The sequence below is a fragment of the Neisseriales bacterium genome, assembly GCA_016699915.1.
Taxonomy (GTDB): domain Bacteria; phylum Pseudomonadota; class Gammaproteobacteria; order Burkholderiales; family Q3-R57-64; genus Q3-R57-64.
Map to the genome: position 1 here is coordinate 692,057 of CP064990.1, position 115,343 is coordinate 807,399.

A 115,343-nucleotide genomic window follows, 5' to 3' on the forward strand; every position below is an offset into this window, starting at 1 on the left:
TCTCAATAAAGATTGCCATGTATCGCTACGCTCATTGGAAATATGCTGTTATTGTTTTTATTTTAGCTTTAGCAACCGTTTATATCCTGCCTAATTTTTTTCGTACCGTACCGGCAATCCAAATTTCCAGTGCACGGCAGTCTGCGCATATTAATGAATCCACCCTAAGAGCTGCCAAAATCACCTTACAAATAGCAGGTATTCCTTATCGCGATTTATTTTTACATCAAAACAGTGTAAAGATACGATTTGCTAATCCTCAGCACCAGCACCAAGCCTACCTAGCTATCCAAAAACAGTTTGGCTCAAGCTACATCATGGCATTAAATCAGCTCGTTAATTCACCTGTATGGATGCATAAAATTGGAGCGCAGCCCCTATTTTTGGGGTTAGATTTACGCGGTGGCGTACACTTTTTACTTCAAGTAGATACAGAGGCGGTCTTAAATAAAACCATGGATCGCTATATGAGCGATCTTCGGCATGCCTTGATCGATCAAAACATCCTACCAAGCAGCATGATGAAACAAAATAAGCGTATCGTGCTGATCTTTGCTAATGCGCTCGCAACGCAAAAAAGTCAGGAAGTTATCCGCCAAGCCACCCCGTTGCAAACTTTCAAACAGTCGAGTAATCAGCTTATTCTCGATTTACCAAAGGGAGAATTGGATCGTATACAGCGTCGCATGATCCAGCAAAATATCCATACGCTGCACAACCGCATTAATGAATTAGGGGTAGCAGAACCCGTTGTACAGCAAGCTGGATTTGATCGCATCATTGTAGAGCTACCTGGTATACAGGACACTGCTAAAGCAAAGGATATTCTGGGTCGTACAGCCATTTTGCAGGTTCGTATGGTAGACGATGATGAAGCAGCAAACCGCGAAGCGATCACTGGCAATGTACCACCTGGCTATGAATTATTAGACGATGGACAACGTAAAATCCTTGTTTCACAGGATGTTGAATTAACGGGTGATAACATCAGTGATGCCCAAGCTGGTTTTGACCAAAATGGTGCGCCTGCTGTGCATATTCGTTTAGATTCACGGGGAGCTGAAATCTTTCGACAAGTCACCGCAGCGAATATTGGTCAGCGTATGGCCATGGTATTAATTGAAAAAAATAAAACAGAAGTGGTCACCGCCCCGGTTATTCGCTCCGAGATCGGTGGAGGACAAGTAGAAATCTCTGGTCATATGAATTCGGCCGAAGCCAATGACATCGCACTACTCTTACGCTCTGGTGCCTTGGCAGCACCGATGAGTATCATTGAAGAGAGTATAGTTGGCCCGAGCTTGGGTCAAGAAAATATTCAAAAAGGGCTTTATGCAACCCTTTGGGGTTTTATTGCCGTCGCCTGCTTCATGGTGCTCTATTACCGTGTATTTGGCTTAATTTCTGCTGGTTCTTTGCTGGTTAATGTCGTGCTATTGCTTGCCATACTATCTGCCTTGCAAGCAACACTAACCTTGCCAGGCATTGCAGCTATCGCACTGACGCTCGGTATGGCTATTGACTCAAACGTATTAATTAATGAGCGCATCAGAGAAGAGTTAAGAAATGGTGCAACCCCACATTTTGCGATGCAAGCTGGTTATCGATTTGCTTGGGCGACCATTTTGGACTCTAACGTAACCTCATTTATTGCAGGCGCTGCTTTGTTTAGTTTAGGTTCTGGTTCAGTGAAAGGTTTTGCAGTCGTACATTGTTTGGGTATTTTAACTTCCATGTTTTCTGCCGTATTCGTATCGCGCGGGTTAGTCCACCTGTGGTACGGCAACCGCAACAGGTTAGCTAGCCTTTCAATTGGTCAAATCTGGCAACCCAAAACACCCGCCTAAGGATAAATCGCTATGGAATTTTTCCGCATCAAACATGACATCCCATTCATGAGTTACGGCAAAATTACTACCGCCATCTCTTTAATCACCTTTTTACTGGCTATTGTGTTTTTATTGTTGCGCGGATTGAACTTGTCAATGGAATTTACAGGAGGTACTGCTTTACAGGTACACTATCCACATGCTGCACCCTTACAAGACATTCGCCATCGTTTGGCAGCATTTGGCACCAATCTTTCTGTGCAACAAATCAATAGCGTACATGAGGTACAGATCAAATTACCTAGCAACACCAAAGCCTCCTCAACACAATCTGTTGAGCATTGTATGGCGCTATTAAAGCAAGGTAATACAGGCGTAACGCTTGCATCTAGTTCAACCATTCAACCACAAGTAGGTTCTGAATTAGCGCTGCAAGGTATTTATGTGATTTTAGCAGTTTGTGTGGGCATCATGCTCTATTTGGCTTTGCGCTTTGAGTGGCGTTTTGCGCTCTCAGCGATCATCGCCAATATGCATGACATTGTCATTATTTTGGGTTGCTTTGCTTATTTTCAGTGGGAATTTTCACTAACGGTATTAGCGGGTGTTTTAGCGGTCTTAGGCTACTCAGTTAATGAATCGGTTGTTGTTTTTGATCGAATCCGTGAAAACTTCAAGCGGCCTAGCATGCGTAAAAGACCAGTCGCTGAAATTATTGACAATGCCATTACAGCAACCATAAGTCGTACTATCATCACGCACGGCTCAACCGAAGCAATGGTGCTGTCCATGCTCATTTTTGGAGGATCTGTTTTGCATGGTTTTGCACTTGCTTTAACAATTGGTATCGTGTTCGGTATTTACTCTTCAGTATTAGTTGCTAGCCCAATTGTCATGGCATTGGGCTTATCTCACCACAACCTCATCAAACCACCAAAAATCAAGCAAGAAGCTGTTGTTTAAGCAATAATACTGTGCCGACATTCTGAAAGCTAGTTTAACCGCCTAATGCTGACATGAACCGCACAATTTTAGTCGGTTCTTCAATAAATTCATGCCGCTCTGGTTTTTGCCAAATGGCGTGATAAATGGCCTCAGTTAGCACTTCATCATCATGGTTTTCTAAAATTGGCTTAAGTGGCAATGCACTATTTTGTCCTAAGCAGGAATAGAGCACACCATCAACTGATAAGCGGACACGATTACAAGACGCGCAAAAATGTTGTGAAATCGGTGTAATAATGCCAATAGTAAATTGACCATCCGAGGTTCTCCAATAACGAGCAGGTCCCCCACCTAATTCTTGCGTCAAAGGCACCAACTGATAACGTGCTTTTAAATGCTCTAAAATAGGTTGGAGGTTAACAAAACCAGCGCTTCTACCTGACTGTCCAACAGGCATTGCTTCAATCAACCGCAGGATAAAACCTTCTTGTATACAAAAATCTGCCATGGATTCAATATCACCATCATTCACGCCAGCGAGTACGACCATATTTAATTTGATCGGAGAAAACCCAACGGTTTTGGCTACCATCAAGCCATCCATTACTTGCTGTAAACTGTCTGAACCCGTAATTTGCTGCATGCAATCACGACGCAATGAATCAATACTGACATTCAGTCGTTTGACGCCAGCCATGTAAAGTGGCTTGGCAAACCTAACCAGTTGTGTCGCATTGGTCGTCAATGATAAATCCGTTAAACCGGGTAATGTGGCAAGTTGCTTGGCTAATTCGGGCAAATTACGTCGCAATAGCGGCTCGCCACCCGTGATGCGGACATGATCAACACCTAGGCGAACAAAAGCGCCCACAACCCTTGCTATTTGATCAAAATTTAACCAACGGCTTGGCTCCTTAAAATCCTTGAAGCGCTTAGGTAAACAATAGGTACAACGCAAATTACACCGATCCATCACCGATAGGCGAAGATAGCGAATTGTTCGATTAAACCGATCTGTTAACATCTTTGAAAGATTTGCTTTGTATTGAAGTTCATGCTGAATCCCTCAACATCAAGAACCAACCTACCTATTCCATGTAGGTGAAACGCTTCTGCTAAAAAACCTGATTCTCGCCTTATACGCGTTATTCGATCTGCTGACAAGAGGGTAAATCGTCTCGGCGTATATAGTTAACAATATGGTAGATAACACCAGAGCTTGACTGACCCGACAAACGCTTGCTTTCTTGCCAGTACGCCACATCAAATACAGGAAAAAAAGTATCGCCTGCCACCTGTAAACCAATCTTCGTCAAACAAAGCTCATGCGCAAAAGGTAAACTGGCTTCATAAATCTTAGCACCGCCAATAACATAAATAATCGACTCATTTTTAAGTAGATTAAAGGCCTCTTCAACACCATGTGCTACCTCTACCCCCTTAGAGCGCCAAGTAACTTGGTGCGTTACCACAACATTTTTGCGATTCGGTAGGGGTTTTTCGCCAATTGATTCATAAGTTCTACGACCCATAACCACCACTTTACCTGTAGTCGCTGCTTTAAAATGCTTTAAATCTTCAGGTATATGCCAAGGAATATGATTATTCAAACCAATGACATTATTATCCGCAATGGCTGCAATTAAGATAATTTTTGTCATACTGCTACCGTTGCTTTAATCGGTGGGTGCGGGTCATAACCTATTAATTCAATATCTTCATAACGAAAAGCAAAAATATCACCGACAGCAGGATTTAAACGAACTTGTGGTAAGGCTTTTGGCGTACGATTTAATTGTTCAGTTGCCTGCATGATATGGTTATCATAAAGATGTGCATCACCCAAGGTATGGATAAAATCACCAAGCGCTAAATGACAGACCTGCGCAACCATCATGGTGAGTAAAGCATAACTTGCAATATTGAACGGAACGCCTAAAAAAATATCTCCTGAGCGCTGGTATAACTGACAGGATAATTGATTGTTCAATACATAAAACTGGAAAAAAGAATGGCAAGGCGGTAGAGCCATCTGATCTACCAGTGCAGGATTCCAAGCGCAAACTAGGTGTCGCCTTGAATAGGGGTCATGTCGAATCGCATCAATCACGTTGGCGATCTGATCAATTGATGTACCATCTGGCTTTGGCCAATGTCGCCATTGATAACCATAAACAGGGCCCAATTCACCTTGCTCATCTGCCCACTCGTCCCAAATACGTACGCCATGTTCACGTAAGTAAGCAATATTAGTCTCACCGCGTAAAAACCATAGCAATTCATGCACAATAGACTTCCAATGACATTTTTTTGTGGTAACGAGTGGAAACCCTTTTTGTAGGTTAAAGCGCATCTGATAGCCAAAAATCGATCTGGTTCCTGTACCTGTCCGATCAGGTTTTTTAACGCCATGCATCAATACATGCTGCATTAAATCAAGATAAACTCGCATCAATGGTTATCCTTTTTTTCACAAAGCCTAAGCGACAGTCATGAATGCCAGGCTTAAGATCAGTATAAAACAGCTTCTCAAGAATTGCATCATCATCCCCTATTCTTTTAAAGAAGCTTGACAAGGTAAGGTTCACTCTCTAGAATTCAAACGAGTTGGTGATTAACAGTTCAAAGCACCCGTAGCTCAGTTGGATAGAGTATCTGGCTACGAACCAGAAGGTCGGGCGTTCGAATCGCTCCGGGTGCGCCACTTGTCCCCATCGTCTAGAGGCCTAGGACATCGCCTTTTCACGGCGGCAACCGGGGTTCGACTCCCCGTGGGGACGCCACTTTTTGTTCTTAAATTGGCCCGCTCCCTTATTTCAGGGGTGACAGTCTCTTGTGCTTGAAAATAAATCATGGCATACTGAACAGTTTTTGGTCTTGATGAAAACGTGCATAACAATATGATGTTGCGTAGTTTTGTAAAATACCTTTCCTCGTCTTCCCTGATCATCTGTGTCATCTTAGGTGGTCTGATCGGGCTTTATATGGGCAAAAGCGCTGAAGTTCTTGCGCCCATTGGCACACTTTTTGTTAATGTTGTCTTTACGCTCGTTGTACCGCTCATTTGCACCAGCGTCATTCGTGCCATCAGTAGCATGGAAAGCACCAGCCGTTTAGGCAAGGTCTTCGGCGTATCCATGCTGGTTTTTTTAGTAACCAGCTTACTATCCAGTTTAATTATGGTCGCTATTGTGTTCGCTATTCCGGCGGCACAAAAAATGGATCTACCCTTTGCGCAAGCAGTCGTTAGTCAATCCAAAAGCTTGGCTGATATTTTAGTGACAATACTCAGTGTTTCGGATTTTGTGAGCTTGCTCAGCCGCACCAATATGCTGGCAATGATTATCATCTCAGGTGGCGTTGGCTTTGCCACGCTTTTGTCAGGCAAATCTGGAGAACCCTTTGCCACATTCATTGAATCAGCCAATACGGTATTAATTCGCTTGAGTCAAATGGTGATGAAAGCCGCTCCCATTGGATTAGGAGCTTATTTTGCAACACTGACTGGTCGCTTTGGGGAAACACTCGTAGCACAGTACTTAACAGCAGCGGGCATCTATTGGATATCAGGTATCGTTTACATCTTGATCATGTTTTCGCTTTACGCATGGATCGCTGGTGGTAACATAGGTTTTAGACGTTTTTGGGGTGCTATTTCACCAACTGCCATTACCGCTATATCAACTTGCTCAAGCGCCGTATCACTTCCAGCTAATTTACAGTCAGCCAAAAAAATAGGTGTACCCAATGATATTGTCAATACTTGCATTCCATTGGGAACCAGTATTCATAAACAAGGTGCGGCACGCTGTGGTGTACTTTTTTCCGCATTTTTATTCGGCGTATTTAACCAAACCATCCATACCCACACCATCTTTTTTGCGCTACTTGCCATAGGTTTACTCGTTAGTGTCATCATGGGAGCTATGCCTAATGGTGGCGCTATTGTCGAAGTGGTTATCATTAGCATCTTGGGTTTTCCGATTGAATCGTTACCTCTACTCATTGTTTTACACTCCATCGTTGATCCCCTATCTACCGTTATCAATGCCTGCGGCAATACGGTCAATAGCATGATAATTGCCCGGATTGTTGATGGCAAAGCATGGCTGTCACGACATCGCCCCTCACCTATTCTCTAAGTAGTACGTCTTGCTCAGCTTAAAGCGTTTTTAATGTCGGTTTTTGCATACGATGTTTTTAAAAGGAATTTATGATGAATGCTGCACTCGTAGCGATTCTCGTCATGTTAACTTTGGCGTTATGTCGCATTCATGTCATTATCAGCTTGCTTTTAGGTTGTATCATCGGTGGCGTCTTAGGTAATTTGTCTATTGAAGCCATCATTAAGGCTTTTAATGGCGGTATATCCAATGGGGCACCGATCGCTTTAGCTTATATCTTGTTGGGCGCTTTTTCGATCGCCATTGACCGCTCGGGATTACCGCAGGCGTTTTCAGATTGGATCACCAAACAAATCACCCTAAACACTGCCAAAACTCACTTAAAGTGGGGTCTTATCAGTTTACTTATTTTGGTCAGCATTGCATCGCAAAACTTAGTACCCGTACACATTGCTTTTATCCCTATTTTGATCCCGCCTTTACTTTATATCATGAGTCAATTAAACATTGATCGGCGTGCTATTGCATGTGTACTATCTTTCGGATTAGTAGCTCCTTACATGTTTTTACCTATTGGTTTTGGTAGTATTTTTTTAAATCAAATCCTCCTCGGTAACATAGCAAAATTTGGCGCATCGGTTGCTGATATTAATATTATGCAAACCATGGCTCTTCCAGCGCTAGGAATGTTTGTTGGTCTAATCATTGCGCTTTTGATTAGTTACCGTAAACCAAGACATTATGCTGTTGAAATTAACCGGGCTTCACTCACCAAAAAGCCGCTGCGTCTAAGGGCATTAGTGATTCCATTAGGCGCTGTAACCGCAGCTTTTATAGTACAAATTTATTCAAATTCGATGATGTTAGGAGCGCTTTTTGGATTTTTGTTATTCATGACAACCGGCACCGTGAAATGGAAAGAATCCGATGCAGTATTTACTGAAGGCGTGCAAATGATGGCCATGATCGGCTTTATCATGATCACCGCTCAAGGTTTTGCTGAAGTCTTACAAGCTACAGGCACAATCAACGACTTAGTCGCTAACGCTGTTCGCCTCTTTGGTGATAATAAAGGCGCTGCTGCTTTGGTGATGTTAGTTACTGGGTTATTGGTCACAACAGGTGTAGGTTCATCGTTTTCTGTGGTACCGATTTTGGCAGTTGTGTATGTACCCATTTGTCTTAAGATGGGCTTTTCTCCAGCAGCAATTGTGGCGTTAGTGGGTACATCTAGTGTATTGGGGGATGCGGGTTCTCCTGTATCGGACTCTGCATTAGGGCCCACGTCTGGGCTGAACGGTGATGGCTTACACGATCACATTAAAGACACCGTCATTCCAACATTTTTACACTTGAACATACCACTACTGATCGCTGGTTGGATTGCGGTGATGGTTTTATAAGTTACGGTCTTCTAGGTTCGGTGAGATGCATTGTTACGATGGATTAGGAAGCAGTTGACGACATTTGGCGTTAGAGTATGTATAACTTTGCTTTACAACTGAAAACGTGGCATGAATACACAAAGCAGCTAAAAGAACGAGTTATTCATTAAAAGGCAGTAAGTTATGACGACAATTATCATATTGTTAATTTTGGAAGCTGTCTGCTTTATAAAAAAATGCTGTTATTTTCAAACAGTCTAGCGCAACATAAAAAGGCAACCAATGTTGGTATGCTACGAAGTTATCTATTTAACTTGAGCAATAAGTTAAAAAATTTTGCGCAAGGTTTGAGTAGTCATAGTCTTTCAGCACACAGCGCTTTGCGCGACGACCCATTTTTTCTTTCTCATCCAAACTCAAGGCTGTGATGGCTAAAATACCTTGAGCAATTGCCTCAATGTTTTCAGCTTCAACCGTAATACCACATTTTATTTCACTGACAAGATCACGCTTCAAAGGCGAAGCATGTAAGATAGGTTTAGCTGCCATCATATAGTCAAATAATTTGTTAGGATTTAAACCAAAGCGATAAATGGGTCGGTTTTTCCAACCCAGATAACAAGCATCCAATTGTTGCAAGACGTCAGGCACTAGTTTTTTGGGTATAGCTGGATAAAAATAAAGATTCGTGAGCGCTAAGTCCTCAGCTAGGCGCATTAAAGCTTTTTTATCAGGACCCTCTCCAACCAACACCACGCCGACCGATGCATCGTTTAATTGTGCGATTGCATGTAAAAGATCATCAAGTGCATTAGCTAAACCATGGCCACCGATATAGCCTAATAAAAAACGATGGCGTTGTCGTAGGGATGTTAGATCAATAGAGGATTGACTGAAGGAACTTCTTTTGTGGGCTAGCCATAAATCTCGTGCAACACCATTAGGAACCACGTGATATTTATGAGCCGCCATACCATGTGCCATCATGTAAGTTTTTGCATCAGGTACCATCGAAATAACTTGGTCAGCATAGCGGTAAGCAAAATATTGCGCAGACTGTAATAGCCAAACAAAAGGATGAAAACGTGACATCCCACCCACCTCGATGAGCGTTAAGGGCCATAAATCATGTACTTCATACACTAGTTTAGCGTGAAATCGTTTTGCAATAATTTTGGCTTGAAAAATATCCAATGGATAGGTACTGGATGCAATAACGATATTGGGTCGCCAGGCTATACTTTGCAAATGGCGCGTAAAACCTCTCAAGCGATATAAAAAAGTAAAAATATTTCGTGCACGCCGTATGCCATTATGCTGGTAAGTGGGCGTTTTACACCAAGTATAACGAATCCCATCAATTAACTGATGCAAAAAACGTCCATTAACAACTGGATTTGTTTGGCGTAAATGGCTATAAGCAGCAGCCACGATCCACACTTTATGACCTGCATGGATCCATTCGCGTGCCAAATAATAAGGACGAAACTCCATACCATGCACCATGGAGCCAGCATAATGATTGATATAGAGGATATTCACGGTTGTCTACGAATCCGCCACAGATCCAGTTAATTGATCATATAAAGCAAAGAGTTTATGGGATTCCATTTCCCAATTATATTGCTTTAACACGGCTTGTCGACCCGCATCACCCATAGCTTTAGCCATTTTAGGGTTATCCAATAATTGACGAATCGCCTGTGCAATGGCTTGCGCATCAGAAGGATCAACCAGTAACCCGCACTGCGCCTGCTCAACAATACTACGCCATAGCGGAAAATCAGACACAATAACTGGTAAACCAACTGCCATATATTCGAACAATTTGATTGGCAACGCCAAAAGATGGTTCGGTGTTGGTAAAAGCGTTACGACGCCCACCTTAACACGCATCAATATATTCATGATACCTTGGCGATTCACTACGCCTAATTCATGCACCCAGCACCAACCCGCTTTCTTCACCAACTGCTCATGAAGCATCGGTTCGCTCCATAGTCCAGCCAATTGCAATGGCACCCTCGCCTGATGAATCGCCTCAATCAGTATGTTGATACCCCGAATAGATGAAATGCTTCCTATATAACAGATTTCGTTTTTTCGCTTTGACCAAGCAACGGGCTTACCCAATTCAGTGAGTAAAGGATAATTGCGAAGTAAAATGGTAGGGTTTTTAATTCGCCTAAAGCGATCCTGAAGATGAAGAGTAGGCACGACTAAAGCATCAAAGCGCTTTGCAGCATAATGTTCTAAGTGGATCCATAAATAGGAGCAAGTTGGGCGTATCCACCGTGGAATCCAATATTTGGTCAATAGCTGGCGTGGCACATCCTCATGGATGTCGTAAATGACTCGGTACCCTAATTTTTTAAGCCACAACGCCATGATGATCAGTTCTGGGTCATGGAAGTGTACTAAACAAGAGCCTAATGAACGAACCGCTTGAAACAAGCGATATATCGTATAAGTCATGCGCATCAAGCGTCCGCCACGAGCAAAACACCCAACATCCACAATCGTGACACCCTGACATTGTCCATTACCTTTTCCATCAGCAACGAACAAAGTCACTGCATAACCTGCTCGTGCTAACGTTACGCATTCTTTAGTAAAGATACGCACATCATTTCTTGGGTGAACAGACGTCACATGCACAACCGTTTTACGTTGCATCGTTTGTTCCTTGAGCTCTCATCAAATCGAACAAAGTTCGTGATAGATAGCTACAAAACGTTGGATAGACTGGCTACGTAAGCCTGAAGCGCGAACGATCTGTCGGTTCATCAAAATTAATCGATCCATTCGTGCACTATTTTTGGTCAGCATGATAGCACGCAAGATACTATTCGATAATCCCATTAGGTCAGTATGCGGATGAACAATACCATTTACACCGTCTCGTATCACTTCTACATTACCCGCAATATTCGATACCACCGGAATACAACCATATGCCATTGCCTCCGACAAACTTAGACTCACCGCATCAGAATTGGGCACGCTCACAAAAATAGCAGCCGATTGATAAAGTTTATTTAACGCTTGTTCGCTAACCATTCCGATAAACTGCACCTGTTTAAGTTGGAGTGCTTGAGCTAAGTTTTTTAGTATAACTGTTTGATGACCCTCCCCAGCGATAAGCAGCAGCCAATCTGGATGTACTGCTTCTACCCGCTGCCAAGCACGTAAAATAGCATCAATACGGTAAAGTGGTTTATGTAAACGATTGGACAAAACATATTGGCGTTTTGAAAAACTCCGATTGGGCATCGAAACACCAAAATTCAGGACAGACAACCTATCTGATTTGAGCAATAACGGGCTGACAATCCTTGCCATTTCATAAGAAGCTACGGTTACATAATCAACATGCTTTAGATATTTTTTTAAGAGTTGGTATTGCCACCACACGGATTTAGCTTGTAAGACATCCGAACCATAGCAAGTTAGTAAGGTCGTAATCTTCATTGCGCTAGTTGCTTGCAACATATGCCAAGCAATGCTGTTGGCTTGATGAATATGTAATACTGTTGGTACAGATTGCTTCAATAAATCCGGCCAGTACTGTAAAAGCCAAGCACGAATGCGTTGTGGCAGATTGTATGCTGAAAAAGTAAATGAAACAGGTAGCTGTGCTTCTAAATTGGCGGGTCGGTAACAAGACGGTATATCACCTCCACCAACGAGCAAAATAGTCTTCACATGAGGGGCAATATATCGTAAATATCGCCAAGTATGAATCGAAACAGAACCCGCCAAAATCAGCCGAATGTTCTTTTTGTGCATCATGACACAAGAAACAGAAAATGACGGTAATATATTATCATGTTGGATAGCTCAGTGTTGCCCGTTTGGCCATACGATATAACCATCCTAAATAGCCGATAAAAAAGATACTTTGTAAGGCCGCAATGAAATATAAAGCAAGCTGTATATCTTGCCATATAAACCAACCGAACATCAGTCCGCCAACATGTAGCAAACAACTAAGAACGGTGAAATAAAAAGTCACCTGCTGTTTACCTAATACCAGTGGCAGCATACCCAGTGAAGTCACTAAAAAGTAACCAACCATATAAGGAGAAAATACAGCAGCCATGGCACCTGCCATTCGCCACACTTCTCCAAACACCCAAACAAATAAAGATTGACCAAAAAATACCAATAGCAAAGCAGGAAACAACGATAAAACACATAAAATACAGAGTAATTTAAGATAAAAATGCGCAAGATTACCCTGTGTATGGTATAGCGCCGTCATTTCTCGATAAGCAATTTGTGCAATAGCTGTGCCAATCAACATAGCGGGCATACGAATAACACGAAGCATTATACCCAATAAGCCAATCATCCATGAACCAGAAAGTATCCCAACCAACATAAAGCATAAAGGATCTTGTAGCCCACCGATGAAAGTCTGAGGCATCGTAATAATAGGAAACTTAACATACGCTTTGGCTTCCGCTTTCATCCCCGCCCAAGTTGATAATTTCCGCCAAGGAAAGCATTGCACCATATCATGCCAGGCATAAGCAATTAATAAAGCCAATTGACCAGTTATATGGCCTATTAATAGCCCTATACCACCCATGCCAAGATAGCCACCCATGATTTGCGTGATCACCATGACGATAGCCCGAATGATAGGTGCTACAACATTAGTATGATCACGCCGCTGGCGATTGTTCCATTGAAAAAAAACCTGTGAAGCCCCTGCTAAGAGTAATGCAAGTGGCAACCATAAAAACCAATCAACCATCGCTGGGTCATGTATCCAGCCCGCTAAGATACTGGCTACTACGCTTATTACCAGCATCAACAATAATCCCATGATGCTGTTAATAACGAGTGCTAAAACCACTAAATTGCTCGCCCTTTTCTCGTTTTCTGGCAACATTAAAGCCAGTTCATAGCGCCCAGTCATCAGCACGAGTAAATTAGAAAGCCAAGTCGTATAGATTGCAAACTGACCAAAGCTTTCGGGATCATAAAGCTTAGTTAAAATGGGTAAAGCAATGAAAATTAATGCTTGCCCAATTAAGGCGCCACTCGACATAGCGCCAACTGCGCGCACAAAATACCAAGAAAGGCTTTCAGAAAACATCGAGAAATTCATCGTTACCGATCAACGCTATGAGTCATCGTATGAATAAACCGCTCCAAAAACTTTATCCATGATATCCCACCGCCTCTTTAAGTACTTGAGCAATATACTGTTGTGTTGCAACATCTAAAAAAGGATGCATGGGCAAACTTAACACGGTGGTCGAGGCTGCTTCGGTATGAATAAAGGCACGAGAGGATTGTTGAGCCATGCATAACGCGGGTTGTTGATGTAACGGTATCGGATAATGTACCGCTGTTGGAATACCCTGTTTGGCTAGTACTGCTTGCACATGTGGACGATTATTGATTTGGATAGTGTACTGCGCATAAGCGCTCAGGCAATCTGGTGCTATCTGAGGTATCTTCACAAAGCCCTTTAGCAGGGCATCATAATTCTTGGCTACTTGTTGACGAGCCATAATTTCAGCTTCGAAAGTAGGGAATTTAGCCAACAAAATAGCAGCTTGTAGTGTATCTAACCGACCATTTAAACCCAAAGTGGTATGGACATAACGCTCGGATTGGCCATGTATACGCATTAAACGCAATTGCTGTGCTAGGGCTGCATCATTGGTAAAACACATCCCCCCATCCCCATAGCAACCCAATGGCTTTGCAGGATAAAAACTCGTACAACTTATCGTCGCTAAACGCCCCGATCGCCTGCCCTTATATTGTCCACCAAAACTTTGTGCCGCATCTTCAATAACTGCCAAACCATGCTCTTGCGCAATCGCATTGATTGCATCAAAATCAGCGCATTGCCCATATAAATTCACCACCATAATCGCTTTTGTGCGTGGCGTAATGGCTGACGCAATGTTTTTTGGATCCATGTTGTAGCTTATCGGATCAATATCAACATAAATAGGCGTAGCGCCTAATAAAGCAATGGTTTCAGCTGTTGATATAAAAGTAAAAGGTGTTGTAATTACTTCGTCGCCTGATCCAATATTCAGTGCCATCAGTGCCATCTGTAAAGCGGTTGTACCGTCTGATACACCAACAGCATACTTGGTTTGAACAAAATCCGCTAAAGTAGCTTCAAGCTCAGCAACTTCTGGACCTAAAATATATTGCCCATGATTTAAAACTTGTTGGATGCGCTCATCAATAACAGCTTTAAGTTGCTGATATTGTGTTGCCAGGTCAGTCAATGCGACGGTCATGATTTGAGCTAAAGAAGATTGCAAATATTCGCATTATAAACTGTTTCGATCCACAACATCGGCATTGCAACACTACGGATGTAACTCATACCTAAGCTGCTTTTTAAACAGCAAGCAAAATAGCTAATAATGCTTCACCATAACGCGCTAACTTTGTTTTGCCAATACCGTATATATGCATTAATCCAGCCAGATTGGTTGGTCTTTTCTCAACTAATTCACGTAAGGTGCGATCTGAAAAAATGACATAAGTAGGCACCTGTTGATTTGCAACGATCCGAGATCGCCAAGCACGTAAAGCTTCCCATAAACGCTCTTGTCGCTCAGAGCGCAACCATATACTCGCTCCTTTCGTCTGATCTTTGCCATCAAAAATTGACAATTTCGCTGTGACGGTTGCTTGACGTTTTAAGACAGAACGACTTTTTTCAAGCAGGTACAATGCTTGGTTCGTGGTAACTTCCACATCCAATAGTTCTTGTGCAATCAACTGCCGAATGAGTGCACGCCAAGTTTTCTCGCTGATAGTCTTACCCATACCATAAGTTGATAATTGGTCATGGCGATGAAAGGCTACAAGTGGCGTACGGTTACCGCGTAATATATCAACAATATGTTGTGCTGAAAAAGATTGTTTGGCACGATAAATGCAGGACATCAACTGCTGCGCAGCAACCGTTGCGTCAACCGTTTTCGGTTGACGCAAACAATTATCGCAGTACCCGCAAGGCTCACTTGCCTCACAAAAATAGCGCAAAATATATTGACGGCGACAACCAGTATATTCGCAAAAAGCTAAAACTGCTTTGAGCCGATTCAACTCAATCTGTTTGATGTGAGCTGTTTGCGACTTAACGATTTGCCCTTTGAGTTGTATAAAATCATTGAGCCCGTAGCATAACCAGCTTGTTGCTGGTAATTCATCGCGACCAGCCCGACCGGATTCTTGATAGAAATTTTCCATGCTCTTTGGCATATCAAGATGTGCTACGAATCGAATATCCGGTTTATCAATCCCTAGACCAAAGGCAACGGTAGCCACCATAATACGATTATCTTGATATAAAAAAGCCCGTTGGTTAAGGGTTCTGACATCTGGATCTAAACCAGCATGATAAGGCAGTGCATCAATACCGTGCTCACAGAGCCATTGCGTAACTTGATCGACTCTTTTTCGTGATAAGCAATACACAATACCTGAAGTACCCATAAAACCGCTACGGATAAAATCTAGTAACTGTCTTTTAGCATGATTTTTTTCAACCACCTGATAAAATAAATTAGGTCGATCAAAACTCGAAACGAATTTTTTAGCAGTAGATAAATCAAGATAATGTACGATATCTTGGCAAGTTTGTTCGTCTGCTGTTGCAGTCAACGCTAAGCGTGGTACATGCGGATAGCGCTTAGCCAGCACGCCCAACTGCTGATATTCGTGTCGAAAATAATATCCCCATTGGCTGACACAATGCGCTTCATCAATCGCAAAAAGCGCAATAGATAGCTGATCAAGCAATTTTAAAAAAGCGGGCATCAGGAGTCGCTCTGGCGCAACATATAACAACGTTAACTGATTTTTACGTATTGCTTGAAAGACAGACTCTATATCAGTCAAAACCATTGAAGAATGCAAGCAAGCTGCCTTAATACCCAACTCCGTTAAAGCGGCAACTTGATTTTGCATTAAAGCAATAAGGGGTGATATCACAATCGTAATACCTGATCTAATCAGTGCTGGCAACTGGTAGCATAGCGATTTACCGCCACCCGTTGACATTAATGCTAAAGCATGTCCTCCCGATAGTACTTGCTCAATAATGGCCGCTTGGTCACCACGGAAGGCTGCATAACCAAAAGTTTCTTGTAAAATGGCTAATGCGCGATCTTTCATCTCATAAGCCGTGTATAGATAGAGTTAAATATAGCTTTACTGACGATGTTTTTTCTGTAGCCTTGCCCTAGGATGCGTTACATCATAAGTTTGACTCAGATGCTGGTAATCAAGGCTTGTATAAATCTGTGTACTGGATAAATTCACATGACCAAGCATTTCTTGAACCGCACGTAAATCCCCCGAAGACTGCAAAAAATGGCTGGCAAAACTATGGCGTAACATATGCGGTGAAACATGCTGTGGTAACCTAGCCAATTTGCTCCAGCGTGCTAGACGATACTGAATTTGGCGTTGACCTAAGCGATCACCAGCTTGATTTGTAAATAAAGCTGTCTCTTGGATTTTAGCGATACGAAGCGGTAGATACTGCTCAAGTGCATGGACTGCTTGGCGACCAATAGGTAAAAGTCGCTCTTTATTCCCTTTTCCCACCACAAGCACCAAACGCTCAACAAGATCAACATGGGTGATATCCAACATCACGACTTCGCTAAGTCGCAGTCCGGAAGAATACATCAACTCAAAGATGGCGCGGTCACGTATAGAGAGTCGATCGGATAGATGCTGTTGATCAAATAAGCGCTGTGTCATGTCCACAGGTAACGCTTTGGGTAAACGCCTGCCACCACGCGGTACACGAATCGTTGCACAACAATTCACGCTGATATAGCCATGGTCAACAAGGCAAGCAAAAAAACCACGCCACGCTGATAACATGCGCCTAAGACTTTTGCTAGACAATGTTTTTCGTAATTGCAGCATGATTTGTTGAATATCCGCTTCTTTCATCAAAAGCGGACTGTTGGCTGAGCTACATTGCTCAAGACATATAATATCGCGCCGATAGGCCAAGCAGGTTTTAGGCTGCCTTACTTTTAGCGCCAAAGATTGGTCAAAGAGTGCCCTAGCCGCCCGCCAAGTCATCATGATAAAAATCCTTGCTTAGCTTGGTACATTGCTTTTAGTCTTGCTTTAAAAATAGCATCCGCAATATTTTGCGTATTGGTATCGCGCTCTTTCACAAAGCACGCCGTATCCACGTTTTGTGCAGCTTGGAGCAAAACCTGCATCAACTGAATGGATTCATGACGACCAGTATCATGGCCAGTATTATGTAAAACGGAAGCGCAAAGCACGCTATGACAAACTTCAAAAAGCGACGTAATATCAGAATTGGCTTGGAAGGCTCGTATGCGCTGAAAAAAACGAAGTATGTCGCTAAGATCTACTGAAGCAATCATTCGTATCAGATCAATCATATCCGCACATCGGATTGCTAGGTGCTGACAGAAATTGGGCACTTTTAGGCGACAAGATATAGCTTGAATTTGCGTACGTAATGTCGCAATAGGTATATCAAAAGTATGCATCACAATTGCGAAGCGTTGCGCTAACGACATGTTACGAGCCGATGCATCATCCAATGCTTTGAGTTGATACGGCATGAAACCTTGTGAAGTCGCTCTATACCACTTTGCTATTTCCGGTAACAAGATAGCTAAAGCGCCACATTGATTAAGCACGCTCAATAATAACAAAGGATATTTTTCCATTAATCCCTTAGCCAGTTCCTGCCAGATACGCTCGGGAACTAACGCTGTCATTTCATCTGAAGCGACTATTTGTTTCATCAAAGATAGCGTGCTGGGATGGACTGTAAAATTCAACCGTGCAGCAAAACGTGCAACACGTAAAACGCGAACAGGATCCTCGACAAAAGCCAAGCTCGTGTGACGCAAGAGCTTATTGGATAAATCCTGTTGCCCACCAAAAGGATCAATAATAACCCCATTTTTGTCTTCTGCCATGGCATTAATCGTTAAATCGCGTCGCGCCAGATCCTCTTTTAGCGTCACATCGGGTTGCACATGGAAAACAAAACCGCCATAACCTGTGGCAACCTTTTTTTCTGTTCTAGCCAAGGCATATTCTTCATGCGTCGTTGGATGCAAAAATACGGGAAAATCTCGCCCGATCGGTTGATAACCTAGCGCTTTCATCGTCTGTTCGCTTGCTCCAACCACCACATAATCTTTATCTTGTATAGGTAAACCGAGCAATTTATCGCGAACCGATCCACCCACGGCATATATTTTCATCACGGCATCGCTTCTGTTCAATCTATTGAACAGCTTAACCTAACATGTTGCATAGATTATTGCAAAATTCCCTGTAAACCAAGATTGCCGTTAATACATACTTATCTGACAAAAAGAGTAAGCCCTTTGGGCTTGGTCTATGCTAAAATAAAACCATATTGAGACTCAATAATGAACTCAATAAACAAGGGGTATAACCCATGTCAGGCCACTCCAAATGGGCAAATATTAAGCATAAAAAAGAACGTGCAGATGCCAAACGTGGTCAAATCTTTACACGCCTGATTCGCGAAATCACTGTTGCTGCCAAAATAGGAGGGTCAGATGTTGACACCAACGCGAGGCTACGTTTAGCAGTTGATAAAGCATATAGCGCCAATATGCCAAAAGATACCATTAAACGCGCAATAGATCGTGGCACTGGAAACTTGGAAGACATTAATTATGTCGCATTACGCTATGAAGGTTATGGTGCAGGAGGCGCTGCCGTGATGGTTGATTGCTTAACAGATAATAAAACGCGTACCGCTGCTAATGTACGACATGTTTTCAGTAAATTTGGTGGTAATATGGGGACCAATGGCTGTGTTGCTTTTCAATTTATAGAGCAGGGTTATTTATTATTTGCTCCACAAACTGACGAGAATGCATTGCTAGAAACTGCGTTAAATGCAGGCGCAAAAGATCTACTCACCCATGAAGACGGCTCATTTGAAGTGCTAATAGAGCCCGATCTTTTCATTAGCGTACGTACGGCACTCGAAAATAACGGACTACAAGCAGCTGACGGAGAAGTCACATTATGCCCACTGAACAAGACCCCTTTAACAGAAATAGAAAGTAGACAAATACAAAAATTAATTGACGCCTTAGAAGAATTGGAAGACGTACAAGAAGTTTATACGACCGCTATGTTAACAAACTAATGCAGTCAAATTGAGGAGTTTTAGTAAGCATGCTCAATCAAGATCAATTAAAAATGGCCGCAGCAAAAGCAGCCATTGAATATGTCCCAGAAGGTATCGTGATTGGCGTCGGAACAGGTAGTACCGTTAATTATTTTATTGAAGCATTGTCTGATATAAAGCATCGCATTAAAGGCGCTGTCTCCAGTTCAGCCGGTACAACGCAAATGTTGATGCAATATGGCATTCCCATTTTTGAGCTCAATGAAGTTGATGAACTACCGCTTTATATTGATGGTACCGATGAAGTCACTCCCCATTTACATCTGATCAAAGGAGGCGGTGCTGCACTGACTAAAGAAAAAATTATAGCCTCGGTTGCCAAACAATTCATTTGTATTGCTGATGAACATAAATTCGTTGATGTATTAGGCAGCTTTCCGTTACCCATTGAAGTATTGCCCATTGCGCGCAGCTATGTGGCAAGGGAATTAATTAAACTGGGCGGGAAACCTGCTTTGCGTATTGGCACGATAACAGAGCATGGCAATCAAATTCTAGATGTTGCTGGATTAACTATTCATGAACCCGTAACATTAGAAAACCAAATAGACCAGATCAATGGTGTACTGACTAATGGTATTTTTGCAAAACGGCGAGCCGATATATTGTTACTTGCAACACAGCATGGCGTTTTGTTCAAAACATGATATCTATAGCGTGGTATAGCACTTGCTGCCCTATAACCACCCTTAATTTTTTTTAAGTTGCCTATAGTTAAGGAAATCGTTATGAAGGAACATATCTCTAAACAGTTTGATGCAGAACTTAACGCTTTACGTACCAGTATCTTACAGATGGGCGGTATTGTTGAACAGCAAATTATTTGGGCACTTGAAGCGTTGCGTATTAAAAGCATAGCTCAGTTGAATCGCGTGATTGCCAAGGACGATCAAGTCAATGAAATGGAAATTGCAATTGATGAAGAATGTCAGCGTATTATCGCACGCCGCCAACCTGCAGCTAGCGATCTTCGTATGCTCATCACGATTAGCAAAATTACTGTTGACCTTGAACGTATTGGCGATGAAGCAACCAAAATTGCTCGCTTAGGTAAACATATTTGTCAAAGTCAGCAATTTAAATCTTCCCATATACGCGAATTACAAAAAATGGGGCAATTATCCCTTGACATGCTAAAACAAGCATTGGATGCTTTTGTTCGGATTGATAGTTCCGTTGTGTACAAACTTTTTGAAGCCGACCAACATCTTGACGAAGACTTTAGCAATACACTGCGTCGCCTAGTGACCTTTATGATTGAGGATGTGCGGGTCATTTCAACAGCAATTGATGTTCTATTTATTGCCAAAGCTATTGAACGAATTGGTGACCATGCAACCAATATCTCAGAATACGTCGTATTTTTAGCGCAAGGCAAAGATATGCGTCATACCGCTCCAAAAAAGAAAAAACAGCCTCTCTAAGCAAGCAAGAGCAATGATAAAATAATCACTTACGATGCATCACGTTTTCTGACCAGCAAAACAGGTACCAATGAATGACGGAGTACGCCTTCTGCAACGCTACCCATAATTAAGTGCATTAATCCCGTTCTGCCATGTGTACCCATGACAATGAGATTTGCACCCCATTGCTTTGCTTCTTCGAGCAACGTTTGGGATAGGTTATCTCCAAAACTCTCTAAAAGCTTCGTATTGGCTGATAAACCTGCTGCTTTCGCTTGACTTAATGCACGACTTAATAAATCCTTGGCGCTATCTTTAGAGGATTGATGTAAGGCAGGCGCATCAACAAACTCCATACCGGGTTGGCCAACTGGCGTCAAATCAACTACTGTCGTAATCAATAATTCGGCATTAAGAAGCTTAGCGAGCGAACAAGCTTCTTCAAAAGCTAAGGCAGAGGCTTGACCATTATCAATGGGCACAAAAATACGCTTGTACATAAAATTGCTCCTTAAATTTTGGCTATCTTCCCAATCATGCTAAATAGCATTGTAAACAAAAATTACTATGCTGTAACAGCAAACCACATAAAAGTTTTTTAGTAGTGCGAAAAATTACTTCTGAAGCAAATAGAACTTAGCATTCTAAAAAACAGCACAATTTTGATTGAATTAGTGGTGTGTGATAAAAATCAGCGATCACCATGCAATTTGTCCAGCCTCACTCAAAAAAATGCAAGAAAACGCGCCTCGGTTAGGCTACAGCAAATTGTTGCTGTTAGGAACTGTTGTAACAACGTTGTTGTACCTAATTGCAGTAAGCATTGCTTGGAATAATGCAGCTTATAAAACTGTTAAACCGAACAACTTATCTATACTCTCAGAATTTGCCGTTGTCCTCATACAACTTAGCGTTTATTGTTTTGCAATGATTTACTAAGTGGTTGTATTTACACGACCGTTATAAGCCTTCAGATGACATTTACTGCGCTAAAAAAATGACTATGTCTTATTTTACGGCTTTTATTCGCTGGGCACTATTTTTCCACAGTTTCTTTTTAGTAAAAAGTTTGCATAAACTACTGCTCAAAAAAAGTATTCCTTGTTTGGTATCAGTTTTTTTATATTTCTTAACAGCAATTTACTTTTATGCGAGGATTAACCCAAAACTTAATTGAATATTTACCCATTCAAGCTAATGATGCTCTTTCAAAACACTTTCAATAAAAAACTGACGCTCCATGAAAACACGTGAGTGAGTGCCACTGTTATACTTCTTATGCTCTTTGCAAAGAAGCTCAGATAATAAGCAGACCAAGCCGCAGTAGCACAGTCATATTTTTTCTACAAAATCACATCATTAATCATAAAGCTGCAATCAACTTTTTTGTGCGATACCCATGCTGTTTTATAGCGCAAAGTAACTGGCATGTTTGTTCTATTATTTTTACTTGTTTTGTGCCCCCTATTCTCCATCTTCATTTTTTTTATCACCCAAAAATCCACCTATTTGAGCATCCCACAAGCTTTTGTAAAGCGCTGCCTTAGCAAGCAACTGACTATGCGTTCCATCTTCAACGATGCTGCCTTGATCAAAAACTAAAATGCGATCCATACGAAGCAGTGTAGATAGGCGATGCGCAATAACAAGAGTGGTTTTATTTTCGATCAACTCCCACAAGCTTTCCTGAATTAAGTTCTCTGTTACTGAGTCAAGCTGACTTGTGGCTTCATCAAGAATAAGAATTGGAGGATTTTTCAAAATTGCTCTAGCAATGGCAATACGCTGGCGCAGTAGCACGCTACTGAATGGGCCACAGAAACCTGCTGCGAGCGCAAGAAGAACATATATAAGGACTGCAAATTTATAACCCTTCAAAAAATGCCATATAAATGGAAAAAGTTTTTTGGGTAATGCTTCATCTTTTTTGAGTATGCTGTTTCTTGGAGCGCAAAACAATTTACGGTAACTACACAACCGTTCAGATAGTTTTTTTTTTTCATAAATTTCACCCACTTAAGCATCCAAGAACGTTTCCATAATACCACCAAGAGTTACCGAGGCACTTTTATTATTTTCATCCAACAACAAATTGGCAGTTGATAAACGCATTTTTTGTTAGCGAAAACCAGATTAAGCTTTGCCCGAGAGATTGATCGGCTCTTAATAGCAGTTCTTTCAAGACTACAAGATCAATGACCAGTTTTTTTTGGGGGGGGGGGGGGGGTATGGAAACCTCATAGCATTCTAAGTGTATGTAAATAATACAACCGCCCCTTATAGGAGCGGTGGTAAAATGGTTACAGTACACTACTTAATTGTAATGCCTGTAAACTGCTCTAAATTAATAGTTGGAGCAATAAACGATCGCTCAAATTTAACAGATTGGTGATAAGGCACCATATTAAGCGTGTGAAATAGTGGACTAAATGGCACTTCTTGCTTAAAGAGTTTTTGGGCTTGTATATATCGTTTCGCACTCTGTTGTGGATCTCTAGTGTGATTTGCTTGTGCTAGCAAATCATCAAAGGGCTTGTAACACCATCTTGCGTGGTTGCCCATGCCTCCTTTTGCGCTCTTACAGCTTAATAAATTAACAAACCAGTTATCTGGATCCCCATCCAAACCATTCCAAGCAGCAAAGACAACATCATGGTCACCCTGATCTACCCGTCGCCAAAATTCACCCGTTTCGTAGCTGACAAATTCAACGGTAACCCCTATCTTTTTCCAATCCGCTTGGATCATTTGAGCAACTAATTTATTTGTGCTCCTGCTTGCTAAATTAACAAAAAATTTAAGATGAAAACCATTCGGATAACCAGCCGCTTTAAGGAGTGCCTTGGCTTTAATAGGGTTATAAGGGGCATTTTTAAGTGAGTGATCATAAGGCCACTGTGCAGGTGGCATCATATTGATCGCAACACTTGCCATGCCTTGGAAGGGCTTGATCAGTTCAATCTTATTCAATGCCATATCCAATGCTTGGCGCACTAATCGCTTGCTCAAGATAGGTTTTTGGGTGTTGTAAGCAACATACCACATATCAACACCCGGTTGTGTATGCAAAACGAGCTGTTTATTCTGCTTAAATGTTTTCATATCACTCAAAGCAAAGCTCATATGACATTCGCCCGCCAAGAGTTTTTTGTTATGCATAGCAGGATCACCATGGATCGCAAAAATTAAATTTTGCAATTTCACCATGCCATCTTGACGATGATCCCAATAAAACCGATTAGCTACATAATGAATTTTTTGATTCTTAACATGGTTTTTCAGAATAAAAGGGCCTGTTCCAATTGGTTTTTGGTTAATTTGTTCAGCTTTGCCTTGATGTAGGAGTTGATTAGCATATTCAGCTGATAAAATCGAAGCAAATTCTTTAGCCAATTTTCCAAGAAAGGCATTGTGGGGCTGATGAAGAATAAACTGCACCGTATGATCATCAATTTTAATAATTTTTTGAATGAGTGTATTCATCCCAGCCGAGACAAAAAGTGGAAACTCAGCAGGATAAGCCACATTGAAAGGATGTCTAGGATTCCTCATTCTTTCAAAGGTAAACACCACATCATCAGCATTAAAATCTCTTGTGGGTTTAAAGTAATCCGTGGTATGGAATGGAACACCACGTCTTAAATGGAAGGTATAGGTTAAACCATCTTGGGAGACTGTCCAACTTTTGGCGAGGCTGGGCTGAAGCGCTACATTGCCTTCGCCAAAACTGACTAATCGATTAAAAAGTGGGCCAGATGGCATGAAACTTTCAAAATCTGCATATTGTGCAATGTCAAAGCCCGCGGTGTCACTAGTCACGCAAACAATCAGCGTTTTTTCCGCACTAGAAAATTTGCGCTGAAGTGGACTGAACCATTTAAAATGGATACCGATCGTTATTAAAGCAATTCCTAGTACAGCAACCGCTATCCCCAGCATTTTTACCTTTTTCATCGCTATACAACCCCCTCTAACGCATAAACTAGTTGATTCAAAATAATCCCAAAATACTCTTTAAAATCGATATAGGTATTTTACAGGATTAAAATAATGAGGAGCGACCCCATACAAAATAATCTCCAGCCCTATTAAGCATGGAACTGGAGATTATTTTTCCAAACTTCGCTACTGGATAGCTAACTGATGTCCTTTTTGCGCTAATTTTTTATGCAACCGTAGCTCTAATACCCCATCAACAAAGCTAGCAGAAGATTGTGTGTCATCAATCTCTTGGCTCAATTCTAAACTACGTGTTACCCTGCCGTAGAAGCACTCGCTATGCAATATTTTTTCTTCTTTTTCGGCTGATTTTTCCTGTTTCTTTTCAGCAGTAATAACCAAATGTTTGCCGTTGATATCAACCTTAATGTCATGTTTTTTAATGCCCGGTAATTCTGCGCGAACAATGTAGCTATCAGTAGCTTCTTTGACATCTAACAAAACAGTTGGTGCAGCAAATTGATTAAACGGATCAGTACCAAATTCAACAGGTCGAATAAAAAAACCTTTGAAAAAATCCTCCAATGGACTATGCATAACTCTCGTCATAACGATCTCCTTACTATACTAGTTTTTAACCATAATAAATCTGACCGCCTAGTAGGTAAAATGAGTATGAATCAGTTTATTTTCAAGATTCAAACGGCTCTTTTTATCTATTTTATACTAGACATAACAAACCACCTGTCCAATAAGAAATGTAGAATGTATCCTGATGATTCAATAGCCAAAATAGCGAAGCAACAATAACCATGAGATAAGCGTAAACTTGAAGCGCAAATAGCTACCTAAAAGTAGCCCCAAGTAATAGCGCAATCAAATGATCTAGTGTAGCGTCTGTAATGGCTGCATCGTAAATACTTATCGAAAAACCTTAGCCGCAGTAGATTCAAGTCAAATTATATTTAATCCAATTTTGCAATTGCCTTTATCGCTGTTAGACGCAATGGCTAACCCAAGTCTTATGCTTACCGTAGCATTAGCGCCGATTAATTGAAAAGATAAGAAATTGACTGTGAAAACGGCTCAAATTGAATATGAAAAATCCGTTATTGTCTATCGCGATGCCATCCATAAGGCGCTGGGCGAAGTCGAAAATATCCTCTTTCAATGCCAACTGGATAAAGAAAAAGCTAAGCAGCTTGCGCAATCATTCAACTTAGCCCTAGAACAAGAGCGCCTAACTCAAGCGCGTTACCTTGCAGGAAGCACCAATAAAGCAGAGTGGCTACGCCAGCAAACAGAAAGATTCCAAAAGGAATTGAAAGTATTCGAACATGCGTATCTACAGCTTACTCATACGATGACATTGTATCAAGCCTTGGGAGGAGGGAACTTGCCATTCGTCAAGTGATTCATCGCAGCCTGGCAAACACATTGTCCCTTAGAGATGGTGCAATGTGTGTGCTTGTGCATCTACCATAAAATAAGCTTATTTGATGGTTGCTTTGCTGCGTAGTGCATCAATTGCTTTTTCTACAGCACGCCTTTGTAAGCTACGTAAAATTTGTGGCTTAGCTTCTTCATAAGAGGGAACACGTGCACTGCTAACATCATCTATTTTGAAAATATGCCAACCACTATCAGATTCAATAGGTTGTTCTACCACTGTTCCTCTATCTAAGGTACCTAAAATACGGAAAAGATGGGGAAACTTAGCTTCTAACAATTTAGAATTCAGTACACCCAAGGAACCCCCATTTTGTTTGGCCCGGCTGTCGATGGATCGTGATTTTGCCAATTCAACAAAATCGGTATTTTTACGCTTTTTAAGCAAGGCGATAATCTCTTTGGCTTCTTTTTCCGTTTTTACAATAATCTGCCGTACATGAAGATCCCGACTTGCGCTTATCTCTTTTTTAAGATTATCATAGGTAGTCTTTATGGCCGACTCACTAATCGGTTTTATTTTTAAAACCTCCTCTACAAACATATCTTGTAATATTTCTGATTGCGCTGCCTTAAGTCGATCTTTAAACATTGGCCGCTTATCAAATTTTTGTCGTAGGCATTCTTGGCGCACAAGTACTTGATCAATCAATAAAAGCCTGACCTGCTCCCGCAACGCTGCTGTATCTTTTTGGCCATTTTTAACTAGACCAGCAACGAGTGTATCCTCCTCTTTTTTATCAATGGATTCGCCATTTACGACAGCAATAGGAAGCGCAATCGTAGTTGTTGACATCAATAATAAACAAGCTGCAAGCAGTACGACCTTGTTAATATAATTCATAAGAAACTCCCCAGCAGTGCTTACTCAGCACTAAGATATTTTAGAAGCTCACCCACACTTAAAATAGCTACAGACAGTTATCATAAACTAAAAACCATACAATCCTCAAACTTGGATACATCAACCCATAAAAATGCGTTATAGCACTTGATCAGCCAACTGCCCCGCTACTTTTTGAGTATAAAATTGCGATATGTTACACTGAAATGAGCTATTGTGTAGCATCTTAAATTGAAGATGGGTGTTCTATGTCGGCAATAAATAGTTTGATGGTAGCTTTATTCGCTTGGGTAAATGCCATTTTTGAATGGTTTACCCCCATCTCCAACATCGCTTGGGAATTCCCAACAAACCTTAATTGGTATGCCAATATTCCCGTATTAGGGCAGCTTTCATTTGCTGTACTACTATTGGTGGGAGTAGGTATTTATCTGACCATTGCAACACGCTTTGTTCAGTTTACCAGTATTCCTAAAATTGTTCGCATGATGCTACGAACCAAACCTTCTAAAATAGGTATCAGTGCTATTGCTTCTTTTCTATTTGGTTTAGCCATGCGTGCTGGTCCTGGAAATATTGTTGGCATCACAGGCGCAATTTCTGTAGGCGGGCCAGGTGCACTTTTTTGGATGTGGGTCGTTGCGTTTTTTGGTATGTCTACCGCTTTTACTGAATCAGTACTTGCTCAATTGTTCAAGGAAAGAAAGCAAGATGAATTTGTGGGTGGTTTGCCTTTTTATGGAAAACGTTTACTCGGTAACAAACGTATCTTTGGATTAATTCTATCCCTAGCATTCATCGTCTATGCCTTGGCTAATGTACCCTTTCAAACGTTTTATGTATTTACAGGAATCGGCACAATCGTTGATACATTAAGCGGATTGCCCACCAACAAACAATCTGTCCTGTACTATGGTATTGCTATAGTACTGATCATTTCTTGTGCTTTTATTATTTTAGGTGGTATCCGACGTGTTACAGCCTATACGGACTATTTAGTACCAATCAAAGCAGCTTTATTTTGTTTGACTTCTCTTGTCATTATCATGGTCAATTTACCGCTATTGCCTTATTTTTTCCAAGAAGTTTTTGTGGGTGCTTTATCGCCACACGCTATCTTTGGTGGTACATTTGGCGTTGCTTTTTCTCAAGGCGTCAAGCGTGGACTGATGTCTAACGAAGCTGGTCAAGGAACTATTACCATGGCTGCTGCTGTTGCTGACAATGACCATCCCTGTGAGCAAGGATTGGTGCAAAGTCTGGGTGTATGTTTTGATACCATGGTCATTTGCACCTTAACTGGATTTATTGTGGTGATGGCGCATGTATGGACGGGAACGATTGATGGACAAGCTTGGGAATCTGTTAAAGCTTCTAAATTCGTCATTTATCTAGCCTCTGTACAATCGCTTGTACCGCATGATTTAGCAACTATTTTCAAAATTATTATGGGCACTTGTTTTACTTTATTCGCCTTTACAACACTATTGGGTATGATTTCTTTCGCTGAAATCTCAGCAAATTTTATTTCCAAAAAACCTGCCTTTATTCTATGTATTCGGGTGCTTGGCTCATTGATATTTGTTCCATTCGGTGCGTTAACCCTTTTATCGGGAAGAGAATTAGGTAACCTATGGGTTATTACCGATTTGACGAATATCTTAATGGTTTACTTGAATATCCCATTATTAATTATTGGCACACCGATCGTCTGTAAAGTACTCAAACACTATCGACAAACAGGTGGTAAATCTTTCCTGTCTCAACAAGAACTAGGAATTTATACCGATTATTGGACAACTAGCCAAACTCAATTTAAAGCGAAAAAACAGTCAAATTAATTTAAGGAGAGGCGACGCTTGTTGCTGCCAGGTAACAAAAGGCAAGCTCGGTTTATTGAATATGGCAACTTATTAATATGAGGATTTGTCATTACGCTAGAAATCCTCACGAACTATACTCGAGATAGGCATGTCATCAATTTAGTAGTATGCTTGTTGGTTGCCAGATAGCTATACATTGACTTTAAATTGGATGAGGAACCGATGAAAAAATATGTTTACATACTTTTTGCAACAAGCTTAATGGCAGTTTTTTGTGCCGGATTTGTCAGTATTGGTGGATGCTCTTCTAAGTCTTCAGAAAGTGCGCCTCAAGAGGCTTCATCTGATTTGCCAGATGAAATGATAGAACCAGATGCTTCGTTGCCTGACCCTGAAGCGAAGCCTGGTTCATAAAAATAGTGTGTAGATTGTACTTGGGCAAACCTTATGTGAGTAATAGGGTTGTGTTTAAAGAACTTAGGATCGGACTATAAGTTTTTGATTTGCTAATAAAGGTGCGTAGGCTTTATAGTACTGTTTAACAGGTTTCTGTACTATGGCAGTAACACAAGTTGTGAGTTTGGAAATTTGCAGTGATTAATCCTTAGGCCATTTCGGTTGTACTGATATCACTGTTCGGGAATGGTGCGGCACGTTTCATGCCAAGTTAGCGTTAAAAAATAATTTTTAAAAAGCTATACGGAAGAAATACCAACATGTGGCAGTTTATTTTACGTCGTTTTTTAATCCTTATACCCACTTTTTTTGGGATTACTTTTTTCACTTTTTCGCTTGTCAGGCTAATCCCTGGTGATGTTGTTGAAGTGATGATGGGAGAAAGAGGCGTTGACCCTGCAATGCATGCAGCTGCAATGCATCGATTAGGCCTTGATAAACCTTTTTTGATGCAATATGTCGATTACATCGGCAAAGTTTTTCAAGGCGATCTAGGTGAATCATTCGTCACACGAATCAGCGTATTAGATGAATTTATGCAGCTTTTTCCAGCAACACTTGAGTTGATGTTTTTATCGGTTCTATTGGTTACTATTATTGGTATAGTTGTTGGAACAGTTGCTGCAGTAAAAAGAGGTACAGCAATTGATTACAGCATCAGCGGGCTGGTATTAATTTTCGCCTCCGTTCCTGTTTTTGTTTGGGCTTTACTATTAATCATTGTGTTTTCTGGATTTTTACACTTACTACCCGTTTCAGGTGCTATGGATGTTATGTTTGATATTCCACACCAAACTGGTTTTTCATTAATTGATGCCTGGCTTGCCGAACGAGCCGAACCCGACCTTTATCAGGGAGCGTTTTGGGATGCTTGTCAACATATTATCTTGCCCGTTGCAACACTAACGCTCTTACTGATTGCGGGTGTTACTAGAATGACAAGAACTTCCATGCTCGAAACTTTGAATGAGCCTTATATCCGTACCGCAAAAGCAAAAGGTTTATCTTCTCGACGCGTTATTTTCGTGCATGCTCTTCGCAATGCACTCATACCAGTTATCACGCTGATTGGCCTTGAAGTAAGCGCTTTACTGGGCGGAGCCATCTTAACAGAAACCATCTTTGCTTGGCCTGGTGTTGGCAAATGGATGATGGATGCCTTATCAAGGAGGGATTATCCTATCATACAAAGTGGTACGCTTATTTTTGCAACTTTAACCATTCTTGTTAATTTTATTGTGGATATTTTGTACGGTATTGCTAATCCACGCATTTCTCGCTAGCAAATATTATGCTTAAAATGAACAGCTGTCTTATTGAAAATAAAGCACCATCAGCCCTAAAAGAATTTTGGCGCATCTTTTCAAGCCATAAAGGTGCTTTAGCAGGCCTAGTGTTTTTAATACTGATTATATTCTGCACACTATTTGCGCCTTATATCGCGCCTTACGACCCGTTAGAACAATTTCGTGACCATATGTTGACTCCACCTGTTTGGATAGCGGGTGGTTCAGCGCAATTTTTACTCGGAACAGATGAAATTGGCAGGGATATGCTATCACGCTTAATTTATGGTGGTCGTTGGGCATTTTTGATGGGTGTTTCTTCGGTTACATTATCACTTCTTCCAAGCATTTTAATTGGCCTATTAGCTGCTTTTTATCCAAAAGTACTGGGCAGTATTATCATGCGGATTACAGATATCTTGATGGCACTTCCGACCTTTTTGTACGCCCTAGTCATTATGGCTATTCTTGGGCCCGGTATTTTTAACGCAATTATCGCTATTACCATAGGATCCATACCAGGCTATGTACGCCTTATCCGTGGTATGGCAATTGGGGAAATTAATAGAGAATATGTACTGGCTGCTCGTATTGCCGGTGCCAATATATGGCGCCTAATGTTTTTAACGGTTTTCCCTAACTGTTCTGCGCCTATTTTGATAACAGCGATGTCAGGCATTGCGGGTGCTGCTTTAACAGGCGCAGCACTGAGTTTCGTGGGATTAGGCATTTCTCCTCCAACCCCAGATTGGGGAGCCATGCTATCAAGCTCAAGAGATTATATTGAAAGTGCGTGGTGGTTGGTAGCATTACCGAGTCTTGTTATCACCCTATTGATTTTATCAATCAATCTTATAGCAGACGGACTACGTGATGCATTAGATCCTAAGCTTCAACATAACCATTAGATAAACCATTCAAAAAGCCATGGGTACACTTTTAACCATTCGCAATCTTTCTGTGACCTTTGGCAATTTTCGTGCTGTGGATGGTATCAATTTAACTGTTGAGCCAGGGGAAGTTATTGGAATTGTTGGTGAATCTGGTTCCGGCAAATCTGTCACGATGATGGCCTTAATGGGATTAATTCAAGAACCAGGTAAAGTTAGCAGTGACAAAATAATATTTGATGGCCAAGATTTAAAAAAGCACTCTTCTGCTAATAAACGGCAGATCATAGGTAAAGATATAGCGATGATCTTTCAAGATCCTATCTCAGCACTTAACCCTTGCTTTACAGTTGGCTTCCAAATTATGGAAGTATTAAGCACACACCTTAATTTACGAGGTTCAGCTCTTAAAAAGCAAACATTATTACTGATGGAACAAGTCGAAATTCCAGACGCAAAATCGCGATTGAATGCCTATCCACATCAACTCTCGGGGGGAATGTGTCAGCGCATTGCTATTGCCATGGCAATAGCCTGTCAACCTAAACTACTGATTGCTGATGAACCAACTACAGCACTTGATGTAACCATACAATCACAGATCATTGATTTATTGGCATCCTTGCAGAAAATACATGGCATGGCACTGATCATGATTACGCATGATTTAGCACTTATTGCACAAATCGCTCATCACATCGAAATGATTTATGCAGGACAAATCGTTGAACAAGGAAGCCTACCGCATCTATTTGAATCTCCAGCACATCCCTACACTGCCGCATTGTTATCTTCATTGCCAGAACACAGTCAAGGCAGGAAACGCTTAGCAACTTTACCAGGCACCGTACCTTCCTACTATGACCGCCCAAAAGGCTGTTTATTTGCGCCACGCTGTCAGTACGCAAAAGACCGTTGTCAGCAGCATGTTCCATTGCTTGAGGATAACCCATTTGGTAAAGTACGCTGCTACTATCCATTGACAGCTAAAATACAAACCCGTAAAAAGGCTAGAAAATGACGTCTGTGTTAACAGTGCGCAAGCTAAGTCGTAGCTATGCAACTTCCAATAATCCTTGGAAAAAAAGCCATCGCTTGCAGGCTCTTGCTGACGTTACTTTTGATCTTGAAAAAGGTAAAACCTTAGCAGTGGTAGGAGAATCAGGTTGTGGTAAAACAACATTAGCTAAACAAATCACCTTCATTGAAGAACCGGATGAAGGCGATATTTTTCTTAATGGCAATCTTGTTCATTACCGCAATAAACACCAAGTTAAAAAAATACGCCATAAAATACAAATGGTATTTCAAAACCCTTATGGTTCACTTAATCCACGCCAAAAAATTTACCAGCAAATTGAAGAGCCTTTGTGCATTAATATGCAGATGAATGCAAAAGAACGTGCAGAGCTTGTTTATTCCATAATGGAAAAGGTGGGATTACGCATTGAACATGGTTTTCGCTACCCTCATATGTTTTCAGGTGGACAGTGTCAGCGCATTGCTATTGCAAGAGCAATGATATTAAAACCTCAAATTCTCATTGCAGACGAGCCAACCAGTGCACTCGATGTATCGATTCAAGCGCAAATCCTTAATTTATTTATGGATTTGCAAGATACTTTAAGCACTGCTTACCTTTTAATTTCTCACAACCTATCAGTTGTGGAGCATATTGCAAATGATGTTATCGTGATGTATTTGGGTCGCATTGTAGAAAAATCTAATAAATCTTTTTTATTTAAACGTCCACTTCACCCTTATACACAGGCATTATTATCCGCAACACCTTTTTTAGACCCTAAAAAACGTCAAATACGGATAAAAGTCTCGGGCGAGTTGCCAAGCTTGCTGAATCCGCCGACAGGTTGCTCGTTTCATGAGCGTTGCTCTCATGCCATAGAACGTTGTATACACGAGGCACCCACACTACGTAACATGCTTCATGATCACTGGGTAGCCTGCCATCGTGCGGAAGAAATCAATATCTAGTTTCGTGTCTGATTTAAATAAGCATATCAAAATCACTGCTGGCAAGACAGAAATTATTGGTATACTTAACTCATTCAGGCTATAAAACCTTCACAAGCAATAATACTTTCCAGTGCTGTTTACAAAAGAGCGTGAATATGGTCGCTGTTTGTCGATTTTTCTTGTTTTTATTACCCTTTTTGGCAACGATTGTGTACGCCAATAAAACGCTTATTTTTTGCTCAGAAGGCTCGCCAAGTGGATTTGATCCGGGTCAATATCATAGCAGTATTGATTATGACGCTTCAGCTGAAACACTCTTTAACCGTCTCATCCAATTCAAACGAGGCTCAACAATACTAAAACCTGCCTTAGCAACACATTGGACAGTCTCCCAAGATGGTTTAACCTATACCTTCCATTTAAGACGTGGTGTTCCATTCCATACCACGGATTACTTTAAACCCACAAGAGATTTTAATGCTGATGATGTGGTGTTTACCTTTGAAAGAATGAGGAATCCTAGACATGTCTTTCGATTGATGTATCCGACGGAGTTTCCCTTATTCAGTGATATAGGGCTTGATAAAAATATCATTGGCGTGTTTAAGGTAGATCCTCATACCGTTCGATTTGTATTGCGTAGGCCTGATGCTGTTTTTGTTCATAATTTGTCCTTATGTTTTGCCTCCATTCACTCCTTTGAATATGCTCAACAACTCTATAAAAAAAGACAAGCCTCCCAAATCAACTTAAAACCCATTGGCACTGGTCCTTTTATACTGAAAAGCTATAAAAGAAATCAACAGATTCGTTATGTCGCGAACAAAAGATATTGGGATAAAAGTCCTGATGGACAAGTCAAATTAGATGCTTTGATCTTTTCGATTACACCCGAAAGTAAGATTCGAGCACAGAAAATAAAAAGTGGGGAGTGTCATGTAACCGTTAACCCCAAACCGGAAGAACTGCTTACTTTAAAACAACATCCCGATATTAATCTGATGTCACAGACAGGTTTTAATATCAGTTACCTTGCTTACAACACACAAAAAAAACCCCTTAACCAACGTCTTGTTCGTCAAGCATTGGATATGGCGATTGACAAAGGCGCCATTTTAAAGGCAATTTATAAAGATCAGGCAATACAAATAGCCAACCCCATGCCACCTAAACAGTGGGGATATAACGCTATGGTTTCGAATACACCTTACAATCCTAGACTAGCCAAGCAACTACTTGATAAGGCTGGCTATTCACATGGCTTTAGTATTAAGCTTTTTGCGATGTCTACACAACGCCCTTATAACCCAAACGGCCGCTTAATGGCAGAGATGATTCAAGCTGATTGGCAAAAAATCGGCGTTAAAACTATTATTGCGACCCCTGAATGGGGACGGTATACCCAACTTGCCAAATCGGGTGAACATGATGCGATGCTGTACGGTTGGATGGGTAATGCGGATCCAGACACTTGGCTAGGTACTTTTTTAACCTGTTCAGCAGTCAAAGGAAGTAACTACACAAAGTGGTGTCATCAATCATTTGATACGCTCATCATCAAAGCAAAAACAACCCACAACTTGCCGGAGCGTATCAAGCTTTATCAAGCAGCACAACGTATCGTCCATGCGCAAGTACCCATGACACTTCTAGCAAGTACTATTGTGCATCAACCTGTCCGAAAAGAAGTAGTCAATTTTAAGATCGGATTATTTGGAACCAATGCGTTTTATGGCGTTGGGTTACAATAGCCAACACGCTACTTTACGCATGCTAAATCAATAAAACTACGTTACTAATCAGGCAAACAAAAAGGTTGTTGCATGCGCTCAATCGTCCTTTGCTGACCGATTAATGCTAATACCGAATCAATGGATGGCGTCTGACAGGTACCGCAAACCTGTAAACGTAGTGGCATACCTAGCTGCCCCATTTTAATACCCTCTTGCGCACAAAAATCCAATAACGCTTGATGTAGCGATTGCTGTGTCCAGTCTGCTAAATGCTCTAGTACTTTTGAAAAACGATCAAGCAACGACAAGGCTGCTGGCGTTAAATAGGTTGCTATCTCCTGTCGGGTCGGCATAGCACGCTGATAAAAATAGCAGCAATGATTAACCAAAGCGTTAATAGTTTGTACACGAGGCTTAAGCAGTGCTATCACCGCCTTAAGATCAGGCGACTTAGCTGGTAAAGTCTTCTGCCAACGAGACAACACATAGTTCTCAAGAACCGCATCATTTGCCACTTTAATATGCTGTGCATTAAGCCATAACAGTTTGTCGTGATCAAAACGAGAGGGTGCAGACTGCACATGAGTCAAGTCAAACCATTGGCAAAATTGCTTCATCGTAAAAAATTCATCGTCACCATGACTCCAACCCAAACGTGCCAAATAATTTAATAATGCTTCTGGTAAAAAACCTTGAGTATCGTAATCAAGAATATTCACCGAATCTCTGCGTTTAGACATTTTTTGGCCAAATACGTTAAATATCATGGGCAAATGGGCATAAAATGGTTGCGATGCATTAAGTGCTTTGAGAATATTGATTTGGCGTGGTGTATTATTAACATGATCATCGCCACGAATCACATGGCTAATACCCATATCCCAATCATCCACCACCACGCAAAAGTTATAGGTAGGCATGCCATCAGGACGCGCAAGGATCAGGTCATCCAATTCACTGTTTTGAATTTCAATACGCCCTTTAATAAAATCCTGCCAAACAACTGAACCAATTTTAGGGTTTTTAAAACGCACCACTGGTTGTATTTGTGGGTTAACTTTAACCAACTTGCCTGGTTCTGGGCGACAATGCCCATCATAACAAGGTTTTTGCCCCCTTATTTCTTGCTCAGTACGTATAGCCTCTAAACGCACTTTGTCGCAATAACAATAGTAAGCATGGCCTGAATGAAGTAACGCTTTTAGAACTTCTTGATAGCGATTAAGGTGCTGGCTTTGATAAAATGGTCCTTCGTCATAATCTAATCCAAGATATGCTAATCCATGAAGAATTGCCTGAACAGAAGCTTCTGTGGAGCGCACCTGGTCAGTGTCTTCAACGCGCAAAATAAACTGACCGCCATGATGGCGTGCAAATGCCCAAGAAAATAGCGCAGTTCGTACCGAACCAATATGCAAAAAACCAGTTGGGCTAGGCGCAAAACGCGTACGAACTATCATACTATCTCTTTTTCAAAATAAGAATTGTAACCCAGTTAACGTAGCAAAACATGAAACAAATACTTCTGCTATAGAGCAATAGATTTGGTAATTTCAGTTCCGTCTAGCGCGCCAAAGCCTGACAAAACAACAGCAACTTGGCGCTGGTGACTCATCTTAAAATATGCCCATTGAACGTGAGAACTCACTAGGCTTCATATAGGGCACTATGACATGCTCTTTACCAAACCAAAATAGAGGGTACACACAACACAAGGTGATACAATGTTACTTCTTACAATCTATTGCGTTTAGTTAAATCTATCAAGATGAATACAACACAACTGAAGAAAATGGGGTGGAAGACGGGGCTCGAACCCGCGACAACAGGAATCACAATCCTGGACTCTACCAACTGAGCTACTTCCACCACTAAACTGGCGCGCCCGACAGGAATCGAACCTGTGACACCCGGCTTAGAAGGCCGGTACTCTATCCAGCTGAGCTACGGGCGCCAATCTACTAGGATAGTACTGATAAAAATTGGTCGGGATGGTGGGATTTGAACTCACGACCCTCTGCTCCCAAAGCAGATGCGCTAACCAGGCTGCGCTACATCCCGCTTGTCTAGAATCTTGAAACTATAGGGATTAATATCAAAAGTGTCAAGCGTAACCATGAGCCGGAAGCTTTTTGATAAGGAACATAAATAGTATGCGAAGTCAAGCAGCATGAAATATGGTAAAAAAACATAATGACTGCTCAAATATTAGATGGTAAATCGGTTGCTAAAATATGTAGTAACCGTACGAAAATAGTGGTCGACACGCTTCGCTCAAAAGGGTTTCGTGCGCCAAAATTAGCCGTCATATTAGTTGGTCATGATCCAGCTAGCAGCCTATATGTACGCAATAAGCGCATTGCCTGTGAAGCAGTTGGGATTACTTCCGTTATCCACCAATTACCTTACGATACGGATCAGCGCCTGCTCACGCAACATATCCATCAATTAAATAATGAAGAGGATGTAGATGGCATCTTGATTCAATTGCCTTTACCGCCACATATCTTGACTCAAGCTATCATTGAAGAAATCGCTTTCCAGAAAGATGTTGATGGATTACATCCTTACAATATGGGACGATTTGACGCTGGTTTACCTTTACTTCGTCCCTGTACACCACAAGGCATCGTGTACATGATGAACCATTACGGTTTATTGATCAAAGGCAAAAAATCTGTAGTGGTCGGTCGATCGCGTATCGTCGGTCGCCCAATGGCGCTTGAATTACTCGCTTGCCAATCGACTGTCGTTATCTGTCATAGCCATACTCAGCATTTACCGGAAGAAATTGCCGATGCTGACCTTGTTGTAGCTTGCTTAGGAAAACCACGCTACATTTCAGGAGAATGGATTAAGAAAGGCGCAATTGTCATTGATGTTGGTATCCATCGTTTACCCGATCACACGATTTGTGGTGATGTAGATTGGTCAACCGCAAAGCAACGCGCATCATGGATTACACCAGTCCCTGGTGGTGTTGGTCCGATGACTATTGCAATGCTGCTTGTTAATACCGTTATGGCCATGCAAAAACGACTACATATTACCGAGCCACCTACCTTGTAATCATCTTTACTAAGATATGAGATCCATCATGAATGCAACCCATCCCGCTCCTATTATTGAGTCCTTATTAGATACCGACTTATATAAATTCACCATGCTGCAAGTTATCTTGCACCAATTTCCTCAAGCACACGGCGAATATGCGTTTCAATGTCGCAATGCGCCACTTTACCCATTATCTGAACTTTATGATGCTTTAGATGCACAGTTGGATGCATTGTGCCAATTACGGTTTAACCAAGAAGAACTCAATTTCTTGCGTACGTTACGCTTCATTAAACCCGATTTTGTCGATTACTTAGAGCTTTTCCATCTACAGCGTCGATTTGTACAGCTAACAATCGAACCACCATACAATTTAGTCATCCGTATTAAAGGTCCGCTGGTACAGTCCATGTTTTTTGAAATTTTTATTCTCTCTATAGTCAACGAATTATATTACCAGCGCTTTGATGATTCATCCGTGCGACAAGAAGGTCAAAAACGGCTGGAGAAAAAAATTAATAAGATGCGCCAAATTGCTCCGCTATCCAGACAAAATAAGTTCAATCCTTTTTTGGTTTTTGATTTTGGGACACGTCGTCGATTTAGCCGTACTTGGCATCGACATGTTGTTACAACACTTCACCAAGCTCTACCAGAAATATTCCGAGGCACAAGCGATGTATATTTAGCATGGAAGCTAGGCATTACGCCAATTGGCACGATGGCACATGAATTCATGCAAGCCTTCCAAGCATTGGATGACGTGCGTCTGCGCAACTTTCAAAAAGCCGCTCTGGAAACTTGGGTTCAAGAATACCGAGGCGACTTGGGTATTGCCTTGAGTGACGTAGTAGGGGTCGATGCTTTTTTACGCGATTTTGATCTTTACTTTGCAAAACTATTTGATGGATTACGTCATGACAGCGGGGATCCCATAAAGTGGGGAGAAAAAATCGTCCAGCACTATCAATCGCTTCGTATTGATCCGACAACGAAAATGCTCACCTTTAGCGATGGATTAGACATTGATAAAGCCATTATGCTTTACCAGCATTTTGGCAAAAAAATCCGTACGAGCTTTGGTATTGGTACCAACCTGACCAATGATATGGGCATTGAGCCACTACAGATCGTGTTAAAATTAGTGCGCTGTAATGGTCAGTCTGTAGCAAAATTGACCGACAGTCCAGGCAAAACAATGTGCGATGATGATACGTTTGTCGCCTATTTAAGACAAACTTTTGACATTCCAACACCCATTTTTGATAGCAAGAAAAAGCAATGTTGTTGATTAAGGTTATGTTTGTAGTCATCATGTAGCATGGTTGGTATTTTGTGCTGCAGCTAATGAATAAAATGATATGGTAGAAAGATGATGATAAAATCTAAAACGATCACCTTATTACTTGCATGGCTATTATTGGCTAATCCCGTATTAGCCGATGTCTGCCAATCTGTGGCTGTTGCTATTACCGACGGCGACACTATCAAGGCATATTGCCAAGGCAAAAAAGTCTCTATTCGGCTTGCAGCGATTGATGCCCCGGAAAAGAAACAAGCGTATGGTAAAGCAGCTAAAGATTATTTAGCTGCTTTAGTGCAAGATAAACCATTGACAATTGATATTGTTGACGAAGATCATTACGGTCGTCTAGTTGGTAATATCTTCATTGATAAAGTCTATATCAATCTACAAATGGTGCAATCGGGTTATGCTTGGGTATACACCGATTACCAAGATGCCGTTGCTAAAGGATGGCTCGAAAACCTATTATCAGCGCAAATCGACGCTAAAAAGCATAAAAGAAGGCTTTGGCAAGATGAAAAACCAAAAGCGCCTTGGCATTATAGGAAGCATGCTAAAAAACCGGGGCGTCTTGGTACGCTATGGAATAAATTGATGAAGCTATTCAATTAAGACAAATAGATCCTACCATGTCTTACAAAACATCAAAGCAATGGGTAGTTCTAAGTATAGGCTTTGCCTAAATTATGCTATTAGCGTTTAGAGAACTGTTTAGCGCGGCGTGCTTTGTGTAGTCCCACTTTTTTACGTTCGACTTCTCGACCGTCACGTGTGACAAAACCCGCTTTGGAAAGCACGGGTTTAAGTTCTGGAGCGCAATCAATCAATGCACGGGTAACACCATGCCGTATAGCACCAGCCTGCCCCATTTCACCGCTACCTTGTACAGATACTTTAATGTCAAAAGTATGTAGTTGATCTGTTAGTACGAGCGGTTGGTGAATAATCATCCGCCCCGTCTCTCTTGAGAAATAAGCCTCAATCGGCTGCCCATTCACGACAATGTTTCCTGTACCTTTTTGCAGAAAAACTCTTGCCACCGCACTTTTACGACGACCTGTACCGTAATAATACTTACCATTCATATTCAAGTACCCTGTTTTCAAATATCTAACACACGAGGCTCTTGCGCACAATGCGGGTGCTCACTCCCTGCATAAACTTTGAGTTTTTTTAGCATTGCATAGCCCAAAGGACCCTTGGGTAACATGCCTTTGACTGCTTTCACTAGCACTCTTTCTGGAAACTTTTCTTGCATTTGCAAAAAGGTACTCTCATGAATCCCGCCTGGATAACCTGAGTGGCTGTAATATTTCTTATCTGATACCTTGTTACCCGTGACCTGAAGTTTACTGGCATTAATAACCACAATAAAATCACCCATATCAACATGGGGAGTATATTCTGGCTTATGCTTGCCACGTAAGCGTAGCGCAATAGCTGACGCAACTCGACCCAATATGCGATTTTCTGCGTTGACAAGTAGCCACTCGCGTTTAACGTCTTGCGGTTTTGCTGAAAAAGTCTTCATCAATCACTGTAACCTACTTAATAGACCCGAGGTGTGGAGTGTATTGCAACAACCCTTGCTTTGTCAAATAGTGCCGTGCTTTAATAGCCCTAAACTCTTCTTACTGTGGCAATATCTGGAATCTGCAACAATAGATTGATTGTATGCGGCAGATCCTGTACATGATGTACTTCCACCGTAAAAATAAATTTTTTACGAGCATTTTTGGCCACCGTGTTCAAAGCAACCACATTAAGTTTAGCGAGCGCGAAGGCATGGGAAATATCCTGTAGCAATCCTGTTCGATCTATAGCTACAATTTCAATATTGATCAAAAACATACTATGTGCTGAACGATCTGACCACGTTGCTTTCAGTAGGCGGTCTTTATTTTGTAAGGCAAGTCGCCCACCCAGCACACAGTCTTGCCGATGTATCGAAATACCTCGTTGCTTGGTAACCCATCCTACAATGGTATCAGGTGGCGCAGGTCGACAACACTTAGCTAATACAGTACTTAAATTCTCAACACCTTCTATCAAAATACCATGCCCTTTTGAATGTTGCTGACTAATTTTGGCTGGGACAAGCTGCGTTTTTGTATCAGCTACCGTGGGTAGCTGATCTGATAGGTGCTGCACAATAGTTTGTATTGAAAAATTATCTTGTCCTAATGCAAGATGAAGGTTGTCAAGTTTGGCAAAACCTAATTTTTCAGCAAGTAATTGCTGATTAATCGTAGCGCTACCCTGTCTTGACAGACATTTATCTAACAGTTGCTTCCCACGTAAACGTTCATTTTCCATATTTTGTTCGCGAATATATTGACGGATCTTAGCAATTGCCTTGTTGCTTTTCACCCATCCTGCATGCAACCAATTAACCGATGGTTTGCCCGTTTTTTTGGTTAAGATTTCAACACACTGTCCATTTTTTAGTGCTGTAGAAAGCGGGGCGATATGCCCATCAATTTTTGCACCTCGGCAACAATGACCAACATCCGTATGGAGAGCATAGGCAAAATCAATAGGTGTTGAGCCATTTGGTAACGCAATCACATGGCCAGCTGGAGTCATCACATAAACTACATCATGAAATAGCTTTGTTTGAAAATCTGAAGTCGTATGACTGGCTGCTTGACCAAATAATTCCTCCTGCCAGCCTAATAATTGGCGCAACCAAGCAATCTTTTTGTCATAAGCAATTTCTCTTGTGCCGCCTTCCTTATACCGCCAATGCGACGCCACACCTAACTCAGCATAAGTATGCATGGCAAAAGTGCGGATTTGCACTTCAACAGATTTATTATCCGGACCTATCACTGCTGTGTGTAAACTCTGGTAACCATTCGGCTTAGGATGCGTAATGTAGTCATTAAATTCACTAGCAATAGGCTGCCATAGATCCTGCACAAGACCAAGCGCCGTATAACAATCTTCGATCGTATGAACAAGCAAGCGCACAGCAAATAGATCATATAAATTGGCAAAATCCAGTTGTTTTTGGTGCATTTTCCGCCAAATTGAAAAAACATGTTTTGGTCGCCCTGTGATATCCGAAGCTATACCAGCTGAAGCGAGATGCTGAGTTAGCTGTTGCGCTATTTTGTTGATATACTGCTGCCTCTCTTTCAGATGGGCGTGAAGCAAATCAACAATATCCTGATACGCCTCGGGTTCCAGATAGCGAAAACTATAGTCCTCCAAAAACCATTTGACCTGCCAAATACCAAGTCGATTGGCTAGTGGCGAAAAAATCCATTGCGTCTCTTGTGCAATACGATATTGCAGTACTGGCGACTGACAATACTGTAAAGCGTACATCGTTTGTGTACGCCAAGCCAATTTAATCAATACCACACGGATATCATTCGCCATCGCCAACAGCATTTTGCGAAATACTTCGGCTTGATTGGTTGCCAAACGCCTTGTTTTAGGTAAGTCATTAGGCATAAAAGTCATCAATTTTTGTAATTGATGAACATCATTGACTAAAATAGCGCAAGCCTCACCAAAATGCGTAGTAATCCATGGCCGCCAATCGGCTTTGAACAAGGGCATTTTAAAGAGTAAAGCTGCAATAATGGCCTCATTGAATAAATGCAATTCAGCTACTAAAGCAGCTGTGGCAACTGCATGCTGAAAAATGGGTAAACCCATATCAGGTAAAACCGCATCGCCATAACAAGTTTGCGCCACTTGAAAAGCATGCGTTAATCGACATTTTTCTTCAGCGTTTTGCTGTGCACATAAAGAACGTAACCATGCCAACGGATCGCGGGCTTGATCGAGAATCTCAGTCACATTGTAAGTAGGATGAATCATGGCATATCCGTTACCGTTGGATGACACACTTCCACCATCACATCTATTTTTTTAACTAACCATTAAGCCTTTTATAGGCGAATATGAAGATTGTTTTAGCTTGGCGGCATGGGATATAATAAACTGGTTTACGGTATGGATAATTAATTCTGCGCACAATCTATGCAGCCCGCTATTTCGTTTTGCCATGTTCATAAATCTTTTGGTGCACTCAAGGCAGTTGATGATATTCACTTTGACATCATGCCTGGGGAATTTTTTGCGCTACTTGGGCCTAATGGCGCCGGTAAAACAACGCTCATCTCAATTTTAGCAGGACTTGTTCGCCAAGACATAGGGCAAACATCGATTTTGGGCTATGACACGCTTTTACAATCAACTCAAGCCAAGCGACATATTGGGGTTGTACCACAAGAATTAACTTTTGATCCATTTTTTACGATTAAAGAAGCGCTTTATTTTCAGTCAGGTTACTTTGGGTTGAACCATAATCAGTCTTGGATTGATGAAGTCATCACAAGGCTTGCACTGACCGACAAAGTAGATGTACGTATCCGTAAGTTATCGGGCGGATTCAAAAAGCGATTGATGATTGCGCAGGCATTGGTACACCGCCCAAACGTCATTGTGCTTGATGAACCAACAGCAGGTGTTGATATTGAGCTACGGCAAAGTTTATGGGTATTTATTCGAGAACTCAATCAAATGGGGCACACCATTTTATTAACAACACACTACTTGGAAGAAGCAGAAGCATTGTGTAATCGTGTAGCTATATTGAAGCAAGGTAAATTGATCCTACTAGAAAACAAAGAAAAGCTTCTTCAACGCACCAAAGAACGCATTGTAACGATGCGCTTATCTCGTGCTTTGCCTACAACATTTCCAGCAAAATGGATTTATGAAGAACAAACTGACAATTATGTATTCCATTTAGATACACTCAATACACTAGCGGATATTATGGTTGCTATTCGGCAATCTGATATCGCTATCAGAGAAATTCATATTGCTGACATGAAACTAGAAGACGCATTCGTTACCATCATGCATCAGGATGATAAAAAGTGATTGGTTTTATTACCTTATTACACAAAGAGATCCTCCGGTTTTGGAAAGTCATGTTCCAAACCTTGTTTGCGCCGATTTTAAGTGCGCTCCTATTTCAACTCGTGTTTTTTCACACATTATCTGATCGCGTCGTATCAGGATTTAATATTCCCTATGGCACTTTTTTAATACCCGGCCTTGCAATGATGTCGGCTATACAAAACGCTTATGCTAATTCTGCCTCGAGCCTCATTCAGGCTAGACTAAACGGCAGTATTGTATTCATACTACTTGCTCCTTTTTCAGCGTTGGAATTCTTTCTAGCTTACTTATTGTCATCAGCTATACGAGGTATTTTAGTCGGGTTAGGCGTCATTGCAGCCATCTCTTGGTTTGGTCTTTCTTGGCCATCCCATCCAATATTCGCACTATCCTTTTGTTTGTTAGGCTGTATTTTGCTCGGCGCACTGGGTATTTTGACGGGTATTCTTTCTAAGTCTTTTGACCAGTTATCAGCCTTTCAAAATTTTTTCATCATGCCACTTACCTTTTTATCAGGTACATTTTACTCCCTACAGAGCTTGCCAACTTTTTGGCAGATGATTACCTACGCTAATCCGCTTTTTTATACGATTGATGGATTTCGTTATGGTTTTTTCGGATATGCTGATGTATCTCCTTGGATATCTCTTGGCGTTGTATCACTTAGTACAATTTTATCTTGTTTCATTTGTCTTTACGTTATTCACAAAGGTTACCGTTTGAAATCCTAAATCACACCCTGTGGTTATCACATTTTTAAAATAAACTGCTTGGTTTTCTTGGTCTAAAGTATATCGATATGGAAAAACTGCACATACAAGCCAATGGCCCTTTACGGGGCGAAATCAAAGTATCAGGCGCTAAAAATGCCGCTTTACCTATTTTTTGTGCAAGTTTGCTAACCAAGGAACCAGTGCAATTAGCCAACATGCCACACCTTAAGGACATTATCACCTTGCGGCATTTATTAGAAAATATGGGCGCTCAAGTTGATGTATCACAAGACACGATATCAGTTGCCAACCATGCTATCCATCTCTATGTAGCACCCTATGAACTCGTAAAAACTATGCGTGCGGCTATTTTAGTACTCGGCCCTTTATTAGCCCGTTTTGGCGAAGCATCTATCAGCCTACCTGGTGGATGCGCAATCGGCAGTCGACCTGTTGATCAGCATATCAAGGGTTTAACTGCTATGGGAGCCAATATTACCGTTGAACATGGTTACATTCGTGCTACCACATCAGGATTAAAAGGTACACGCATTTTGATGGATATGGTCACTGTCACTGGCACAGAAAACCTCTTGATGGCCGCTACCCTCGCAGAGGGAGAAACCATTTTAGAAAATGCTGCCCTAGAACCAGAAATAACAGATTTAGCGCTCTTTCTAAATAGTATGGGTGCCTGTATCTCAGGTATTGGCACTCCTACCTTGGTTATTCAGGGTGTCAAAAAACTACATGGTACAAGTTATCGCATCATGCCTGACCGTATTGAAGCAGGAACTTTCCTCGTTGCAGCAGCTATCACTCAAGGTAATATCACGTTAAAAAATATCAATCCACTTCACCTAGAGTCTGTGCTAGCAAGCTTGCGCCAAGCAGGTTCCCATATCACCATTCAAGACGATACGATTCAACTTGTGATGAGAGATCGACCAAAACCTGTCAATATCTGCACAGCGCCCTATCCTGCTTTTCCAACCGATATGCAGGCGCAATTTATGGCATTAAATACTATTTCTGCAGGTGAGGCAGTAGTCACTGAAACAATTTTTGAAAACCGTTTCATGCATGTTTCCGAGCTAAATCGAATGGGTGCCGAAATCACCATCGCTGGGAATCATGCAAAAATAAAGGGTGTTGATACCTTGTCCGGAGCACATGTGATGGCAACCGATCTGCGTGCATCCGCTAGCCTTGTTATCGCTGGACTGGTTGCATCAGGCGAAACGATCATAGATCGTATCTATCATCTAGACCGTGGCTATGACAATATAGAACGAAAACTCAATCAAGTTGGCGCTCATATCGTTCGCATACACTGATATGAAATCCACGACATGCTGGATGTCTTATATTCAACTGATGCGGTTGAATAAGCCAGTTGGTATTTTTTTGTTGCTGTGGCCAACCTACTGGGCGTTGTGGCTTGGTGGCAATGGACGTCCAGCTTGGCTTCAAATCATCATTTTTACATTAGGTGTCATCCTGATGCGCTCAGTTGGCTGTGTCTTAAACGATATCGCTGACCGCAACTTTGACAGCAGGATTCAGCGCACAAAGATGCGCCCTTTGGCAACAGGTCAAATACCACTCAAAGCCGCTTGGGTAGTTGCTATCATTTTGTTATTTGGCGCTGCTAATTTACTCTGGTTTCTCAATAAGTTGACACAACAATTAGCTTTGCTAGCCGTGCTATTAGCAGCGACTTATCCTTATACCAAATGTTTTTTAAGATGGCCACAAATCTATTTAGGCATGACTTTTTCAGTCAATATTCTCATGGCCTTTTGTGCAATATGCGATGCTATTCCTGCGACTGGTTGGATTTTATTTATTGCCAACTTTTGCTGGATCGTCGCTTATGATACACAATATGCCATGATGGATTATCAAGATGATCTCAAAGTTTTTCTTCACAGCACCGCTATTGCTTGGAAAAGCTTTAGCTTACCTGCCATTTGTGCCTTACAAGGGATATTTATCTTATTAATGAGTATATTAGGTTATCAATATCGCTTGAGCTTACCCTATTGGAGCGCTTTATTAGGCGCTTCGTTGTTATTCGGTTATCAATATTATTTGATCCAGTACCGTCAAGCACCATTTCTTGCGTTTTTAAATAACCAATCAATCGGTCTATGTATCTTCGCTGGCATATGGTTACATTTCTTTTGAGTGTCATGATAATTGTCTCAAACCGCTCAAATTAGCTAAGGGCTTTAATGACTAAATTGCTTAATACTCTCACTAATAGCGCAGCAATACACGCTTATGCTAAGCAACGCTTGTTGGAGGTTAACCAGCTTTCACCAAACGCACTTGATAAAACCCTTCAACAGATTACCAAGCGCGGTATTGATTTTGCAGACTTATATTTTCAGTACACACATTTTGAAAGCTGGGTATTGGAAGATGGAGCAGTCAAGCAAGGCAGCTTCCACATTGATCAAGGTGTAGGAGTACGAGCCGTATCGGAAGATAAATCGGCACTAGCTTACTCAAGTCAAATCACCCAAAATGCATTGGCGATGGCATCCCAATCGGTTCAAGCCATTCGTACGCAAACCACAACAGCATCGTATCCTATCACCCAAACGCCATGCCTCACGCCCTGTTATGATCAGCTTGATCCGATTGCCAGTTTAGATGCTGCATCAAAAATAGCGATCTTGGAAGAAGTCAACCGGGTTGCGCGCCAACAAGACAAGCGTATCACGCAGGTTATAGCACAATTAGCAGCAAAATATGAAATCATTTATCTTGCTCGGCATGATGGCTGCCATGTCGCAGATATTCGACCACTTGTACGCTTATCCGTTCATGTCATTGCTGAACAGCACCAACGCCGGGAAGAAGGCACTTCGGGTGGAGGCGGCAGAACTACTTTAGCCTATTTTGACCAAGCAACTATCAGTCGTTATAGCAAACTTGCCGTCGAACGAGCCTTACTAAATCTTGAAGCACGTTCTGCCCCAGCAGGTCAAATGACAGTTGTCCTCGGATCAGGTTGGCCGGGTATTTTGTTGCATGAAGCTATCGGTCATGGTCTAGAGGGCGATTTTCACCGCAAGAGAACTTCTGCTTTTACAAATCGTATGATGCAAAAAGTCGCTTCAAATACAATCAGTGTTGTCGATAATGGCACACTACCAAATCAACGTGGTTCATTAACCATAGACGACGAAGGATGCGCTGCACAGCATACAATACTCATTGAAAACGGCATACTCAAAGGAATAATGCAGGATATGACCAACGCTAAACTCATGAAACAAGCCCCAACCGGTAATGGTCGACGTGAATCTTATGCCGCTTTACCGATGCCGAGAATGACTAATACCTATATGCTTAACGGAAAATATCCTCCAGAAGAAATTATCAAATCGGTCCATGAAGGACTCTATGCTGCTAATTTCGGTGGTGGACAAGTTGATATTACCAGTGGACGTTTTGTGTTTTCAGCGTCTGAAGCTTGGCGTATTGAAAATGGGCGTCTCAGTTACCCTGTAAAAGGAGCTACTTTAATTGGTAATGGTCCTGAGATACTGCAGCATGTTTCCATGGTCGGGAATGATTTAGCTTTAGATGACGGTATGGGAACTTGTGGAAAAAATGGACAAAATGTACCCGTTGGTGTTGGGCAACCCACCTTGCGTATTGATCAAGGATTAACTGTAGGTGGGATAGCAGTATAAATCGACTTCTTAGACCAAGACGAGCTAAAAAAACTCACTCACATAAATCTTCATACGAGTCTCAATATAAAAAGTGAACCGTTGGTTAATACATAGGAAGATTCACAACAGTTTGGAAAAACTCATGATGTACTAATATTTTTTTTATTTTCAATAATGTTGACTAAATATTATGAACAATATAAGACACTTCTGTTGTAAGATTTTCGTTAATAGACTGCTTTCTTGTTTAGCTTATTTGCGAAACTAATATGAAAAAATCTTTTGTTGTGTCTCTTTTTGTTCTAATAATCTCAGCGTTTTCTGTAAACCAAGTTTTGGCTGGTGCTGCTAAGCCCCCCAAAGGCACCTCATGCGGATGTGGTTGTGGTTGTACTAATAAGTAACCGACAACATGCTTAGATCAATATACCGTCGTTTCTTTACTGGGCTAGGTGGCAAGTTTTTGGCTCTCGTGCTGATTTTTCTGATAATCAGTATTGTGAAAGTCAATAGTGCTAATAGTTTTGCTGCGGAAACGAAAAAATTCAACAAAAATTGTAATTTTTCGAGCAGTGCAACACCACCCACTAAGTCAGCGACTGACGAAGGTTGTTCTTGCTTGTGTATACAGCAGTATATGTATTCCATAAGGAAGAAGCAGGTCTTTAAAGAAGACGATAGAGTTGTTGCAACCTTTAAATTTCAGCGAGATGCTTCTGGTAACTGTCACTGTGATTTTAATCAGGAAGAAAAGCGCTGAGTCAAACCACAAAAACAACCCGTACTAAAAATGCGGGTTGTTTTTTTGTAGCTGTTGGTATCTAGTAAGCTATCTGATTGGTTTCTGTATACAAGACTCGCTGCGAAGCATGAGAAAACAAAATAGCTCTCTTTATTCGAATAATACAGACCTACTGGCAGCAAGAAGCGATGTAGAAATCGCGAAAATGGAAACGCTCACAAATCTTGATCTTTGACTGACTATTTTTATGAAGAAACTATAGGAAAGACAACAGTGTCTTTGGGATAGACCTTTCTTAAATTCCGATGGAAGTGAGCGCATTAAAAATAGCATATTAAAAATACTAAAATAGTATTTTTATGGATACTAGTATTTTATATCTTATAACTATCTGATTTTTAAATATTTTTTGGTCTCTGGCAACAGAGTGGGTATTATATGTTGTTGGCGTTATTTTTTTAAACACCGAATTTATATCCTGGTTATATAAGTGCGGAATCCATAATATTAAGTTTTTGATGGCTGGCCAAAAAAAATAATTACCGAAGTTGCCGAAACTAATGATTTTCAAGTTGATATATTGACGGAAATCGATCGGAGAAACAAACAATTTCAAAAATATTAAAGAAGCACGTGAAGCTGGATTGGATTTGCCTTATATTGTCATTGTCATGGAGAAACTAGCTAATCTGAGATTATGCAAACCAAATCAGCTGAGGTCAATATTGTCAGAATTGCATAAATAGGCAGAAGTGTTGGTGTTCATCTTGTTTTATCTACGCAATAACCTGATACTAAAATTTTAGTGGCTTATTGCGAAGCAATGCTGCTAGGATAGCCCTATCTGTGCAAAAAAATCAGATTCTAGAATTATTATAGATGAAGTCGAGGACAGAAAAATTGCTTGGCGCTTGGAATATGTTGGTAAAGCCATAGGCGAGCACAACAGCAATCAGATTACATGGCGTGTTCGTAACAAAATTAGACGTTACACTACGTAATGAAGCAATAATGAACAATGTTGAAAGTTATACATCAATACTTTAGTAACCAATAATCAAGTGCTTTTTGTTTTTCTAGTAATCGCTGGAACTACCTTTAGCGAACCCAAAGGACAGTTCATACTCAATTTGGGCTAATAATTGGCTCCCTGACCTGGGCTCGAACCAGGGACCTGCGGATTAACAGTCCGTCGCTCTACCAACTGAGCTATCAGGGAATAAACATCAAACTGGTTCGGAATTGTAGCATAAAATTGCTATTTCTTAAGTACGCTCCAACTTAAGTATTTTTGGGTATTGGAAAATGCAACAGTTATGACAACCATTCAAACTGAGAATCAACCCATTCAAGCTCCCCCATCAACCCTTAATAAATTACACAAATTGGGGCTTCATACCTACTTCGATTTAGTCTTACATCGCCCCTTGCGTTACGAAAATGAAACCAGCATCTGTCCAATAAAAGACGCACCATTAAGTTACCCTGTTCTGATTGAGGGGATTGTCGAAAAAAGTGATGTGATGTTTCGACCACGTCGCCAATTAGTCATGCGACTTCGCGATGAGACAAGCGCGCTGACTTTACGCTTTATGCATTTTTATCCAACACAAGTACTTAAAGTAGGTCAACGTATTCGAGCCTTTGGAGAAATCAGATATAGTTTTTTAGGTAAAGAGATGGTGCATCCCAAACTGCGTGCCGTAAAACCCTTATCAACCACCCTCACGCCGATTTATCCGGTCGTCAAAGGTTTAACACAATTATCAATCCAACGCCTGATACGACAAGCTTTAGATACGTTATCTTTCACCGATACATTGCCAGAAGCTATTCGTATTCCTCTAAAACTCATGAGGCTGGACGAAGCGATACGCATGTTGCACGCCCCTACCAAAATCTCGCTTTTTGACACGCAACCAGCCTTGCAAAGACTCAAATTTGATGAATTGCTAGCGCAACAACTCTTTACGGCTCAAGCAAAACAAAAACGGCAAAACCAACAAACCTACGCAATTCATGGCAACGGTAAATTACGTGCTGCTTTATATGCAAAACTACCTTTTCAATTAACGGCCTCCCAAAAGCAGGTTTTACAAACCATCGAAAAAGATCTTGGTGCGACACAACCCATGCATCGCCTCTTACAAGGTGACGTGGGATGTGGCAAAACGATTGTTGCTGCACAAAGCGCTTTAATTGCAATCGAGGCAGGGTTTCAAGTAGCTATGATGGTGCCTACCGAAATTCTTGCCGAGCAACATGCTTTTCAATTTCAAGAATGGCTCCACCCGTTGGGATTAACCACTGTTTGTTTAACGGGTCGCCTAAAAAAGGCTCAAAAAGTAGCAGTCATAGCTCAAATTGAGACGGGTCAAGCTGATTTTGTGATCGGTACTCATACCCTTTTTCAGGATAAATTGGCCTTTCACCGCTTAGGCTTGATCATCATTGATGAACAGCATCGCTTTGGCGTTATGCAGCGTTTAGCGTTAAAAAATAAAGGCACACATGTACACCAACTCATGATGTCCGCTACTCCGATCCCCCGTACTTTAGCCATGAGTTACTTCACGGACATGGATATTTCATCTATTACAGAATTACCCCCCAATCGCATGCCAATTCGCACACAACTCATTGATACCACACGTCGCCACCAAGTCATTGAATTTATCCGAGGCGCTTGTCAAAAAAACGAACAAATCTACTGGGTATGTCCTTTGATTGAAGAATCCGAAGCTTTGGCTTTAAAAACCGCTGCTGCAATTTACCATGAACTTACTTCATCGCTTGCGCCTATTCGTGTCGGGCTACTGCATGGCAAAATGCTAGCTACTCAAAAAAAGACGGTCATGGAGGATTTTGTGCAAGGCCACCTTCAAGTACTCGTCGCCACCACTATCATTGAAGTGGGCATTGATGTTGCCAACGCAAGTTTGATGGTCATTGATCACGCCGAACGTTTGGGGCTAGCACAACTACATCAACTACGCGGCAGAATTGGGCGTGGAACACGTCCTAGTCGCTGCTTGTTGCTCTTTCAAAAGCCCTTAACCAAAACAGCCAAAGCACGATTAGAAGCAATCTATAAAGAACAAGATGGCTTTAAGATTGCTGAAGAAGACCTTAAAATTCGTGGGCATGGCGAATTATTGGGTGAGCGGCAAAGCGGTCTTCCTTTATTTCGCTTCGCAAATATTATGAAAGACAAAATTTTACTTGCCGAAGCTCACCGCGAGGCTCAGACTTTGTTATCTAAATGGCCAGTGCTTGCCAAGACCCACCTAAAAAGATGGATAGAAGGCACCATTGACTTTTTGGAGGTTTAAATCTGGCGGATTTAAAAACGCCGTTGAATACCTGTTTGATGAATAATTTTAGCTGAAATTTCCTCAATAGAGCGGTGTGTTGTGCTGATAAAAGGCAGATCATGCTTGCGAAACATACTCTCAGCACGACCCACTTCAAAATGGCAATTATCCAAACTGGCGTAGTGCGAATTGGAACGTCGTTCGTTACGAATATGATGAAGTCGGTTCGGATCAATCGTCAAACCAAATAGTTTACGCAAATGAGGCATCAGCGAATGAGGAAGCGCTGCGCTTTGTAAATCTTCCGGTGTCAGCGGGTAATTGGCCGCATTAATTCCGTATTGCAAGGCTAAATATAGACAGGTTGGCGTTTTACCGGAACGCGAAACGCCAACCAAAATCACATCGGCTTCATCTAAATCTTTTAAGGTAATACCGTCATCATGATTAAGCGAAAAATTAATTGCCTGAATGCGATGATCATAAACTGATTCATCAGCTACGCTATGCGTAAGACCAACATGAAGCGTTGCGTTCTGCCTTAATTCTTCCTCAATGCGACCAATAAATGATTCAAAAAAATCAATGCACAGCGCATAATCAACCTTAAATAAGAGCCGCACACTTTTATCGACAATACTAGAAAATACCAATGGGCGAAATTGATCAGCAAGGCTACATGCATAAATTTTTGCTATCACTTCGGATGCTTTTTCTTTGGAATCAACGAAGGGAATCGTTTCGCGCTGAAACTCAAAGGTATTGAATTGCGTTAGTAACATATTCCCCAACGATTCGGCAGTAATACATGTTCTATCTGACACAAAAAATACTGAGCGCCGATAAGTCATTGATCCTCCTTACCATCCATTGAATAATCAAGCACTGATTATAAAGTGGAATGATATTTGTTCGCATAATTTATAGGATTCGTCTAGAATAATAGCAATCAACGCCCAATCATTTTAATCGCATATGAAAGTATCATTATGGCAGATTTCATCCTCTGGCTAAGTCAATTACGCGCCACCGATACACAAAAGGTAGGTGGAAAAAATTCTTCGCTGGGTGAAATGATTAGCCAGCTTGCTAAGCGTGGTGTAAAGGTACCGGATGGCTTTGCAACAACTGCCCAAGCTTTTGAAGCATTTTTAGCACAAAATCATTTGGATCAACGCATCCAAGAAGTCTTATCTAACTTGGATGTTGATGATATTGCAGCACTGAATGCGAAAGGCAAAACTATTAGACAATGGATACTTGACACCCCCTTTCCTGAAGCATTAGAAAATGCGATTGATCAAGCTTGGCAACGCTTAGTAAATGAAACAGATAACGCAAATATCGCTGTGGCTGTACGCTCTTCGGCAACTGCAGAAGATTTACCCGATGCTTCTTTTGCTGGTCAACAAGAAACTTTTTTAAATATTCGTGGCTTAATGAATGTTAAAGAAGCCATCAAACATGTCTTCGCATCGCTTTACAATGATCGAGCAATCGCCTACCGCATTCACCAAGGATTTGAACATAGTCATGTTGCCATCTCGGCAGGCATACAACGCATGGTACGTTCCGATTTAGCAGCATCCGGTGTCATGTTTACGCTAGATACTGAATCCGGGTTTCAGGAAGTGGTCTTTATCACCGCTTCGTATGGATTAGGCGAAACCGTTGTGCAAGGTTCTGTCAATCCGGATGAATTTTATGTGCATAAGCACACACTAGAAAAAGATTGTCCTGCTATCTTGCGTAAAACAATCGGCACAAAACTCACGCAAATGATTTTTTCTAAAACCGCCAGGGTTGGTCACTCTGTTGAAGTGGTAGATGTGCCTGTAGCCGATCAACAACGTTTTTGTATTACCGAAAACGAAATTGAAACCTTGGCACGCTATGCACTCATCATCGAAAAACATTACGGATGCCCCATGGATATCGAATGGGGCAAAGATGGTGAAGATGGGCAAATTTATATTTTGCAAGCACGTCCAGAAACCGTCAAATCACGCCAACAATACACTGATGTCTTACGACGCTATCAACTTAAAAATCACTCACAAGTTCTAGTAGAGGGTCGAGCCATTGGTCAGAAGATTGGCCAAGGCACGGTTCGCGTGCTACGCGATATTAACCAAATGGCCACTTTAAAATCTGGTGATATTTTAGTGACAGGTATGACCGATCCGGATTGGGAACCTATCATGAAGCGTGCTGCAGCAATCATCACAGATCGTGGCGGACGCACTTGTCATGCCGCCATTATTGCGCGCGAATTAGGTATTCCAGCAGTATTGGGTTGTGGCAACGCCACCCAACGACTCAAAGACGGCGAATCGGTTACGGTAAGCTGTGCCGAGGGAGATGTTGGTAAAGTCTATCAAGGACTCTTGGATATTGATGTTGTAGAGGTGACACTTAACCAAATGCCCGCTGTACCCGTTAAATTAACGCTGAACATGGCTAACCCCGAGTTAGCTTTCGAGTTCTGTCAATTGCCTCATGAAGGCGCAGGGCTCGTGCGTATCGAATTTATGATTGCTCGTCAAATCGGTATTCACCCCAATGCTTTACTGGATTTTGAGCAATTGCCATCGGATCTTCAAGCAGCAATTAGCGCACGTATTATTGGCTACGAAAACCCCACAGAATTTTATGTGAAAAAATTAACCGAGGGTATTGCCACCATTGCTGCGGCAATGTGGCCTAAACCTGTCATTGTCCGCTGCTCAGATTTTAAAACCAATGAGTATGTTAATTTGCTCGCTGGTAATCGTTATGAACCCCATGAAGAAAACCCTATGATTGGATTCCGTGGAGCAGCCCGCTATCTGTCACCTGCTTTTCGACCTTGTTTTGAGATGGAATGCCGTGCCTTAAAATATGTACGCGACACCATGTGCTTGACCAATGTACAAATCATGATTCCTTTTGTGCGTTCGGTTAAAGAAGCCACGCAAGTCATTGAACTACTTGCCAAGAATGGTCTAGTGCGGGGTGAGAATGATTTAAAACTGATTATGATGTGTGAGATACCAACCAATGCCCTCCTCGCCGAACAATTCTTAGCACACTTTGATGGCTTTTCAATTGGCTCAAATGATATGACACAGCTTGCGCTCGGTATTGATAGGGATAGCGGCAGCGCCATCGCAGCGAGTTTTGATGAGCGCGATGATGGGGTTAAAGCCTTGTTACATATGGCCATCCAAGCATGTAAACAGCATCAAAAATATGTGGGTATTTGTGGTCAAGGTCCTTCTGATCATCCTGATATGGCCAAATGGCTTGTCGAAGAAGGTATTGATACGATCTCACTGAACCCTGATACTGTTATCAAGACTTGGTTGTATCTGGCTGATACGTTTAAAAAATAGTCTCGTTCACCCTTCTCAGGGCTTAGGAAAATAGGAAGTAGTCTTTGTGACGTGATGGGTAGCTGGTATATAGCATGCTTAACGATGCTGCATCAACAAAAAAAATAACCAAATCCGTCACGCTTTTAAGTGCTGGCACCAATACACTACTAAGTATTGCGCAGGTAGTTACGGGTTACTTTGCACACTCAAGCGCTTTGGTCGCAGATGGTATACACACGCTGTCAGATTTAGCAGCTGATCTAGCTATCCTCTTTGTCAACCGTAAAAGCCATGAAGCCGCTGATGCAGAGCATCCTTACGGCCATGCGCGTTTTGAAAATGCCGCTTCCTTAATTTTTGGTTTGTTGTTAAGTGTGGTAGGGTTAGGCATCCTTGTCTCAGCCATCACCAAATTAACCGTACTCACTACGATTCCTGTAGTGCACCAATTTGCTTTAGTTGTAACACTCCTCTCTCTTGTTACCAAAGAAGCCCTGTTTCGATACATTCGTGCCATAGCCAAACGAACCCATTCGGCTTTATTGGAAATTAATGCTTGGCATGCTAGATCCGATGCTGCTGCTTCATTAGTCGTGATATGTGGTATTGTGGGTAATTTGGCCGGGTATCCTTTTTTGGATCCCATTGCGGCCTTATTAGTCAGTGCCATGATTTTTAAAGCAGGTTTTCAGATGGCTAAAAGTGGATTTGCAGATTTAACGGATCACGCTCTACCACCAAAAGAAATGGACGCTATTAAAGCTATCTTGGCAGCGGTACCAGGCATTAGATCTATCCACAATTTACGTTCGCGTCGCACCGGAAGTTATGCAGTGATTGATGCGCACATTGAAGTCGATCCGCGTATTAGTGTCACGGAAGGCCATTACATTGCGTTAACTGCAGAGCGACATATTCAAGCAGCTTTTGCTGCCCATGATATTTTAATTCATGTTGATCCTTACGATGAAGAACGTAGCATGGGTTCTAACTTGCCCCAGAGACCAGAGATCGACGCTCTGCTTACACCAATCTTACAACGTTACCAGCAACAACATTACTCCTATGTTCTGCACTATGTTGACCATATAGTTGAAATTATGGTTATTCTTGCCCAACCTCTTACAGCATCCCAACAAGTAGCCTTAGAACATAATTTATTAGAGGCTCTACCGCCATCTACTCGTTTACAATTGTTGTGGCATAAACCTTTCAAGACAAGGCTAAAATCCCCTAAAACCAATTTTGCTAAAGACAAGAAAGTGTCTTGATGATGAATATCGCAACGTGGAATGTGAATTCGCTCAATGTTCGACTTACGCATCTTATCAAATGGTTGCAAGAAACACCCGTTGATGTTTTAGCATTGCAAGAGCTTAAGTTAAACCAAGATCAGTTTCCTAGAGAAACACTTTTAGCATCGGGTTATCAGGCTGTTTGGTTCGGCCAGAAAACCTATAACGGCGTTGCTTTATTGGCTAAGTCACCGATTGTGCCCACAGATGTCACATTCGGTATACCGGGTTATGAGGATCCACAACGTCGCGTGATTGCAGCAACCATTGAAGGCATTCGCTTTATCAGCGTCTACTGCGTGAATGGTGAGTCGCTTATGTCGGAAAAATTCCGCTATAAACTCACCTGGTTTGAAGCGTTACTTGGTTATATCCAAACCGCTTTAGCGCAATACCCGCTTCTTGTAGTAATGGGAGATTTTAATATTGCGCCTCAAGCGATTGATACCTATGACCCGCTGTTATGGCAAAACCGCGTTATCTGCTCAAAAGAAGAGCGCGAGTTGTTCCAACGCTTATTAAGCTATGGACTCTATGATAGTTTACGTACTTTGTATCCTGATCAAGCACTTTATAGTTGGTGGGATTATCGTGCTGGCATGTTTAGGCACAATTACGGTTTACGCATTGACCATATTTTGGTTTCTCATGCCTTATGGCCACGGGTAACAAAAGGGGCGGTTGATGCTGTGCCACGTGGGTGGGAACGCCCGTCAGACCATACCCCCGTTATGCTCGCACTTAAATAACAAAACACAACGTACTCAATAATTGAATTAGAATCAACGGAGTATAGAACAGAGTGTAGACTTAGTTGACACATGAAATTGTGAAAATTTAATAACTCTCTAGTCAATAATCCTTGTGGTATTTTTCAATTCTAGACCTCAATCTATTGCCGTTTCTTAAGTCGTTGACTTTCGGCTAAAAAACGATAGGGGATCCGAAATAAGTGCCTCATTTTGTGAGTTACTAAATCGTACTTTTATCTTTAATACAAATAAGAGGTGTGTAAACTTATTTACTGATTAGCCCTTTCGTTAAGCTTGCGTCACCTTGGTTACGGGCAACAAGTAGCGTCCTCTAGTATCCACAATATGTGTGGCGTGCTGCAAAATTAACTCATAATCAAATGCATCATGATCCGTCAATAACAAGACACAATCATAAGTAGCAATCACTTGCGGTGTCAGGGCAATACTCGCCAAATCCAAGTGGTGACTTCGCATTTTAGGAAAAGCAGGAATAAAGGGATCACTATAGTCAACTCGAGCCCCTAAAGTCTGTAGTTTTTCAATAATCACAACTGATGGGCTCTCGCGCATATCATCCACATTCTTCTTATAAGCAATCCCCAATACGAGTAATCGACTACCCTTCAAAGCCTTACCTTGCCCATTTAACGCCAACCAAGTTTTTTGTACAACAAAATCAGGCATGCTCGCATTGACTTCCCCAGCTAGTTCAATAAAACGCGTATTTAACCCATACTCCCTTGCCTTCCATGTCAAATAAAAAGGATCAATAGGAATACAATGCCCACCTAAACCTGGTCCAGGATAATAGGGCACAAAACCAAATGGTTTGGTTGCTGCTGCACGAATCACTTCATAAATATCAATACCCATCCTATCGGCTACAACCTTCATTTCGTTGACTAAGCCAATATTCACTGCGCGATGAATATTTTCCAAAAGTTTAGTCATTTCAGCTGCACGGGTAGAGGACATAGATACCACTTCATCAATAATACTGCTGTATAACGCTACACCGACTTCTAAACAATCGGAGGTATAGCCACCACAAATTTTAGGAATCGTGCGGGTTGTAAAATGGGGGTTACAAGGATCTTCACGCTCAGGCGAAAACACTAAATATATTTCCCTACCTACCCCTAACCCTGTTGAAGCAATACGCGGCAAAAGGATTTCCTCTGTAGTGCCCGGATAGGTCGTTGATTCTAACGAGACAATTTGACTGGATCTTAAAAAGGGAACCAGCGCATCCACCGTATTGATCACATAGGATAAATCAGGTTCACGTTGTTGATTTAAAGGGGTTGGAACACAAATAATTAAAGCATCAGCTTGCGCTGCTTGGGCAAAATCAAAAGTAGCACGAAAGCCATTTTGGTAGGCCTCTTGGATCACTTCCGGTGCAATATGCCGTATGTAAGAGCGTCCAGCATTTAAAGTAGCAACCTTATGCTGATCAATATCAAAACCGAGTACTAAAAACCCTTCTTCCGTAAAGCGCTGCACCAAAGGCAAACCCACATAGCCTAATCCCACAATTCCGATACAAGCTTGGCGTGTCTGAATTTTAGATAACAATACTTCTTTTTCTTGGGTCTGCATCATCCATTCGCTTTATGGTAGTTAAGAATTTTATGGATCCGAGCTACATTTTTTTACGCACGCTTGCAACAAGAACTTTGGTAAAATAAACGCTTGAGTTTATTCACCAACTGGGCGCTTCAAAAAAGCTCTAAAGCGGGTAAGTATATAACAAACCATGCCAATAAATCGTGCTTTTGCTCACCTGTACCGCAAATGGGTCGGTGGGATAGTAGTTTTATTATTGGTATATGGTTTGTGGTTAGTCGCAGTACCCGTACACTGGTCTCAAAAACCTTATTGCATCGTCATTCCACCAAATCAGAGCCTGCAAGCTCTAGCTAAGCAATTAGATCAAGACCAAGCTATTCGTAGCCGCACTTTGATGGTGATATTGGCTAGACTGTTGCAATGGGATACTAAAATCCAAGCTGGGCGTTATGTCTTTAAAAGCCCTACCAATCTCATTGGCATGCTCAACGCTTTTGCAGCTGGAAAGGCTGAGCAACTTAGTATTACTTTTGTAGAAGGCATCACCTTTGACCAAATGCGTCAAACGTTAAATCAGGCGCCTTACCTACAGCACGACAGCCAGCACCTGAGCCATGCACAACTCCTAATTAAAATTGGTGCTAAAAATAGTGGTTATGCCCATCCCGAAGGGTTGTTTTTCCCAAGTACCTATTTTTACGAACCGCAAGTAAGTGATTTAACGATTTTGCGCCAAGCCTACCAGAACATGCAAAAAATACTAGCCACTACTTGGCAACATCGTGCTCCAAATTTGCCTTACCGTACGCCTTACGAACTCCTGATTATGGCAAGCTTGATTGAAAAAGAAACTGGATATGCGGCTGATCGGGCTAAAATTGCGGCGGTATTTATCAACCGCCTAAGAATCAACATGCGTTTACAAACTGATCCAGCAGTCATGTATGGCATTAGCACGACTTTTTCTGGCTCTCTAACACATCGCCAGCTTAGAAGAAATACCCGCTATAATACCTATATCCACGCTGGATTAACACCAACACCTATTGCCTTGCCTGGTCTGGCCGCGTTAGAAGCTGCCGCCCACCCAGATCCACGTACCAAGGCATTTTATTTTGTGGCACGCCAAGATGGCTTATCAGTATTTTCACATAATTTAAAAGAACATAACGCTGCAGTTCGTAAATATATCCTTCATAAAGGAAAGTAATTGATGCTAACGCATCGCTTCATAACGCTAGAAGGCATTGATGGGGTAGGGAAAAGTACACATATTCCTTTTGTTGCTCAGTATCTGATTGACAAAGGATTTCAGGTTACATGTACGCGTGAACCGGGTGGAACAAGGCTTGGTGAAAAACTACGCAAAATACTTTTGGATCCTAGCTTGCCTTTATCGCTTGACACTGAAACGTTGCTCATATTCGCAGCCAGAGCCGAACATATCCATCAAGTGATTAAACCGGCTCTACAAAAAGGATATTGGGTTCTATCCGATCGCTTTACGGATGCAACGTTTGCCTATCAAGGAGGTGGCCATTGTGTTGCTTTTGATCGAATTGCCGCTTTAGCTAACTGGGTACAACAGGGATTGATACCCGCCTTAACATTGCTTATTGACATACCACCTAACATTGCTTTAGCACGCCTAGCACCCCGTCGCCGCACGGATCGCTTTGAACAAAAATCGCTGCTTTTTTATCAGCGGGTGCGCGAAACCTATTTGGATTTGGCAAAACAAGCACCGCAACGTTTTATTGTGATTGATGGTCAACAGACTATCGAGCAAACGCAACAAGAAATAACGCAACGACTTAATCAGTATTTCGCCCAACAATGAAACGCTATCCTTGGCAAGAACAAGATTGGCAAACGCTCACTCAATCCTTTAATCAACGACCCAATGCTTGGCTTTTTTATGGCCAACCCGGGATTGGTAAAGAGGCATTTGCCAAAAATCTAGCCGCCGCACTATTGTGTCAACACCCATTAAGCGACCAAAGTGCATGCATGCATTGCAATAGCTGTCATTGGTTCCAAATTGCCCACCACCCCGATTTTTATGAGGTCACTCCTTTTTCCGAACAAGACGAAGCAGACGCTAAACCTTCTGCCGTTAAAAAATTACCCCTGATCAAAATAGAATCCATTTTGCGTATTCGGCATTTTGCTGCTCTCTCTTCACATCAAGCAGCTCTACGTATTGTGTTAATTACACCAACTGAAGCCATGACTATCGCAGCAGCTAATGCCTTATTAAAAATTTTAGAAGAGCCTCCCCCTTCACTTCTATTTTTGCTCGTAAGCCATCATAAAGCGCGGGTGTTACCCACTATTCGTAGCCGATGCCGACCTATTTTGCTTACCGCACCAACGCCTAAACAAGCTTTGGATTGGCTCAAAACCCAAAAAATCAATAATCCTGAACAATGGCTGGCCTTAAGGGGTGGGAGCCCATTATTAACTGACGAAGCACAATACCTTGCTTTATGGGAGCAAAGCATCGTCACACTGGTAAGACCAACCATCTTGGCAATATTTACGCTCACTGAGGCTATTGAGCAACAAAAAGTACCGCTCTTTATCGTTTTAGGTTGGTTGGAAAAATGGTTACTGGACGTGGCTTACCTACAAAATACTTCTCACGCAAGATTTTATCAGCACCAATTATCCACCCTACAAAGCCTTGCTCAACAAATCAATCGCCAAGCACTATGGGTCTGTTATGATAGGATAAAGCGTGTACAAGCCGGAGCATTTCAAGCACTTAATACACGTCTACAAATAGAAGCTATCTTGATGGATTATCGTCAGCTCTTTGCAAGAAAAATGACCCATGAAGCTCGTTGATTCCCATTGCCATCTCCATTTTCCAGGTTTAGTGGAGTCAATCCCTGACGTGATATTGCGTATGCAAAAAGCGCAAATCAACTATGCACTCACTGTTGCAACTTGCCAAACAGAATGGTCTATTATCAAAACGCTCGTAGAGCAATACACGCCCTTATTTGGCGCCATTGGTATCCACCCCGACCTGCCTGACAAGACGCCATGCAATCAGGCAATACTCCTTGCTGCGAGCAAACACCCTAAGATAGTAGCGTTGGGAGAAGCCGGGCTTGACTATCACTATGTACCTGATGCGGCTTCCTACCAACAAGAGCGATTCATCGTGCATCTTGAGGCAGCAAAATCAGCAAAACTACCTATCATCATCCACTGTCGCGATGCCACAGCTGATATGTTGGCTATTTTAAAAGCAGTAGCTCCCGTTTCAGGGGTCATGCATTGCTTTAGTGAGAATTGCGAGGTCGCTAAAACCTTGCTTGACCTAGGACTTTATATTTCGTTATCTGGTATCGTCACGTTTAAAAATGCTAAAACCTTGCAAGACGTTGCTAATTATCTGCCACAGGATCGCTTGCTGATTGAAACCGATGCTCCTTATTTGGCTCCTGTTCCACACCGCGGCCAGCCTAATGAACCATCTTATGTGTACCATGTGGCCAAGTATATTGCGCATTTGCGTGGTATCCCCTTGGATATATTAGCAGACGCCATCACGCAAAATTTTTTGACTTGTTTCCCGAAAATTACACAATATCATGCAGACAACACCTTGCCCCATTGATGTTGTCCTACTTGGTTGTGGCGCCAGTAGTGGTGTACCCGTTGCAGCTTGTCGCTGTACAGTGTGCCAGTCAAGTCACCCTAAAAACCAGCGCACCCGTACAGCGGCTTGGATTCGAACACCATACTTATCATGCCTCATTGATACGGGACCCGATTTAAGGCAACAGATTTTGCGAGAAAAAATTGAACGGGTAGATGCTGTGCTGTATACCCATGCCCATGCCGATCACCTCAACGGTATAGATGACTTACGTGCCTTTTGTGTGGCACAAAAAATAGCTATACCCGTCTATAGTGATCAAGCAACCTTACAAGCCATTGCAAACCGCTTTCCCTATGCCCTATCGACCACCCAAGGCTACTGGGATAAATTAACCATCGCACCGCATCCGGTTGCACCAGGCATCACTTTTGATTTAGGTCCACTTTTGATAACACCGATTTTATTGCCTCATGGAACACAGCGCTGTTTAGGATGGCGCATCAATGATATAGCTTGGTTAACAGATATTTCAGCCATTCCAAAAGATGCACTGATCCATTTACAGCACCTTAAAATCCTTTATTTAGATTGCTTGCGAAGTCAACCCTATCCTGCCCATTTAACAGTTGACCAAGCCTTAGACTATGCCCATTATATTCAAGCTAGGCAAACTATTCTCATTCATATGAGCCATGATATTGATTACGTTGCCTTAAAAAAACGTTGCCCTAAAGGCGTTACAGTAGGCTATGATGGCATGCATCAATCACTTAATGCATAACAACCATGACCAAACACAACACCTTAATTTGGCTAGATATGGAAATGACCGGTCTTTGCCCGGTTACCGATCGGATTTTAGAAGTGGGTATGTTAATCACCGATCACGACTTGAATATTCTTGCCAAGGCTCCTTCTTGGGTTTTACATCAAACCGATGTGGTGTTAGAAGTAATGGATACTTGGAATACCCAAACGCATCAAAAAAGCGGTCTTATTGATCAAGTTAAAGCTTCCGTTCTCACCGAACAGGCAGTTGAACATGCGATGGTTGATTTCATGAAGCAGTATGCTGCGCCACAAAGTAGTCCCATGTGCGGCAATACTGTCCACCAAGATAGGCGCTTTTTAGCGCAATGGATGCCCCAAGCTGAAGCCTATTTCCATTATCGTAATATTGATGTCTCCACGCTCAAAGAGCTGGCTAAACGTTGGAAACCTGCTATTGTTAAGCAGTTTGTCAAGGTCAGTAAACATGAGGCGTTAGCTGATATCATCGAGTCAGTTGAAGAAATGCGCTACTACCGCGAACACTTCATTCAACATTAAGTAGCGTTATGACTTCAGATATAATAGTGCCCATCATATCAAGTCAAATAGCACCATACCACCCATGGCATCTTCTTCTATCCTACTGGCACAACGGCTTGGTACTGTACTAGAACAACGTAAAGAGACCCTAGCTGTTGCCGAATCCTGCACAGGAGGGCTTTTAGCCAGTGCTATTACCTCTATTCCAGGTAGTTCAGCTTGGTTCAAAATGGGTTGGGTAACCTATAGTAATGCAGCCAAAACAACGCAGCTAGGCATCAAAACTCAACAAATTATCCGGCACGGAGCGGTGAGTCGCTACACGGTACGCCATATGGCTAAGCAAGCTCTCAAGTTGGCTGGAACCCATTGTTCCATTGCGATCTCTGGGGTTGCAGGACCAAGTAACAGCAATCGGGATAATCCGCAAGAAGTCGTACCTATTGGTACGATCTGGATTGCTGCGATGCACTACCAACAACCTAAACTTTGGGTCATCCAACAAAAAATGTCAGGGAACCGACAACAAATCAGGGAAAAATCAGTTGATGTTGCCATGTTTAGCTTGCTGATGATTTTAGTAACTGGGCACTGTGATATGGCGCATGTGAATCGCCATTTTTTTAATTTTTGCGGCTCCTATGGCACATTATCTACCGATCAAGCCACAGCACTGGATAAGATCTTGGGCATCACTTAAAATGACCTCTTCATGCTTTCAAAGCATGAGCCTTATTTTACATAAACTATGTTTTAAAGCTTTACATCAAAAGCTAAGTAAGATCGTTCTTCATGCACAAAGTGTTGGTATGTTAATGTCGGTAAACACTATGAATTGTTATCACGATCCTATCTACCAAGAATCCTGATTATAAAAAAACACCATGTCTTCAAAGGATGGAGCGTCCAAATCAATCCAATACTATTTAGAAGGTATAATTCAAGCCAGCGCCGACTCTAAAGCCATTAATCTTAATAAAATGTTCAGCATTCCATGCGCCCTTCCCTAAAGCCCTCGTTGCATTTAATTTTGCCTGCAAAGAAAGATTATCCGCCAATTGCCAATGAAAACCACTGCCAATTTCTGCAGTGAGCGATTTTTTTACCGCTTGACCCAAGTCATCTTTATGCTCCAAAACGGTAACAAAATCTGCCGACACAAAAGGCTCTAACCCTTGATCATATTGAGCAAGCGCAAACTTCAGACCGTTTCGCAGGCTGATTGGTCTTTTTTGATTTTGATCGCCTTTTATATAATGCTGCACAGATAACTGGTTAGATTGGGTTACCAATAATGAACCAACCGATAGCTGCACCAACTTTAAGGTATAGCCAGCAGCAATAGTAGTGCCGATACTATCTACTGTATGTTTGAACTCTTGATCCTTATCATTGACTGCATCGTCCGTCCCTTTAAATGAAGTACTAAATTGGTTATATTGCAGGGCAGCTCCGATGCGTAAACCTGTTGGATCGTCAATTTTGCTTTGATAGGCGATCACAGCGCCTCCCACAAATAGTTTTGAGTCTGTTTTATAGTAGATTTTTTCGGCATCGTTACTTTGTGTTGCTTCTTTTGCTTGTAGTGAGCTTACTTCCTGCGCCACCGACCCAAAACCGCCAAACCCACCAAAAACTAGTCGGTCATATCCACGCAAACTCAGAGCAACAAAATTATGACTGATTAAAAAACCTTTTGCCGTCACATCCAACCGGGCTTCATGGTTGTTTGTAAGTTCTAAAGAATTATTAAAAGAACGCCAGTGCTGGACATACTCACCTTGGACAAAAGTATCTCCCTCTAAAACCTGCAACAGTGACAAATTCAATGCATCGCCCACTATGCTGCTTATAGCTTGATATTGCTCTTTGAAGACAGGGCTTTCATCTATTTTTGCTTTAAAAGCCACCTCATCATCGGCTAGAGCGCTCCATGATATCGCCATAGCGATACAACCCAATTTTCTTAAATGAACAGTTGGCTTAGAAAAAACTTGATATAACCTCATGACTGTTACCCTACCTTCTTGGCAATGTTTTGATAAGACAGAACCTCCACCGCTTACTACTTACAATCCGTACGTTCACGAAACAACCTAGCGTTAAGATATAATACAACTTTAAACCATAAACACATCAAGTTTTATATATGCTGTCTTCTCTTAATGGAACAGGGTTGGCTGGACTTTTTTGAGCACTATTTGGAAACACGGTGCCCAGCACGATTAGCTGACTGCCCAAGACAAATAATTATTAAACATGCACTTAATCAGCTTGCTTGCGCAAAAAAGCCGGAATATCGTAGGAAGCGTCAAACTGTTCGGGCACTGAATCAGTGCTAGATGGTGTCGTAGAAGAAAGACTACGGCGCCCCTGACGCATTACAGCAGGCATATCTAAGTTACCATAATCCATCGTTGCAAGCGGTTGATCGTCCGTTCCCGTCTTAATTACCCGTATATATTCAGGGCATTCATTGCGGGTGACTTTTTTGCCAAGCCCTGTTGCGATAATCGTCACACGAATGGCTTCATCAGCCATCTCCACAATTTCCGCTGTACCGAATTTAATTTGCGCTTCATCATCCACATATTGGGCAATCATGCTCATGATTTCACGGTATTCGCGCATTTTTAATTGATTGGGAGCTGTTGAAATATTAACTAATACCCCCTTTGCTCCATTGAGCGTAACATTGTCAAGCAATGGATTATGAATCGCTTCTTCTACTGCCAAGCGAGCTCGATCAACTCCGGAAGATTCAGCAGAACCCATCATCGCCATTCCCATTTGGCTCATCACCGCCTTAATATCAGCAAAGTCTACATTAATCAACCCTGGGCAAGTAATCACTTCAGCAATCCCGGCTACAGCACGACGTAATACTTCATCTGCAATAAGGAATGCTTCTTTTTGCGTTAATTCTTCCGCAAGTGTTTCCATTAGTTTTTCGTTGGGAATAATAATCAACGAATCGACCCATTTTTTTAGCTCATCGAGCCCAGCATCTGCTACTTTGCAGCGTTTACCTTCGTATAAAAAGGGGCGCGTAACCACCGCAACCGTCAATATACCTAAGCTTTTGGCAATCTCCGCCACAATAGGCGCTGCACCAGTACCCGTACCGCCCCCCATACCAGCTGTCACAAAAACCATGTCAGCACCACGGAGTGCTTCAACAATCATTTCTCGGCTCTCTAAAGCCGCATTGCGACCAATTTCTGGATCCGAGCCCGCCCCTAAACCATTCGTCAGCCCTGCCCCCAGCTGTAATTGCCATTTGGCTTTATTTTTTTGGAGCGCCTGTAGATCCGTATTAGCCGAGATAAATTCAACACCCTTCAGGGAAGAAGCCACCATATTGTCCACAGCGTTACAACCGCCTCCGCCAACCCCAATAACTCTAATCACTGCCCCCAAAGTACCCTTTGGTGTGACATCAAGTTTTGCGCTCATTTTAAGTTAAGCCCCTTTATAAATGTGCCCTAAATTAAACAACTCTAATGTTAACCCCTAGAAATTGTTTGCAAACCAATTCTTCATGCGAGTCAATATGCCTAACCTGTCATTTTTTTGCTCATGATGAACCGCTAATTGTCCTTGGCTATACATCAAAAGTCCAATGCTGGTTGAAAAACGAGGGTTGCGCACCATGTCTGACACTCCACCAACACATTTAGGGATACCAATCCGTACAGGCAGATGAAAAATTTCCTCAGCCAAAATAGCCATACTAGGCATAGATGCTGCTCCACCAGTTAATACGACACCCGATACGAGGTTATTTTCAAAACCTGCACGACGTAATTCGCTTCGTACCAATTGAAAAAGCTCTTCTACGCGCGGCTCAATAACTTCAGCAAGCGCAATATGAGCCATTTGTCGAGGTTTGCGATCACCAACGCCAGGAATTTCTACTACTTTATCAGCTTCGGCATCAGCCGCCCTCGCCACCCCATGCAAAATTTTGATTTCTTCGGCTTCTTTGGTTGTGGTGCGTAAAGCCACCGCAATATCATTCGTAATTTGATCTCCCGCAATCGGAATCACTGCAGTATGACGAATGGCTCCGCCTAAATAAACAGCTATATCCGTGGTACCACCACCCATGTCAACTAAGCAAACGCCCATTTCTTTTTCATCATCAGATAAGACTGCAATAGCAGAAGCCATGGGCTGCAAGATTAGTTCTGCTACCTCCAGCCCGCACCGACGAACACATTTGGTTACATTCTGCACAGCCGATACGGCTCCCGTAACAATATGAACCTTTGCTTCAAGCCGTACACCACTCATGCCAATCGGTTCTTTTACCCCCTCTTGGCCATCAATACTATATTCTTGCGTCACAATATGGAGTACTTCATGATCGGGCGGAATAGACACCGCACGAGCCGTTTCGATCACTCGATCAATATCCTGTTGCGTAACTTCTCGGGCTTTAATAGCCACCATCCCCTGCGAATTCATGCTGCGGATATGGCCACCTGCAATTCCGGTAAATACCCAATGGATTTTGCAATCAGCCATGCGCTGTGCATCATCAATAGCACGCTTAATGGATTGTACAGTTGATTCAATATTAACAACCATGCCACGCTTTAACCCATGCGATGGCACTTGACCAAAGCCTACCACTTCAAGGCTGTCATGGTCTGATACATCGGCAACTACCGCGACTACCTTGGATGTCCCAATATCCAATCCAACAAGCCGATTCTTCACTTCTTTTGGTTTATTCATCGATCTTCAGGCTCCAAGTTTGCGTTCATCCTTGCCCATTGATTGCAAAACCATCTGCATAACGCAAATCAACATACCGCACCATGGGATTTTTCTGCATAATATTCGGCCAGTATTTTGCAAAGCACTCAATCCGTTTTGCAAAGTCGCGCTGGTTGCACCGTCCCAATTCGAGTACCACATTATTCGATAACACAACTTTCCAAGCACCACGCTGTGTATAGGTTAGCCGACTGACAGTCAAAGCAAGAGGCTGTATCCATCGCTTTAGAATTGGTAACACAGCTGCCATCTTTTTTTCGCTACCTTTTTGACCCATAAAAACAGGTAGCGATTCATTCGTTGCAGCATCAAACCATACCCCCCCTACATCAATCAATCCATGGCTATCCCAACGGGCAACGGCATCGTATTCTTCCACGTGAACATCTAAGCGATCTGGCCAGCGACGGTACACATGCACCCGCTTTACCCAAGGCAGCTTTTCAAAAGACTGGCGTATCATATCCATGTTGAGCGTAAAAAATGTCCCCTTCAATTCACGGCACATAACATAATGTAATTGTTCCTGCGTCACATGCTCAAGTTTTCCTTGTACCACCATCGTTCGCACAGGAAAAAATGATGAATCCAGTAACGCTCTTACTCCTGCAAAACCTAAGCATAATACTGCACACAACAACAACGCATTGGCCGATTTAAAAAGCAGCGTGTAATTATCCCACATATGCCTATTTTAATCTCCACCCCCCACAACATTTTGTGGTTAAATCCTACCGCATTTTGCAAAAAAATACCATGCTCTTTATCTAAAATTTGTCATCAATGTGTATTGAATCTACTTCTTGCCTTACTTTCCTCTTCTTGGCATAATGATTAGAGCGTTTTGGTATGGTCTGTATTTTGCGCTCCACACCAAGAGGAATAAGAAAATAATTTCAAAAGAACAAACTAACAAACCAAAGACAACAAAACCCCGAAAAAATATAAACAGTGATCATGACTATTTTTAATCCTCGGCATCGTTCATTGCTCAGTCAGATGAATGTTGTGCCTTACATTGATGTTATGCTCGTCTTGTTGGTTATTTTTATGGTCACAACACCCCTATTTTCACCTAGCGCTATACATGTTCCGCGTGTCGATCAAACTGGCGCCACGCAACAAACAATCAAGCCAATTGAAATTGCTATCACAGCCAATGGCCAAGTCCAGCTCATTAGTCATAGCGGAAAAAAGCGATGGCTGGCTATTGCAGATCCAAACACATTTGAAACAATTAAAATGTGGGCTAGTCACTTGCATAATCCCATGCAGCCTATTGCAATCAGTGCTGATAAAAATCAGCGTTACAATGATGTTTTACAAATCGTTGCCGCTCTTCATGCTGGTGGCGCTAAAAAAGTAGCGCTGACGGTTGATAAAAAAACATCCCCTCATTCATAACATGTCAACAATCTATCAATATAGCGTATCCCCACGCTGGCCACTGATCGCTTCAATCTTGCTTCATATGTGTCTCATTGGCCTGCTATTGCTGTATCACGATCGCACCACGATTTCTGCTGAAACAGCACCTCAGAGTGTTGAATTATGGTTACCTGCTGAAATAATGGAAAATATCCACCAAAAAAATCCAAATATCCAGCCAACACAGCGTGCTCAACAATCTACCCCACCTCTCAAAGGAGATATATCTTTACCATCTTCTGCTATGGCGCAACACAATATTGTACGCACTACTCCACCAACCGCTCCTAAGCAATCCATCTCCTTGCCCAGTGCCCACCGTACCGTTGAGGCAGCACTGTCAACGCTCCGATCGCAATCTTTAAGTCATCCGTCGCAATCAACAACTATGCCCTCAGCATCGGATATGCGTGCTTATAAAATACAAGTCATCCGTCGCATACGCCCCTATATCCGTATCCCACAAAGCTTAGTTGGCAATCCTACAGCACAAGTACAGGTACGTCTTACGCGTAGTATGGAGATTATTTTTGTGAAACTGATTCAAAGTAGCGGCAATGGAGAATACGACCAATCCATCCTGCAAGCTATTCAAAAAGTTGGTCAATTGCCCCGGCTTCCTGTTCACGCTGACCCATATGCTTGGCGTTCAATCACCTTGACCTTTCGCCCACATGAATAGCAAACTGCCTTCCATACGACACAATGTCAAGCTATGCTAAAATAGTTCTCAATATTTGCCCTTTAAGGATGAATTCTAGGAACTATTACATGACGATGCAACGATTATTAGGCAGATTATGGATCATTGGGTGTTGTATCAGCACATTAGTTTGGGCAGAAGAAGTTACTATCGATATTATTGGTGGCAATAAGGATCAGCGCTACCCAATTGCATTTGAAGGCTTTGAAGGCGAGAGTGATGGCTGCCTTATTCCACTCACACCAATAATTAAAAATAATTTACTCATTACAGGGTTTTTTCATTTTGCACCCACACATCTTGCTAAAGCAACCTTAGCAGGTCGTATCGAAAAAACGCTACTTGGTCAATGTAAAATCAGCTTTACTTTGCGCAATGCACAACACCAAGTATTACTAACGGAACAAATAACTATTGGGCGCAAATCAGCTCACAAAACCGCCCACCATATTGCCGATAAAGTGTATTACACGCTTTCTGGGTTTGCTGGGATTTTTGATAGTCGTATTGCTTATATTAAGCGATTTGGTAAAACTTATGTACTGGAAATTGCCAATGTTGACGGTAGCCAACCACAAGTAATTTTGCGCTCCCAAGCTCCTATTATTTCACCAGCTTGGAGTCCTGATGGGAAAAAATTGGCCTATGTTTCTTTCGAGCAACAAAAACCAGTGGTTTATGTCCAGCCACTCCCAAATGGTAAACGGCAAGCTATTGCTAACTTTCAAGGGAGTAATTCTGCGCCAGCATGGAGTCCTGATGGGAAACAATTGGCGGTAACCTTGACCTTCAGTGGTCACTCACAAATTTACCTGATCAATGCAGACGGCAGCAATCGACGCCAATTAACTCAAAGCACATCAATTGATACCGAAGCATCGTGGAGTCCGGATGGTCAATCCCTTATTTTTGTTTCGGACCGCTCAGGTCGACCTCAAATTTATCAAATTGCCATTCAAGGTGGTATACCGAAACGCTTAACTTTTGATGGTAATTATAATGTTTCGCCCAAAATATCGCCTGATAATAAGAGTTTCGCTTACATCAGCCGCAAAAATGGTCGTTTTTTAGTCATGATTCAAGATTTTGACAGTCGCTTTCCACGCCTATTGTCGGAAAGTTATTTTAATGAACGACCCAGTTTTTCCCCCAATGGACAATTGGTGCTTTACGCTAGTGAAGACCAAGGTAAAAGTGTGTTGCATGCAGCAACAATTGATGGGGGGGCACGAACGAGAATAGGTATGATCAATCATAGCATCCAAGACCCCGCATGGGGACCAATTGGCTAAATTAAGTCAATATATTCTTGAACATATCATACCTTAGTAGGTTTTTTGCTACACTGTCAGTAGATCGTTAAGAATGACTTTTGGGGGATTCATATGAATAGAAAATTGTTATGGATTATGCTGAGTATTACATGCTGTTTAAGTGCCTGTAGTACCTTGAAAGAACAAGCCAAAAATGAAAAAATCAGTCAAATACCACAGCAAGTAGCCAGTGAATCGTTTGTCACCAGTGAAGTGAACGATGTTACTCCAGCAAATGATCCACTCGCTCAGCGCAGTGTCTATTTTGAATTTGATTCCTCTGTTATTCGTGCTGCTGATCAGCTCATCATTGATCACCATGCGACTTATTTAAAAAAACAATCCCAAGTACATCTCAAGCTCGAAGGTAATACGGATTCACGAGGCAGTCGTGAGTATAACTTGGCTCTTGGTCAACGTCGTGCTGAGAGCGTCAGGCAAGCGCTAATTTTATTGGGCGTTAATCCTGAGCAGCTAGAAGCCATTAGTTTTGGTATGGAAAAACTACGGAAATTGGGAACAACAGAAGCGGATCATGCTGAAAATCGCCGAGTGGATATGGACTACTAGGCAACGAATCATGTTCTGGGCTTTAATAAGCGTTATGGTGTTGACGCAGTAGGGTCAAGAGGGTGGCTATATCCTCCGGTAAGGGTACTTGCCAAGAGAGTGTTTTTTGGCAATACGGGTGGCGCAGTGACAATTGGCAAGCGTGAAGCGCTTGGCGCCGCAAGAATACGCTGGCCTGCTTAATCGGTTCGGTTGTTGGTGAGCGCACCCCATAAACTGGATCCCCAACAATCGGATGCCCAATACTTCGAAGATGTACTCGGATTTGGTGTGTTCGGCCAGTTTCAAGTTGGCAAGCGACATAGCTGTGTGCCGCATAGTGCTCCAAGGCATGCACATGGGTTATTGATGGCTTTCCACCAAATGTAAGCGTTGCCATGCGTAATCGGTTACGCGGATCACGGCCAATGGGCTTATCAATGACTTGGTGGCATATCCAGTTGCCTTGTACGACTGCATGATAAATACGCGTAACCTGGCGAGCTTGCATTTGGCGCACCAAATCCACCTGTGCTTGGATGGTTCTTGCAACCACCATCAAACCGCTGGTTCCCTTATCCAAGCGATGTACAATACCAGCACGGGGAACCGTATTTAATTCGGGATAGCGGAACAATAGACCGTTAAGTAGCGTACCGGACCAATTGCCTGCTGCAGGATAAACGACCAGGTTTGCTGGCTTATTCACCACAATTAATGCCGCATCCTCGTACACTATATCAAGCGCCATCTGTTCGGACTGCCACGGCTTCTCCCGCATATCCAAAATCGGGCATAAGACAACTGCTTCACCCCCTAAAACCTTTGTTTTGGGTTTTGCGTTTTGCCCATTTATCCATACTTGGCGACGCACAATCCAATCGCTTAGGCAACTGCGTGAATACTGTGGCAAAAGTTGTGACAAAACGATATCTAAACGTTGTTTTCGGTAATCAGCTGGAATCTTCAACGTGATTTGATTGGTTAGCTCAGGCATGGTTATAATGGGCAGGTTTTACGAGGATGCTTTATGAAAAAAATTACGCTGCTTGTGTTATCCATACTACCCATTGTATATGTATCTTCTACCCATGCGTCAAATGAACGGGAGAATAAAAAACAGGTTGCGCCCATTATTTCCGCACAAACGATGTATCAAATCGCACGCACCGAATTTGATCGCCAACATTTTCATCAGTCCATCAAATTATATCAGGCACTCGAAACACAATATCCTTATAGCGATTATGCTAAGCAAGCCAAAATGGACAAAGCTTATGCATATTTTCGAGATAACAAACCTAAAGAAGCCCTATCTACTATTGAGCAATTTATCAAGCTTTACCCTAAACATATTGATATTGATTATATGTACTATCTGGAAGCACTGGTCTACTGCGAAAACCATCAACCCTTTTTGGAGCGATGGAATAAACCAAAAAAAGTGTATCAAGACTCACAAAGCAATATGCAGGCTCTGGTGCATTTTGAACGTTTTATCGCTCAATTTCCAGAAAGCCAATATGTTGCCGATGCTCAACAAAGAATCCTACATATCCGACAAGAGTTAAGTGAGCATCATCTCCTTATCGCCCGTTACAACATGCGACGGGGCGCTCATATCGCCGCCATTAACCGTGCACAAGACGTGATTAAGCAGTATCCTGACACACCAAGTGTTGAAGAAGCATTAGCTATCCTTGTTAAAAGCTACGCTAAACTTGGTCATGTTGAGTTAAGTAAAGCAGCAAGAGTACAATTGCGAACCACTTACCCAAATAGCCGATGGTTAAAGTAGTCAACAGTTCTAAGAAGATCGCTTGTTACTGGCTTTAGGTACGATTACCTTATGTTCATTAGTCGCTTGGGAAGACGTATTGATCATCAAGCGGTTCATACTTGTCACAAATGCACTCGGATCCGACAATGTACCACCGCTGGTTAGCAGGGCTTGGCAATACAATACAACACTTAAATCCGCTGCATCTGGTTGTGCGACGTTTGCAATGAGTCGCTGGACAAGGGGGTGTTGGACATTGATTTCGAGAATCGGTTTTGTTGCTTTGGGCGTTATTTGGCCTACCTCTTTTAGTAAACGCGCCAAATGTTGGCTCATCTCATTTTCCTCAACTACCAGGCAAGCTGGACTATCAACCAAGCGCTTGGTCGTACGTACTTTGGATACCTTCTCGCCTAATACCGCCTCCATTTTGGTAATCGCAACTTGAATATTGTCCACATCTGCCTTTTCAGTAACCGTTGGCTGATTAACGGTAGCAGTCTTTAAATCTAATTCGCCTTTAGCAACTGACTGTAAGGGTTTACCTGCAACATTTGGCAAACTGGCCAGTAACCACTCGTCAACGCGATCAACCAACAATAGAACTTCAATCCCTTGCTGACGAAAAATTTCAAGGTGCGGACTATGATTAGCCACATGTAGGTTCTCAGCCGTCATCACATAGATCTTGTCTTGTTCAGGCTTCATGCGGGAGATATAATCAGCAAAACTTACCGTTGCTATCTCTTTGGTTTCGTAAGTAGAATGAAAGCGCAATAACTGTGTCAACCGATCACGATTTGCTAAGTCTTCTACTACCCCCTCTTTGAGTACCTGACCAAATGCCTGCCAACACTGCTGATATACATCAGGTTGGTCTTTAGCTAGACCGTCCAATAGATCCAACACTTTTTTCGTGCAACCATTTTTGATCGCTTCAATATTTGGCGAAGCTTGCAATATCTCCCGCGAGACATTAAGCGGCAAGTCATCGCTATCAATCACGCCTTGGATAAAGCGTAGGTAGTTCGGTAACAATTGTGTAGCCGCTTCCATAATAAAAATACGACGCACATAAAGCCTCAGTCGCCTTTGTGGATTAGGATGATATAAATCAGCTGGCGCTTGAGCAGGAATATATAACAGCATGGTATAGCGCTGCTTACCTTCTAAATGCGCATGCGTCCAAGCAAGCGGGGTAGTTGCATCGTGCGATATATGTTGGAAGAAAGTATGGTATTGCTCATCTGTAATCGTGTTTTTGGGTCGCATCCAAAGGGCTGAAGCTTGATTAATTACCTCTTTTTCGTCTACTTTAACCACTTGATCCGACCCATCAGTGGCAGTTATTTTGTCCATTTCTATCGGAATGGCAATATGATCTGAATAGGTTTGGATAATACGTCGAAGTGTCCATGCTGACAAAAAAGCTGTTTCTGCTGGCTTGAGATGCAAGGTAATTTGAGTTCCACGCATAACGCAGTCAATGTCACTGACTTCATATTCACCCTCTCCGGATGATGTCCATAAGACTCCTTGGTGCGTTGACAACCCTGCCCGCCTTGTTTTTAAGGTAACTTTATCGGCTACCATAAAGACTGAATAAAAACCCACGCCAAACTGACCGATCAACTGCATATTGGCTTTATCACCTTGTTTGAGTGATGATAAAAAAGCTTGCGTGCCTGATTTGGCAATAGTGCCAAGGTTTTCAATCACTTCAGCCTTACTCATACCGATCCCATTATCCGTCACAGTAATGGTATGTTGTGCCTGATCAATTGCAACACTAATCTTAAAATGAGGATCTGCCTCTAATAAAGCAGGTTCAGCTAACGCTGCAAAGCGTAATTTGTCGGCTGCATCTGAGGCATTCGATATTAATTCCCTTAAAAAAATTTCCTTATTGGAATATAGGGAATGGATCATCAAATGTAAAAGCTGTTTAACTTCCGTTTGAAAAGCAAAGGTTTCTGTGGGCATCGTAAAAAGTCTTTATCGTCAGTAAAATGTCTTGTGAAGGTGTAAATGGGGAGTAACCGATAGATTTTCAAGGCATCTAATCAAGGAATGTTGGCATCACACATCAACATAGCATCCGCTTTTTTAATAGTACCCATACCATGTTGGCTATATTCCCTTTAAAATAGTCTATGAAAAGATAGGCAGATCAGTCAACACAATTTGCCAAAACACCAAAATGGAATGAAAAAAAATTCACAAAAAAGCTTGACAAACGCACCCATACCGCTACCACCTAGGCAGGTTATGCACAATCTACCGATGGAGCGCGATATAACCCTTGCTTAGCGCAGTGATTGATGCTGAAAAATTGCTAACTTATTGAATTACAAAGAAAATATTTGCTGTTTATTTTTTATGCATTCTAGTAGCATGACCGTATGGACAAGGATTTTTGCCTAGTCAGCAGGCAGTTATCCACAGCATTTTCAACAGCTTTTGTGCACAGTATAGATAAAGCCTTTATAAACCGCAACTTAGCATTTGCTCAATGATTATGCATACTGCATCGGCACCACACCATTTGGTATCCGTGGCAATTAACGTCCCGCTTTTTAAAACATTCCGTTACCAATTTTCCCATCCCTTGGCGATCGGTACCCGAGTACTTGTTCCTTTTCGCCAAAAGCAGTTGGTTGGTTTTATATGGGATAAAACTTCGGAAGATGATGTAGAGCCACAACGCATCAAAACAATCAACAAAGTACTAGCAGACATACCACCTTTACCTCAAGATCTTTGTGCATTGGTGCGTTTTTGTGCAGCGTATTACCACTACCCAATTGGCCAAGTATTATTTGCAGCCATTCCGACCTTACTTCGTCGTGCCAAACCCGTCACATTACCGGATCTGCAGCATTGGGCACTCACACAACTAGGTCGTCAGCAAGCACCTCCAGCGATTCATAAAAAAGCGCAGCACCGGCTATGGCAAGCCCTCCACACCCAAATATCCATGACGCTCCAAGAAGCAGCCGTTTTAAACCCACAAGCTAAAACACTGTTTATAAAGTGGAATGCAGCTGGTTGGCTCACCCAAACATGCAATCAAGCACCATGGGCAAAGGTAAAAGGACTTGACCTTAATACTGCGCAGAACAACGCAGTTAAAGCCATATCACTTACACAATATGGTTGCTATTTACTGCATGGCGTCACAGGAAGTGGTAAAACCGAAGTCTATCTCCACTTGATAGACAAGGTTCTTAAGCAAGGCCATCAAGTATTGATTTTGGTACCCGAAATTAGTCTTACACCGCAATTATTAGCGCAGTTTGCCAAGCGATTCCCTCATACTACAACTGTCGCTTTGCATAGCCAGTTAACTGACGCACAGCGTTTTAAAGCATGGTACCAAGCAAGTAGCAATCAAGCTCATATCATTATCGGCGCAAGACTGAGTGTATTTACAGCTTTGCCTAAGCTTGGCCTCATCGTTATTGATGAAGAACATGATCCTTCCTTTAAACAACAAGATGAAGTGCGCTATCATGCAAGAGACTTGGCCATTTGGCGTGCTCGCCAAGCTCATATTCCAATTGTACTTTGCAGTGCTACACCCAGCTTAGAAAGTGTATTGAACAGCCAACTTGGTCGATGCCATCTACTCACTCTACCGCAACGTGCACATAAAAAAGCATGCTTGCCAGCTATCCACCTGATTAATATTCAGTCAGTACCACTACAAAACGGCCTAAGCGAAACAGTCATCCACGCACTTAAACAAACTTGGCAAGAAAATCAGCAAAGTTTGATATTTATCAACCGACGCGGACTGGCACCAGTTATACGTTGTGTCTCATGCGGTTGGATACCACAATGCAAACATTGTTCCACCAAACTTGTGCTACATCAGCATCAACGATTACTGTGTCACCGATGTGGTTATCAGCAAGTCACTCACATAGTCTGCCCAGATTGTGGTGAGCTTGATTTACGAGCATTAGGCCAAGGCACACAAAGTATTGAAGACACTGTAACCTGTCTATTGCCTCAAGCAACCGTATTGCGCGTTGATCGCGATACCATGCAGCATCAAAAAAGATGGCATCAATTTTATGAAGCCATGCAAAAGCGCAAAATTGATATACTGGTTGGAACGCAAATGCTCACCAAAGGTCATGATTTTCCGCATATTGCTACAGTAATTGTGTTAAACGCAGATCATGGTCTGTACGCAGCAGATTTTCGTTCAGCCGAACGTTTATTTGCACAATTAATTCAAGTATCTGGTCGTGCTGGCAGAGCAGCAATACCAGGGCAAGTTTTTATTCAAACTGCGTGGCCTGAACATCCCTTGTACAAAGCCCTCATTAATCATGATGTGGCAGGATTTGCAGCCAACGAACTAACAGAACGCATGAAGGCTAATTTTCCTCCCTTTACTTTTCAAGCATTGTTACGTGCTGATGCGAAATCGTTATCGCAGGCCACTGATTTTTTGTCTCGAGTCAAAATATGCTTGCATACTGACCAAAATATTGCTTTATACGGACCCATGCAGGCCATGACGGCAAAACTAAAAGGAAGAGTCCGTATGCAGCTCGTGTTAGAAGCTAAGCAACGCAGAGCGCTGCACCAAAGCTTACGTATCGGGCTACCGCAAATCATGCAACTTCACAAACACTACGCAAACATCAGATGGTCAATTGATGTGGATCCACAAGAATTTTAGCAATCAGCAGCTGATCAATCATTACACCTTCTTCTATCAAGAAATAATGGGTGTGATATGGCTAGGCCTTGGCTATTTTATAGCCTCGGCGATAGGATATCGTATTTTATCAATTACACCTACATTGAACGATAGTAACCTATGGTCAACGCTACTGATCGAAGCAGTACTCGGCATATGCATACTTTCTTCCCTATTTAAGCAGCAGTACTCATGCTTAATCGGAAAGAATATGTGCACACTATATGACATCGGTTGGGTAATAGGACAATTGATCCTTTTATTCTTGGGCATCCATGTCATCAATAACGGCTATCTTGCACTCAATTTGCACCATGCAACCAATATTGTCTACACACACCAAGCAAGCATACTAACCATCCTCATCTTTTCTTTTTGTAATGCTTGTTATGAGGAAAGCATTTTATTGGGATATCTTTTGCATCGCTTGTGTACCAAAAACATCGGCATCGCTATATTGGTGAGTCTACTAATTCGCCTGTCATACCATATTCATTATGATTTTTTAGGCCTTATACATATTGCCTTATTTGGCTTAGTAGTCAGTTTTAACTATCTATGTCTTGGACGTATCGCGCCAGCTGTACTAACGCATGCACTCTACGATGTGATTGCGTTGAGCAACCTTTAACATATCAGAATCGGCTCCAAAACCCCCGCTATCAAAATGGGGGTTTTGTGTAATCAATTTGCGCGATTATAAAGACTGGGCATGCTTAGCCAAGTAGGTCGCTACCCCTTTTGCATTAGGTTGCATACCATCATGACCCTTTTTCCAGCCAGCAGGACAAACTTCGCCATGCTTTTCGCTAAATTGCAGCGCATCAATCATGCGCAACATTTCATCAACATTGCGTCCAAGCGGTAGGTTGTTGACGACTTGATGTTGTACTACGCCAACTTTATCAATCAAGAAAGAACCGCGCAATGCCACGCCATTAGAAGATTCCACATCATATGCTTGAATGATTTCGCGTTTAATATCTGACACCATGATATAACCGAGTGGACCAACGCCTCCTTTTTCAATAGGTGTATTGCGCCATGCAGCATGCGTAAAGTGACTATCTAGCGATACGCTAATGACCACGGTATTGCGTTCCTGAAATGCTTGGAGTCGGTTGTGAAACGCAATTAACTCAGAAGGACAAACAAAAGTAAAATCAAGCGGATAAAAAAACACGACAGCGTATTGATTCACTGTCGCTTTTTGAAAATTAAAATTTTCTACAATATTTCCATCACCTTCAACAGCTGCAAACATTTTGCTTGCATCATGAAAAAATGGGGCAACTTTGCCAACCAGTACTGACATTACGCTCTCCTTTATAAAAAAACAATCGCCAAACTGTAATCATTTGGCATGCATGAGTACATAGTAAATCAAAAATATGCCTGTTAAACCATCCTAAGCAGGTTTATTTTTTATGCTGGGCAATAAAGAAAGCCCTAATTCACGAAGCTGTGCCATGCTCACGGTATTGGGTGCTTCCGTTAGCAGGCATTGTGCCCGCTGTGTTTTGGGAAAAGCAATCACATCACGAATTGAATCTACGCGTGCCATCAAAGCAACTAGGCGATCTAAGCCTAATGCAATACCGCCATGTGGCGGGGCACCCAGCATCAAATTATCCAGCAAAAAACCAAACTTATCTTGCTGTACATCGGGCGTAATGCCGAGTACAGAGAACACCTTTTGCTGTAGTGCCATGCGATGAATTCTGATTGATCCACCGCCCAACTCCCAGCCGTTTAATACCATATCATAAGCTCTTGCTAAACACCGTTCAGGATGCGTTACCATCAACTCCTCATGTTCTGGTATAGGACTCGTAAAAGGGTGGTGGCAAGCAACCCAGCGGCGATTTTCTTCGTCATACTCAAACATGGGAAAATGCGTTACCCATAGTGGGCACCATTGATCGCTAAAATAACCTTCCTTGAGTCCTTGTTCACGGCCAATTTTAAGGCGCAATGCCCCCATTGACTCGTTAACAATATGACTTGATCCAGCCCCGAATAAGATCAGGTCGCCGTTTTGAGCTTGCGTGCGTGTAACAATGGTCGCTAATGTTTCATCTGATAAAAATTTGATAATCGGTGACTGCAAACCACTTTGTTCATCATGCGTTGGTCTGGTTTTGTCGTTAATTTTGATATAAGCTAGTCCCTTTGCGCCATAAGTTGCCACAAAAGCTGTGTAGTCATCCAGCATCTTGCGACTCATTGTACCCCCATGAGGAATACATAATCCCACAACGCGACCTTTTTTGCTACGAGCAGCTTCGCGAAACACAGCAAACTTATCGTCTTTTACGACATCCGTTAATTCTGTTAATTCCAATGCAACACGTAAATCAGGCTTATCCGATCCAAAGCGCTGCATCGCTTCCTGATAAGTCATCTTGGGAAAATCCCCTAAGGTTACCTGTAACACGCGCTGAAAAACATCACGTACCAGCTGCTCGCCGATGTGCATAATAGCCGTTTCATCTAAAAAGGAAGTTTCAACATCAATTTGCGTAAATTCTGGCTGGCGATCCGCTCGCAAATCCTCATCTCGAAAACATTTCACAATTTGGTAATAACGATCAAAACCCGCAATCATAAGTAGCTGTTTGAAAAGTTGCGGTGATTGGGGAAGCGCAAAACTTTTTCCAGGATGGACACGACTCGGTACTAAATAATCTCGTGCTCCTTCAGGTGTTGATCGCGTCAGCATAGGGGTTTCGATATCAATGAAGCCAGCTTGATCAAGATGGCGCCTAATCGCAGCGGTAACCTGATGCCTTAAACGTAAGTTGTGCTGCATAAAAGGTCGGCGCAAATCCATAACGCGGTATTGCAGACGCACTGCTTCGGATAAGCCTTCTTCGTCTATCTGAAAAGGAGGTGGTAAAGCAGTATTTAGCACCGTAATCTGATCGGCCAAAATTTCAATATGACCCGATATCAAATTAAGATTAACTGTCTCTTGGCTACGTTGACAAACTTTGCCCGTTACTAATAATACATATTCGTTGCGTACCATGTCGGCCACTTCAAAAGCATGGCTTGTTTTAGCATTGGCAACAACCTGTACCACCCCTTCTCGATCACGCAGATCAATAAAAATCAATTGGCCGTGGTCACGCTTTTTGCCAACCCATCCTGCTACAGTAATCCTTTGACCCAAATACCGCTCATCAATCAGACCACAATAATCAGTGCTCACAGCATCCCCCGCACGTTCGGCCTGTTGTTGGGCATATCGGTCTTTCTGGTTGGATAGATACTAGCGAAGCTGGTGTGCTCACACACTTTTGATAGGTAGCACTCCTACACCTTGGGCAACAGGTCACACCTTGGCCTAATTTACACCAATGCTCTTGTTTATGACCACACACATCACAACGATACTCATAGATCGGCATAGCCTACCCCAAAGCAATCTTAATAATAAATCACCCCTATTGCTCTTAATTTATGAATAAGAACAATAAAAAATCAGTATAGCGCAAAATGGAATACTACAATACATTCCGTAGCATTGATAGAAGACGCCACGCGTTGTTGTTATTATTAAGTTATCCGATGGCCGATATAAATCTAGTTTAGAATAGTCAAGTAATCATCATTAAGAGTTAACTACTTGCTATGCGTGTCATTTGAATACCTATTGGCAAAATCATTCCCATGTATGCATTACACACTGTTATCGAAAAATGGTTTGAAGAGCGTCATCATATTACGCCTGATACTGCATCTGATGAGCTGAAAGATGCAATAGTAAGTATCATCATGGGACTGGACCAAGGTACTTTGCGCGTTGCAGAAAAAATAAATGGTCTGTGGTATACCCATGAATGGCTCAAAAAAGCCGTGTTGCTTTCCTTTTTAATTCGCGACAATACCTTTTTTGATGCCCCCATACATCGCTATTACGATAAGGTTTTGCCCAAATTCATCACTTGGGAAGCAAAAGATTTTTCGCGTGCTGGAGTTCGCGTCGTGCCCGGTGCACTGGCCAGACAGGGTGCTTACATTGCTAACAATACTGTCTTAATGCCCTCTTACACCAATATTGGCGCTTATATTGATGAGGGCACGATGGTAGATAGCTGGGTAACAGTTGGCTCTTGTGCACAAATTGGCAAGTGTGTACACCTGTCTAGCAATGTTGTAATTGGAGGCGTTTTAGAACCGCTACAAGCAACACCAACAATCATTGAGGATCATTGTTTTATCGGCGCAGGTTCAGCAATCGTAGAAGGGGTAATTGTTGAGGAAGGATCTGTCGTTGCCATGGGTGTAACCATCAGTCAATCTACCCGCATTTACCACCGTCAAACTAAACAAATCAGCTATGGACGAATTCCTACAGGCTCAGTAGTAGTTGCCGGAAGTCTACCTAGCGAAGACAATTCCTGCAGTTTATATTGTGCTGTTATTGTCAAACAGGTAGATGCTAAAACACGCGCCAAAACTAGAATCAACCAACTGCTACGAGAAATATAGAAGTATAAAAGTGATGATGTAACCTAAACTGTATATGACATATCTTTGCCCTCCCTTAGAACAAACACCATGCTGCATGGCACTTAGCCATGTTGGTTTTAGCTATGGCGAACAGTTGGTGTTGCGGGATATTAGCCTCACAATCCCGCAAGGCAAGATTGTTGCCATTATGGGCAGTAGTGGCAGTGGTAAAACAACTCTACTGCGACTGATGGCCGGACTGCTGCGAACAGAATTAGGTGAGATCCGATTTCAAGATCAGCCCATGCATACATTAGAAGAAAAAGCATTGAATCGCTATCGGCGTCATATGGGCATCTTATTTCAATTTGGCGCCCTCATGACCGATTTGAATGTTTTTGAGAATATCGCTTTTCCTCTTCGCGAACACACCCGTTTGCCCGAAGCTATTATCCGTGATATGGTAACCTTAAAATTACATGTAGTAGGCTTGCGTGGAACGCAATCACTCATGCCCTCCGAACTATCAGGAGGTATGGCAAGGCGTGTTGCTTTAGCGCGCGCTATTGCTTTAGACCCTACCTTAATGCTTTACGATGAACCTTTTGCTGGATTAGACCCCATTTCCCTAAGCATCATTGCGCACCTCATTAAACAGTTGCAAATTGCGCTCAATGCAACCGCAATCATCGTCACGCATGATATCGTTGAGTCACTCAAGATCGTTGATTATGTCTACTTTATCGCAAATGGCATTGTAGTGGCGCAGGGCACACCAGCTAGTTTAGTCAAAAGTCGTTCGCCTTGGTTAGTACAGTTTATACAGGGCAAAAAAGATGGTCCAGTCAATTTCGCTTACCCTAACCCGCAAACATTATTTGAAGAGTTGTCTTAACTTGCCATGCTAAATTTTCTCTACCGTCTGGTCAGTCAAATGGGTGCTTTTATCGTGGATACCATTTGGCAGCTTGGTTTTGCGGTTCATTTTTTGGCTCAAATATTGTGGCATTCCAAAAAAACCTTCTTTAGACCTATTTTAATCAGCCAAAATATCTATTTTTCAGGCGTGTTGTCACTTTTAATTACTCTGATATCCAGTTTATTTGTCGGGATGGTACTAGGTCTTCAAAGTTATCATGTTCTATTGCGTTTCGGATCTCCCAATGCTTTAGGGGCAATGGTTGCTGTGGCCTTACTCAGAGAGTTAGGGCCTGTGCTTTCTGCGCTACTTTTTGCAGGCAGAGCAGGTAGCGCTATTACAGCAGGCATTGGATTGATGAAAGCAACAGAACAACTGGACGCGATGCGTGCAATGGCTGTTGACCCTATTGACCATGTAATCGCTCCAAAATTTTGGGGTATTGTTATTGCTGTACCAATACTTGCCTCAATGTTTAATGTGGTTGGCATATTAGGTAGTTATATAGTCGGCGTACTTATGGTAGGATTAGATCATGGTATATTTTGGTCACAGATTGCTATGCAAGTGGATTGGCATGTTGATATCGTTAATGGACTGATCAAAAGCATCACGTTTGGTATCAATATGGCTTGGATTGCTATTTTTAAAGGCTATACCGCCGTACCAACTGCTGAAGGCGTTGCTCAAGCAACAACACAGACTGTTGTGCTATCAGCCCTAAGTGTTTTGGCGCTTGACTTTATATTAACGGCTTTCATGTTTTAGCTAGCAATAAAGAGCTACAGCAAACAAAGCGTACAACAGCTACTCATTGCTGTTATGATGGTTCCAAGGAAACATTGAAATGATGGTTGTTTCAATTATGATTGAATGAAGATGGGTTGAAGTTAATCATGATGAAGCGTGCATTAACAGATTTATGGGTTGGATTGTTTGTTTCAATGGGCATAATCGCTATTAGTTTTTTAGCTTTGCAAAGCGCTAATTTGTCCAATCAGGGTAAAGAAGAAAGCTACACGTTATACGCAGAATTTGACAATGTGGGCAATTTGGCAATTAGGGCGCCCGTTAAATCTTCCGGGGTGTTAATTGGGCGAGTCATTGATATCCAGTTAAATGCCAAAAAATATCTCGCCAGAGTGACGTTTAGCGTGAACAATCGGTACCGTTTTAGCCGTGATGTCAGCGCAGAAATACTTACAGCAGGCTTGTTAGGTGAGCAATATATTAATCTGACACAAGGTGCTGAGCCATTTTATATTGAACCTAATGAACAAGTTACACTAACTTCCTCGGCAGTCGTGCTGGAACAGTTAATTGATAAATTTATCACCGGATGGGATAAAAAATGAAGCCGCAGCATGTTATGCAATGGTTCGTTAAAAAAATTAGCGTGGCGCTTTGTATGATGTCAATCGTAGTATTGGCTCAAGCCAGTACACCGAGCGAATTTGTGCAAAATAACTCACAAAAAGTAATTGATATTATTCAATGGCATAATGGCAAAAATGGCGCGCAAATTAGACAACAAATTGAAGTAGCAGTGATACCTTGGTTTGATTTTGACCGCATTACTGCTTTAGCAGTAGGGCAACATTGGAAAAAAGCCACACCAACACAGCAAACTCAGCTTGTTACTGCATTCCAGCAACTTTTACTGAATACCTATACCAGTATGGTTATTGGCTTTAAAAATGCGAAAATCATCATTAAACAAAAACCAAGACTGTTTGAAAACAGCAGTACATCAGTAGCAATGGTTAATGTACAAGTTAGACTTCCACAAGGTACACGCAGCAGAAAAATCTCTGTTAAATACGCACTTTACAAAAGCGAAGCAGATTGGAAAATCTTTAATGTCAGCGTTGAGGGCATGAGTTTGGTCACCATGTATCGTCATCAATTTAATAGCAAAGTAGCTAGAAACGGTATTAGTGGACTGATTCATTTTTTACAAGAAAAAAATCGTCAAACCCACTCGTAATGGCTATGTTGCAAGCACAAGACGGTATCTTGCAAGTCGTTGGTACATTAGACCAAGATCATATACCTGCCCTGCTTGAAGAATTGTCAAGATCTGTGTCAGAACGGAATGTTACGATTGACTTATCCCGTACAGAACAAGCGAACTCTATCTTACTTGCTATTTTGATTGATCTACAGCGCCAAGCTAAAAAACAAGGGCATGTTGTCACCGTCATCAACTGGCCGCAAAGCTTATTGAATTTAATTACGCTTTATTCTCTTCAAGCCTTATTTAGCATAGAACCTGCTGCTATAGAACCGTCGTAAATTCTTCGCGTAACCATCATGCTTAGAGAGTTATCTATGCAACCAAAACAGCGTATTGTTGTTGGCATGTCCGGAGGCGTTGATTCATCAGTGACTGCTTGGTTACTCAAAAAACAAGGGCATGAAGTCGTTGGTGTCTTTATGAAAAATTGGGAAGACGAAGCAAATAACCCCTATTGCTCTATCAAGCAGGATGCTCTCGATGCCATTGCTGTTGCTGACGTCATCGGCATAGATATACATATTGTCAATTTTGCTAAAACCTATCAAGAAGAAGTGTTTGCAGATTTTTTAGCAGAATACGCAGCCGGGCGCACACCGAACCCTGATGTATTCTGCAATGCCAAGATCAAATTCAAGGCGTTTCTAGATCACGCAATCAGTCTTGGCGCAGAAGCTATTGCCACAGGTCACTATGCAAATATTGCAGTACAAAAACAACAATATTATCTTCTAAAAGGAGTAGATGACATAAAAGACCAAAGCTATTTTTTGTATCGCCTCAATCAATATCAGCTTAGCCACGCAAATTTTCCATTGGGTATGTATCGCAAAAACACAGTTCGAGAAATAGCTCAACAAGCCAATCTGCCAAACGCATATAAAAAAGATAGTACGGGTATTTGTTTTATTGGAGAGCGGCCATTTCAAACCTTTTTACAAAACTATTTACCTCACCAACCAGGTGTTATCATGACACTTGAAGGGAAAATTGTTGGGTATCATATCGGTCTTATGTACTATACCATTGGCCAAAGAAAAGGCTTGGCCATCGGCGGCAAGGGCAAGCCTTGGTATGTGATTGACAAAAATATACAAAAAAACCAGTTGATTGTTGCGCAAGGACATAACCATCCCCACCTACTTAAAGACCATTTAACGCTAACAGATGTTAGCTGGATAGCTGGCAAAACACCAAAACTAGGTCGCTATCAAGCAAAAATCCGCTATCAAAGTGTTGATGCAACTTGTTTTTTAGAAAAAAATGAGCGGTTCGTGCTAAGCTTTCAAAAACCGCAATAGGCTATCACACCTGGACAATCTGCAGTGATATATGATGGTGCTGTATGTTTAGGTGGTGGTATCATTGCTTGATGTGACGAGCTATTATCCCCCTCACAAAATAATGCAAATTGAGTATAATGGCTGTTGCATGGTGTTCTTATCATCGCAAAAAAGAAAAGGTGTCATCGTGAAACAACAAACAAGTAAGGATTTACTCAGTTATGTGCGGGAATTTTTATCCAGCACGGAGGACTTGATTGGTGTAGCAAGTCAAGAAGGTGGAGAAAAAGTTCGGCAACTTCATCAACAGGCAAAGGAAAACTTAAAAGTGGCTAAAGCACAGTTAGTTAAAGCAGAAAAATATCTAGCAAATAAAGCCAGTGATACAGCTCACGCAACTGATGAATTTGTGCATGAATACCCTTGGCAAGCTGTGGGTATTGCGTCGTTAGTCGGGCTGCTGCTCGGTTTACTTATTTCTCGTCGCTGAGTATCATGGTAGATGGTTCTTCATCAGGTTCTCGTGGTTCATTGCGAGAACTGCTGAAAGCGCTGATCGCTTTGATTTTTAACAGGCTAAACTTAGCTGGCATCGAATATAAAGCCTATACGATGGGTCAATTGTTTGGCGTCGTGTGGCTTGTTTTGGCGTTGTTAGCTTTACAAGTTGCTATTTTGGCGTTGCTGCTTTTAATTGCTTTGATCACACCGCCCTACTTGCGTATTACATTATTTACGCTGATTATACTGGTATTTTTTGGTATTTTTGTCGGCGCTATCTTGACATTTAAACGCCATTTAGCTCAGCTTTCACGACCTTTCTCTGCAACACTAAATGAAATAAAAAAAGATTGGTCCACTTTTATACATAAACGTTAATATGACTAAAAAACACCTTGATTTGTCGCTTCAAAAAGAACTACTGATCGCACAGGGTGAAGTATTGCGCTTAACATGTCAAACCACTCTAGAAAATTACCAAAGCACCCCCACCTTTTTCACAAGCAATGCGTGGCGTTTTTTATGCCAAGGTGCGTTAGGCGCTTGGTTAGTCATAAAAATCTTATCGCAACCATTACCAAACCGACCCACTAGACAGTTCATCAAGGCTATTTTTCACGCAACCTTTTTATGGCGTATATTTAGAAGAATTTGGCAACATCGTACTCCTTAAGATTAAAAAATCTGGTTACCTATTAATCAATAAGATTATTGACTGATAAGATGCGATGCTGATCGTTTTCATTCAATAAAATACTCAAGCGCGATTAAACTTTGAATCATGTCTTGCAAAAAAAATTCGGTAGTTAAAATAGCTCCACCATCTAAGCAAGATATAGCTTTTTTTATGGATGCCGCTTACCAATTAGCCTGCCAAGCTGAAGCGATGGGAGAAGTACCAGTAGGGGCTGTAGTGGTCAAAAATCAACGGATTATCGGGCAAGGATACAATACACCAATTAGTCGCAACAGCCCTTTTGCACACGCTGAAATAATAGCGCTACAAAATGCGGCAATTTTACTGCATAATTATCGTCTAGTTGATTGTGACATGTATACCACACTGGAGCCATGTCTGATGTGTGCAGGAGCTATCACACAAGCACGCATAAGACGGCTTATTTTTGGTACCTATGAACCAAAATGTGGTGTAGCGGGCAGTGTAATAGATATTTTTGCAAACCCTCAATTAAATGTGCACACAAGTGTATTTGGGAACGTAGATACGGCACGCTGCACCAAGCAACTGGTGCAGTTTTTTCAAAAAAAGCGGAAAATGATCACTAAAGCAGATCCTGCCATTATAGGCTTATAAGATGCATTGGGTGCCACGAGGTAGAGCCTGTGTCACGGAAGATGTTGCGCCCTCGAAAACATCCACTGCTGCGTTAATGGGTACATTAACCACATCAAACTTCATAGGATGTACTGTCACACCAATGATTACGCGTCTACAACCGTGTCTTTTTTTGCCTGCTCTACTTCAGCTGGTATCGTTTCCACTAACGATACCAACGCAAGCGGCGCATTATCACCTTGTCGAAAACCATATTTTAAAATAGACAAGTAACCACCCGCACGATTTTGGAAGCGTGGCCCAAGATCACCGAATAACTTGACTACAATGTCGCGATCCCTTGTCCGATTAAAAGCCAATCGGCGATTAGCTAAGGAAGCCGTTTTACCCAATGTAATGAGGGGTTCCACAATAGGTCGTAAAGCCTTCGCTTTGGGTAAAGTTGTCACAATGCGTTCGTGGCGCAACAATGAATTAACGATATTGCGCAACATCGCCAATCGATGTCCAGTTGGACGATTAAACTTACGATTACCAAAACAGTGCCGCATAATTCCCTCTTATCACAAGTTGCAAAAGCTATTGCGTTTAAAGTTTCTCGAAAGCAGCTGGTGGCCAGTTCTCCAACACCATACCTAATACCAAGCCCTTTGCAGTCAAAGCAGCTTTAATTTCATCCAAAGACTTTCTACCTAAATTCGGTGTCTTAAGCAAATCAGCATCGGTACGCTGCACCAGTTCGCCAATATAGTAAATATTCTGCGTTTTCAGACAATTTGCCGAACGCACTGTCAATTCCAAATCATCCACTGAACTAAGGAAAATTGGATCGACCTGTGGTACTTGCTCAACCGTTTCCTCCACCACTGTGCTTTGCAAATCAGCAAAAATAGAAAGTTGATCAATCAGAATTTTAGCAGCAACACGCACCGCTTCTTCGGCATCAATAGCTCCATTAGTCTCGATATCTAATATCAAGCAATCCAAATCGGTGCGCTGTTCTACACGAGCCGATTCTACATTGAAACTCACGCGTCTAATAGGCGAAAATGAAGCGTCGATGTGAATCACACCGATGGCATGGCTATCTTCGCGATTCAGGCGCGTTGTCACTGGTTGGTAACCTCTGCCGCTTTCTACCTTAAACTCCATATTAATTTTACCACCCGACGCAAGATGACAAATCACATGATCAGGATGAATCGCCTCAACATCGTGAGGTAGGATAACATCACGCACACAAACTGCACCCTCACCAGATTTAGCCAACTGCAGCATGACGCTGTCACGTCCATGTAAACGAAAGACTGCACCCTTAAGGTTCAGCAAAATATCCACTACATCTTCTTGCACCCCATCCAATGTTGAATACTCGTGAAGCACACCTTCAATAGTCACTTCCGTTGGTGCAAAACCAGGCATAGAAGATAATAAGATACGCCGCAAAGCATTACCCAGCGTGTGCGCATAGCCTCTTTCGAATGGTTCCATGACCACCCGTGCTTGAGTAGGCGAAATGGGTTTGACATCAACAGATCGGGGTTTTAAAAATTCCAGCGGACTATTTGGCATAATGCTTTCCTTGGCCTAATGCTTATTTAGAGTAAAACTCAACCACAAGCTGTTCATTGATATCGCTTGATAAATCAGCACGCTCCGGCAGACTTTTGAGTATACCTTCCATTTTTGTCTCATCAACTTCCACCCAGGCTGACACACCAGACTGGGCATTAAGCGATAAAGCTTCTTGAATACGCGTCTGTTTCTTAGCTTTTTCACGTACTGCAATAACATCCCCTAATTGCACAGCATAGGAGGGAATATTCACAACCTTGCCATTTACAGCAATAGCACAGTGGCTGACTAATTGACGGGATTCCGCACGCGTTGACCCAAAACCCATCCGATAGACTACGTTATCCAAACGCGTCTCTAGCAACTGTAATAAATTCTCGCCCGTTGATCCCTTACGACGCATCGCTTCGGCAAAATACCGCCTAAATTGACGCTCAAGTACACTATAAAGACGACGAATTTTTTGTTTTTCTCGAAGCTGTGTGCCGTAATCTGACAAACGCGCATGTGCCTTGCCATGCTGTCCAGGTACACTGTCAATTTTACATTTTGATTCAATGGAACGCCGGGCACTCTTCAAAAATAAATCCGTTCCTTCTCTGCGAGACAGTTTACACTTTGGACCAATATAGCGCGCCATAGCAATGCTCTCCAAATTAAATTCGACGTTTCTTAGGCGGACGACAGCCATTATGCGGGACAGGAGTTATATCAGAAATACTGATAATTTTAAATCCCAATGCATTAAGTGAACGAACCGAAGAGTCGCGACCCGGCCCCGGTCCTTTGATGTATACATCAAGATTTTTGACACCATATTCTTGCGCTAATTTACCAGCCTGCTCAGCAGCAACCTGTGCAGCAAAGGGTGTGCTCTTGCGTGATCCTTTAAATCCGGCACCTCCTGCTGTTGCCCAAGCCAAGGTATTCCCCTGTCTATCGGCAATGGTAATGATGGTATTGTTAAATGAAGCATGTACATAGGCAACTGCTTCACTAACATTTCTGCGTACTCGCTTACGAGTACGAACCGCCGTATTTGCTTTAACCATTTATGCGTTAATCCCTAAGTTACTTTTTGCTAGCTGTTTTGTGGATAGGACCCTTGCAGGTTCGAGCATTCGTACGCGTACGCTGACCACGACAAGGCAATCCGCGACGATGGCGTACACCACGATAGCTACCGATATCAATCAGCCGCTTGATATTCATCGCCACTTCGCGACGTAAATCTCCTTCAACGGTATGCTTTGTTACTTGATCACGCAATGCATCCATCTCAGCATCTGTTAAATCCTTTACTTTAGTTGCAGGATTAACATTCACTGCGTTACAAACAGTGCGCGCCAAAGAAGCACCGATGCCAAAGATAGCCTGCAAACCAATCACTACATGAGCATGATTAGGTATGTTAATGCCAGCAATACGAGCCATGTATCAATTCCCCAAACCTTCAGTTGATCATCACCACAAAGTATCTATTGAAAATATGCACTATCCCTGCCTTTGCTTATGCCTAGGATTAGTACAGATTACACGAACAACCCGAAGACGTCGTACAATCTTGCAGTGACGACATATTTTTTTAACTGAAGGTTGAACACGCATTTTTTTATCTCCATCTATCCTAATATTGCATTATTTAGCACGAAATATGATTCTCGCTTTACTTAAATCATAAGGCGTTAACTCTACCGTTACCTTGTCGCCAGGCAAGATACGAATATAATGCATTCTAATCTTGCCAGAAATATGACCAAGTACTACATGATCATTTTCAAGTTTAACCCGAAACATCGCATTGGGCAGCGTTTCTAGTACCTCACCTTGCATCTGAATCGTATCTTCTTTTGCCATATAATTACGATCAATATTCAACTAACGAGATGAAACGCCCATCTTAAAATTGGCTTTTTTTAGTAAACTTTCATACTGATGCGAAAACATATATGATTGAATCTGGGACTTAAAGTCCATCGCAACCACAACTATGATTAATAGGGATGTGCCTCCGAAAGTAAACGGCAAACTCCACTTCAAACGTAGAAATTCTGGCAATAAACAAATAGCAGTAACATAAACTGAGCCGATTAAGGTCAAACGCAGCAAAACATTTTCCAAATATCGGGATGTTTGTTCACCAGGTCGAATGCCTGGCACAAAAGCATCGCTTTTTTTAAGGTTATCCGCCATTTCTTTCGGACTAAAGACCAAGGCTGTATAAAAATAGCAAAAAAAGACAATAGCTGCCGCATAGATCAGCACATAAGGGAGTTGCCCTGGATACAAAATATGGCTAAACCGCTTTAATGCGCTATCCGTAGGTAGTGAACCGCCAAACCACTCCATCATCGTCATCGGAAACAAAATGATGCTAGAAGCGAAAATAGGCGGAATAACACCTGACATATTAATCTTCAGCGCTATGTGTGTGCTTTGACCTTGCATCACTCGATTACCAATCTGTCGCTTGGCATAATTGACTAACACCTTGCGTTGTGCACTTTCAAAAAATACAACAAGATAGGTAACAGATATCACGATAAGAAACAACAACATCGCAATGAGTGGATTTAAACCCATACCCACTAACGACAAAGTTTGAAGCATTGCAGGAGGCACGCCTGATGCAATACCCGCACAAATGATCAGTGAAATCCCGTTCCCCAAACCGCGCTCCGTAATCTGTTCGCCTAACCACATTAGAAACATCGTACCTGTCACTAGGCATACCACAGTCGTTACATAAAACTCCCATTTAGGCATCACAACAAAACCCGGTTGCTTAAAAAGCGCTATCGCAATAGCAAAGCTTTGTAAGCTCGCAAGAAACACTGTGCCATAACGCGTGTATTGGGTAATTTTTCGGCGACCGGCCTCTCCTTCTTTTTTAAGTTGCTTAAGGTTGGGTACCATTTCAGCAACCAATTGCATCACGATAGAAGCTGAGATATAAGGCATAATACCGATTGCAAAAATAGAGGATCGCGAAATCGCTCCACCTGAAAACATATTGAGCATTTCAAAAATACCGGATTGTTGAAGCTTTAGCCAACTCGCAACAGCCATCGGATCAATCCCAGGCACAGGAATATGTGCGCCGATACGATAAACGACTAAAGCACCAATCAGAAATAGTAACCGATGGCGTAAATCTTGGTATTTGTCTGTCCCTGTTGCAACATTAACCACGCTGAATCATCCTATTCTGTTACAGTACCACCTGCAGCCTCAATTGCTGCACGTGCACCAGCTGACACCAACACTCCTCGTAAAGTAAGCGCGCGCGTTATTTTACACGATAAGATCACTTTAGCACGCTCAGCAAACATTGGAATAATGCCGCAGCGTTTCAAGATTAATAAATCAACTGTATTTTCATCAGCTGCAATACGATCTAAGGCGGCTAAACTTACTTCCACAGTCTTATAACCAAATAGTGATTTAAAACCTCTTTTGGGTAAACGACGCTGTAAGGGCATCTGACCTCCCTCAAAACCAACTTTATGAAATCCACCAGCACGACTTTTTTGGCCCTTATGACCACGACCACAAGTCTTGCCTAGACCACTACCCATGCCACGACCAACGCGTCGTTTTGCGTGTTTGGCTTGATTATTAGATCGCACTGTATTCAAAAACATCTTAACCCTCACTCTTGAGAAGATAGCTCACTTTTTTAATCAGACCACGATTTTCAGGAGAATCCAACACATCCACCGTATGATGCAATCGACGCAATCCTAAACATCTTACACATGCTCGATGTGATTGCATGCGCCCAATCAAACTCTTCACCAATGTTACCTTAATTGTCTTTTTTTTAGGCACGCTCTTCCCCCAACATGGCTGGCACTGTTAAACCACGCTTTGAAGCTACCTGAGCAGGTGTATATATCTTACTTAGTGCATTGAGGGTTGCCCTGACGATATTATACGGGTTAGTAGAGCCATGCACTTTTGCAGAAATATTACGCACCCCCATAGCATCACAAACAATTCGCATTGGTCCGCCAGCTTTAATCCCGCTTCCACCCTTCGCTGGCTGCATCATCACAGCCGTTGCGCCATGCTTACCAATCACCGCATGATAAAGCGTGCCGTGATTCAATGGTATTTTCAACATATTGCGCCTAGCTTGCTCCATCGCTTTTTGTGCCGCTACAGGCACCTCTTTAGCCTTGCCTTTACCCATACCGATACTACCATTGCCATTACCCACCACAGCAAGCACAGAAAAAGCCATAATACGACCGCCCTTAACCACTTTGGTTACGCGATTCACGCTGACCATTTTCTCAATCAATCCATCGCCTCTTCTCTCTGTTTCATGCTTTGCCATACTAAAAGTCCTGGTTAAAATAACATGCCATGTTCACGAGCAGCCTCAGCTAATGCTTTAACGCGGCCGTGATACAAAAAACCTGAGCGATCAAATGCTACTTTCATAACGCCAGCAGACTGTGCTTTTTGTGCAATGCGTTGACCAATTAACGCTGCAGCAGATACCGTGTGACCAAACTTCATCTGTGCACGCACTGATTTTTCCAGTGTTGAAGCGCTAGCCAGTACATGTCCATCCTGCTCGCTAAAAATTTGCACATAAATATGTGAATTTGTCCGATGTACAGACATTCTAGCTATATGACAACGTGCTATCTTTAATCGCGCTTTTCTCGCACGACGCAACCTTGCAGATTTCTTATCCATACTAGTCTAGTTTAACCTATTTCTTTTTAGTTTCTTTTAAAACGATCTTCTCGTCTGCATAACGTACGCCTTTCCCTTTATAAGGCTCTGGTGGCCGGTATGCACGTATTTTGGCAGCCACTTGACCAACTTGCTGTTTGCTAGCACCTTTGATCGTAATCTCAGTTTGAGAAGGTGTCGCAACAGACACGCCATGAGGTACCAAATAGGTAATGGGATGCGAAAAACCCAACGCCAAATTTAACGTATCACCTTGTATTTGTGCTCGATATCCAACGCCCACAAGCTGCAATTTCTTTTCAAAACCCTGCGTGACACCAATAATCATATTTTGCAGTAAAGCACGTGTTGTACCAGACATAGCATGCGCAAATTGGCTGCTATCCTTCGGAGAACACATTAATTCGTTAGCCTCCTGCGTGACTTGAACCTCATCACGCAAAGTCATCTGCAAAAATTGTGTGGCATGCTTGACAGTCGCTTTTACCCCCGTAATACATACCTCCACACCATCTGGTATCACAATAGGATTTTTAGCAATGCGCGACATTCACGATCTCCCTAGGCTACTATGCAAAGTAGTTCTCCACCAATCCCTTTTTGGCGAGCAACCCGATCGGCCATCACTCCATCGGAGGTTGAAACAACCGCAATACCTAAGCCATTCATGACCTTTGGTAAATCAGCAGCTCCCTTATAAACACGTAGTCCTGGGCGCGATACACGATCAATACTCGCAATCACTGGCTGACCAGCATGATATTTTAGTTGCACAGTCAACTGCCTTTTGTTTTGCTGTTCAGTCACAACAAAATCTTCAATATAACCCTCGTCTTTCAGCACCTGTGCAACAGCTCGTTTTATTTTTGAGCTCGGCATCTCAACAGATTGTCTTGCTGCAGACTGCGCATTACGAATGCGCGTTAACATGTCCGCAATCGGATCTTGCATACTCAAAATTTTTCTCCTATTACCAGCTAGCTTTAACTACACCGGGTATTTCGCCACGCATCGCAATCTCTCGTATTTTAGTTCTCCCTAAACCAAACTTACGAAATACACCGCGCGGACGGCCTGTAATCGCGCACCGCCTACGTTGTCTGACAGGACTCGCATTACGGGGCAGCGCCTGTAATGCTAGACGCGCCGCAAAGCGTTCTTCCAAAGACAACGAAACATCTCGAATGACTTTCTGTAATTGCGCACGCTTTGCTGCATATTTTGCAACCGTCCTAGTGCGTTTCAATTCTCGGTTAACAAGCGCTAATTTCGCCATGAATATCTCTTAACCTTTCAACGGAAAATTAAACAGCGATAACAAAGCTTTAGCCTCTTCGTTAGATTTTGCTGTTGTAACAATCGTAATATTCATCCCTCTTAATACATCCACTTTGTCATAATCAATCTCAGGAAAAATGATCTGTTCGCTAATACCCATATTGTAATTGCCCCGTCCATCAAATCCACGTAATGATAAACCACGAAAATCTCGCATACGGGGTAAAGCAATCGTAATAAGGCGATCTAAAAATTCATACATGCGTTGCTTGCGTAAAGTAACCTTGCACCCAATAGGGTAGCCATCTCGAATTTTAAATGCTGCAATGGACTTACGTGCCACTGTAACGATGGGTTTTTGACCAGATATGCTTTGCAAATCACCTACCGCACGTTCAATAATTTTTTTATCGGTAACCGCTTTACCGACTCCCATATTTAAAACAATTTTCTCTAATCTAGGCACTTCCATCACCGATTGATACGCAAACTGTGCCTGCAATGTTGGCAAAATAGTTTTGATATATAACTCTTTCAAGCGTACCATGTTGTATAACCCTTTATGCACCAATAAATTCGCCGTTCGACTTAAAAATACGAACTTTTTTCTCGTCCGACCCAGTCAATTTAAAGCCAACTCGATCTGCTTTTTTTGTTATAGGATTGAAAATTGCGATATTAGAAATATGAATAGGCATACTCTTTTCAACAATCCCACCTGTTATACCTTTCGAAGGGTTTGGCTTTTGATGTTTTTTTACCCGATTAATTCCTTCTACAATTAACCGATCACCCGCTAATTTTTGTACAACACCGCGCCGACCTTTATCACGACCGCAAATAACGATTACTTCATCATTTTTTTTAATTTTCCGCATAACCATCTTTCCTTTACAATACTTCCGGCGCAAGAGACACAATCTTCATGAAGCGCTCCGTGCGTAACTCTCTCGTAACAGGACCAAAAATACGCGAACCTACAGGCTCTAACTTACTATTTAGCAGCACAGCCGCGTTATTATCAAACTTAATGAGCGATCCATCTGGACGCCTTACACCTTTTGCTGTACGCACCACCACAGCATTATAAATCTCTCCTTTTTTAACGCGACCATGGGGCGCTGCTTCTTTAACGCTAACTTTTATAATATCACCCACTGATGCATAGCGACGCTTTGAACCACCGAGCACCTTGATGCACATTACCGCCTTAGCACCTGTATTATCCGCCACATTTAGCACTGTTTGCATCTGGATCATCGTTATCTACCTTGCCTTCTCAATTAAGCTATCCACTATCCACGCTTTTGTTTTAGAAAATGGTTTGGATTCGCGGATAATCACCAAGTCCCCCTCATGAAAAGCATTGTTTTCATCATGTACATGAAACTTCTTAGAACGTCTGATCACCTTATCATACACAGGATGTTTAACCTTGCGTTCAACCAAAACAGTGATCGTTTTATGCATTTTATCACTGACAACTTGACCAGCAAGTGTGCGCTGCCTCTTAGCTTCGCTCATTTTTAGCAACCTTTTGTCCTAAAATTGTGCGTATCCTCGCAATATCCCGACGCACTTTTTTAATTTCGCTATTCTTGGTTAATTGTTGCGTTGCACGCTGCATACGCAGTGAAAATTGTGCCTTTAACAGCGTAACCAACTCGGCACGAAGTTCTTGTTCAGTTTTAGCAGCCAGTTCGGTACCTTTCATCTACTGCCCCATCTGTCTTATTACAAAAGTTGTACCAAGAGGTAATTTTGCTGCAGCTAAACGAAATGCTTCACGTGCCAACGTTTCATCTACCCCATCCATCTCGTACAATACTTTACCAGGTTGAACAACGGCAACAAAAAATTCGGTAGAACCCTTTCCATTGCCCATCCGCACTTCTGCCGGTTTAGATGAAATTGGCTTATCAGGAAAAACACGTATCCACACACGCCCGCCCCGCTTAATATATCGTGTCATAGCACGACGTGCGGCCTCAATTTGACGTGCTGTCAAACGACCTCGCTCAACAGCCTTAAGGCCATATTCTCCAAAATTAACCTTATTACCTCGCACCGCAATACCTGTATTGCGACCCTTTTGTTGCTTCCGATATTTCATTTTAGCCGGCTGCAACATGGCGCTCACCTACTTTTTTATTGCTTTTTTCTGCTGGTAAATACGATGGCGACTCTTTGCTTATAGCAGATTCACCCCGATATACCCATACCTTCACTCCGATCACGCCGTAAGTGGTATGTGCTTCAGAGAAAGCATAATCTACATTTGCGCGCAGTGTATGCAAAGGAACACGACCCTCACGATACCATTCGCTTCTTGCAATATCCACACCATTAAGGCGACCGGAGCTCATAATTTTTATGCCTTGTGCACCTAAACGCATCGCATTTTGCATCGCCCGTTTCATGGCACGACGAAAGAGAATACGTTTTTCCAACTGAGTAGCGATATTTTCTGCAATCATCTGAGCATCCAGTTCCGGCCTACGTACCTCTTCAATGCTAACATGTACAGGTACACCTAAGCGACTCTGCAGTGCCTGCTTCAATATCTCAATATCTTCACCCTTTTTACCAATCACCATACCAGGCTTTGCGCTATAGACGGTCACACGAGCCGATTTTGCTGGCCTTTCGATCACAATACGTCCAACTGCTGCATTGGCCAATTTCTTCTTCAAAAAGTTACGCACAGCAATATCTTGCCGCAGTTTCTCAGCAAAATTGCGACCACTTGCAAACCAGCGAGAAGACCAATTTTTGTTCATTACTAAACGAAAACCGACCGGATTAACTTTTTGGCCCATGCATGATCCCCTCATCACCCACCGTTAGTGTGATATGGCATGTTTGTTTCTCAATACGATTGCCGCGTCCCTTAGCGCGCGCCATAAAACGCTTAAGGCTACGGCCTTTATTGATATAAATCGTTGTAATGCTTAATTTATCAATGTCAGCACTCTCATTATGCTCCGCATTAGCTATTGCAGAGTCCAATACTTTCTTAATCAACTGAGCTGCCTTTTTTGGACTAAAAGCTAAAATGCTCAGTGCCTGACCAATCGCTTTACCGCGAACCAAATCAGCCATCAGCCTACATTTTTGTGCAGACAAACGTACATTGTTAAGCTGTGCAGAAACTTTCATGCGTCACCCATTCTTCTTTGCTTTTTTGTCGCCCGTATGACCCTTAAAACTCCTCGTTAAAGCAAATTCGCCTAATTTATGCCCCACCATGCTCTCCGACACATAAATAGGAACATGGGCACGCCCATTGTGTACCGCCACGGTTAAACCTACAAAATCCGGCAATACTGTCGAACGCCGAGACCACGTTTTGATGGGTCTCCTATCATTCGTCGCCCTTGCTGTGTCAATTTTTTTTAATAAGTGCAAGTCAACAAATGGACCTTTTTTTTGCGAGCGCGCCATAGCTATCAATTACCCCTTATCCAAATTCCGGCGACGAATAATCATGTTATCAGTACGCTTATTACGACGTGTACGATATCCCTTTGTGGGTTGCCCCCACGGGCTCACTGGCACGCGCCCTGTTCCTGTTCGACCTTCCCCTCCACCGTGCGGGTGATCAATAGGATTCATCGCCACACCTCTGACAGTAGGCCTAATACCTAGCCAACGTTTCGCACCTGCTTTACCAATTTTGCGTAACCCATGTTCTTCATGCCCAACCTCACCAATCGTAGCACGACAATCAGCATGTACTTTGCGAATTTCTCCAGAACGAAGACGCAATTGCGCATAGATACCTTCGCGCGCTAACAACATTACCGAAGCCCCCGCAGAACGCGCCAACTTAGCGCCTTGCCCTGGATTTAATTCAATACAATGAATTGTCGTACCCACTGGAATATTACGGATAGGTAACACATTACCAGGCTTGATTGGTACTTCCTCACCGGAAAATAAAGTAGCGCCTACCACAACTTGTCGGGGAGCGATAATATATCTTTTCTCGCCATCTTCGTAACAGAGCAAGGCAATATGTGCCGTACGATTTGGATCATATTCAATGCGATCAACTCTTGCGGCTAATCCGTCTTTGTTGCGTCGAAAATCAATGATACGGTAGCGCTGTTTATGACCGCCTCCTTTGTGACGAGTGGTAATACGGCCATCATTATTGCGACCAGCACGGGAAACTTTCTTTTCAAGCAAGCACGCACAAGGCGAACCCTTGTATAGATCCGAGGATATTACCTTGATCAAACCGCGCCGCCCTGCTGATGTGGGCTTTGTCTTAACAACTGCCATGTACTTTCCTTAATTCGCCTTAACCGAACCCATTGCGTCAATAGTTTGGCCAGGCATCAAACTTATATAGGCCTTCTTCCAACTCTTGCGATAACCAAAAACGCGCCCAAATCGCTTACGTTTCCCATCAATATTCACAACACTGACACACCGTACTTTGACATTAAACAATAGTTCAATGGCCGCCTTAATTTCTAATTTTGTTGCATCGGGCGCAACACGAAAAATAGACTGTTGATATTTATTAGTCACCAACGTACTTTTTTCAGAAATTACTGGCGCAAAAATTATTTGAATGAGACGTTCCTGCTTCATGACCATTGCTTTTCAAAATATTGAACGGCATCTAGCGTAATAAAAACTCGCTTAAAACGTATCAAACTGTAAGGATCAGTATAGATCGCATCCATTACCAAGGCACTGCGCAAATTACGAGAAGAACGGTATAAATTCTCATCCATCTCTTTGGTAATACAAAGTATCTCTTTACTTCTATCTAATTTATCCAATAACGCTACAAAATCTTTTGTTTTGGAAGATGCAACAACCAATTGATCGATGACCTGTAAACGCCCATCTTGAACTAATTTAGATAAGATAGTTGCCATACCTGCCCGATAAACCTTCCGATTCACTTTTTGCGAAAAATTCTCCAACGAGCTACTAGGGAAAGCACGGCCACCACCCCTCCATATCGGGGAAGAGGACATTCCAGCACGCGCACGACCAGTTCCTTTCTGACGCCATGGTTTACGTGTGCTATGCTTAACTTCAGCGCGTGTCAGCTGTGCAAGATTTGCGAATCTGGCGTTAGCTAAAAAAGCAGTGATGAGTTGGTGAACCAAGGTAGCGTTATAAGGGCGCTTAAAAAGCGCATCAGAAACCTCGATAGGCTCAACTTTTTCACCCTGTTGGTTAATAACCGTCAACTCCATCATTTTGCCTCTTTAACGCTGGGACATATAATGACTTGGGAACCAGTAGACCCAGGCACTGACCCTTTCAAAAATAACAATTGACGCTCTTGATCAATTTTCACAATTTTTAACCGTTGTACAGTACGCTGAACATTGCCTAATTGACCAGCCATACGTTTACCGGGGAAAACACGACCAGGATCTTGGTTTTGACCAATAGAGCCCGGTGAACGATGTGAAACCGAATTGCCATGTGATGCACGATTAGATGAAAAATGATGACGTTTAATGACCCCAGAAAATCCTTTGCCTTTAGAAATCCCTGTTGCATCAACCCATTGATGCGCTTTGAACAAGTCAACGTTCATCACATCACCCAATTTAGCATCGGCAAGCATTTCACTCGGCACAAGAAATTCATGCAGAACGCGCGCCGCTTCAATACCTGCCTTGGCAAAATGTCCTGCACAAGAACGCGTCAACCGGTTCACCTTCCTTATACCATAAGCCATTTGGATAGCTGTATAACCATCGGGCTTTGTAGACTTAATTTGTGCAATGCGGTTTGTTGACATATCTAACACTGTGACAGGAACAGCAACGCCCTCATCAGTGAAGATGCGCGTCATCCCTACTTTGCAACCGATAAGCCCAAGACCCATTTCACTCATCCTCAACTGCAATGTTTCACATACTAAAGTAGTATGTTCACTTATTCAAAAGTGAACCTGTTATTCTACTATGGCTACAACCTAACTTGCAAGCCCAATAGCCGATAACTCCTACATTACTGCAATCTAATTTCTGCATCCACACCCGCAGGCAAATCCAATTTCATTAATGCATCTACTGTTTTGTCTGTTGGATCAATAATATCCATCAACCTCAGATGTGTACGAATCTCTAGCTGATCACGTGAAGTTTTATTGACATGTGGCGAACGAAGAATATTGAAGCATTCAAACTTCGTTGGCAGCGGAACAGGTCCCTTAACTAAGGCACCGGTACGTTTTGCCGTTTCTACAATTTCTCGTGTAGAATGGTCAATCACATTATAATCAAAAGCCTTCAAACGAATACGAATCCGTTGGTTTTTCATCCACCACCCCTCACACAATAATCTTAGATACCACTCCTGCTCCGACAGTATGACCACCTTCTCGGATAGCAAAGCGTAAGCCTTCTTCCATAGCAATGGGAGCAATGAGTTCTACCGTCATTTCAATGTTATCGCCTGGCATAACCATTTCAACGCCAGCTTTCAATTTAATGGCACCTGTCACATCGGTTGTTCTAAAGTAAAACTGTGGACGGTAGTTGGCAAAAAACGGCGTGTGTCGACCCCCTTCTTCTTTGGACAACACATACACTTTAGCTTCAAAAGCTGTATGGGGGGTAATGGTACCAGGTTTAGCCAATACTTGTCCTCTTTCCACTTCTTCACGCTTGGTGCCACGTAATAAAATCCCAACATTGTCTCCAGCTTGGCCTTGATCTAGTAACTTACGGAACATTTCAACACCTGTACAAATTGTTTTTTGGGTGTCTTTTAGGCCGACAATCTCAAGCTCATCACTGACTTTGACAATACCACGCTCTACACGACCCGTCACAACCGTTCCTCGTCCTGCAATAGAAAATACATCTTCAATAGACAGTAAGAAGGGTTTGTCTAAAACACGTTCTGGGTTAGGAATATACTGATCGAGGGCTTCTGCTAGTTGGAGGATGGAGGGCTCACCCAGTTCACCTTTATCTCCTTCTAGGGCTTTTAAAGCAGAGCCTTTGATCATGGGAATTTTGTCCCCAGGAAATTCATAGGAAGTCAGCAGATCTCTCACCTCCATTTCTACCAATTCTAATAATTCAGCATCATCCACCATGTCACATTTGTTCAGATAGACCACAATGTAAGGAACACCAACTTGGCGGGCTAATAGAATATGCTCACGGGTTTGAGGCATGGGTCCATCGGCAGCTGACACCACCAATATGGCTCCATCCATTTGTGCGGCACCTGTGATCATGTTCTTGATATAGTCAGCATGACCTGGGCAATCCACATGGGCATAGTGACGAGCCGCTGTTTCATACTCCACATGGGAAGTGTTAATGGTAATGCCCCTTGCTTTTTCTTCTGGGGCATTATCAATTTGATCATAACCTTTGGCTTCCCCCCCAAACTGGCGGGATAAAATCGTTGTGATGGCAGCCGTTAAGGTTGTTTTACCGTGGTCAACATGACCAATAGTACCCACATTAACATGGGGTTTTGTCCGTTCAAATTTGTTTTTAGCCATTTGGGGGGATCCTATATTAGTTCATGCTATTAATAGAGCATCAAATTATTTACCACTATGTATTACTGCATCAGCCACATGTTTAGGAGCCTCTGCATAACGTCTAAATTCCATTGAGTAAGTAGCGCGACCTTGGCTGAGTGAACGCAGAGAAGTGGCATATCCAAACATCTCAGCAAGTGGCACTTCAACACGAATTTTTTTACCACCTAGCGCATCATCCTCCATACCGTGCACAATACCACGCCTTGAGGATAAGTCGCCCATCACGTCACCCATATACTCCTCTGGCGTTTCAACTTCTACATCCATCATGGGTTCCAAAAGTACTGGACAAGATTTACGCATGGCTTCTTTGAAAGCCATTGAACCAGCTAACTCAAATGCAATTTGCGAAGAATCCACTTCATGGTAAGAACCAAATACTAAACGAACACGCAAATCAACAACTGGGTAACCAGCTAAGATGCCGGACTGTAAACTGTTCAATATCCCTTTTTCTACAGCAGGAATAAACTCGCGAGGAATAACGCCACCTTTTATCTCATCAACAAATTCGTATCCACAGCCAATATCAAGTGGCTCTAGTTTAATTACTACATGACCATATTGTCCCTTACCACCAGATTGCTTAATGTATTTGGCTTCTTGTTCACCACTGGCTGAACGAATGGTCTCTCGATAAGCAACTTGTGGTGCACCAATATTGGCTTCAACATTAAATTCGCGCTTCATGCGATCAATAATGATTTCTAAATGTAGTTCCCCCATACCAGAAATAACAGTCTGACCAGATTCCTCATCCGTACGTACACGAAATGAAGGATCTTCTCGAGAAAGACGACCTAAAGCGATACTCATTTTTTCTTGGTCAGCTTTAGTTTTAGGTTCCACCGCAACATGAATAACAGGCTCCGGAAACTCCATACGCTCTAAAACCACTTGATCGTTCACATCGCAAAGCGTCTCACCTGTAATCACATCTTTTAATCCAATTGCCGCTGCAATATCGCCTGCATATACTTCACTAATCTCTGTACGGTCATTAGCGTGCATCTGCACGATCCGACCAATGCGCTCTTTTTTATCTTTGACAGAATTCATCACTGTATCGCCTGACTTCACAACGCCAGAATATACGCGGAAAAAAGTCAACTGCCCAACATAAGGATCATTCATCAACTTAAAGGCCAGCGCTGAAAACTTCTCGCTATCTGATGCTTTGCGTGTAATAGCTTTACCGCTAGGTGTTTCACAAGATAAAGGCGGAATATCAGCCGGGCTAGGTAACAATTCAATGACTGCATCCAATACGCGTTGCACGCCCTTATTCTTAAAAGCGCTGCCACATAAAATAGGTTGTATTTCACAGCGAATTGTGCGCGTACGAAGCCCTTGGATAATTTCTTCTTCTGTCAATGTCTCTCCATTGAGATATTTATCCATCATCATCTCGTTGGCTTCCGCAGCGGCCTCAATCATCTTTTCTCGCCAAGTTTGTGCGGTAGTAAGAATAGACACTGGTACATCAGCATATTCAAACTTCATACCATGGCTTGCTTCGTCCCAAATAATCGCCTTCATTTTGAGTAAATCAACAACACCCAAAAAACCTTCTTCTGCTCCGATTGGCACCACGATGGGTACAGGGTTACCACGCAAGCGTGTTCTAATTTGATCTACTGTCTTGAAAAAATTAGCGCCTTGACGATCCATCTTATTCACAAATGCCAATCTTGGCACATTGTACTTATTAGCTTGTCGCCATACCGTTTCAGATTGTGGCTGAACACCTCCTACCGCACAATACACCATCACTGCTGCATCCAACACACGCATTGAGCGCTCCACCTCAACAGTAAAATCTACATGACCTGGTGTATCAATAATATTCAGACGATGCTCCGGAAATTGCATTCCCATGCCTTGCCAAAAACAAGTGGTCGCAGCGGAAGTAATCGTAATACCACGCTCTTGTTCTTGCGCCATCCAGTCCATTGTAGCTGCGCCATCATGCACTTCGCCGAGTTTATGATTAACGCCAGTGTAGTAAAGAATACGTTCAGTTGTTGTTGTTTTACCTGCATCAATATGTGCCGAAATACCGATATTGCGGTAATACTCAATGGAAGTTTTTCTAGCCACAATAACACTTACTTTCTAAGTAAACTTGTTAGAATCGGAAATGAGAAAAAGCGCGATTAGCTTCAGCCATACGGTGTACTTCCTCACGCTTTTTCATTGCACCGCCACGCCCCTCAGATGCATCAATCAATTCGCTCGCTAAACGCAACGCCATTGACTTTTCGCCACGCTTCCTTGCTGATTCGCGTAGCCAACGCATTGCTAGAGCTATTCTTCTAGAAGACCTTACTTCTGTTGGTACCTGATAATTAGCACCACCTACTCGGCGACTTTTAACTTCGACGACAGGTTTAATATTACTCAAAGCGATATTAAAAACTTCTAGCGGATCCTTGCCATTTTTTTTCTCTATTTCTGTTAGTGCACCATACACCATACGCTCAGCTACTGCTTTTTTTCCTGACACCATCACTACATTCATAAATTTAGACAAATCTACACTACCAAACTTTGGATCAGGCAACACGTCCCGCTTTGGTATTTCTCTACGTCTTGGCACAAACGACCCCTTGAATAAATGTTTAGCAAAAAATCACCAACAAAAAACCTGTGTACAAACTACGCATCAGCTCTAATAAACATTATTTTGATTTTGTGCGTTTAGCACCATATTTTGATCGCGCTTTTTGGCGATCTTTAACGCCTGCTGTATCTAACGAACCTCGAACAGTATGGTAACGCACACCTGGCAAATCCTTAACACGTCCACCGCGGATCAGCACTACGGAGTGTTCTTGGAGGTTATGACCTTCTCCACCAATGTAGGAAATCACTTCAAAGCCATTGGTAAGACGAACCTTGCACACTTTACGCAAAGCAGAATTAGGCTTTTTGGGTGTTGTTGTATATACCCTTGTGCAAACGCCTCGTTTCTGAGGACATGAACCCAATGCTGGTACTTTACTTTTAGTTTGCACAGCAGTTCGACCGTATCGAACCAATTGATTAATTGTTGGCATATAAATTAAGTCATCCCTAAAAGTAACATGCTACAGAACTTTATATTCTAACGTAATCCCTTACTTTGTGCAATCTTGGCAGTTTGACAGACAATTAGTCAGCATAACTTGCAGGTAACTCTGCTTCCTCTTCTTTTAAGTTTGCTACATGCAAATCCTGTAGTGGTGTAGACAATTCATCCGCTCCAGCGCTCGTTTTTAATTTATTTTCACTTGGTAACATAAAAAACGATGATGCTTCAGATAGGGCTAATTGGCTTTTAGATAGTACATTACGACGATTGCGATGGTAAGTTAAACCCGTGCCAGCAGGAATCAAACGACCGACAATAACATTCTCTTTCAAGCCACGCAGTACATCTTTTTTATTCATAATAGCCGCTTCTGTTAAAACACGCGTTGTTTCCTGAAAAGACGCAGCCGAAATGAATGAGTCGGTTGAAAGCGAAGCTTTTGTGATCCCCAGCAATACTTCATCAAATGTTGCGGGCACTTTACCCATTGCAATCATCTCTTGATTCACCGTTAGCAACTCAGCGCGCTCTACTTGTTCGCCAGGGATAAAATGCGTATCACCACTATTTATCACATTGACACGACGCAGCATTTGTTTGGTAATAACTTCAATATGTTTATCGTTAATCTTAACACCTTGCAGGCGATAAACTTCTTGCACCTCTTGCACAAGATAATTGGTTAAAGCCTCTATTCCCTGCAAGCGTAAAATATCATGGGAATCTACCGCACCGTCAATAATAAGTTCGCCCTGATTCACCACTTGTCCATCATGTACCAAAATATGCTTATCTTTAGGTACAGCGGTTTCAGAGGTATGTCCCTCAAAATCCGTAATCACGAGACGTTGTTTGCCTTTTGTGCTTTTACCAAAAGAAACCGTTCCGGTGATCTCGGCAAGAATGCCTACATCTTTAGGTGCTCTTGCTTCGAATAATTCTGCAACACGTGGTAAACCACCTGTAATATCACGCGTCTTAGTTGTCTCCTGAGGGATACGAGCCAACACTTCACCCTTACCAACCTTTTGACCATCTCGCACCGTAATAACCGCACCCACTTGAAAAGTGATAGAGACAGGTTGACCTGATGTAACATGTTTGACTTCATGACCTTGCTCATCAATAAGCTTAACCAATGGACGTACTAATCGCGATGCACTACCGGAGTGGCTTTTAGGATCAATCACAACCAATGCTGATAAACCCGTCACATCATCCGTTTGTTTAGCAACCGTTATGCCTTCTTCAACATTTTCAAACTTTACACGACCCTCATATTCAGTCACAATCGGCCTTGTGTGTGGATCCCAAACTGCCAAAGTTTGACCCGCCTTAATTTTTGCACCATCATTTATTAAAATCGTTGCGCCGTACAAAATCTTATGCCGTTCACGCTCACGATGTGCTTCATCTTGAATGATGATTTCGCTAGATCGCGTCACCACTACTAATTCACCTTTGTTATTCACAACATAACGCATCGATTTTGAAAATTTCACCGTACCACTTGATTTAGATTCTACTTGGCTAGCAGCAGCTGAACGCGATGCTGCGCCCCCGATATGAAATGTCCGCATCGTTAACTGTGTGCCAGGCTCCCCAATTGATTGGGCAGCAATAACGCCCACTGCTTCACCAATATTAACTAAACCGCCACGCCCTAAATCTCGACCATAACAACGTGCACATAAGCCATAGCGTGTCTCGCAAGTAACAGGCGTGCGCACTTTGATTTCATCAACACCCGCTTCGTCAATCATGTCAGCAATTTTTTCATCAATGAGCGTATCTGCTTTTACTAGCACCTTATCCGAAGCGGGTCGCATAATATTCACAGCAGTAACCCGACCCAATATGCGATCGCGCAACGGCTCAATCACATCCCCGCCCTGCACAACGGCTTTTTTGAAAAATCCATTAGATGTCCCGCAATTTTCTTCCAAGACTACCAAATCTTGCGTCACATCCACCAAACGACGTGTTAAATAACCAGAGTTTGCTGTTTTTAGCGCTGTATCAGCCAACCCTTTGCGGGCACCATGCGTGGAAATAAAGTACTGCAATACTGTTAATCCCTCACGAAAATTCGAGGTAATTGGCGTTTCAATAATGGAACCATCTGGTTTAGCCATCAATCCACGCATACCAGCCAACTGCTTGATCTGCGCTACTGAACCTCTAGCACCAGAATCTGCCATCATATAAATAGAATTAAAGGATTTTTGATCTACCGTTTCCCCATCGCGATTGATGGTTCTTTCGGTAGATAATTCATCCATCATAGCTTTGGCAATTTTGTCTCCGGTACGTCCCCATATATCAACAATCTTGTTATAGCGCTCACCATAAGTAACCAACCCCTGCGTATATTGCTCCTCAATCTCCTTAGTTTCGCGCTTTGCTTCCGTTAGCAAATCTGATTTGCTAACAGGTACATGCATATCATCCACACAGATAGAAATGCCTGCACGCGTAGAGTAACTAAAACCAATGTACATGACTTGGTCAGCAAAAATAACTGTATCGCGAATGCCACATCGTCGAAATGATTCGTCAATCAACTGCGTAATTTCTTTTTTATTTAACGTTTTGTTGATCACAGCAAAAGGTAATCCCTTTGGCAAAATCTCGGATAACAAGGCACGCCCTACCGTGGTTTGGTACCGATTAAAGTGTGCTACCCACTCGTTTTTATGCTCTTTTTTCCATTCTTTTATGCGAACCGTTACCCTAGCTGATAATTCGGCTTGCCCTGTTTCATAAGCACGATGTACTTCTTGAGCATCTGCAAAAAGTGCTCCTTCACCTTTTGCGTTAGTCTTTTCTCTTGTCATATAGTAAAGACCTAATACAATATCTTGGGAAGGAACGATAATTGGTTCGCCATTTGCAGGAGACAACACATTGCTACTTGCCAACATCAACGTACGTGCTTCAGCCTGCGCTTCAAGAGACAGGGGGACATGTACAGCCATTTGATCACCGTCAAAGTCTGCATTAAACGCTGTACATACTAGCGGATGTAGTTGGATAGCCTTGCCTTCAATCAAGATCGGCTCAAAAGCTTGAATGCCTAAGCGATGCAGTGTTGGTGCACGATTCAACAAAACGGGATGCTCACGAATCACTTCTTCTAGAATATCCCATACCTCAGGAATTTCCTGCTCAACCAATTTTTTGGCAGACTTGATCGTTGCTGCCAATCCTTTTTCTTCCAAGCGATGAAAAATAAAAGGCTTAAACAGCTCTAAAGCCATGCGCTTTGGTAAACCGCACTGATGCAATCGCAGTGAAGGACCAACAGTAATAACCGAGCGACCAGAATAGTCTACCCTTTTACCCAAGAGATTTTGACGAAAACGCCCGCCCTTACCTTTGATCATTTCGGCGAGCGATTTGAGTGGTCGCTTATTAGCGCCCATCATGACCTTACCACGACGACCATTATCAAATAAGGAATCTACTGCCTCTTGCAGCATGCGCTTTTCATTACGAACAATAATATCTGGTGCACGCAACTCAAGTAGCCTTTTTAGGCGGTTATTACGGTTAATAACGCGTCGGTATAAATCATTCAAATCAGATGTTGCAAATCGCCCACCATCCAACGGAACCAACGGTCGTAATTCTGGCGGTAAAATTGGCAACACATCTAAAATCATCCATTCTGGCTTGGTACCTGAGCGCTTAAAGGCTTCCAATACTTTCAGTCGTTTAGCGAGCTTTTTGATTTTGGCATTCGAACTAGTTGTTGTAAGTTCCGTGCGTAAGGTCTCAATTTCAACTGCTAAATTCAGTCTTTTGAGCAATTCACGTATCGCCTCAGCACCCATCAGCGCCGTAAACTCATTGCCATATTGGTTTTTTTTCTCGCGATATTCTTCTTCGTTAAGTAATTGCTTTGACTGAAGAGGAGTTAACAAAGGATCAATAACAACAAACGATTCAAAATACAGCACTTTTTCAATGTCGCGTAGCGTCATATCCAGCACAATACCTAGCCGGCTAGGAAGTGACTTTAGGAACCAAATATGTGCCACCGGACTGGCTAATTCAATATGTCCCATACGTTCGCGACGTACTTTGGATAGTGTCACTTCTACGCCACATTTTTCACAAACAGTATTGCGATGTTTGAGGCGCTTATACTTACCACATAAACATTCGAAGTCTTTGATTGGACCAAAAATGCGTGCGCAAAATAATCCATCTCTTTCCGGCTTAAAAGTACGATAATTAATCGTCTCTGGTTTTTTAACCTCTCCATAAGACCAAGGGTGTCGGCGCATCATTTCGGGCGACGCAATACCGATTTTGATCGCATCAAATTCATCATTTTTTTTAATTTGTTGAAGCAGATCCAAAAGTGCTTTCATAGTTGTTCCTGTGTGAAATACGCTACACGGTTACCAATTGTATTGTTATGAGGTATGGCGTTCAAGCTCAATATTAAGGGCTAGTGAACGAATTTCCTGAACCAACACATTAAATGATTCGGGCATACCCGCTTCCATCTTCTGCTCGCCTTTGACAATATTTTCATACACCTTGGCGCGTCCTGATACATCATCTGATTTAACAGTTAGAATCTCTTGTAGGGTATAAGAGGCACCATAAGCCTCTAGTGCCCACACCTCCATTTCACCAAAGCGCTGTCCACCAAACTGTGCTCGGCCACCCAACGGCTGTTGAGTTACGAGGCTATAGGGTCCTGTAGAACGTGCGTGCATTTTTTCGTCTACAAGATGGTGTAATTTCAAGTAATACATAACACCAACTGTAATCTTACGATCAAACGGTTCACCAGTAAGTCCGTCATACAGAGTCATCTGAGTTTTCGTATCATTAAACCCAAAAGATTGTTTGTTTGGCAAGTCGTCTGGATAAGCCAATTGCAACATGGCTTTGATCTCATCTTCTTTTGCGCCATCAAATACTGGCGTTGCAAATGGCACGCCCGCTTTTAATTGGTCGGTAAGCACCAAAATTTCTTTATCTGTAAATTGACCTAACGCTTCTTCAGCACTTGTATGTTGATAAACTTGGCTTAATAAGCTACGTAACTCAAGAAGACGATGCTGATGAAGCATCGTTTCAATGCGCTCTCCCAAACCTTTTGCAGCCCAACCAAGATGCACTTCCAAAACTTGGCCAATATTCATACGAGAAGGCACACCGAGTGGGTTGAGCACGATGTCAACAGAGCGTCCATCTGGCATGTAAGGCATATCTTCAACAGGTAGGATTTTAGAAACTACTCCCTTGTTTCCGTGACGACCAGCCATTTTATCGCCCGCCTGCAAACGACGCTTCACAGCAATGAATACCTTGACCATCTTCTGAACGCCCGGCGGTAGTTCATCTCCTTGTGTTAATTTACGTTTTTTATCCTCAAATTTTGCATCAAATACTTGGCGTTTTTGTTTAAGATCTTCATAAATCAGCGCAAGCTTATCGGCTACTTTCGTATCTTCCAACACAATACCAAACCAATCATATTTTGAAGATAAACCAGTCAAATAAGTCTTATTAATCGTTGTTGGGATTTTAGTGGTTCGCTTTGATTTTGGTGACATGCGCTGACCAATTAGCAGGCGCTCGGCTCGATCAAAGGCATCATTTTCAAAAATACGTAGTTGGTCGTGCAAATCCAAGCGATATCTTTCTAACTCGCTATCAACAATAGATTGTGCACGCTGATCACGCTTAACGCCTTCTCTAGTAAAGACTTGTACATCAATAACGGTACCTGCCATTCCTGCCTCAACGCGTAGCGATGTATCTTTCACATCTGATGCCTTTTCGCCAAAAATAGCGCGCAGTAATTTTTCTTCAGGCGTTAGCTGCGTCTCACCCTTTGGTGTAACCTTGCCTACTAATACATCGCCCGGCGCCACTTCAGCACCAATATAGACAATACCTGATTCATCTAAACGTGCTTGTGTAGATTCTGATAAGCCAGGGATATCACGCGTAATTTCTTCAGAACCTAATTTGGTGTCACGTGCAACAACAGACAATTCCTCAATATGAATTGAGGTATAGCGATCATCCGCAACAATCTTCTCAGAGATTAAAATAGAGTCTTCGAAGTTATAGCCATGCCAAGGCATAAAAGCTACAGTCACATTCTGACCCAGCGCTAATTCACCCAGATCCGTGGAGGCTCCATCAGCCAATACATCACCTTTGGCAACCTTGTCTCCCACTTTAACAATCGCACGCTGATTGATATTCGTATTTTGATTAGATCGCGTAAACTTGACTAGGTTATAAATATCGACCCCTACTTCACTTGTGCTTGCCTCTTTGTCATTCACCCGAACAACAATACGGCTCGCATCAACATAGTCTACATATCCACCTCGACCAGCAATAACCATGGTGCCCGAATCCATTGCTACTGCTTTTTCGATACCTGTTCCAACAAG

Annotated in this window: 118 protein-coding genes, 6 tRNA genes and 1 pseudogene (1 of these 125 cut by a window edge); 55 read left to right on the forward strand and 70 right to left on the reverse strand. The window is 42.3% G+C overall.

Going from position 1 to position 115,343, the window contains the following annotated elements:
• The first annotated feature begins 17 nt into the window (after positions 1-17).
• Both secD and secF read left to right on the forward strand, forming a co-directional pair.
• Positions 18-1,847, forward strand: coding sequence for a protein translocase subunit SecD (secD, locus tag IPK86_03275; GenBank protein QQS16458.1), 1,830 nt, complete (start codon positions 18-20; stop codon positions 1,845-1,847).
• A 12-nt stretch (positions 1,848-1,859) separates the two neighbouring features.
• Entirely contained in the window at positions 1,860-2,792 is a 933-nt protein-coding gene (secF, locus tag IPK86_03280; GenBank protein ID QQS16459.1) for a protein translocase subunit SecF, read from the forward strand.
• A 34-nt stretch (positions 2,793-2,826) separates the two neighbouring features.
• On the opposite strand, the gene moaA is transcribed toward secF, so the two are convergent.
• The 3 genes from moaA to IPK86_03295 form a co-directional block, all read right to left on the reverse strand.
• Positions 2,827-3,798, reverse strand: a complete 972-nt coding sequence (moaA, locus tag IPK86_03285) for a GTP 3',8-cyclase MoaA (GenBank protein QQS16460.1) — start codon at positions 3,796-3,798, stop codon at positions 2,827-2,829.
• A 121-nt stretch (positions 3,799-3,919) separates the two neighbouring features.
• Positions 3,920-4,435 (reverse strand): dihydrofolate reductase, encoded by a 516-nt coding sequence (locus IPK86_03290; GenBank protein ID QQS16461.1) that lies wholly within the window; start codon positions 4,433-4,435, stop codon positions 3,920-3,922.
• Entirely contained in the window at positions 4,432-5,226 is a 795-nt protein-coding gene (locus IPK86_03295) for a thymidylate synthase (GenBank protein QQS16462.1), read from the reverse strand. The genes IPK86_03290 and IPK86_03295 overlap by 4 nt, the downstream gene beginning before the upstream one ends.
• 175 nt (positions 5,227-5,401) lie before the next feature.
• On the opposite strand from IPK86_03295, the gene IPK86_03300 reads away from it, so the two are divergent.
• From IPK86_03300 to IPK86_03315, 4 genes are all read left to right on the forward strand, one after another.
• Positions 5,402-5,478 (forward strand) — tRNA-Arg (locus IPK86_03300).
• 3 nt (positions 5,479-5,481) lie between these two features.
• Positions 5,482-5,557 (forward strand) — tRNA-Glu (locus IPK86_03305).
• 117 nt (positions 5,558-5,674) lie between these two features.
• The gene (locus IPK86_03310; GenBank protein QQS16463.1) at positions 5,675-6,916 is read left to right on the forward strand and encodes a dicarboxylate/amino acid:cation symporter; all 1,242 of its coding nucleotides are present in this window, start codon (positions 5,675-5,677) and stop codon (positions 6,914-6,916) included.
• Positions 6,917-6,987: 71 nt separating this feature from the next.
• Positions 6,988-8,301 (forward strand): TRAP transporter large permease subunit, encoded by a 1,314-nt coding sequence (locus IPK86_03315; protein QQS16464.1) that lies wholly within the window; start codon positions 6,988-6,990, stop codon positions 8,299-8,301.
• A 291-nt stretch (positions 8,302-8,592) separates the two neighbouring features.
• On the opposite strand, the gene IPK86_03320 is transcribed toward IPK86_03315, so the two are convergent.
• The 8 genes from IPK86_03320 to cca form a co-directional block, all read right to left on the reverse strand.
• A complete protein-coding gene (locus IPK86_03320; protein ID QQS16465.1) occupies positions 8,593-9,825 on the reverse strand; it encodes a glycosyltransferase family 4 protein in 1,233 nt (410 codons plus the stop codon).
• A 6-nt stretch (positions 9,826-9,831) separates the two neighbouring features.
• A complete protein-coding gene (locus tag IPK86_03325) occupies positions 9,832-10,959 on the reverse strand; it encodes a glycosyltransferase family 4 protein (GenBank protein ID QQS16466.1) in 1,128 nt (375 codons plus the stop codon).
• Between the two features lie 21 nt (positions 10,960-10,980).
• Positions 10,981-12,075, reverse strand: coding sequence for a glycosyltransferase family 4 protein (locus IPK86_03330; protein QQS16467.1), 1,095 nt, complete (start codon positions 12,073-12,075; stop codon positions 10,981-10,983).
• 34 nt (positions 12,076-12,109) lie between these two features.
• Entirely contained in the window at positions 12,110-13,402 is a 1,293-nt protein-coding gene (locus IPK86_03335; protein ID QQS16468.1) for an oligosaccharide flippase family protein, read from the reverse strand.
• A 52-nt stretch (positions 13,403-13,454) separates the two neighbouring features.
• The gene (locus tag IPK86_03340) at positions 13,455-14,561 is read right to left on the reverse strand and encodes a DegT/DnrJ/EryC1/StrS family aminotransferase (protein QQS17062.1); all 1,107 of its coding nucleotides are present in this window, start codon (positions 14,559-14,561) and stop codon (positions 13,455-13,457) included.
• Between the two features lie 103 nt (positions 14,562-14,664).
• On the reverse strand, positions 14,665-16,452 hold the full coding sequence (gene recQ / locus IPK86_03345) for a DNA helicase RecQ (protein ID QQS16469.1): 1,788 nt from the start codon (positions 16,450-16,452) through the stop codon (positions 14,665-14,667).
• A 36-nt stretch (positions 16,453-16,488) separates the two neighbouring features.
• The gene (locus tag IPK86_03350; protein QQS17063.1) at positions 16,489-17,379 is read right to left on the reverse strand and encodes a tyrosine-type recombinase/integrase; all 891 of its coding nucleotides are present in this window, start codon (positions 17,377-17,379) and stop codon (positions 16,489-16,491) included.
• A complete protein-coding gene (cca, locus tag IPK86_03355; protein QQS16470.1) occupies positions 17,379-18,554 on the reverse strand; it encodes a multifunctional CCA tRNA nucleotidyl transferase/2'3'-cyclic phosphodiesterase/2'nucleotidase/phosphatase in 1,176 nt (391 codons plus the stop codon). Before cca ends, IPK86_03350 begins: the two co-directional genes overlap by 1 nt.
• Before the next feature lie 200 nt (positions 18,555-18,754).
• Here cca and IPK86_03360 point away from each other — a divergent pair, with 200 nt between their 5' ends.
• The 3 genes from IPK86_03360 to phoU all read left to right on the forward strand — a co-directional run bounded on the left by IPK86_03360 (position 18,755) and on the right by phoU (position 20,946).
• Positions 18,755-19,480, forward strand: coding sequence for a YebC/PmpR family DNA-binding transcriptional regulator (locus IPK86_03360; protein QQS16471.1), 726 nt, complete (start codon positions 18,755-18,757; stop codon positions 19,478-19,480).
• 29 nt (positions 19,481-19,509) lie between these two features.
• Positions 19,510-20,169 carry a ribose-5-phosphate isomerase RpiA gene (gene rpiA, locus IPK86_03365; protein QQS16472.1) on the forward strand — a complete coding sequence of 220 codons (660 nt, stop codon included), beginning with the start codon at positions 19,510-19,512 and terminating at the stop codon, positions 20,167-20,169.
• An 81-nt stretch (positions 20,170-20,250) separates the two neighbouring features.
• Positions 20,251-20,946, forward strand: a complete 696-nt coding sequence (gene phoU / locus IPK86_03370) for a phosphate signaling complex protein PhoU (GenBank protein ID QQS16473.1) — start codon at positions 20,251-20,253, stop codon at positions 20,944-20,946.
• 29 nt (positions 20,947-20,975) lie between these two features.
• Here phoU and IPK86_03375 read toward each other — a convergent pair whose 3' ends face one another.
• The 4 genes and pseudogenes from IPK86_03375 to IPK86_03390 form a co-directional block, all read right to left on the reverse strand.
• Positions 20,976-21,428: a universal stress protein gene (locus IPK86_03375; GenBank protein QQS16474.1), complete on the reverse strand. Its 453-nt coding sequence runs from the start codon at positions 21,426-21,428 to the stop codon at positions 20,976-20,978.
• Between the two features lie 964 nt (positions 21,429-22,392).
• Positions 22,393-22,719, reverse strand: a pseudogene (locus tag IPK86_03380) (ATP-binding cassette domain-containing protein).
• Positions 22,720-23,238: 519 nt separating this feature from the next.
• Positions 23,239-24,882 (reverse strand): ABC transporter substrate-binding protein, encoded by a 1,644-nt coding sequence (locus IPK86_03385; protein ID QQS16475.1) that lies wholly within the window; start codon positions 24,880-24,882, stop codon positions 23,239-23,241.
• 171 nt (positions 24,883-25,053) lie between these two features.
• Positions 25,054-25,476 (reverse strand): Hsp20/alpha crystallin family protein, encoded by a 423-nt coding sequence (locus IPK86_03390; GenBank protein ID QQS16476.1) that lies wholly within the window; start codon positions 25,474-25,476, stop codon positions 25,054-25,056.
• 466 nt (positions 25,477-25,942) lie between these two features.
• Here IPK86_03390 and IPK86_03395 point away from each other — a divergent pair, with 466 nt between their 5' ends.
• On the forward strand, positions 25,943-26,281 hold the full coding sequence (locus tag IPK86_03395; protein QQS16477.1) for a hypothetical protein: 339 nt from the start codon (positions 25,943-25,945) through the stop codon (positions 26,279-26,281).
• Between the two features lie 78 nt (positions 26,282-26,359).
• Here the strand turns inward: IPK86_03395 and IPK86_03400 are convergent, their stop codons facing one another.
• Positions 26,360-27,160, reverse strand: coding sequence for a peptidyl-prolyl cis-trans isomerase (locus tag IPK86_03400; protein QQS16478.1), 801 nt, complete (start codon positions 27,158-27,160; stop codon positions 26,360-26,362).
• A 269-nt stretch (positions 27,161-27,429) separates the two neighbouring features.
• On the opposite strand from IPK86_03400, the gene IPK86_03405 reads away from it, so the two are divergent.
• The 7 genes from IPK86_03405 to IPK86_03435 all read left to right on the forward strand — a co-directional run bounded on the left by IPK86_03405 (position 27,430) and on the right by IPK86_03435 (position 35,340).
• Entirely contained in the window at positions 27,430-29,001 is a 1,572-nt protein-coding gene (locus IPK86_03405) for an amino acid carrier protein (protein QQS17064.1), read from the forward strand.
• Between the two features lie 204 nt (positions 29,002-29,205).
• On the forward strand, positions 29,206-29,397 hold the full coding sequence (locus IPK86_03410) for a hypothetical protein (protein ID QQS16479.1): 192 nt from the start codon (positions 29,206-29,208) through the stop codon (positions 29,395-29,397).
• Between the two features lie 302 nt (positions 29,398-29,699).
• A complete protein-coding gene (locus tag IPK86_03415; protein QQS16480.1) occupies positions 29,700-30,722 on the forward strand; it encodes an ABC transporter permease in 1,023 nt (340 codons plus the stop codon).
• Between the two features lie 8 nt (positions 30,723-30,730).
• Entirely contained in the window at positions 30,731-31,633 is a 903-nt protein-coding gene (locus IPK86_03420; GenBank protein ID QQS16481.1) for an ABC transporter permease subunit, read from the forward strand.
• 19 nt (positions 31,634-31,652) lie between these two features.
• Complete coding sequence (locus tag IPK86_03425; GenBank protein QQS16482.1) at positions 31,653-32,636, forward strand: ABC transporter ATP-binding protein; 984 nt, start codon at positions 31,653-31,655, stop codon at positions 32,634-32,636.
• Positions 32,633-33,607, forward strand: a complete 975-nt coding sequence (locus IPK86_03430; GenBank protein QQS16483.1) for a dipeptide ABC transporter ATP-binding protein — start codon at positions 32,633-32,635, stop codon at positions 33,605-33,607. The genes IPK86_03425 and IPK86_03430 overlap by 4 nt, the downstream gene beginning before the upstream one ends.
• Before the next feature lie 137 nt (positions 33,608-33,744).
• Positions 33,745-35,340 (forward strand): ABC transporter substrate-binding protein, encoded by a 1,596-nt coding sequence (locus IPK86_03435; protein QQS16484.1) that lies wholly within the window; start codon positions 33,745-33,747, stop codon positions 35,338-35,340.
• A 44-nt stretch (positions 35,341-35,384) separates the two neighbouring features.
• On the opposite strand, the gene gltX is transcribed toward IPK86_03435, so the two are convergent.
• The 4 genes from gltX to IPK86_03455 all read right to left on the reverse strand — a co-directional run bounded on the left by gltX (position 35,385) and on the right by IPK86_03455 (position 37,383).
• Positions 35,385-36,782 (reverse strand): glutamate--tRNA ligase, encoded by a 1,398-nt coding sequence (gene gltX, locus IPK86_03440; GenBank protein QQS16485.1) that lies wholly within the window; start codon positions 36,780-36,782, stop codon positions 35,385-35,387.
• Positions 36,783-37,115: 333 nt separating this feature from the next.
• Positions 37,116-37,191, reverse strand: a tRNA-His gene (locus tag IPK86_03445).
• Positions 37,192-37,199: 8 nt separating this feature from the next.
• Positions 37,200-37,276 (reverse strand) — tRNA-Arg (locus tag IPK86_03450).
• 29 nt (positions 37,277-37,305) lie between these two features.
• Positions 37,306-37,383, reverse strand: a tRNA-Pro gene (locus IPK86_03455).
• A 132-nt stretch (positions 37,384-37,515) separates the two neighbouring features.
• Between IPK86_03455 and folD the strand changes: the two genes are divergently transcribed.
• From folD to IPK86_03470, 3 genes are all read left to right on the forward strand, one after another.
• Positions 37,516-38,391: a bifunctional methylenetetrahydrofolate dehydrogenase/methenyltetrahydrofolate cyclohydrolase FolD gene (folD, locus tag IPK86_03460; protein QQS16486.1), complete on the forward strand. Its 876-nt coding sequence runs from the start codon at positions 37,516-37,518 to the stop codon at positions 38,389-38,391.
• A gap of 28 nt (positions 38,392-38,419) precedes the next feature.
• On the forward strand, positions 38,420-39,667 hold the full coding sequence (gene pncB, locus IPK86_03465; GenBank protein ID QQS16487.1) for a nicotinate phosphoribosyltransferase: 1,248 nt from the start codon (positions 38,420-38,422) through the stop codon (positions 39,665-39,667).
• A gap of 81 nt (positions 39,668-39,748) precedes the next feature.
• On the forward strand, positions 39,749-40,294 hold the full coding sequence (locus IPK86_03470; protein ID QQS16488.1) for a thermonuclease family protein: 546 nt from the start codon (positions 39,749-39,751) through the stop codon (positions 40,292-40,294).
• Between the two features lie 80 nt (positions 40,295-40,374).
• On the opposite strand, the gene rpsI is transcribed toward IPK86_03470, so the two are convergent.
• The 3 genes from rpsI to IPK86_03485 all read right to left on the reverse strand — a co-directional run bounded on the left by rpsI (position 40,375) and on the right by IPK86_03485 (position 43,516).
• The gene (gene rpsI / locus IPK86_03475) at positions 40,375-40,767 is read right to left on the reverse strand and encodes a 30S ribosomal protein S9 (protein QQS16489.1); all 393 of its coding nucleotides are present in this window, start codon (positions 40,765-40,767) and stop codon (positions 40,375-40,377) included.
• Positions 40,768-40,784: 17 nt separating this feature from the next.
• Entirely contained in the window at positions 40,785-41,213 is a 429-nt protein-coding gene (rplM, locus tag IPK86_03480; protein QQS16490.1) for a 50S ribosomal protein L13, read from the reverse strand.
• An 89-nt stretch (positions 41,214-41,302) separates the two neighbouring features.
• Positions 41,303-43,516: a bifunctional (p)ppGpp synthetase/guanosine-3',5'-bis(diphosphate) 3'-pyrophosphohydrolase gene (locus IPK86_03485; protein QQS16491.1), complete on the reverse strand. Its 2,214-nt coding sequence runs from the start codon at positions 43,514-43,516 to the stop codon at positions 41,303-41,305.
• 162 nt (positions 43,517-43,678) lie between these two features.
• Between IPK86_03485 and IPK86_03490 the strand changes: the two genes are divergently transcribed.
• From IPK86_03490 to tldD, 5 genes are all read left to right on the forward strand, one after another.
• On the forward strand, positions 43,679-44,587 hold the full coding sequence (locus tag IPK86_03490; protein QQS16492.1) for an ABC transporter ATP-binding protein: 909 nt from the start codon (positions 43,679-43,681) through the stop codon (positions 44,585-44,587).
• Positions 44,584-45,339 carry an ABC transporter permease gene (locus tag IPK86_03495; protein QQS16493.1) on the forward strand — a complete coding sequence of 252 codons (756 nt, stop codon included), beginning with the start codon at positions 44,584-44,586 and terminating at the stop codon, positions 45,337-45,339. The genes IPK86_03490 and IPK86_03495 overlap by 4 nt, the downstream gene beginning before the upstream one ends.
• A 68-nt stretch (positions 45,340-45,407) precedes the next feature.
• A complete protein-coding gene (gene murA, locus IPK86_03500) occupies positions 45,408-46,658 on the forward strand; it encodes a UDP-N-acetylglucosamine 1-carboxyvinyltransferase (GenBank protein QQS16494.1) in 1,251 nt (416 codons plus the stop codon).
• 1 nt (position 46,659) lies between these two features.
• Positions 46,660-47,511 (forward strand): 4-hydroxybenzoate octaprenyltransferase, encoded by an 852-nt coding sequence (ubiA, locus tag IPK86_03505; protein QQS16495.1) that lies wholly within the window; start codon positions 46,660-46,662, stop codon positions 47,509-47,511.
• Positions 47,512-47,558: 47 nt separating this feature from the next.
• Complete coding sequence (tldD, locus tag IPK86_03510) at positions 47,559-49,031, forward strand: metalloprotease TldD (protein ID QQS16496.1); 1,473 nt, start codon at positions 47,559-47,561, stop codon at positions 49,029-49,031.
• Positions 49,032-50,898: 1,867 nt separating this feature from the next.
• Here the strand turns inward: tldD and IPK86_03515 are convergent.
• Positions 50,899-50,974: transfer RNA gene (locus IPK86_03515), tRNA-Asn, on the reverse strand.
• A gap of 97 nt (positions 50,975-51,071) precedes the next feature.
• Between IPK86_03515 and recG the strand changes: the two genes are divergently transcribed.
• On the forward strand, positions 51,072-53,087 hold the full coding sequence (gene recG, locus IPK86_03520; protein ID QQS16497.1) for an ATP-dependent DNA helicase RecG: 2,016 nt from the start codon (positions 51,072-51,074) through the stop codon (positions 53,085-53,087).
• Between the two features lie 11 nt (positions 53,088-53,098).
• Here the strand turns inward: recG and IPK86_03525 are convergent, their stop codons facing one another.
• A complete protein-coding gene (locus tag IPK86_03525; GenBank protein ID QQS16498.1) occupies positions 53,099-53,920 on the reverse strand; it encodes a kinase/pyrophosphorylase in 822 nt (273 codons plus the stop codon).
• Between the two features lie 135 nt (positions 53,921-54,055).
• On the opposite strand from IPK86_03525, the gene ppsA reads away from it, so the two are divergent.
• The 3 genes from ppsA (at position 54,056) to xth (ending at position 58,469) form a co-directional block, all read left to right on the forward strand.
• Positions 54,056-56,443, forward strand: a complete 2,388-nt coding sequence (gene ppsA / locus IPK86_03530; protein QQS17065.1) for a phosphoenolpyruvate synthase — start codon at positions 54,056-54,058, stop codon at positions 56,441-56,443.
• A gap of 74 nt (positions 56,444-56,517) precedes the next feature.
• Positions 56,518-57,696 (forward strand): cation transporter, encoded by a 1,179-nt coding sequence (locus IPK86_03535; protein ID QQS16499.1) that lies wholly within the window; start codon positions 56,518-56,520, stop codon positions 57,694-57,696.
• 2 nt (positions 57,697-57,698) lie between these two features.
• Positions 57,699-58,469 carry an exodeoxyribonuclease III gene (xth, locus tag IPK86_03540; protein ID QQS17066.1) on the forward strand — a complete coding sequence of 257 codons (771 nt, stop codon included), beginning with the start codon at positions 57,699-57,701 and terminating at the stop codon, positions 58,467-58,469.
• 291 nt (positions 58,470-58,760) lie between these two features.
• Here xth and IPK86_03545 read toward each other — a convergent pair whose 3' ends face one another.
• Positions 58,761-60,077 (reverse strand): nucleotide sugar dehydrogenase, encoded by a 1,317-nt coding sequence (locus tag IPK86_03545; GenBank protein ID QQS17067.1) that lies wholly within the window; start codon positions 60,075-60,077, stop codon positions 58,761-58,763.
• Positions 60,078-60,234: 157 nt separating this feature from the next.
• On the opposite strand from IPK86_03545, the gene mltG reads away from it, so the two are divergent.
• The 7 genes from mltG (at position 60,235) to IPK86_03580 (ending at position 65,674) form a co-directional block, all read left to right on the forward strand.
• Positions 60,235-61,257 carry an endolytic transglycosylase MltG gene (mltG, locus tag IPK86_03550; protein ID QQS16500.1) on the forward strand — a complete coding sequence of 341 codons (1,023 nt, stop codon included), beginning with the start codon at positions 60,235-60,237 and terminating at the stop codon, positions 61,255-61,257.
• Positions 61,258-61,260: 3 nt separating this feature from the next.
• Positions 61,261-61,887 (forward strand): dTMP kinase, encoded by a 627-nt coding sequence (locus IPK86_03555; GenBank protein QQS16501.1) that lies wholly within the window; start codon positions 61,261-61,263, stop codon positions 61,885-61,887.
• The gene (gene holB / locus IPK86_03560) at positions 61,884-62,897 is read left to right on the forward strand and encodes a DNA polymerase III subunit delta' (protein ID QQS16502.1); all 1,014 of its coding nucleotides are present in this window, start codon (positions 61,884-61,886) and stop codon (positions 62,895-62,897) included. The genes IPK86_03555 and holB overlap by 4 nt, the downstream gene beginning before the upstream one ends.
• Positions 62,884-63,678, forward strand: coding sequence for a TatD family hydrolase (locus IPK86_03565; GenBank protein QQS16503.1), 795 nt, complete (start codon positions 62,884-62,886; stop codon positions 63,676-63,678). The genes holB and IPK86_03565 overlap by 14 nt, the downstream gene beginning before the upstream one ends.
• The gene (locus IPK86_03570; GenBank protein QQS16504.1) at positions 63,653-64,444 is read left to right on the forward strand and encodes an MBL fold metallo-hydrolase; all 792 of its coding nucleotides are present in this window, start codon (positions 63,653-63,655) and stop codon (positions 64,442-64,444) included. Before IPK86_03565 ends, IPK86_03570 begins: the two co-directional genes overlap by 26 nt.
• 5 nt (positions 64,445-64,449) lie before the next feature.
• The gene (gene orn, locus IPK86_03575; GenBank protein ID QQS16505.1) at positions 64,450-64,992 is read left to right on the forward strand and encodes an oligoribonuclease; all 543 of its coding nucleotides are present in this window, start codon (positions 64,450-64,452) and stop codon (positions 64,990-64,992) included.
• Between the two features lie 64 nt (positions 64,993-65,056).
• On the forward strand, positions 65,057-65,674 hold the full coding sequence (locus tag IPK86_03580) for a CinA family protein (protein ID QQS16506.1): 618 nt from the start codon (positions 65,057-65,059) through the stop codon (positions 65,672-65,674).
• A gap of 226 nt (positions 65,675-65,900) precedes the next feature.
• Here the strand turns inward: IPK86_03580 and IPK86_03585 are convergent, their stop codons facing one another.
• From IPK86_03585 to IPK86_03600, 4 genes are all read right to left on the reverse strand, one after another.
• Positions 65,901-66,983 carry a hypothetical protein gene (locus IPK86_03585; protein QQS16507.1) on the reverse strand — a complete coding sequence of 361 codons (1,083 nt, stop codon included), beginning with the start codon at positions 66,981-66,983 and terminating at the stop codon, positions 65,901-65,903.
• A 256-nt stretch (positions 66,984-67,239) separates the two neighbouring features.
• Entirely contained in the window at positions 67,240-68,430 is a 1,191-nt protein-coding gene (ftsZ, locus tag IPK86_03590; protein QQS16508.1) for a cell division protein FtsZ, read from the reverse strand.
• Between the two features lie 57 nt (positions 68,431-68,487).
• Entirely contained in the window at positions 68,488-69,717 is a 1,230-nt protein-coding gene (gene ftsA, locus IPK86_03595; protein ID QQS16509.1) for a cell division protein FtsA, read from the reverse strand.
• A gap of 25 nt (positions 69,718-69,742) precedes the next feature.
• On the reverse strand, positions 69,743-70,444 hold the full coding sequence (locus tag IPK86_03600) for a cell division protein FtsQ/DivIB (GenBank protein QQS16510.1): 702 nt from the start codon (positions 70,442-70,444) through the stop codon (positions 69,743-69,745).
• A gap of 272 nt (positions 70,445-70,716) precedes the next feature.
• Between IPK86_03600 and IPK86_03605 the strand changes: the two genes are divergently transcribed.
• The 4 genes from IPK86_03605 (at position 70,717) to IPK86_03620 (ending at position 73,773) form a co-directional block, all read left to right on the forward strand.
• Entirely contained in the window at positions 70,717-71,163 is a 447-nt protein-coding gene (locus IPK86_03605; protein ID QQS16511.1) for a biopolymer transporter ExbD, read from the forward strand.
• Position 71,164: 1 nt separating this feature from the next.
• Positions 71,165-71,869, forward strand: a complete 705-nt coding sequence (locus tag IPK86_03610) for a TonB C-terminal domain-containing protein (GenBank protein QQS16512.1) — start codon at positions 71,165-71,167, stop codon at positions 71,867-71,869.
• Between the two features lie 89 nt (positions 71,870-71,958).
• Entirely contained in the window at positions 71,959-73,182 is a 1,224-nt protein-coding gene (gene tolB, locus IPK86_03615; protein QQS16513.1) for a Tol-Pal system beta propeller repeat protein TolB, read from the forward strand.
• Positions 73,183-73,275: 93 nt separating this feature from the next.
• Positions 73,276-73,773: an OmpA family protein gene (locus IPK86_03620; GenBank protein QQS16514.1), complete on the forward strand. Its 498-nt coding sequence runs from the start codon at positions 73,276-73,278 to the stop codon at positions 73,771-73,773.
• Between the two features lie 22 nt (positions 73,774-73,795).
• On the opposite strand, the gene IPK86_03625 is transcribed toward IPK86_03620, so the two are convergent.
• Positions 73,796-74,749 carry an RluA family pseudouridine synthase gene (locus tag IPK86_03625; protein ID QQS16515.1) on the reverse strand — a complete coding sequence of 318 codons (954 nt, stop codon included), beginning with the start codon at positions 74,747-74,749 and terminating at the stop codon, positions 73,796-73,798.
• A 33-nt stretch (positions 74,750-74,782) separates the two neighbouring features.
• Here IPK86_03625 and IPK86_03630 point away from each other — a divergent pair, with 33 nt between their 5' ends.
• The gene (locus IPK86_03630; protein QQS16516.1) at positions 74,783-75,550 is read left to right on the forward strand and encodes an outer membrane protein assembly factor BamD; all 768 of its coding nucleotides are present in this window, start codon (positions 74,783-74,785) and stop codon (positions 75,548-75,550) included.
• A 9-nt stretch (positions 75,551-75,559) separates the two neighbouring features.
• Here the strand turns inward: IPK86_03630 and htpG are convergent, their stop codons facing one another.
• Positions 75,560-77,515, reverse strand: a complete 1,956-nt coding sequence (gene htpG / locus IPK86_03635; protein QQS16517.1) for a molecular chaperone HtpG — start codon at positions 77,513-77,515, stop codon at positions 75,560-75,562.
• Between the two features lie 535 nt (positions 77,516-78,050).
• Between htpG and IPK86_03640 the strand changes: the two genes are divergently transcribed.
• Positions 78,051-80,228, forward strand: coding sequence for a primosomal protein N' (locus IPK86_03640; protein QQS17068.1), 2,178 nt, complete (start codon positions 78,051-78,053; stop codon positions 80,226-80,228).
• Entirely contained in the window at positions 80,206-80,880 is a 675-nt protein-coding gene (locus IPK86_03645; GenBank protein QQS16518.1) for a CPBP family intramembrane metalloprotease, read from the forward strand. The genes IPK86_03640 and IPK86_03645 overlap by 23 nt, the downstream gene beginning before the upstream one ends.
• A 66-nt stretch (positions 80,881-80,946) precedes the next feature.
• Here the strand turns inward: IPK86_03645 and IPK86_03650 are convergent, their stop codons facing one another.
• The 3 genes from IPK86_03650 to IPK86_03660 form a co-directional block, all read right to left on the reverse strand.
• Entirely contained in the window at positions 80,947-81,564 is a 618-nt protein-coding gene (locus IPK86_03650; GenBank protein QQS16519.1) for a peroxiredoxin, read from the reverse strand.
• A gap of 93 nt (positions 81,565-81,657) precedes the next feature.
• Positions 81,658-83,463: an aspartate--tRNA ligase gene (gene aspS, locus IPK86_03655; GenBank protein ID QQS16520.1), complete on the reverse strand. Its 1,806-nt coding sequence runs from the start codon at positions 83,461-83,463 to the stop codon at positions 81,658-81,660.
• Entirely contained in the window at positions 83,453-83,662 is a 210-nt protein-coding gene (locus IPK86_03660) for a zinc ribbon domain-containing protein (protein ID QQS16521.1), read from the reverse strand. The genes aspS and IPK86_03660 overlap by 11 nt, the downstream gene beginning before the upstream one ends.
• A 262-nt stretch (positions 83,663-83,924) precedes the next feature.
• Here IPK86_03660 and dapD point away from each other — a divergent pair, with 262 nt between their 5' ends.
• The 12 genes from dapD (at position 83,925) to IPK86_03720 (ending at position 90,742) form a co-directional block, all read left to right on the forward strand.
• Positions 83,925-84,746 carry a 2,3,4,5-tetrahydropyridine-2,6-dicarboxylate N-succinyltransferase gene (gene dapD / locus IPK86_03665; protein ID QQS16522.1) on the forward strand — a complete coding sequence of 274 codons (822 nt, stop codon included), beginning with the start codon at positions 83,925-83,927 and terminating at the stop codon, positions 84,744-84,746.
• Between the two features lie 76 nt (positions 84,747-84,822).
• Entirely contained in the window at positions 84,823-85,602 is a 780-nt protein-coding gene (locus tag IPK86_03670) for an ATP-binding cassette domain-containing protein (GenBank protein ID QQS16523.1), read from the forward strand.
• A 6-nt stretch (positions 85,603-85,608) separates the two neighbouring features.
• The gene (mlaE, locus tag IPK86_03675) at positions 85,609-86,394 is read left to right on the forward strand and encodes a lipid asymmetry maintenance ABC transporter permease subunit MlaE (protein ID QQS16524.1); all 786 of its coding nucleotides are present in this window, start codon (positions 85,609-85,611) and stop codon (positions 86,392-86,394) included.
• Positions 86,395-86,525: 131 nt separating this feature from the next.
• Entirely contained in the window at positions 86,526-86,981 is a 456-nt protein-coding gene (mlaD, locus tag IPK86_03680; GenBank protein QQS17069.1) for an outer membrane lipid asymmetry maintenance protein MlaD, read from the forward strand.
• The gene (locus tag IPK86_03685) at positions 86,978-87,613 is read left to right on the forward strand and encodes an ABC transporter substrate-binding protein (protein ID QQS16525.1); all 636 of its coding nucleotides are present in this window, start codon (positions 86,978-86,980) and stop codon (positions 87,611-87,613) included. Before mlaD ends, IPK86_03685 begins: the two co-directional genes overlap by 4 nt.
• Positions 87,613-87,921, forward strand: coding sequence for an STAS domain-containing protein (locus IPK86_03690; GenBank protein ID QQS16526.1), 309 nt, complete (start codon positions 87,613-87,615; stop codon positions 87,919-87,921). The genes IPK86_03685 and IPK86_03690 overlap by 1 nt, the downstream gene beginning before the upstream one ends.
• Positions 87,922-87,957: 36 nt before the next feature.
• Entirely contained in the window at positions 87,958-88,944 is a 987-nt protein-coding gene (gene mnmA / locus IPK86_03695; protein ID QQS16527.1) for a tRNA 2-thiouridine(34) synthase MnmA, read from the forward strand.
• 3 nt (positions 88,945-88,947) lie between these two features.
• On the forward strand, positions 88,948-89,016 hold the full coding sequence (locus tag IPK86_03700) for a hypothetical protein (protein ID QQS17070.1): 69 nt from the start codon (positions 88,948-88,950) through the stop codon (positions 89,014-89,016).
• Between the two features lie 58 nt (positions 89,017-89,074).
• Positions 89,075-89,416 carry a DUF883 domain-containing protein gene (locus IPK86_03705; GenBank protein ID QQS16528.1) on the forward strand — a complete coding sequence of 114 codons (342 nt, stop codon included), beginning with the start codon at positions 89,075-89,077 and terminating at the stop codon, positions 89,414-89,416.
• 5 nt (positions 89,417-89,421) lie between these two features.
• A complete protein-coding gene (locus IPK86_03710) occupies positions 89,422-89,805 on the forward strand; it encodes a phage holin family protein (GenBank protein QQS16529.1) in 384 nt (127 codons plus the stop codon).
• A 1-nt stretch (position 89,806) separates the two neighbouring features.
• Positions 89,807-90,100 (forward strand): hypothetical protein, encoded by a 294-nt coding sequence (locus IPK86_03715; protein ID QQS16530.1) that lies wholly within the window; start codon positions 89,807-89,809, stop codon positions 90,098-90,100.
• Positions 90,101-90,208: 108 nt separating this feature from the next.
• Positions 90,209-90,742: a nucleoside deaminase gene (locus IPK86_03720; protein QQS16531.1), complete on the forward strand. Its 534-nt coding sequence runs from the start codon at positions 90,209-90,211 to the stop codon at positions 90,740-90,742.
• 128 nt (positions 90,743-90,870) lie between these two features.
• Here IPK86_03720 and rplQ read toward each other — a convergent pair whose 3' ends face one another.
• The 35 genes from rplQ to rpoB form a co-directional block, all read right to left on the reverse strand.
• On the reverse strand, positions 90,871-91,275 hold the full coding sequence (gene rplQ, locus IPK86_03725) for a 50S ribosomal protein L17 (protein QQS16532.1): 405 nt from the start codon (positions 91,273-91,275) through the stop codon (positions 90,871-90,873).
• A gap of 37 nt (positions 91,276-91,312) precedes the next feature.
• Positions 91,313-92,296 carry a DNA-directed RNA polymerase subunit alpha gene (rpoA, locus tag IPK86_03730; GenBank protein ID QQS16533.1) on the reverse strand — a complete coding sequence of 328 codons (984 nt, stop codon included), beginning with the start codon at positions 92,294-92,296 and terminating at the stop codon, positions 91,313-91,315.
• A 22-nt stretch (positions 92,297-92,318) separates the two neighbouring features.
• Positions 92,319-92,939 (reverse strand): 30S ribosomal protein S4, encoded by a 621-nt coding sequence (gene rpsD, locus IPK86_03735; GenBank protein ID QQS16534.1) that lies wholly within the window; start codon positions 92,937-92,939, stop codon positions 92,319-92,321.
• A gap of 16 nt (positions 92,940-92,955) precedes the next feature.
• Positions 92,956-93,351, reverse strand: coding sequence for a 30S ribosomal protein S11 (gene rpsK / locus IPK86_03740; protein QQS16535.1), 396 nt, complete (start codon positions 93,349-93,351; stop codon positions 92,956-92,958).
• A gap of 19 nt (positions 93,352-93,370) precedes the next feature.
• Positions 93,371-93,733 (reverse strand): 30S ribosomal protein S13, encoded by a 363-nt coding sequence (rpsM, locus tag IPK86_03745; GenBank protein QQS16536.1) that lies wholly within the window; start codon positions 93,731-93,733, stop codon positions 93,371-93,373.
• A gap of 60 nt (positions 93,734-93,793) precedes the next feature.
• Positions 93,794-93,907, reverse strand: a complete 114-nt coding sequence (gene rpmJ, locus IPK86_03750; protein ID QQS16537.1) for a 50S ribosomal protein L36 — start codon at positions 93,905-93,907, stop codon at positions 93,794-93,796.
• Positions 93,908-93,937: 30 nt separating this feature from the next.
• Positions 93,938-94,156 (reverse strand): translation initiation factor IF-1, encoded by a 219-nt coding sequence (gene infA, locus IPK86_03755; GenBank protein ID QQS16538.1) that lies wholly within the window; start codon positions 94,154-94,156, stop codon positions 93,938-93,940.
• 21 nt (positions 94,157-94,177) lie between these two features.
• Complete coding sequence (secY, locus tag IPK86_03760; GenBank protein QQS16539.1) at positions 94,178-95,491, reverse strand: preprotein translocase subunit SecY; 1,314 nt, start codon at positions 95,489-95,491, stop codon at positions 94,178-94,180.
• A gap of 11 nt (positions 95,492-95,502) precedes the next feature.
• Positions 95,503-95,943 (reverse strand): 50S ribosomal protein L15, encoded by a 441-nt coding sequence (gene rplO, locus IPK86_03765; GenBank protein QQS16540.1) that lies wholly within the window; start codon positions 95,941-95,943, stop codon positions 95,503-95,505.
• Between the two features lies 1 nt (position 95,944).
• Complete coding sequence (gene rpmD / locus IPK86_03770; protein ID QQS16541.1) at positions 95,945-96,130, reverse strand: 50S ribosomal protein L30; 186 nt, start codon at positions 96,128-96,130, stop codon at positions 95,945-95,947.
• Positions 96,123-96,641: a 30S ribosomal protein S5 gene (gene rpsE / locus IPK86_03775; GenBank protein ID QQS16542.1), complete on the reverse strand. Its 519-nt coding sequence runs from the start codon at positions 96,639-96,641 to the stop codon at positions 96,123-96,125. The genes rpmD and rpsE overlap by 8 nt, the downstream gene beginning before the upstream one ends.
• A gap of 14 nt (positions 96,642-96,655) precedes the next feature.
• Positions 96,656-97,009: a 50S ribosomal protein L18 gene (gene rplR / locus IPK86_03780; protein QQS16543.1), complete on the reverse strand. Its 354-nt coding sequence runs from the start codon at positions 97,007-97,009 to the stop codon at positions 96,656-96,658.
• A 16-nt stretch (positions 97,010-97,025) separates the two neighbouring features.
• Positions 97,026-97,559: a 50S ribosomal protein L6 gene (gene rplF / locus IPK86_03785; protein QQS16544.1), complete on the reverse strand. Its 534-nt coding sequence runs from the start codon at positions 97,557-97,559 to the stop codon at positions 97,026-97,028.
• 11 nt (positions 97,560-97,570) lie between these two features.
• Positions 97,571-97,966: a 30S ribosomal protein S8 gene (gene rpsH, locus IPK86_03790; protein ID QQS16545.1), complete on the reverse strand. Its 396-nt coding sequence runs from the start codon at positions 97,964-97,966 to the stop codon at positions 97,571-97,573.
• Between the two features lie 13 nt (positions 97,967-97,979).
• The gene (gene rpsN / locus IPK86_03795) at positions 97,980-98,285 is read right to left on the reverse strand and encodes a 30S ribosomal protein S14 (GenBank protein ID QQS16546.1); all 306 of its coding nucleotides are present in this window, start codon (positions 98,283-98,285) and stop codon (positions 97,980-97,982) included.
• Between the two features lie 9 nt (positions 98,286-98,294).
• On the reverse strand, positions 98,295-98,834 hold the full coding sequence (gene rplE / locus IPK86_03800; protein ID QQS16547.1) for a 50S ribosomal protein L5: 540 nt from the start codon (positions 98,832-98,834) through the stop codon (positions 98,295-98,297).
• A gap of 13 nt (positions 98,835-98,847) precedes the next feature.
• Complete coding sequence (gene rplX, locus IPK86_03805; GenBank protein ID QQS16548.1) at positions 98,848-99,165, reverse strand: 50S ribosomal protein L24; 318 nt, start codon at positions 99,163-99,165, stop codon at positions 98,848-98,850.
• A 13-nt stretch (positions 99,166-99,178) separates the two neighbouring features.
• The gene (gene rplN / locus IPK86_03810; protein QQS16549.1) at positions 99,179-99,547 is read right to left on the reverse strand and encodes a 50S ribosomal protein L14; all 369 of its coding nucleotides are present in this window, start codon (positions 99,545-99,547) and stop codon (positions 99,179-99,181) included.
• Positions 99,548-99,553: 6 nt separating this feature from the next.
• Positions 99,554-99,811 (reverse strand): 30S ribosomal protein S17, encoded by a 258-nt coding sequence (gene rpsQ / locus IPK86_03815; GenBank protein QQS16550.1) that lies wholly within the window; start codon positions 99,809-99,811, stop codon positions 99,554-99,556.
• Entirely contained in the window at positions 99,798-100,001 is a 204-nt protein-coding gene (rpmC, locus tag IPK86_03820; protein QQS16551.1) for a 50S ribosomal protein L29, read from the reverse strand. The genes rpsQ and rpmC overlap by 14 nt, the downstream gene beginning before the upstream one ends.
• A complete protein-coding gene (gene rplP, locus IPK86_03825; protein QQS16552.1) occupies positions 100,002-100,418 on the reverse strand; it encodes a 50S ribosomal protein L16 in 417 nt (138 codons plus the stop codon).
• Positions 100,402-101,106, reverse strand: a complete 705-nt coding sequence (rpsC, locus tag IPK86_03830) for a 30S ribosomal protein S3 (GenBank protein ID QQS16553.1) — start codon at positions 101,104-101,106, stop codon at positions 100,402-100,404. The genes rplP and rpsC overlap by 17 nt, the downstream gene beginning before the upstream one ends.
• Entirely contained in the window at positions 101,090-101,446 is a 357-nt protein-coding gene (gene rplV, locus IPK86_03835) for a 50S ribosomal protein L22 (protein QQS16554.1), read from the reverse strand. Before rplV ends, rpsC begins: the two co-directional genes overlap by 17 nt.
• Before the next feature lie 3 nt (positions 101,447-101,449).
• Positions 101,450-101,731 carry a 30S ribosomal protein S19 gene (rpsS, locus tag IPK86_03840; protein ID QQS16555.1) on the reverse strand — a complete coding sequence of 94 codons (282 nt, stop codon included), beginning with the start codon at positions 101,729-101,731 and terminating at the stop codon, positions 101,450-101,452.
• A gap of 9 nt (positions 101,732-101,740) precedes the next feature.
• The gene (gene rplB / locus IPK86_03845) at positions 101,741-102,574 is read right to left on the reverse strand and encodes a 50S ribosomal protein L2 (protein QQS16556.1); all 834 of its coding nucleotides are present in this window, start codon (positions 102,572-102,574) and stop codon (positions 101,741-101,743) included.
• A gap of 9 nt (positions 102,575-102,583) precedes the next feature.
• Complete coding sequence (rplW, locus tag IPK86_03850) at positions 102,584-102,889, reverse strand: 50S ribosomal protein L23 (GenBank protein QQS16557.1); 306 nt, start codon at positions 102,887-102,889, stop codon at positions 102,584-102,586.
• A complete protein-coding gene (gene rplD / locus IPK86_03855) occupies positions 102,886-103,509 on the reverse strand; it encodes a 50S ribosomal protein L4 (GenBank protein QQS17071.1) in 624 nt (207 codons plus the stop codon). Before rplD ends, rplW begins: the two co-directional genes overlap by 4 nt.
• Positions 103,509-104,153: a 50S ribosomal protein L3 gene (rplC, locus tag IPK86_03860; protein ID QQS16558.1), complete on the reverse strand. Its 645-nt coding sequence runs from the start codon at positions 104,151-104,153 to the stop codon at positions 103,509-103,511. The genes rplD and rplC overlap by 1 nt, the downstream gene beginning before the upstream one ends.
• 125 nt (positions 104,154-104,278) lie before the next feature.
• Positions 104,279-104,590 carry a 30S ribosomal protein S10 gene (gene rpsJ, locus IPK86_03865; GenBank protein QQS16559.1) on the reverse strand — a complete coding sequence of 104 codons (312 nt, stop codon included), beginning with the start codon at positions 104,588-104,590 and terminating at the stop codon, positions 104,279-104,281.
• A 10-nt stretch (positions 104,591-104,600) separates the two neighbouring features.
• The gene (tuf, locus tag IPK86_03870; protein ID QQS16560.1) at positions 104,601-105,791 is read right to left on the reverse strand and encodes an elongation factor Tu; all 1,191 of its coding nucleotides are present in this window, start codon (positions 105,789-105,791) and stop codon (positions 104,601-104,603) included.
• 45 nt (positions 105,792-105,836) lie between these two features.
• Positions 105,837-107,936, reverse strand: coding sequence for an elongation factor G (fusA, locus tag IPK86_03875; protein ID QQS16561.1), 2,100 nt, complete (start codon positions 107,934-107,936; stop codon positions 105,837-105,839).
• Positions 107,937-107,964: 28 nt separating this feature from the next.
• The gene (gene rpsG / locus IPK86_03880; GenBank protein ID QQS16562.1) at positions 107,965-108,435 is read right to left on the reverse strand and encodes a 30S ribosomal protein S7; all 471 of its coding nucleotides are present in this window, start codon (positions 108,433-108,435) and stop codon (positions 107,965-107,967) included.
• A gap of 82 nt (positions 108,436-108,517) precedes the next feature.
• Positions 108,518-108,895, reverse strand: a complete 378-nt coding sequence (gene rpsL, locus IPK86_03885; protein ID QQS16563.1) for a 30S ribosomal protein S12 — start codon at positions 108,893-108,895, stop codon at positions 108,518-108,520.
• Positions 108,896-108,989: 94 nt separating this feature from the next.
• Positions 108,990-113,288 carry a DNA-directed RNA polymerase subunit beta' gene (rpoC, locus tag IPK86_03890; GenBank protein QQS16564.1) on the reverse strand — a complete coding sequence of 1,433 codons (4,299 nt, stop codon included), beginning with the start codon at positions 113,286-113,288 and terminating at the stop codon, positions 108,990-108,992.
• Positions 113,289-113,333: 45 nt separating this feature from the next.
• Positions 113,334-115,343 carry the final stretch of a DNA-directed RNA polymerase subunit beta gene (rpoB, locus tag IPK86_03895; GenBank protein QQS16565.1) on the reverse strand. Its footprint extends 2,166 nt past the window's final position, so only the last 2,010 of its 4,176 coding nucleotides appear in the window; the start codon falls outside the window, past its right edge; it ends in the stop codon at positions 113,334-113,336.

What these genes read in the sequence shown, in the direction of transcription:
- secD (QQS16458.1), top strand. Translation starts at nt 18, where the DNA reads ATGTATCGCTACGCTCATTGGAAATATGCTGTTATTGTTTTTATTTTA.
- secF (QQS16459.1), top strand. Translation starts at nt 1,860, where the DNA reads ATGGAATTTTTCCGCATCAAACATGACATCCCATTCATGAGTTACGGC.
- moaA (QQS16460.1), bottom strand. Translation starts at nt 3,798, where the DNA reads ATGTTAACAGATCGGTTTAATCGAACAATTCGCTATCTTCGCCTATCG.
- IPK86_03290 (QQS16461.1), bottom strand. Translation starts at nt 4,435, where the DNA reads ATGACAAAAATTATCTTAATTGCAGCCATTGCGGATAATAATGTCATT.
- IPK86_03295 (QQS16462.1), bottom strand. Translation starts at nt 5,226, where the DNA reads ATGCGAGTTTATCTTGATTTAATGCAGCATGTATTGATGCATGGCGTT.
- IPK86_03310 (QQS16463.1), top strand. Translation starts at nt 5,675, where the DNA reads ATGATGTTGCGTAGTTTTGTAAAATACCTTTCCTCGTCTTCCCTGATC.
- IPK86_03315 (QQS16464.1), top strand. Translation starts at nt 6,988, where the DNA reads ATGATGAATGCTGCACTCGTAGCGATTCTCGTCATGTTAACTTTGGCG.
- IPK86_03325 (QQS16466.1), bottom strand. Translation starts at nt 10,959, where the DNA reads ATGCAACGTAAAACGGTTGTGCATGTGACGTCTGTTCACCCAAGAAAT.
- IPK86_03330 (QQS16467.1), bottom strand. Translation starts at nt 12,075, where the DNA reads ATGATGCACAAAAAGAACATTCGGCTGATTTTGGCGGGTTCTGTTTCG.
- IPK86_03335 (QQS16468.1), bottom strand. Translation starts at nt 13,402, where the DNA reads ATGAATTTCTCGATGTTTTCTGAAAGCCTTTCTTGGTATTTTGTGCGC.
- IPK86_03340 (QQS17062.1), bottom strand. Translation starts at nt 14,561, where the DNA reads ATGACCGTCGCATTGACTGACCTGGCAACACAATATCAGCAACTTAAA.
- recQ (QQS16469.1), bottom strand. Translation starts at nt 16,452, where the DNA reads ATGAAAGATCGCGCATTAGCCATTTTACAAGAAACTTTTGGTTATGCA.
- IPK86_03350 (QQS17063.1), bottom strand. Translation starts at nt 17,379, where the DNA reads ATGACTTGGCGGGCGGCTAGGGCACTCTTTGACCAATCTTTGGCGCTA.
- cca (QQS16470.1), bottom strand. Translation starts at nt 18,554, where the DNA reads ATGAAAATATATGCCGTGGGTGGATCGGTTCGCGATAAATTGCTCGGT.
- IPK86_03360 (QQS16471.1), top strand. Translation starts at nt 18,755, where the DNA reads ATGTCAGGCCACTCCAAATGGGCAAATATTAAGCATAAAAAAGAACGT.
- rpiA (QQS16472.1), top strand. Translation starts at nt 19,510, where the DNA reads ATGCTCAATCAAGATCAATTAAAAATGGCCGCAGCAAAAGCAGCCATT.
- phoU (QQS16473.1), top strand. Translation starts at nt 20,251, where the DNA reads ATGAAGGAACATATCTCTAAACAGTTTGATGCAGAACTTAACGCTTTA.
- IPK86_03375 (QQS16474.1), bottom strand. Translation starts at nt 21,428, where the DNA reads ATGTACAAGCGTATTTTTGTGCCCATTGATAATGGTCAAGCCTCTGCC.
- IPK86_03385 (QQS16475.1), bottom strand. Translation starts at nt 24,882, where the DNA reads ATGAAAAAGGTAAAAATGCTGGGGATAGCGGTTGCTGTACTAGGAATT.
- IPK86_03390 (QQS16476.1), bottom strand. Translation starts at nt 25,476, where the DNA reads ATGACGAGAGTTATGCATAGTCCATTGGAGGATTTTTTCAAAGGTTTT.
- IPK86_03400 (QQS16478.1), bottom strand. Translation starts at nt 27,160, where the DNA reads ATGAATTATATTAACAAGGTCGTACTGCTTGCAGCTTGTTTATTATTG.
- IPK86_03405 (QQS17064.1), top strand. Translation starts at nt 27,430, where the DNA reads ATGGTAGCTTTATTCGCTTGGGTAAATGCCATTTTTGAATGGTTTACC.
- IPK86_03410 (QQS16479.1), top strand. Translation starts at nt 29,206, where the DNA reads ATGAAAAAATATGTTTACATACTTTTTGCAACAAGCTTAATGGCAGTT.
- IPK86_03415 (QQS16480.1), top strand. Translation starts at nt 29,700, where the DNA reads ATGTGGCAGTTTATTTTACGTCGTTTTTTAATCCTTATACCCACTTTT.
- IPK86_03420 (QQS16481.1), top strand. Translation starts at nt 30,731, where the DNA reads ATGCTTAAAATGAACAGCTGTCTTATTGAAAATAAAGCACCATCAGCC.
- IPK86_03425 (QQS16482.1), top strand. Translation starts at nt 31,653, where the DNA reads ATGGGTACACTTTTAACCATTCGCAATCTTTCTGTGACCTTTGGCAAT.
- IPK86_03430 (QQS16483.1), top strand. Translation starts at nt 32,633, where the DNA reads ATGACGTCTGTGTTAACAGTGCGCAAGCTAAGTCGTAGCTATGCAACT.
- IPK86_03435 (QQS16484.1), top strand. Translation starts at nt 33,745, where the DNA reads ATGGTCGCTGTTTGTCGATTTTTCTTGTTTTTATTACCCTTTTTGGCA.
- gltX (QQS16485.1), bottom strand. Translation starts at nt 36,782, where the DNA reads ATGATAGTTCGTACGCGTTTTGCGCCTAGCCCAACTGGTTTTTTGCAT.
- folD (QQS16486.1), top strand. Translation starts at nt 37,516, where the DNA reads ATGACTGCTCAAATATTAGATGGTAAATCGGTTGCTAAAATATGTAGT.
- pncB (QQS16487.1), top strand. Translation starts at nt 38,420, where the DNA reads ATGAATGCAACCCATCCCGCTCCTATTATTGAGTCCTTATTAGATACC.
- IPK86_03470 (QQS16488.1), top strand. Translation starts at nt 39,749, where the DNA reads ATGATGATAAAATCTAAAACGATCACCTTATTACTTGCATGGCTATTA.
- rpsI (QQS16489.1), bottom strand. Translation starts at nt 40,767, where the DNA reads ATGAATGGTAAGTATTATTACGGTACAGGTCGTCGTAAAAGTGCGGTG.
- rplM (QQS16490.1), bottom strand. Translation starts at nt 41,213, where the DNA reads ATGAAGACTTTTTCAGCAAAACCGCAAGACGTTAAACGCGAGTGGCTA.
- IPK86_03485 (QQS16491.1), bottom strand. Translation starts at nt 43,516, where the DNA reads ATGATTCATCCTACTTACAATGTGACTGAGATTCTCGATCAAGCCCGC.
- IPK86_03490 (QQS16492.1), top strand. Translation starts at nt 43,679, where the DNA reads ATGCAGCCCGCTATTTCGTTTTGCCATGTTCATAAATCTTTTGGTGCA.
- murA (QQS16494.1), top strand. Translation starts at nt 45,408, where the DNA reads ATGGAAAAACTGCACATACAAGCCAATGGCCCTTTACGGGGCGAAATC.
- ubiA (QQS16495.1), top strand. Translation starts at nt 46,660, where the DNA reads ATGAAATCCACGACATGCTGGATGTCTTATATTCAACTGATGCGGTTG.
- tldD (QQS16496.1), top strand. Translation starts at nt 47,559, where the DNA reads ATGACTAAATTGCTTAATACTCTCACTAATAGCGCAGCAATACACGCT.
- recG (QQS16497.1), top strand. Translation starts at nt 51,072, where the DNA reads ATGACAACCATTCAAACTGAGAATCAACCCATTCAAGCTCCCCCATCA.
- IPK86_03525 (QQS16498.1), bottom strand. Translation starts at nt 53,920, where the DNA reads ATGACTTATCGGCGCTCAGTATTTTTTGTGTCAGATAGAACATGTATT.
- IPK86_03535 (QQS16499.1), top strand. Translation starts at nt 56,518, where the DNA reads ATGCTTAACGATGCTGCATCAACAAAAAAAATAACCAAATCCGTCACG.
- xth (QQS17066.1), top strand. Translation starts at nt 57,699, where the DNA reads ATGAATATCGCAACGTGGAATGTGAATTCGCTCAATGTTCGACTTACG.
- IPK86_03545 (QQS17067.1), bottom strand. Translation starts at nt 60,077, where the DNA reads ATGCAGACCCAAGAAAAAGAAGTATTGTTATCTAAAATTCAGACACGC.
- mltG (QQS16500.1), top strand. Translation starts at nt 60,235, where the DNA reads ATGCCAATAAATCGTGCTTTTGCTCACCTGTACCGCAAATGGGTCGGT.
- IPK86_03555 (QQS16501.1), top strand. Translation starts at nt 61,261, where the DNA reads ATGCTAACGCATCGCTTCATAACGCTAGAAGGCATTGATGGGGTAGGG.
- holB (QQS16502.1), top strand. Translation starts at nt 61,884, where the DNA reads ATGAAACGCTATCCTTGGCAAGAACAAGATTGGCAAACGCTCACTCAA.
- IPK86_03565 (QQS16503.1), top strand. Translation starts at nt 62,884, where the DNA reads ATGAAGCTCGTTGATTCCCATTGCCATCTCCATTTTCCAGGTTTAGTG.
- IPK86_03570 (QQS16504.1), top strand. Translation starts at nt 63,653, where the DNA reads ATGCAGACAACACCTTGCCCCATTGATGTTGTCCTACTTGGTTGTGGC.
- orn (QQS16505.1), top strand. Translation starts at nt 64,450, where the DNA reads ATGACCAAACACAACACCTTAATTTGGCTAGATATGGAAATGACCGGT.
- IPK86_03580 (QQS16506.1), top strand. Translation starts at nt 65,057, where the DNA reads ATGGCATCTTCTTCTATCCTACTGGCACAACGGCTTGGTACTGTACTA.
- IPK86_03585 (QQS16507.1), bottom strand. Translation starts at nt 66,983, where the DNA reads ATGAGGTTATATCAAGTTTTTTCTAAGCCAACTGTTCATTTAAGAAAA.
- ftsZ (QQS16508.1), bottom strand. Translation starts at nt 68,430, where the DNA reads ATGAGCGCAAAACTTGATGTCACACCAAAGGGTACTTTGGGGGCAGTG.
- ftsA (QQS16509.1), bottom strand. Translation starts at nt 69,717, where the DNA reads ATGAATAAACCAAAAGAAGTGAAGAATCGGCTTGTTGGATTGGATATT.
- IPK86_03600 (QQS16510.1), bottom strand. Translation starts at nt 70,444, where the DNA reads ATGTGGGATAATTACACGCTGCTTTTTAAATCGGCCAATGCGTTGTTG.
- IPK86_03605 (QQS16511.1), top strand. Translation starts at nt 70,717, where the DNA reads ATGACTATTTTTAATCCTCGGCATCGTTCATTGCTCAGTCAGATGAAT.
- IPK86_03610 (QQS16512.1), top strand. Translation starts at nt 71,165, where the DNA reads ATGTCAACAATCTATCAATATAGCGTATCCCCACGCTGGCCACTGATC.
- tolB (QQS16513.1), top strand. Translation starts at nt 71,959, where the DNA reads ATGACGATGCAACGATTATTAGGCAGATTATGGATCATTGGGTGTTGT.
- IPK86_03620 (QQS16514.1), top strand. Translation starts at nt 73,276, where the DNA reads ATGAATAGAAAATTGTTATGGATTATGCTGAGTATTACATGCTGTTTA.
- IPK86_03625 (QQS16515.1), bottom strand. Translation starts at nt 74,749, where the DNA reads ATGCCTGAGCTAACCAATCAAATCACGTTGAAGATTCCAGCTGATTAC.
- IPK86_03630 (QQS16516.1), top strand. Translation starts at nt 74,783, where the DNA reads ATGAAAAAAATTACGCTGCTTGTGTTATCCATACTACCCATTGTATAT.
- htpG (QQS16517.1), bottom strand. Translation starts at nt 77,515, where the DNA reads ATGCCCACAGAAACCTTTGCTTTTCAAACGGAAGTTAAACAGCTTTTA.
- IPK86_03640 (QQS17068.1), top strand. Translation starts at nt 78,051, where the DNA reads ATGCATACTGCATCGGCACCACACCATTTGGTATCCGTGGCAATTAAC.
- IPK86_03645 (QQS16518.1), top strand. Translation starts at nt 80,206, where the DNA reads ATGTGGATCCACAAGAATTTTAGCAATCAGCAGCTGATCAATCATTAC.
- IPK86_03650 (QQS16519.1), bottom strand. Translation starts at nt 81,564, where the DNA reads ATGTCAGTACTGGTTGGCAAAGTTGCCCCATTTTTTCATGATGCAAGC.
- IPK86_03660 (QQS16521.1), bottom strand. Translation starts at nt 83,662, where the DNA reads ATGCCGATCTATGAGTATCGTTGTGATGTGTGTGGTCATAAACAAGAG.
- dapD (QQS16522.1), top strand. Translation starts at nt 83,925, where the DNA reads ATGTATGCATTACACACTGTTATCGAAAAATGGTTTGAAGAGCGTCAT.
- IPK86_03670 (QQS16523.1), top strand. Translation starts at nt 84,823, where the DNA reads ATGGCACTTAGCCATGTTGGTTTTAGCTATGGCGAACAGTTGGTGTTG.
- mlaE (QQS16524.1), top strand. Translation starts at nt 85,609, where the DNA reads ATGCTAAATTTTCTCTACCGTCTGGTCAGTCAAATGGGTGCTTTTATC.
- mlaD (QQS17069.1), top strand. Translation starts at nt 86,526, where the DNA reads ATGAAGCGTGCATTAACAGATTTATGGGTTGGATTGTTTGTTTCAATG.
- IPK86_03685 (QQS16525.1), top strand. Translation starts at nt 86,978, where the DNA reads ATGAAGCCGCAGCATGTTATGCAATGGTTCGTTAAAAAAATTAGCGTG.
- IPK86_03690 (QQS16526.1), top strand. Translation starts at nt 87,613, where the DNA reads ATGGCTATGTTGCAAGCACAAGACGGTATCTTGCAAGTCGTTGGTACA.
- mnmA (QQS16527.1), top strand. Translation starts at nt 87,958, where the DNA reads ATGCAACCAAAACAGCGTATTGTTGTTGGCATGTCCGGAGGCGTTGAT.
- IPK86_03705 (QQS16528.1), top strand. Translation starts at nt 89,075, where the DNA reads ATGGTGTTCTTATCATCGCAAAAAAGAAAAGGTGTCATCGTGAAACAA.
- IPK86_03710 (QQS16529.1), top strand. Translation starts at nt 89,422, where the DNA reads ATGGTAGATGGTTCTTCATCAGGTTCTCGTGGTTCATTGCGAGAACTG.
- IPK86_03715 (QQS16530.1), top strand. Translation starts at nt 89,807, where the DNA reads ATGACTAAAAAACACCTTGATTTGTCGCTTCAAAAAGAACTACTGATC.
- IPK86_03720 (QQS16531.1), top strand. Translation starts at nt 90,209, where the DNA reads ATGTCTTGCAAAAAAAATTCGGTAGTTAAAATAGCTCCACCATCTAAG.
- rplQ (QQS16532.1), bottom strand. Translation starts at nt 91,275, where the DNA reads ATGCGGCACTGTTTTGGTAATCGTAAGTTTAATCGTCCAACTGGACAT.
- rpoA (QQS16533.1), bottom strand. Translation starts at nt 92,296, where the DNA reads ATGCCAAATAGTCCGCTGGAATTTTTAAAACCCCGATCTGTTGATGTC.
- rpsD (QQS16534.1), bottom strand. Translation starts at nt 92,939, where the DNA reads ATGGCGCGCTATATTGGTCCAAAGTGTAAACTGTCTCGCAGAGAAGGA.
- rpsK (QQS16535.1), bottom strand. Translation starts at nt 93,351, where the DNA reads ATGGTTAAAGCAAATACGGCGGTTCGTACTCGTAAGCGAGTACGCAGA.
- rpsM (QQS16536.1), bottom strand. Translation starts at nt 93,733, where the DNA reads ATGGCTCGTATTGCTGGCATTAACATACCTAATCATGCTCATGTAGTG.
- rpmJ (QQS16537.1), bottom strand. Translation starts at nt 93,907, where the DNA reads ATGCGTGTTCAACCTTCAGTTAAAAAAATATGTCGTCACTGCAAGATT.
- infA (QQS16538.1), bottom strand. Translation starts at nt 94,156, where the DNA reads ATGGCAAAAGAAGATACGATTCAGATGCAAGGTGAGGTACTAGAAACG.
- rplO (QQS16540.1), bottom strand. Translation starts at nt 95,943, where the DNA reads ATGTTTTTGAATACAGTGCGATCTAATAATCAAGCCAAACACGCAAAA.
- rpsE (QQS16542.1), bottom strand. Translation starts at nt 96,641, where the DNA reads ATGGCAAAGCATGAAACAGAGAGAAGAGGCGATGGATTGATTGAGAAA.
- rplR (QQS16543.1), bottom strand. Translation starts at nt 97,009, where the DNA reads ATGGATAAGAAATCTGCAAGGTTGCGTCGTGCGAGAAAAGCGCGATTA.
- rplF (QQS16544.1), bottom strand. Translation starts at nt 97,559, where the DNA reads ATGTCGCGCATTGCTAAAAATCCTATTGTGATACCAGATGGTGTGGAG.
- rpsN (QQS16546.1), bottom strand. Translation starts at nt 98,285, where the DNA reads ATGGCGAAATTAGCGCTTGTTAACCGAGAATTGAAACGCACTAGGACG.
- rplE (QQS16547.1), bottom strand. Translation starts at nt 98,834, where the DNA reads ATGGTACGCTTGAAAGAGTTATATATCAAAACTATTTTGCCAACATTG.
- rplX (QQS16548.1), bottom strand. Translation starts at nt 99,165, where the DNA reads ATGCGGAAAATTAAAAAAAATGATGAAGTAATCGTTATTTGCGGTCGT.
- rplN (QQS16549.1), bottom strand. Translation starts at nt 99,547, where the DNA reads ATGATCCAGATGCAAACAGTGCTAAATGTGGCGGATAATACAGGTGCT.
- rpsQ (QQS16550.1), bottom strand. Translation starts at nt 99,811, where the DNA reads ATGAGCGAAGCTAAGAGGCAGCGCACACTTGCTGGTCAAGTTGTCAGT.
- rpmC (QQS16551.1), bottom strand. Translation starts at nt 100,001, where the DNA reads ATGAAAGGTACCGAACTGGCTGCTAAAACTGAACAAGAACTTCGTGCC.
- rplP (QQS16552.1), bottom strand. Translation starts at nt 100,418, where the DNA reads ATGTTGCAGCCGGCTAAAATGAAATATCGGAAGCAACAAAAGGGTCGC.
- rpsC (QQS16553.1), bottom strand. Translation starts at nt 101,106, where the DNA reads ATGGGCCAAAAAGTTAATCCGGTCGGTTTTCGTTTAGTAATGAACAAA.
- rplV (QQS16554.1), bottom strand. Translation starts at nt 101,446, where the DNA reads ATGAAAGTTTCTGCACAGCTTAACAATGTACGTTTGTCTGCACAAAAA.
- rpsS (QQS16555.1), bottom strand. Translation starts at nt 101,731, where the DNA reads ATGGCGCGCTCGCAAAAAAAAGGTCCATTTGTTGACTTGCACTTATTA.
- rplB (QQS16556.1), bottom strand. Translation starts at nt 102,574, where the DNA reads ATGGCAGTTGTTAAGACAAAGCCCACATCAGCAGGGCGGCGCGGTTTG.
- rplW (QQS16557.1), bottom strand. Translation starts at nt 102,889, where the DNA reads ATGAAGCAGGAACGTCTCATTCAAATAATTTTTGCGCCAGTAATTTCT.
- rplD (QQS17071.1), bottom strand. Translation starts at nt 103,509, where the DNA reads ATGGAGTTGACGGTTATTAACCAACAGGGTGAAAAAGTTGAGCCTATC.
- rplC (QQS16558.1), bottom strand. Translation starts at nt 104,153, where the DNA reads ATGGGTCTTGGGCTTATCGGTTGCAAAGTAGGGATGACGCGCATCTTC.
- rpsJ (QQS16559.1), bottom strand. Translation starts at nt 104,590, where the DNA reads ATGAAAAACCAACGGATTCGTATTCGTTTGAAGGCTTTTGATTATAAT.
- tuf (QQS16560.1), bottom strand. Translation starts at nt 105,791, where the DNA reads ATGGCTAAAAACAAATTTGAACGGACAAAACCCCATGTTAATGTGGGT.
- rpsL (QQS16563.1), bottom strand. Translation starts at nt 108,895, where the DNA reads ATGCCAACAATTAATCAATTGGTTCGATACGGTCGAACTGCTGTGCAA.
- rpoC (QQS16564.1), bottom strand. Translation starts at nt 113,288, where the DNA reads ATGAAAGCACTTTTGGATCTGCTTCAACAAATTAAAAAAAATGATGAA.